This is a genomic window from Desulfogranum japonicum DSM 18378 (assembly GCF_000429945.1).
GTDB lineage: Bacteria > Desulfobacterota > Desulfobulbia > Desulfobulbales > Desulfobulbaceae > Desulfogranum > Desulfogranum japonicum.
In genome coordinates, this window is record NZ_AUCV01000013.1 from 1 (window position 1) to 115343 (window position 115343).

93 protein-coding genes and 6 tRNA genes (1 of these 99 running past the window's edge) are annotated in these 115343 nt (G+C 45.0%); 45 read left to right on the top strand and 54 right to left on the bottom strand.

What is annotated here, in order from left to right:
- Positions 1–313 (top strand): transposase (locus tag G493_RS28305; protein WP_035273946.1); only part of this gene is annotated, 313 nt, incomplete at its 5' end.
- Between the two features lie 125 nt (positions 314–438).
- On the opposite strand, the gene G493_RS0107535 is transcribed toward G493_RS28305, so the two are convergent.
- From G493_RS0107535 to tadA, 8 genes are all read right to left on the bottom strand, one after another.
- Positions 439–882 carry a GNAT family N-acetyltransferase gene (locus tag G493_RS0107535; RefSeq protein WP_028579887.1) on the bottom strand — a complete coding sequence of 148 codons (444 nt, stop codon included), beginning with the start codon at positions 880–882 and terminating at the stop codon, positions 439–441.
- A 568-nt stretch (positions 883–1450) separates the two neighbouring features.
- Positions 1451–2092: a reverse transcriptase domain-containing protein gene (locus tag G493_RS33950; protein WP_051309110.1), complete on the bottom strand. Its 642-nt coding sequence runs from the start codon at positions 2090–2092 to the stop codon at positions 1451–1453.
- Complete coding sequence (locus G493_RS33955; protein ID WP_051309111.1) at positions 2079–2318, bottom strand: reverse transcriptase domain-containing protein; 240 nt, start codon at positions 2316–2318, stop codon at positions 2079–2081. Before G493_RS33955 ends, G493_RS33950 begins: the two co-directional genes overlap by 14 nt.
- Positions 2319–2822: 504 nt before the next feature.
- The gene (locus G493_RS0107550) at positions 2823–3233 is read right to left on the bottom strand and encodes a PDZ domain-containing protein (RefSeq protein WP_028579888.1); all 411 of its coding nucleotides are present in this window, start codon (positions 3231–3233) and stop codon (positions 2823–2825) included.
- A 93-nt stretch (positions 3234–3326) separates the two neighbouring features.
- Positions 3327–3605, bottom strand: coding sequence for a hypothetical protein (locus G493_RS0107555; RefSeq protein WP_028579889.1), 279 nt, complete (start codon positions 3603–3605; stop codon positions 3327–3329).
- 508 nt (positions 3606–4113) lie between these two features.
- A complete protein-coding gene (locus G493_RS0107560) occupies positions 4114–4530 on the bottom strand; it encodes a hypothetical protein (protein ID WP_028579890.1) in 417 nt (138 codons plus the stop codon).
- Positions 4531–4839: 309 nt separating this feature from the next.
- Positions 4840–4925 (bottom strand) — tRNA-Ser (locus G493_RS0107565).
- Between the two features lie 86 nt (positions 4926–5011).
- Complete coding sequence (tadA, locus tag G493_RS0107570) at positions 5012–5482, bottom strand: tRNA adenosine(34) deaminase TadA (RefSeq protein WP_035273947.1); 471 nt, start codon at positions 5480–5482, stop codon at positions 5012–5014.
- A 146-nt stretch (positions 5483–5628) separates the two neighbouring features.
- Between tadA and G493_RS0107575 the strand changes: the two genes are divergently transcribed.
- Positions 5629–7014 (top strand): sigma-54-dependent transcriptional regulator, encoded by a 1386-nt coding sequence (locus G493_RS0107575; protein WP_028579892.1) that lies wholly within the window; start codon positions 5629–5631, stop codon positions 7012–7014.
- 223 nt (positions 7015–7237) lie between these two features.
- Here the strand turns inward: G493_RS0107575 and nikR are convergent, their stop codons facing one another.
- The 6 genes from nikR to G493_RS28315 all read right to left on the bottom strand — a co-directional run bounded on the left by nikR (position 7238) and on the right by G493_RS28315 (position 12648).
- Positions 7238–7651 (bottom strand): nickel-responsive transcriptional regulator NikR, encoded by a 414-nt coding sequence (gene nikR, locus G493_RS0107580; RefSeq protein WP_035273948.1) that lies wholly within the window; start codon positions 7649–7651, stop codon positions 7238–7240.
- A gap of 8 nt (positions 7652–7659) precedes the next feature.
- Positions 7660–9069 carry a beta-barrel assembly-enhancing protease gene (locus G493_RS0107585; protein ID WP_028579894.1) on the bottom strand — a complete coding sequence of 470 codons (1410 nt, stop codon included), beginning with the start codon at positions 9067–9069 and terminating at the stop codon, positions 7660–7662.
- A gap of 92 nt (positions 9070–9161) precedes the next feature.
- The gene (locus G493_RS0107590) at positions 9162–10037 is read right to left on the bottom strand and encodes an amino acid ABC transporter permease (RefSeq protein WP_028579895.1); all 876 of its coding nucleotides are present in this window, start codon (positions 10035–10037) and stop codon (positions 9162–9164) included.
- A 158-nt stretch (positions 10038–10195) separates the two neighbouring features.
- Positions 10196–11029 carry a transporter substrate-binding domain-containing protein gene (locus tag G493_RS0107595; protein ID WP_051309112.1) on the bottom strand — a complete coding sequence of 278 codons (834 nt, stop codon included), beginning with the start codon at positions 11027–11029 and terminating at the stop codon, positions 10196–10198.
- A 57-nt stretch (positions 11030–11086) separates the two neighbouring features.
- Positions 11087–11812 (bottom strand): amino acid ABC transporter ATP-binding protein, encoded by a 726-nt coding sequence (locus tag G493_RS0107600; protein ID WP_028579897.1) that lies wholly within the window; start codon positions 11810–11812, stop codon positions 11087–11089.
- Between the two features lie 38 nt (positions 11813–11850).
- Positions 11851–12648, bottom strand: coding sequence for an amino acid ABC transporter permease (locus G493_RS28315; protein WP_035273949.1), 798 nt, complete (start codon positions 12646–12648; stop codon positions 11851–11853).
- A 587-nt stretch (positions 12649–13235) separates the two neighbouring features.
- Between G493_RS28315 and G493_RS0107615 the strand changes: the two genes are divergently transcribed.
- The 5 genes from G493_RS0107615 to G493_RS28320 are packed head-to-tail and all read left to right on the top strand — an operon-like array spanning position 13236 to position 18459.
- Entirely contained in the window at positions 13236–14855 is a 1620-nt protein-coding gene (locus G493_RS0107615) for an ABC transporter ATP-binding protein (protein ID WP_028579899.1), read from the top strand.
- A 28-nt stretch (positions 14856–14883) separates the two neighbouring features.
- Positions 14884–15246 (top strand): DsrE family protein, encoded by a 363-nt coding sequence (locus tag G493_RS0107620; RefSeq protein ID WP_232363730.1) that lies wholly within the window; start codon positions 14884–14886, stop codon positions 15244–15246.
- Positions 15227–17080, top strand: a complete 1854-nt coding sequence (gene uvrC / locus G493_RS0107625) for an excinuclease ABC subunit UvrC (protein ID WP_084813476.1) — start codon at positions 15227–15229, stop codon at positions 17078–17080. The genes G493_RS0107620 and uvrC overlap by 20 nt, the downstream gene beginning before the upstream one ends.
- Positions 17070–17282 carry a (2Fe-2S)-binding protein gene (locus G493_RS32950; protein ID WP_051309113.1) on the top strand — a complete coding sequence of 71 codons (213 nt, stop codon included), beginning with the start codon at positions 17070–17072 and terminating at the stop codon, positions 17280–17282. Before uvrC ends, G493_RS32950 begins: the two co-directional genes overlap by 11 nt.
- Entirely contained in the window at positions 17269–18459 is a 1191-nt protein-coding gene (locus tag G493_RS28320; protein ID WP_035273950.1) for a glycosyltransferase, read from the top strand. Before G493_RS32950 ends, G493_RS28320 begins: the two co-directional genes overlap by 14 nt.
- On the opposite strand, the gene glk is transcribed toward G493_RS28320, so the two are convergent.
- The gene (gene glk, locus G493_RS0107640; protein ID WP_028579903.1) at positions 18453–19439 is read right to left on the bottom strand and encodes a glucokinase; all 987 of its coding nucleotides are present in this window, start codon (positions 19437–19439) and stop codon (positions 18453–18455) included. The two genes, G493_RS28320 and glk, sit on opposite strands and share 7 nt — an antisense overlap.
- A 566-nt stretch (positions 19440–20005) precedes the next feature.
- Between glk and G493_RS0107645 the strand changes: the two genes are divergently transcribed.
- The 8 genes from G493_RS0107645 (at position 20006) to G493_RS0107680 (ending at position 29594) form a co-directional block, all read left to right on the top strand.
- Positions 20006–21781: a Na/Pi cotransporter family protein gene (locus tag G493_RS0107645; RefSeq protein ID WP_028579904.1), complete on the top strand. Its 1776-nt coding sequence runs from the start codon at positions 20006–20008 to the stop codon at positions 21779–21781.
- A gap of 208 nt (positions 21782–21989) precedes the next feature.
- Positions 21990–22412: a DUF3302 domain-containing protein gene (locus G493_RS28325; protein WP_084813482.1), complete on the top strand. Its 423-nt coding sequence runs from the start codon at positions 21990–21992 to the stop codon at positions 22410–22412.
- Position 22413: 1 nt separating this feature from the next.
- Entirely contained in the window at positions 22414–23361 is a 948-nt protein-coding gene (locus G493_RS0107655; protein WP_028579905.1) for an HlyD family secretion protein, read from the top strand.
- 95 nt (positions 23362–23456) lie between these two features.
- Positions 23457–24821, top strand: coding sequence for a TolC family protein (locus G493_RS0107660; protein WP_028579906.1), 1365 nt, complete (start codon positions 23457–23459; stop codon positions 24819–24821).
- 116 nt (positions 24822–24937) lie between these two features.
- The gene (locus tag G493_RS0107665) at positions 24938–26248 is read left to right on the top strand and encodes a M18 family aminopeptidase (protein WP_028579907.1); all 1311 of its coding nucleotides are present in this window, start codon (positions 24938–24940) and stop codon (positions 26246–26248) included.
- A gap of 163 nt (positions 26249–26411) precedes the next feature.
- Positions 26412–28076, top strand: coding sequence for a serine hydrolase (locus G493_RS31935; RefSeq protein ID WP_051309114.1), 1665 nt, complete (start codon positions 26412–26414; stop codon positions 28074–28076).
- A 246-nt stretch (positions 28077–28322) separates the two neighbouring features.
- Positions 28323–28715 carry a cupin domain-containing protein gene (locus G493_RS0107675; protein WP_051309115.1) on the top strand — a complete coding sequence of 131 codons (393 nt, stop codon included), beginning with the start codon at positions 28323–28325 and terminating at the stop codon, positions 28713–28715.
- A 33-nt stretch (positions 28716–28748) separates the two neighbouring features.
- Positions 28749–29594: a helix-turn-helix transcriptional regulator gene (locus tag G493_RS0107680; RefSeq protein WP_028579909.1), complete on the top strand. Its 846-nt coding sequence runs from the start codon at positions 28749–28751 to the stop codon at positions 29592–29594.
- A gap of 49 nt (positions 29595–29643) precedes the next feature.
- On the opposite strand, the gene G493_RS28335 is transcribed toward G493_RS0107680, so the two are convergent.
- Positions 29644–30453, bottom strand: coding sequence for an endo alpha-1,4 polygalactosaminidase (locus tag G493_RS28335; RefSeq protein ID WP_205623652.1), 810 nt, complete (start codon positions 30451–30453; stop codon positions 29644–29646).
- 294 nt (positions 30454–30747) lie between these two features.
- Here G493_RS28335 and G493_RS0107690 point away from each other — a divergent pair, with 294 nt between their 5' ends.
- Complete coding sequence (locus tag G493_RS0107690) at positions 30748–32190, top strand: aminotransferase-like domain-containing protein (protein ID WP_205623653.1); 1443 nt, start codon at positions 30748–30750, stop codon at positions 32188–32190.
- Positions 32191–32259: 69 nt separating this feature from the next.
- On the top strand, positions 32260–33189 hold the full coding sequence (locus G493_RS28340) for a DMT family transporter (protein ID WP_035273951.1): 930 nt from the start codon (positions 32260–32262) through the stop codon (positions 33187–33189).
- A 129-nt stretch (positions 33190–33318) separates the two neighbouring features.
- Here G493_RS28340 and G493_RS0107700 read toward each other — a convergent pair whose 3' ends face one another.
- Complete coding sequence (locus G493_RS0107700) at positions 33319–34464, bottom strand: lytic murein transglycosylase (RefSeq protein ID WP_232363732.1); 1146 nt, start codon at positions 34462–34464, stop codon at positions 33319–33321.
- Positions 34465–35008: 544 nt separating this feature from the next.
- On the opposite strand from G493_RS0107700, the gene G493_RS0107705 reads away from it, so the two are divergent.
- The 4 genes from G493_RS0107705 to trhA all read left to right on the top strand — a co-directional run bounded on the left by G493_RS0107705 (position 35009) and on the right by trhA (position 38216).
- The gene (locus G493_RS0107705; RefSeq protein WP_035273952.1) at positions 35009–36202 is read left to right on the top strand and encodes a homocysteine biosynthesis protein; all 1194 of its coding nucleotides are present in this window, start codon (positions 35009–35011) and stop codon (positions 36200–36202) included.
- Positions 36199–36609, top strand: coding sequence for an NIL domain-containing protein (locus tag G493_RS0107710; RefSeq protein WP_028579913.1), 411 nt, complete (start codon positions 36199–36201; stop codon positions 36607–36609). Before G493_RS0107705 ends, G493_RS0107710 begins: the two co-directional genes overlap by 4 nt.
- 12 nt (positions 36610–36621) lie before the next feature.
- Positions 36622–37359, top strand: a complete 738-nt coding sequence (locus G493_RS0107715) for a UPF0280 family protein (protein ID WP_028579914.1) — start codon at positions 36622–36624, stop codon at positions 37357–37359.
- A gap of 194 nt (positions 37360–37553) precedes the next feature.
- Positions 37554–38216, top strand: coding sequence for a PAQR family membrane homeostasis protein TrhA (gene trhA / locus G493_RS0107720; protein WP_051309117.1), 663 nt, complete (start codon positions 37554–37556; stop codon positions 38214–38216).
- A gap of 97 nt (positions 38217–38313) precedes the next feature.
- Here the strand turns inward: trhA and G493_RS0107725 are convergent, their stop codons facing one another.
- The 4 genes from G493_RS0107725 to ilvA form a co-directional block, all read right to left on the bottom strand.
- Entirely contained in the window at positions 38314–40281 is a 1968-nt protein-coding gene (locus tag G493_RS0107725) for a PAS domain S-box protein (RefSeq protein ID WP_028579916.1), read from the bottom strand.
- On the bottom strand, positions 40278–40733 hold the full coding sequence (locus tag G493_RS0107730; protein WP_028579917.1) for a response regulator: 456 nt from the start codon (positions 40731–40733) through the stop codon (positions 40278–40280). The genes G493_RS0107725 and G493_RS0107730 overlap by 4 nt, the downstream gene beginning before the upstream one ends.
- Before the next feature lie 2 nt (positions 40734–40735).
- Entirely contained in the window at positions 40736–42280 is a 1545-nt protein-coding gene (locus G493_RS28345; protein WP_051309118.1) for a sensor histidine kinase, read from the bottom strand.
- A 138-nt stretch (positions 42281–42418) separates the two neighbouring features.
- Positions 42419–43927, bottom strand: a complete 1509-nt coding sequence (gene ilvA / locus G493_RS0107740) for a threonine ammonia-lyase, biosynthetic (RefSeq protein ID WP_028579918.1) — start codon at positions 43925–43927, stop codon at positions 42419–42421.
- A gap of 718 nt (positions 43928–44645) precedes the next feature.
- Here ilvA and G493_RS0107745 point away from each other — a divergent pair.
- Positions 44646–45476 carry an SIR2 family NAD-dependent protein deacylase gene (locus G493_RS0107745; RefSeq protein ID WP_028579919.1) on the top strand — a complete coding sequence of 277 codons (831 nt, stop codon included), beginning with the start codon at positions 44646–44648 and terminating at the stop codon, positions 45474–45476.
- 185 nt (positions 45477–45661) lie between these two features.
- On the opposite strand, the gene G493_RS28350 is transcribed toward G493_RS0107745, so the two are convergent.
- A complete protein-coding gene (locus G493_RS28350) occupies positions 45662–46849 on the bottom strand; it encodes an MFS transporter (RefSeq protein WP_051309119.1) in 1188 nt (395 codons plus the stop codon).
- Between the two features lie 446 nt (positions 46850–47295).
- Here G493_RS28350 and G493_RS0107755 point away from each other — a divergent pair, with 446 nt between their 5' ends.
- From G493_RS0107755 to G493_RS0107815, 11 genes are all read left to right on the top strand, one after another.
- The gene (locus tag G493_RS0107755; protein ID WP_028579920.1) at positions 47296–48036 is read left to right on the top strand and encodes a sulfite exporter TauE/SafE family protein; all 741 of its coding nucleotides are present in this window, start codon (positions 47296–47298) and stop codon (positions 48034–48036) included.
- Positions 48037–48197: 161 nt separating this feature from the next.
- On the top strand, positions 48198–49196 hold the full coding sequence (locus G493_RS0107760) for a YhdH/YhfP family quinone oxidoreductase (RefSeq protein WP_028579921.1): 999 nt from the start codon (positions 48198–48200) through the stop codon (positions 49194–49196).
- A 913-nt stretch (positions 49197–50109) separates the two neighbouring features.
- On the top strand, positions 50110–51645 hold the full coding sequence (locus G493_RS28355) for a glycosyltransferase (RefSeq protein WP_051309120.1): 1536 nt from the start codon (positions 50110–50112) through the stop codon (positions 51643–51645).
- Positions 51642–54641 carry a tetratricopeptide repeat protein gene (locus G493_RS0107775; protein WP_028579922.1) on the top strand — a complete coding sequence of 1000 codons (3000 nt, stop codon included), beginning with the start codon at positions 51642–51644 and terminating at the stop codon, positions 54639–54641. The genes G493_RS28355 and G493_RS0107775 overlap by 4 nt, the downstream gene beginning before the upstream one ends.
- A gap of 11 nt (positions 54642–54652) precedes the next feature.
- Positions 54653–55696, top strand: coding sequence for a DUF4434 domain-containing protein (locus G493_RS31940; protein ID WP_051309121.1), 1044 nt, complete (start codon positions 54653–54655; stop codon positions 55694–55696).
- A 153-nt stretch (positions 55697–55849) separates the two neighbouring features.
- Positions 55850–57028 carry a non-hydrolyzing UDP-N-acetylglucosamine 2-epimerase gene (gene wecB, locus G493_RS0107785; protein ID WP_051309122.1) on the top strand — a complete coding sequence of 393 codons (1179 nt, stop codon included), beginning with the start codon at positions 55850–55852 and terminating at the stop codon, positions 57026–57028.
- Positions 57029–57177: 149 nt separating this feature from the next.
- Positions 57178–58911: a DUF2334 domain-containing protein gene (locus G493_RS0107790; RefSeq protein ID WP_028579924.1), complete on the top strand. Its 1734-nt coding sequence runs from the start codon at positions 57178–57180 to the stop codon at positions 58909–58911.
- Positions 58912–59652: 741 nt separating this feature from the next.
- On the top strand, positions 59653–61023 hold the full coding sequence (ppnN, locus tag G493_RS0107800; RefSeq protein ID WP_028579926.1) for a nucleotide 5'-monophosphate nucleosidase PpnN: 1371 nt from the start codon (positions 59653–59655) through the stop codon (positions 61021–61023).
- 76 nt (positions 61024–61099) lie between these two features.
- The gene (locus G493_RS0107805; RefSeq protein ID WP_028579927.1) at positions 61100–61687 is read left to right on the top strand and encodes a DJ-1/PfpI family protein; all 588 of its coding nucleotides are present in this window, start codon (positions 61100–61102) and stop codon (positions 61685–61687) included.
- Between the two features lie 247 nt (positions 61688–61934).
- A complete protein-coding gene (locus G493_RS0107810; protein ID WP_028579928.1) occupies positions 61935–62318 on the top strand; it encodes a MotA/TolQ/ExbB proton channel family protein in 384 nt (127 codons plus the stop codon).
- 369 nt (positions 62319–62687) lie between these two features.
- Complete coding sequence (locus G493_RS0107815; protein ID WP_028579929.1) at positions 62688–62954, top strand: hypothetical protein; 267 nt, start codon at positions 62688–62690, stop codon at positions 62952–62954.
- Positions 62955–63026: 72 nt separating this feature from the next.
- Here G493_RS0107815 and G493_RS0107820 read toward each other — a convergent pair whose 3' ends face one another.
- Complete coding sequence (locus tag G493_RS0107820; RefSeq protein WP_028579930.1) at positions 63027–63515, bottom strand: hypothetical protein; 489 nt, start codon at positions 63513–63515, stop codon at positions 63027–63029.
- A 227-nt stretch (positions 63516–63742) separates the two neighbouring features.
- Entirely contained in the window at positions 63743–64060 is a 318-nt protein-coding gene (locus G493_RS0107825; protein ID WP_028579931.1) for a hypothetical protein, read from the bottom strand.
- Positions 64061–64226: 166 nt separating this feature from the next.
- Here G493_RS0107825 and G493_RS0107830 point away from each other — a divergent pair, with 166 nt between their 5' ends.
- Positions 64227–65402: an MFS transporter gene (locus G493_RS0107830; protein ID WP_035273953.1), complete on the top strand. Its 1176-nt coding sequence runs from the start codon at positions 64227–64229 to the stop codon at positions 65400–65402.
- 47 nt (positions 65403–65449) lie between these two features.
- On the opposite strand, the gene G493_RS0107835 is transcribed toward G493_RS0107830, so the two are convergent.
- The 13 genes from G493_RS0107835 to G493_RS0107900 all read right to left on the bottom strand — a co-directional run bounded on the left by G493_RS0107835 (position 65450) and on the right by G493_RS0107900 (position 79405).
- The gene (locus G493_RS0107835) at positions 65450–65848 is read right to left on the bottom strand and encodes a hypothetical protein (protein ID WP_028579933.1); all 399 of its coding nucleotides are present in this window, start codon (positions 65846–65848) and stop codon (positions 65450–65452) included.
- Positions 65849–66218: 370 nt separating this feature from the next.
- A tRNA-Asp gene (locus tag G493_RS0107840) sits at positions 66219–66295 on the bottom strand.
- A 9-nt stretch (positions 66296–66304) separates the two neighbouring features.
- Positions 66305–66380, bottom strand: a tRNA-Val gene (locus tag G493_RS0107845).
- A 775-nt stretch (positions 66381–67155) separates the two neighbouring features.
- Positions 67156–67233: transfer RNA gene (locus G493_RS0107850), tRNA-Asp, on the bottom strand.
- 8 nt (positions 67234–67241) lie between these two features.
- Positions 67242–67317, bottom strand: a tRNA-Val gene (locus tag G493_RS0107855).
- Between the two features lie 101 nt (positions 67318–67418).
- Complete coding sequence (lon, locus tag G493_RS0107860) at positions 67419–69836, bottom strand: endopeptidase La (RefSeq protein WP_028579934.1); 2418 nt, start codon at positions 69834–69836, stop codon at positions 67419–67421.
- 7 nt (positions 69837–69843) lie between these two features.
- Positions 69844–71118, bottom strand: coding sequence for an ATP-dependent Clp protease ATP-binding subunit ClpX (clpX, locus tag G493_RS0107865; protein WP_028579935.1), 1275 nt, complete (start codon positions 71116–71118; stop codon positions 69844–69846).
- Positions 71118–71723: an ATP-dependent Clp endopeptidase proteolytic subunit ClpP gene (gene clpP, locus G493_RS0107870; RefSeq protein WP_028579936.1), complete on the bottom strand. Its 606-nt coding sequence runs from the start codon at positions 71721–71723 to the stop codon at positions 71118–71120. The genes clpX and clpP overlap by 1 nt, the downstream gene beginning before the upstream one ends.
- 50 nt (positions 71724–71773) lie before the next feature.
- Positions 71774–73102 carry a trigger factor gene (gene tig, locus G493_RS0107875; protein ID WP_028579937.1) on the bottom strand — a complete coding sequence of 443 codons (1329 nt, stop codon included), beginning with the start codon at positions 73100–73102 and terminating at the stop codon, positions 71774–71776.
- Positions 73103–73332: 230 nt separating this feature from the next.
- A tRNA-Leu gene (locus G493_RS0107880) sits at positions 73333–73418 on the bottom strand.
- A gap of 242 nt (positions 73419–73660) precedes the next feature.
- Positions 73661–74842 (bottom strand): MFS transporter, encoded by a 1182-nt coding sequence (locus G493_RS0107885; protein WP_028579938.1) that lies wholly within the window; start codon positions 74840–74842, stop codon positions 73661–73663.
- A 148-nt stretch (positions 74843–74990) separates the two neighbouring features.
- Complete coding sequence (locus tag G493_RS0107895; protein WP_028579939.1) at positions 74991–78248, bottom strand: efflux RND transporter permease subunit; 3258 nt, start codon at positions 78246–78248, stop codon at positions 74991–74993.
- Positions 78245–79405 (bottom strand): efflux RND transporter periplasmic adaptor subunit, encoded by a 1161-nt coding sequence (locus tag G493_RS0107900; protein ID WP_028579940.1) that lies wholly within the window; start codon positions 79403–79405, stop codon positions 78245–78247. The genes G493_RS0107895 and G493_RS0107900 overlap by 4 nt, the downstream gene beginning before the upstream one ends.
- 379 nt (positions 79406–79784) lie before the next feature.
- On the opposite strand from G493_RS0107900, the gene pdxH reads away from it, so the two are divergent.
- The 3 genes from pdxH (at position 79785) to G493_RS0107920 (ending at position 82595) form a co-directional block, all read left to right on the top strand.
- A complete protein-coding gene (pdxH, locus tag G493_RS0107910) occupies positions 79785–80423 on the top strand; it encodes a pyridoxamine 5'-phosphate oxidase (RefSeq protein WP_028579941.1) in 639 nt (212 codons plus the stop codon).
- A gap of 14 nt (positions 80424–80437) precedes the next feature.
- Positions 80438–81184, top strand: a complete 747-nt coding sequence (locus G493_RS0107915) for an SDR family oxidoreductase (protein WP_028579942.1) — start codon at positions 80438–80440, stop codon at positions 81182–81184.
- A 967-nt stretch (positions 81185–82151) separates the two neighbouring features.
- Positions 82152–82595 (top strand): hypothetical protein, encoded by a 444-nt coding sequence (locus G493_RS0107920; protein ID WP_028579943.1) that lies wholly within the window; start codon positions 82152–82154, stop codon positions 82593–82595.
- Positions 82596–82923: 328 nt separating this feature from the next.
- Here G493_RS0107920 and G493_RS0107925 read toward each other — a convergent pair whose 3' ends face one another.
- From G493_RS0107925 to tsaA, 3 genes are read right to left on the bottom strand one after another with little or no spacing between them, the layout of a single operon-like run.
- Positions 82924–84492: a SagB/ThcOx family dehydrogenase gene (locus G493_RS0107925; protein WP_028579944.1), complete on the bottom strand. Its 1569-nt coding sequence runs from the start codon at positions 84490–84492 to the stop codon at positions 82924–82926.
- Between the two features lie 42 nt (positions 84493–84534).
- Positions 84535–85851 (bottom strand): mechanosensitive ion channel family protein, encoded by a 1317-nt coding sequence (locus G493_RS28370; protein ID WP_051309124.1) that lies wholly within the window; start codon positions 85849–85851, stop codon positions 84535–84537.
- Positions 85852–85908: 57 nt separating this feature from the next.
- Positions 85909–86304: a tRNA (N6-threonylcarbamoyladenosine(37)-N6)-methyltransferase TrmO gene (tsaA, locus tag G493_RS0107935; protein ID WP_028579945.1), complete on the bottom strand. Its 396-nt coding sequence runs from the start codon at positions 86302–86304 to the stop codon at positions 85909–85911.
- A 54-nt stretch (positions 86305–86358) separates the two neighbouring features.
- Between tsaA and G493_RS0107940 the strand changes: the two genes are divergently transcribed.
- The gene (locus G493_RS0107940) at positions 86359–86892 is read left to right on the top strand and encodes a hypothetical protein (protein WP_028579946.1); all 534 of its coding nucleotides are present in this window, start codon (positions 86359–86361) and stop codon (positions 86890–86892) included.
- A gap of 20 nt (positions 86893–86912) precedes the next feature.
- Here the strand turns inward: G493_RS0107940 and G493_RS0107945 are convergent, their stop codons facing one another.
- The 6 genes from G493_RS0107945 to trxA form a co-directional block, all read right to left on the bottom strand.
- The gene (locus tag G493_RS0107945; protein WP_028579947.1) at positions 86913–87575 is read right to left on the bottom strand and encodes an HAD family hydrolase; all 663 of its coding nucleotides are present in this window, start codon (positions 87573–87575) and stop codon (positions 86913–86915) included.
- A gap of 231 nt (positions 87576–87806) precedes the next feature.
- Positions 87807–88721 carry a nucleoside recognition protein gene (locus G493_RS0107950; protein ID WP_051309125.1) on the bottom strand — a complete coding sequence of 305 codons (915 nt, stop codon included), beginning with the start codon at positions 88719–88721 and terminating at the stop codon, positions 87807–87809.
- A 268-nt stretch (positions 88722–88989) separates the two neighbouring features.
- Complete coding sequence (locus tag G493_RS0107960; protein ID WP_028579950.1) at positions 88990–89298, bottom strand: hypothetical protein; 309 nt, start codon at positions 89296–89298, stop codon at positions 88990–88992.
- A 41-nt stretch (positions 89299–89339) separates the two neighbouring features.
- Positions 89340–89984, bottom strand: coding sequence for a FlgO family outer membrane protein (locus tag G493_RS0107965; protein WP_028579951.1), 645 nt, complete (start codon positions 89982–89984; stop codon positions 89340–89342).
- 61 nt (positions 89985–90045) lie between these two features.
- Complete coding sequence (locus tag G493_RS0107970; protein ID WP_028579952.1) at positions 90046–90723, bottom strand: hypothetical protein; 678 nt, start codon at positions 90721–90723, stop codon at positions 90046–90048.
- Positions 90724–90823: 100 nt separating this feature from the next.
- Positions 90824–91267, bottom strand: a complete 444-nt coding sequence (trxA, locus tag G493_RS0107975; protein WP_028579953.1) for a thioredoxin — start codon at positions 91265–91267, stop codon at positions 90824–90826.
- Positions 91268–91677: 410 nt separating this feature from the next.
- Between trxA and G493_RS28380 the strand changes: the two genes are divergently transcribed.
- From G493_RS28380 to G493_RS0107995, 4 genes are all read left to right on the top strand, one after another.
- The gene (locus tag G493_RS28380; RefSeq protein WP_035273988.1) at positions 91678–92142 is read left to right on the top strand and encodes a metal-dependent transcriptional regulator; all 465 of its coding nucleotides are present in this window, start codon (positions 91678–91680) and stop codon (positions 92140–92142) included.
- A 359-nt stretch (positions 92143–92501) separates the two neighbouring features.
- A complete protein-coding gene (locus G493_RS0107985; RefSeq protein ID WP_028579954.1) occupies positions 92502–93416 on the top strand; it encodes a PilZ domain-containing protein in 915 nt (304 codons plus the stop codon).
- Between the two features lie 74 nt (positions 93417–93490).
- Positions 93491–94381 carry an HAD-IIB family hydrolase gene (locus tag G493_RS0107990; RefSeq protein ID WP_051309126.1) on the top strand — a complete coding sequence of 297 codons (891 nt, stop codon included), beginning with the start codon at positions 93491–93493 and terminating at the stop codon, positions 94379–94381.
- Positions 94382–94506: 125 nt separating this feature from the next.
- Positions 94507–95166: a nitrite/sulfite reductase domain-containing protein gene (locus G493_RS0107995; protein ID WP_028579956.1), complete on the top strand. Its 660-nt coding sequence runs from the start codon at positions 94507–94509 to the stop codon at positions 95164–95166.
- Between the two features lie 178 nt (positions 95167–95344).
- Here G493_RS0107995 and G493_RS0108005 read toward each other — a convergent pair whose 3' ends face one another.
- The 4 genes from G493_RS0108005 to G493_RS0108020 all read right to left on the bottom strand — a co-directional run bounded on the left by G493_RS0108005 (position 95345) and on the right by G493_RS0108020 (position 104103).
- Positions 95345–96262 (bottom strand): GGDEF domain-containing response regulator, encoded by a 918-nt coding sequence (locus G493_RS0108005; RefSeq protein WP_028579958.1) that lies wholly within the window; start codon positions 96260–96262, stop codon positions 95345–95347.
- Positions 96259–102288 carry a PAS domain S-box protein gene (locus G493_RS31945; protein ID WP_028579959.1) on the bottom strand — a complete coding sequence of 2010 codons (6030 nt, stop codon included), beginning with the start codon at positions 102286–102288 and terminating at the stop codon, positions 96259–96261. Before G493_RS31945 ends, G493_RS0108005 begins: the two co-directional genes overlap by 4 nt.
- 225 nt (positions 102289–102513) lie before the next feature.
- A complete protein-coding gene (locus G493_RS0108015; protein ID WP_028579960.1) occupies positions 102514–103467 on the bottom strand; it encodes a phosphate/phosphite/phosphonate ABC transporter substrate-binding protein in 954 nt (317 codons plus the stop codon).
- A gap of 15 nt (positions 103468–103482) precedes the next feature.
- Entirely contained in the window at positions 103483–104103 is a 621-nt protein-coding gene (locus G493_RS0108020) for a response regulator (protein ID WP_028579961.1), read from the bottom strand.
- A 348-nt stretch (positions 104104–104451) separates the two neighbouring features.
- Between G493_RS0108020 and G493_RS0108030 the strand changes: the two genes are divergently transcribed.
- The 3 genes from G493_RS0108030 to G493_RS31950 all read left to right on the top strand — a co-directional run bounded on the left by G493_RS0108030 (position 104452) and on the right by G493_RS31950 (position 109251).
- Entirely contained in the window at positions 104452–107343 is a 2892-nt protein-coding gene (locus tag G493_RS0108030) for an AMP-binding protein (RefSeq protein WP_084813479.1), read from the top strand.
- A gap of 377 nt (positions 107344–107720) precedes the next feature.
- Positions 107721–108677 (top strand): ketopantoate reductase family protein, encoded by a 957-nt coding sequence (locus G493_RS0108035; protein WP_028579963.1) that lies wholly within the window; start codon positions 107721–107723, stop codon positions 108675–108677.
- 118 nt (positions 108678–108795) lie between these two features.
- On the top strand, positions 108796–109251 hold the full coding sequence (locus G493_RS31950; protein WP_028579964.1) for a universal stress protein: 456 nt from the start codon (positions 108796–108798) through the stop codon (positions 109249–109251).
- Positions 109252–109365: 114 nt separating this feature from the next.
- Here the strand turns inward: G493_RS31950 and G493_RS0108045 are convergent, their stop codons facing one another.
- From G493_RS0108045 to G493_RS0108060, 4 genes are all read right to left on the bottom strand, one after another.
- Positions 109366–111363, bottom strand: a complete 1998-nt coding sequence (locus G493_RS0108045; protein ID WP_028579965.1) for a methyl-accepting chemotaxis protein — start codon at positions 111361–111363, stop codon at positions 109366–109368.
- Between the two features lie 650 nt (positions 111364–112013).
- Positions 112014–113279: an inorganic phosphate transporter gene (locus G493_RS0108050; RefSeq protein WP_028579966.1), complete on the bottom strand. Its 1266-nt coding sequence runs from the start codon at positions 113277–113279 to the stop codon at positions 112014–112016.
- Positions 113280–113288: 9 nt separating this feature from the next.
- Positions 113289–113975 (bottom strand): TIGR00153 family protein, encoded by a 687-nt coding sequence (locus tag G493_RS0108055; protein ID WP_035273960.1) that lies wholly within the window; start codon positions 113973–113975, stop codon positions 113289–113291.
- A gap of 325 nt (positions 113976–114300) precedes the next feature.
- Positions 114301–115343, bottom strand: partial view of a metallophosphoesterase gene (locus G493_RS0108060; RefSeq protein ID WP_028579968.1) — the 3' portion only. 1033 nt of this gene lie beyond the right edge of the window; 1043 of the gene's 2076 nt are visible here — the last part of the coding sequence; the start codon falls outside the window, past its right edge — the gene reads right to left on this strand; the stop codon is at positions 114301–114303.

The following is a 115343-nucleotide window of genomic DNA, read 5'->3' on the forward strand; positions in this document are numbered from 1 at the left end:
TCAGATTAAACTCAATTTTCAGGAACTCTTTACTCAAAAACCGCAAGACGCAGAGCAATATTTAAAAAAATGGTACTTCTGGGCCACGCACAGTCGGCTGGAGCCTATCAAACAGGCTGCTTACACCATCAAACGCCATTGGGAAGGTGTTCTCCAATGGTTCTCTTCTTACATCTCGAACGGATTACTTGAAGGGATGAACAGTCTCATAAAAGCCGCTAAAGCAAGGGCTCGTGGATACAGGACCAAACCAAACCTTATCACTATCGCATACATTATCGGTGGGAAACTTAATTATGGCTTACCCACATGATGTAGCGAGGAGCCCTTTATTTATTATACCTAAACTATATAACTTGAGATCATTCATAATCAGAAACAGAACGTGCGGGTAACTTGGCGGGCGCGTCGTTTTGCCCGCTCAAGTTCACCCGGAGGTTATGGTTCCCATTCGTAACGCCTTCTTAGCTTTGAGCCGCTTTTATAAGAAGGATCATGCTTGGGGACCATGATTTCATTAAGAAACTTACCGTTCAGTTTTTGTATTATTTTCAATGAAGAAACATTTTCCGGATCACAGGTCAGAATAACTTTGTCATAGAAATTTCGAACAAATGGTCTGATAGCATTACATGCAAGATACGAGAAAGAATTGCCTCTAAATTCAGGTAAGATTTCATAGCCGATATGTCCAACGCATTGCCTTATATGATTTGTGTCTCCGACCTTGAAATTAATGTGACCAACTTCAGTTCCATCCTCTTTTGTGATTTTGAAATGGTAAAAAGGAACAAGTTCTCCACCTGGTTCAATATCAACTATTTTTTCAAAAATAAGTTTGATGGGGCCAGAATGCATATTTACAGGTGGTTTTACTTTCATTTTATTCAAAGACCAATCGAGGTAGAACGGCCAGTTACCCGACCGTCCCCTCGCAGATCCCTGCGTGCGGTTTTCCCGCACAGGGCTCCTCAATAGTATTCGCTTCGTACAGAAGCAGTTTAGCTTCCTTTGCTATCCCCCGCAGTGAGGTTTGCATATGTTCATCAGCCTGTCTTATCTGCATATGTTTCCTTATGCGGGCTACATACGACAGTCATTCCCTTCCCCATGTGATCGGCCCTACCGTCTCGGAGTACTATGGAATGATCTGACTCCCTTGTACGTAAAGATTTCCCTCATACGGTTCCGCGGTAACCAAAGGCTCTATGCCAATGGTTAGCCCAACAGACGACACCCCGTTGGGTGCATAACTATTGCTACCCTGCAGTACAGTTCCTTGCTAAATGTTGAGGATTATTCTGGGCTTTGGGAATGGAAAAGAGGCCCGAATTCTTTCAAACTTTTCCCATATAACACAACCCTTATGGGAACGACGACCTAACCAAAAGCGCCATGCCTTCTCGGCAGCTTCATACACCACCTCGAGAGCTTTGAAATTACCACGAACTCAATAGTACTGGTAATAGCCGTTCAGTTTCTGACAAAGAGTAACATACTGCTCTTTGAGCGGATCATGACGGTTATCACGACACCATCCCCAGATAGTTTTTATGAAACGATTTAATCGCTTACCAATCGTCTTCTTCTTAACCACCCAATATCCCTTCCTCACTTTTGACCAGTAGAAGGTAAACCCCAGAAAGTCGAATGTACCATTTCGCTTGTCCACCTTGGCACTGCTCGGTGGTTCTCCAAACGGAAGTAGTTTCATCTTGTCTGGGTGCAGACTGAGAGCAAAGCTTTTGAAACGTTCTTTCAGTAATGCCAGAACGCGCTCCGCATCGGTTTTCAGTTCACAACCGATAATAAAATCATCGGCAAACCTTATAAGGAAGGAATGACAGCCAAGTGTTGGCTGGACCTCCTTAACAAACCAGTCATCCAGTACGTGATGTAGAAATATGTTACTGAGCACAGGAGAAATAACTGCCCCTTGCGGAGTACCCTTCTCAGGGTAACTCAGCTCACCAGATTCATCGATTCCAGCGTTAAGCCATTTACCGATCAACCGGAGAAGCCCTCCATCATTGACTCGCTGCTTTAGTATTTCTATCAGCAGCTTCTTGTCAATGTTATCAAAAAAATCCACTGACGTCTGCATCAACTACAAAATTAATGTTCTGCTCACGCAGTTCATGCAATGCCATATGTTGACTGTGATCCTCACGAAATCCATGTGAAAATGTGTGAAAATCTTTGTCGTAAATAACATCAAGTATCTTGGCTACTGCTTTCTGAACTATCTTGTCTTCCAGAGCCGAGATACCAATGGGTCGCTTCTTTCCGCCTTCCTTATCTAGCCAGATACGCTTCACAGGTTGTGCATAAAGCGGGGCCTCTCAATGGATGCCTGGAGTTTAAAAGGTTTCTCCAACCTTTACGGTACAAGGACACAACTGGCTCTCCTGAGTTCCCGAGTTGCCCCTGTGAATTCATGACCTGGTCTAAGATCCCGGTGGTGTCCTAAGTACTTGCCATATCGTTCTAAGGACTGCTACCTTCCTATCGCTCCAGACCGTCGGCTTTCTCCTAAAATTTGAGTTTATCCTTCTTGACCACCACTATACATGTTTCGGGATTCAATACAGACCCTGCATCCTTGATCAACCTGGCTTCGGACTTTCCGTCACCGGATTTACTCTCAGACTTCTCTACTGCGCTGCTGGCTATGCTTTAGGCAGGCGGAACTTGAACTTTTGTGTTCTCACCCACTGGGTAACAATAACCAATTTCAGTATTTATATGCCTCCCAAGGTTTCGAATTTATCTCGGCACGAGGAGCGATGGATTATATTTTGTTCCACGTTTTTTAAGATGAATTATTGTTTCTGTTCAGGGGTATAAGTTATCTCAATTCTTGTAAGGGAAAAATTCAGAGGTGCCTTAACCTCTGCCCGTTCAATTGAAATGTCTGCTTTTGAACCTATTTTCCCTCTTAGCTTTTCCATGATCAGATATTTGAACGTCTTGCCTTTTGTAGGTTCGCCGTTGATATGCGTAATGACATCCCCTCTCTGAATACCGCTTTTTGAAGCCGGAGTCCCATCAAGTACATCAAGAACAACCAGAGAACCCATGTGGTTTCCTGTCTCCTGCTCATATATTTGCGCTACTTTCAGACCAAGACCACCGAATTTGTCTTCTGCTGCGTGTGCAACACTCAAAGCCGACCCAAACGACAGGGACAAAAAAATAACTGCGACGATAAAAATAAAAGTTCTTTTACTCATTTTTTCCCTCCTGCTTTATTGGTTAAACCGACGGATACCTTTCTATAGATTGAAATATAAACTTGAAAAAAATAATCGAGGTAGAACGGCCAGTTACCCGACCGTCCCCTCGCAGATCCCTGCGTGCGGTTTTCCCGCACAGGGCTCCTCAATAGTATTCGCTTCGTACAGAAGCAGTTTAGCTTCCTTTGCTATCCCCCGCAGTGAGGTTTGCATATGTTTATCAGCCTGTCTTATCTGCATATGTTTCCTTTGCGAGCTACATACTACCGCCATTCCCTTCCCCATGTGATCGGCCCTACCGTCTCGGAGTACTATGGAATGATCTGACTCCCTTTTACCCATCAGATGCTCTTCTTGTGGTTGATACATCTTACCTCCGTTTTGAGAGGAGATAAAAGGGCCTCCCAGGTAAGCGTAGACTCCGGGTTCCTGACACTTCTCTCATTACATGCCACGCTCTAGGACCCCGGCAGTCCCTCCAGAATCTTGCCATAACGATTCCTTTGTTCTGGCTTCCGAAACGTTAAAATCGTCGCCAAATGCATTTTACTCTGACGAGGCTGAATTGCTTAAGGGAGGTACGTCTCCCATGCGGCCTGCAATGTTCCCTGTGTACGTTTCACGACTGTTGTTCGCCAAATGGCTCCGCGAGTCGCGCAACACTCGGTACGGGCTGCTGGCTAAGCTTTGCCCGACAGGGACTTCCTGCTTTATAGCAGGTCACCCTGCAAGAAGTGCCAAGCTGCGCCTGGCGCACCAACGTTAAGTTGAGAGGCAAATACCCAAACGAAGGTAAAAAACAACCCGGGACGATTGGCGCCACTGAACTATTGAGAACGAATTCGCCCGATGGGTATTTGTCCACTCGAACGTCTGGTTAAATGTTTGCTTTTTCTTCTATTATATATTTCAAGTCAGTAAAACCTGGCAGCATATGGTCGACAATGAAGATTAATTGGTTTTCTTTGCTGAACACTTTGTAGAGTTGTATAGCTTTGTAGTTTTTCACCCTTCCTACTTGATACCAACCAAATTGTTTAATTTCTTTTCCTATTTTAGTTTGAATACCATCATCTTGTACTGATATCTCAACATTTATGAATTTTGATAGTCTAAACCCTTCAAGTGCAAAATATCCGAATATAGGAGCAATGGTAAGATAGATTGCTGAAGACAGGATATTTTCAGGCATATCGTGAAAAGCAAAGATGCATGAAAGTATTGTGAAGGCTGGGAAAAAGAGAAGTCCCAACACCAGTACACTTTTTAGCCAAATTGGATTTTTATATATCATTTAACAAGCAGTTATGAAGTTTCTCGATAACATATCAAAAACGCCTGTTATCGAGCATAGTTTACCACACTCCCATGGCAATTCTATGCTACATGGCGAGTGTTTTAACGACAGTCACGGAGAACGCTTATTGAACAGCAATAATTAATTAAGCTACAATATTCAGAATAGAATACAAGGATAGAATGCGTGAATTAAGCGATACCTGGGTATTTTTTGGCCTTTATAAACGGCCCTCAATTGGTCCCGCCAACGGCTGCAAACAAAAAAGGCTCGATATCTAGTCTGATATCGAGCCTTTTCTATATATGGCGGAGAGGGTGAGATTCGAACTCACGGTACTTTCGTACACACGCGTTCCAGGCGTGCACCTTAAGCCACTCGGTCACCTCTCCGAAGTTTACTTCCATTTAAATTCGTTGCGTTGATGCGCTTACGAGCGTTCCTTTTTAAACGGTGTTTGCCTTTTTGACAAGTAAAATTATCGCTTTTTTTTAAAAAAATCCTTTAATATCTGACTGCATTGCTCCTTTAACACCCCAGACTCCACCTTAAAAGAGTGATTTAACCTGCCATCCGAACCTATTTCATAACGCGAGTAAACGGCTCCGGTTTTAGGGTCATCAGCTCCGATCACCAATCTCGAAACACGTGCATGTACCATGGCTGCTGCACACATGGCACATGGCTCCAAAGTAATGTACATTGTTGTACCGGGAAACCTGTAATTACATAATCGTAATCCAGCCTGCCGCAAAACGTGTATTTCGGCATGACCGGTCGGGTCACAGCTACGAATACAATTATTTCCCGCACCGGCAAGGATAAGGCCTGAATGACTTACAAGAACAGCCCCCACGGGTACCTCGTCCATTTGGGCCGCATTTTCAGCATACATATATGCCAGATTCATATAATGCGTATCCGCAGGGATCATAAAACTTTCTGCCATATCAAAATATTATACCCATACAGAGAACAACCAAATAATATGCTCTCCGCCTTTACTTTACAAAGCTCAAAGTTATATAATTACCAAAAAGAGATTACAGTCACAAAATCGAAATACCAATGCGCTTCGGAATCAATCACAATTCTATGAAATCACAGAAAGTAGCTGTTCTGGCGTTTGAATCACATGATGAAAACAAGCGAAATATAACCTCCGCGCTTTCTCCTATATCCAACCTGATAACCTTTGAGAACGATGCAGGTTTATTCCAACAGGCAATAGGCAAAAATCAGTACGATGTTATCCTCATCGGGATGGATACATCCAATGGATCATCCTTCCAACTGATTGAACAGGCCCATAGTACTACGCCTTACACGCCCATTATTATCACTGGAAAAGATGACTGCACAGACGATATTGTAGCAGCGATAAAAAATGGTGCAACCAACTTCATCCCACAGCCTTTTAGTTCTCCGAGGCTACGACTGGCCGTAGAAAAAGCATTGGAAGAAAGGCGGCTGAAAAATGAAATTGCATATTTACGAGGCAAGCAGGATATCATTTATGATCTCGATGCCATTATTGCGGAATCACCCACCTTTAAAGCTGTAGTTAAAAACTTGAAAAAATTTGCTTTAACAGACTCCACTGTACTTATCACGGGAAAAACTGGTACTGGTAAGAGCTTTCTTTCCGGGTCAATTCATTATAATTCCCCACGTAAAAACAGCCCTTTTATAAAAATTAATTGCGCCAACATTCCAGGCTCCCTCCTGGAAAGTGAGCTGTTTGGGCATGAAAAAGGAGCTTTCACCGGTGCGGATAAACAACGCATAGGCCGATTTGAACAGGCTAATGGCGGCACAATATTTCTTGACGAGATCGGCGAGATCCCTTTGGAAATTCAGGCTAAACTGCTCAGGGTTATAGAAGAAAAATCATTTGAACGTGTTGGAGGTAACAAAACTATCCATGCAGATGTTCGCATTATAGCGGCCACCAACAGAGACCTGCCAATGCAAGTTGCAGAAGGGAAATTTCGAGAAGATTTGTACTATCGAATCAATGTATTACCCATCAGCCTGCCAACACTTCGAGAAAGAAGCCAATGCATTGAGCCCCTGGCAAAGCGCCTTCTTGCCAAAGCCGCTATATCCATGAAACGGACGATTCATGGTTTTTCTCCTCAAGCTATAAAAATTCTGAAGGATTACGAGTGGCCCGGAAATATCAGACAACTCGCCAACACCATTGAACGCGCAGTTATTCTTGAAGAAAGAGATCATATTCAACCTGAATCCATTCAACTGCCGGACACCATAGACAAAAATCTCTCCAAGACATTCAACAATGGCGAGTCTCTTCAGCTACAGGAAAGAGAGGCAATCCTGTATGCATTGGAAAATGCCCTCTGGGTACAGAAAAATGCTGCAAAACGGTTGGGAATAAGCCCCAGAGCATTGAATTACAAAATCAAAAAATTCGGCATTACCCATTCCAACTGGCGCAAAAACAAGAAAACAGATTAAACAGCCGTTTTTTAGCCAACGTAACTATTTAAGAACTGCGAAAAGACTACATCTGCCCTCATTATACATCATAAAACAGTTTATCTATCTAAACGTTGCAGAGCCTGTCCTGCAGTAACTGTCAGGCTGCCCATAAATGGCCTTTTTGACCAAGTTTTGCGTTATGCTCGAAATGTAATCTCGAAAGTAGGCGAAACGATACTCCGAAAAGATCATTTATGGGCTAATGCAAATGCCCGCCTGTACTTGACATGGTCAGACTGCCGTCTTTTACCCCTCTCAGTGCTATAAGGCTTTCTGCAAGCTCCTGAACACTTGAAGCTTTCCCTTTCACTATAGTTACTTCCAGGCAGTTGTGATGATCCATATGCACATGGGTTGTGGAGGTAATCTGCTGGTAATAATCATGCTGAAGCTCGGTAATACGTTCCTGTAATTGAGGTCTGTGGTGATCATATACCAGCGTGACCACCCCGACGACCTCCGCATCCTGTTCCCATTCTTCATTGACCAGCGCCTTGCGAATAAGGTCACGAACAGCTTCAGATCGATTTGAGTAACCTTTATCTTCAAGATAGGTATCGAATTTACCGAGCAAATTTTCTTCAAGGGAAATTGAAAAACGTTTTAACATGATTAGTACCTTTAACCTTTTTTCTCCAACTCTTTCAGTTTCTCCAATATCTGCTGGGCTTCATTTTTCTCATCTTCAGTCAGATCCTTATCCTTTGCAGCTCCTTCAAAATACTGTTTGGCCTCTTTTACTCTCCCTTGATAGAGGTGATACTTGGCCAGATTAAATCTACTTTGGGACGCCTTTCCCTGATCGGAGCAGATTTTTCCCAGATCATAATACATCTGAGCATATTCAGGCATTGCATAAGATATCCTCTTCAGGAGACCTGCTGCAGCATCCAGATTGCCAAGTCTATATTCTGCCTGGGAAAGTTGATACATGGCATATGTATCATTCTGGTAGGTATGCAACACCTTGCTGAGAATCTCCTCTGCCTGCTTGACCTGATTAGATGCGAGATAAATGACGGCTCGATCAATCTCGAGGATATGTTCATCGGGATAGGCTTCCTGTACAATCTGCAGATGATTGAAAGCCTGCTCATAGTTATGATCTTCGGTTTCCAGCAACGCCATTCCGAAATGAGCCATTGTCACAGCAACGGCATCCTTGCCAGAGGCAATGGTGTTGGCACAGGATATCCTCATCTTATCTCTATCTATGGCATGCAGCAACACTCTATATTTGAATCGTAAAAAAGCAAAATTATTTGTTTTTTCATAGTAATCTTCACTTTGCCTGTCATCCATTTCCAACAGTGACTGAACATACCCTATACGAGCTTCAGGGTTGGGATGGGTCAAAAGATATTGGGGCACCTTGCTTGAACTATAACGCGTTATACGGCGCATAGTCCGCAGCATCCCCTCCATGGAATTGGGATTACGGTGCATCTCCTGCATCCATTGAAAAGACAATCTATCTGCCTGTTCTTCATCCTGCCTGCTATACTGCAGCTGCGCAGTCTGCGCGGCTGCCATGGAACCCGCCAGCAGCCCCTGACTCAATGCAGGCACACCGAGTGCAAGTCCTGCCAGGCCAAGTGCAAGGGAGGCTGCTCCCACTTTGGTGCTTTTATCCACCCTGGATGCAATATGCCTGCTTACAACATGCCCGATTTCGTGCGCAAGAACACTGAGCAATTCATCCTCAGAGTGCATGGTTTCTATCAGGCCTGAGTAAAAAAAGACCAAACCTCCAGGTGCTGCAAATGCATTAAACTGATCACTAAGAACAACGAAAAAGTGATAATCAAAATATTGAGGACCAGCCGTAACAAGAACCTGCTGACCAAGATTGTTAATATACCTACTGATATCAGGGTCATCAAAAACCGTGAATTGAGCGCGAACCGAATAAAGAAGTTGCTCACCAATGGCACGTTCTTCGCCTATGGTTAACGCTTGCGACTGTACGGGGGCCCAAAAGATGGCTATTGCTGCGGCCACGCAGATTAGACGCTTTAGCGAGTTAAACATCAGGATCACCTAAACTGTTTTTCATGAGAAGTATGGCTCCATGTGCACAGGTAATACGTTATGGAAACTTGTGCAATATTTACCGTGGGGCTTCAGGATCTCGCAAACCTGGACTCGAGGTAGCTTACCATAACTGAACAGGGAAAAGTAAGCAGAAGGTACAGCAAAGCTATGGTTGTCCAGACTTCTATGGTCATGTACGTCGAAGCCATGAGCTGTGTTCCCTGATAGGTTAACTCCTGAATGGAAATCACCGAGACAATAGCTGAATCTTTAATCAAAGAAATGAGTTGACCCGACAAGGGCGGCAGTACTCTGATCAAGGCCTGGGGCAGAATAATATGACGCATTGTCTGATGATTTTTCAAACCAAGGGCATAGGCTGCTTCCCGTTGATGATTTTCAACGGATTCAATCCCGGCACGGAATATTTCAGCAACATAGGCGCTTTCAAATGCCGCGAGGGTAATCATGGCCGAAACAAAGGGGCTAAGAATTGCGGGATCCCCGAAAAGAAACTCCTCTATTCTTTGTAATGGAGGGGGTAAACGACTAACTACCTGTTCAAGATGTAATAACGGCAGGAATTGATCTGCAAGAAAAAAATAAAACAGAAAAATGATCACCACAGGAGGAAGATTTCGCATCAATTCTATATAGCAGCGTGCAAACAGACGCAAAAAGAGGCTTGAACTCAACCTCATAACAGCGAAAAAAAAGCCCAAAACCAGTGCAAGAATACCAGCCCATAAACTGAGACGGATGGTGGTTACCAGGCCGTCTATCAGGTAATTGCTCACCCATCTGCCCCGCTCCACATCATAACGGAAGAGATACTGGGGAATAACGTGCCAGTTCCAGGAGTAATCCAGATGAAAGGCTATCCGATAAAAGACATACCCTGCTGCGGCCAGCAGCAGGGATATAAGGATAAAATCCAATGGTGTGTAGAATACTCTTTTATGCACGGCCTGTGTCTATCCAGAAATGCTTGAGATCAACGGTACGGGTTCAGATATAACTTGCTGCAGGTCGAATCCATAAACCGTGTCATCTATCATGGATTGAATATAAAAAAGGCTGAAAGATTGCTTAGGGAGGACCACAATCTGCGACCTGAACCTACTTATTCGATCAGGCTTTTCCATTCTGTCGATTTAAACCAGTAATCGTACAGTTTGTCGATGGTCCCCTTTGATTTGGCAATTTCAATCCAGTTATTGAAAAAGTTCAAGGTATCCACATCACCTTTACGAATACCAAAACTGATGGGTTCCTTGAGGAGCTGATCATCAAAAGCGGCCAGAGTGGCTGGAGAATCTGCTGCCATATTGAACGGTAAGGGTTGTCCGCCGACCATTGCATGCACACGACCATTTTTAACTTCCTGAACCGCAGCCGGCTCATCATCAAACAGGCGTAATTTCGCCTTGGGAAAATTCTCTTTAGCAGCTACTGCAGCAGTGGAACCAAGACGGGCAGCAATACTGACATCCGGGGAGTTAAAATCTGTGATCGTAAACCCCTCTGTCATTTTCCTGTTCGCCAGCAAACCCTGGCTGGTGTAATAATACGGATTGGTGAAATTAATTTTGAGATTTCGTTTTGGTGTAACTGACATGCCACCTATGATGACATCAAATTTATTCGCAACCAGAGCGGGAATAATTCCTGACCATTTTGTGGGAACGAACTCGATTTCGACTCCCATATCTTTTGCCAGTTGTTTGGCAACATCTATCTCAAATCCTATAAGTTCATTGTTTTTATCTTTCATAGCATAAGGAACAAAAACGTCCATACCCACACGTATTTTTCCTCGCTTGTAGATCTGCTCAATGGTGCTCGCCGCAGAAATCTGCTGCCGGATATCTGCAGCATGCGCATGAACAGCAAAGGTACAAATAACGATCATCATGCAATTGAGAACCCAAAAAAGACGCAAACTGTTTCTCATCATAGCTCCTCCTTGAATTTTACGGATAATTGACAGCAACACTCACCAACCACGACGCCATTACAGAATTTTGCGTAGAAAGGCGCGGGTTCTCTCCTGGGCAGGTTGTTGAAAAAAGCGTTCTGTCGGTGCTTCTTCAATAACACAGCCATGCTCCATGAACAACACCCTGTCACTGACCTCACGGGCAAATCCCATTTCATGGGTTACGACCACCATGGTCATCCCATCATTGGCGAGATCACGTATTACATCAAGCACTTCTCCTATCATTTCAGGATCAAGGGCGCTGGTTGCCTCATCAAAAAGCATTATTTTGGGCATCAGGGCCAATGCCCTGGCAATGGCCACACGCTGCTGCTGGCCACCTGAGAGTTCATTGGGGTAAACGGCTGCCTTGTCATCGACACCGACCTTCTGCAATAAATCTTTTGAAAGCTGCGTGGCCTCTATTTTACTTTTTTTTCTTACAAGCTTCTGGGCAAGGTTTACATTTTCCAGCACGGTCATATGAGGAAAGAGATGAAAGGACTGGAATACCATCCCTACTTCCCTCCGGATTTTCAGGCGATTTTTTTCATGGTCGTCAAGGGGGATACCATCGATAAGGATGGTGCCCTGATCGATGTCCTCCAATCCATTGAGACATCGCAAAAACGTTGACTTGCCTGATCCCGAAGGGCCTATAATTACCAGCACATCTCCCTTTGTCACCCGGGTGGATACGTTATCCAGCACTTTAACATTATGGGTAAAGCTTTTACTGATACTGTCGACAACCACAATGGGTTGAACCTGACTCTTAAGGCCAGATGCATTCTCATTCATGCGGTTCTTTGGGGAACGTATTTTTCAAGCAAACTGGCGATTGCAGAAAGAATAAGGGTTATGAAGAGATACATTCCTGCCACAGTAAACCAGATTTCAAAGGTCAAAAAAGTTTCTGCGATAACAGTTCTCCCTTCCATGGTAAGGTCATAGACTGCAATGGTACTGACCAGTGCGGAATCCTTCACCAGGGAGACGGCCTGACTGGTCAAAGGCGGGAGGATTCTACGAATAGCCTGGGGAAGAATAACTTTACGATAGGTATCAAAGGTACTTAGTCCACTGCTGTACGCTGCTTCCCACTGGCCCCGTCCGATGGAACAGATACCTGCACGAAAAATTTCTGAAGCATATGCACCCTCAAACATACCCAAGGCCAGGACAGCAGTTGCAAAACGTCCCACGTCCAAAATCGGAGCCATGACAAAATACAGAAAAAAAATCTGCACCAAAAGGGGTGTGTTTCGAATAATCTCCAGGTATATTCTTGCAATCCATCTCCCCACCGGAGAAGTGGACATGCGCAGAAGTGCTGTCGTAAGACCCAAAATGCCAGCCAGCACAAGACTTAAACCAATAATCTGCAGCGTTACCTGCAGGCCGTTCATGAGTGGACCAGAAACATACACGCCATCGTCAACCTGAAAAAAATAACGAGGTATCTGGTTCCAGTGCCATGTATAGGCGATTTCGCGCCCTCCTCTTACGACCAGCCATCCAAACAAACAAGAAAATGCTGCAAATACAGAAATATCTCTATAAACATGGAGAACGTTCTTTTTTTTTCTGGTCATGGATATACTGTATTGGTGGTAGAGCAGCTACCATAGTGGAATCTTAGGTCAGGTTGCGCCCTGGCTGCCTTCCTGGTTGAAGCGAATACTTTTATTACAATATGATATTGCCTGTACATCAGTACTCCTTTCGCCCCAGAATTATGTCAAACTTTTTATCCACGGAATATCAAAAACATACCATCCATATTTTTCATGCAAATAGTACTTTCAAACGAAAAAAGATATTGCTGAACAGTCACATGTTCATCACTCTAACAATTTTCTGTTCATTTTCAAGCTTATGTATGATTAAGTGGCATTCTCGTACGGCACTGCAGATGGTAGAGAAAGGTATAAGGGTCACGGAAAAAATAAATTATCCAATCCTGCTTGTCTCTCAACTCGGTAACGTTGTTGCGTCAATGGCTCAATACGGCCAGTATGGAACCATTGACGCGACAACGTTACCAAACCGATATCCTACGCAATTTTGAATATGTATTATTTTCCGCGACTCTAAACAGTTGCAGAAAAAAACATTACCCAATTTTACGTAATTTTTGGATAGGCACACACACCTATCTGAGGTTTTCTTACACGATCCAATGACCAGTTTACTTGACATTGAACAGTTTTGCCTTCGCTTTGCATCTAATGATTCCCCTGTGGATGAACAATTTCAAATCACCGATGTCAATCTCACTCTGAATGAAGGGGAAACCCATGCTCTGGTGGGCGAGTCGGGTTCAGGGAAATCCATAACAGCTCTTTCTATCATGCGCCTGCTTGATGATATTACAGATGTACAAACAAGCGGCAGGATAGTTTTTTGCGGGCATGACATTACTCTGCTCTCACCAACGGAATTGCGGGCACTTCGCGGCAACGAGATCTCCATGATCTTTCAGGAACCCATGACCTCGCTCAATCCTGTTTATACTGTTGGCAACCAACTTATTGAGCCGCTTCTCCTACACCAGAAGCTGAGTAAAAAAGAGGCCTACCAGGCAGCCCTGTCCCTGCTGGAACGTACAGGTATTCATGATCCTGAATACCGCATTCATAACTATCCGTATCAGCTTTCCGGAGGTCAGAGACAACGGGTAGTGATTGCAATGGCACTTGCCTGTCGTCCCAAATTGCTGATAGCAGACGAACCGACAACCGCCCTGGATATCACTGTTCAAGAACAAATTCTAAATTTGATTCGTGATCTGCAGCAGGAACTGAATATGGCTGTTCTTTTGATTACCCACAATCTACCCATGGTCCGGAAACGCTCAGATACCATTTCAATTATGCACCAGGGTCGTATTGTCGAACAGGGAAACACGGCGGAAATTTTCAAAAAACCAAAGCAGGAATATACCAGGCATCTGCTTAATGCTGTGCCTAATGAGCAAAAAATTTCTGTGACGGGCAAAAAAAAGCTCATGGAACTTGAACGCGTAAGTTGTTCTTTTATCATGGGATATAAATGGCAAGGACTGCGACGTAAAAAAATCACCTTTAACGCTGTGGACCAGGTGAGCCTGAATATCATCCGGGGAACCACCCTGGGAGTCGTTGGAGAATCTGGCTCCGGAAAATCAACTCTAGCGCTCTGTATCCTTGGCCTGAATGGATACACTGGGGATATCCGCTACCACAGAGAACAAGGTACAGTTGATCTCAACAAACTCAGCTCCCATGCCTTTCGTCCATTACGCAAGGAGATACAAATTGTTTTTCAGGACCCGTATTCGTCCTTATCGCCCAGGATGTCCATTGAGCAAATAATTGAGGAAGGCCTGCGCGTACACAGAAAAGACCTGAACAAAAAGCAAAGAATACAACTGGTCGCAGAAGCATTACAGGAGGTGGAGCTTGACCCCGGCCTCATGTCGCGTTTCCCCCATGAATTTTCAGGGGGCCAACGCCAACGCATTGCCATTGCACGTGCACTGATCCTGAAACCATCCTTCCTGATTCTGGACGAACCTACCAGTGCTTTGGATATGACCATTCAGAAACAGATTCTCCTTCTTCTCAAAAAAATACAGAAGACTTATGGTATAACCTACATGTTTATTAGTCACGATTTGAGAACCATTCGCGCCATAGCAGATCATGTGGTTGTAATGCAAAATGGAAGGATCATCGAGTCAGGAGACGGAAGGCAGATTTTTACCAACCCTGAACAGGAGTACACCAGAAAGTTGTTTGAAGCAGCATTCCAATCATAAAAGTATTACATATAAGGGGGAAATTATTATGATGACCAGTATAATCTACAAAGCTGTATTCCACATTGATCTGGATGAAGAAAAACGTCTGGGTATTGCATTGGCAAATGTGACCAACCTGCTCAAAGCAGTCAAAGGAAAACCTTATGATCTGGTCATTTTGGTTAATGGCCCTGCTGTAACCCTGCTTGCCGAGGAAGACAGGGTATCGCATAAGGAAACCATAAAAGCTCTCCAGAAAGAATCTGTGGCTTTTAAGGTATGCAATAACGCCTTAACCAAATTCAATATTGCACCCCAGAATATTGTGGATGGGTTCGAGGTTGTACCAGCGGGCATAGTCGAACTCATCGAGTTACAACGCGAAGGATATGCCTACATCAAACCATAGAGATGCTACATCCAAAGGGGATTCTCCCCTTTCCACCGACTTTCTGAAGACCGCCAGCACCGGGCCAGGTGTTTATCAAATGCTCGGGAAACAGGAAGTACTGTATGTGGGCAAGGCACGCAATCTGCGAAAGCGCCTTGCCCAGTATGCACATTACGCGGGGCCCGAGTATTCCAAGACGGCAGTTATGTTGCGCCATGTTCGGCGAGTGGAGACGATTCTCACTTCAACGGAAAAAGAGGCGCTCATACTTGAATCATCATTAATAAAAAAACACCGTCCAAAGTATAATGTCATTCTTCGTGATGATAAAAATTATCCCCTTATCATGGTCACCATGTCCGAAGAATGGCCAAGAATCAGAGTTACCAGGCGTCGTCTGAAAGACGGGAATAAATATTACGGCCCTTATGCTTCCTCCACTTCCATGCGAGCCACACTGAAACTCCTTTATTCACTCTTTCCGTTGCGTCGCTGCCGTACAGTACGTGAAAGGCCGCGGCCCTGTCTTAATTACCAGATGGGCAGATGCCTTGCTCCCTGTGCGGGTAAGGTGAACCATAATGACTATATGGTAAATGTACATGACGTGTTGCGTATTCTCGAGGGGAATTCCAGCCAGGTGATGGAGACCCTGCAACAGAAAATGCAACAGGCTTCACAGGAGCTTCAGTTTGAAAAAGCAGCACTGTATAGAGACCAGATACAGGCACTGGAAAAAACCTTGGAACACCAGTCTGTAGTTGCTAGCCACCACATTGACCAGGATGTTTTCGGCCTGCATCGAAAAGATGCGGCTGTTGGGGTGGCCATCCTTTTTATCAGGGGTGGTATCATTACAGGCGCTCAAAGCTTTTTTCTCCCTGACCCCATTGGTGATGATGCAGCCCTTCTTGCAGAGACGATTCTCCAATACTATTCACCCCAGCGAATTCCTCCAAAAGAGATGCTACTGCCAACCCATATTGAAGATCAGGAACTGGTTCAGGAACATTTGACTGAATTACGGGGAAGCGCGGTTTCCATGCATGTTCCGCAAAAGGGTAAACGTATACGCCTGATGAAAATGGCCCTGCGCAATGCCAGACAACTCTTCTCTGATAAAGAAAAGAAGGCAAAGAGCTGGCAAACCCTTGCAACAGAACTCAGAAAGAAACTCCAGCTCATGAATATTCCGAACACCATTGAATGTCTTGACATATCAAATCTGCTCGGAAAACAGGCTGTTGGGTCACTTGTTCGATACGTGGAAGGTGAAAAAATGCCTCGGGAGTATCGTCACTATCGCATCAAGAGACAAGACACACCAGATGACTACGCCATGATGCAGGAAGTTCTGGAACGCCGATTTGATCCGAGCAAAAAACAGCAGAGTTATCCTGACATGCTGCTCATTGATGGAGGTAAAGGCCAACTCGGTGTAGCCCGTGCTGTGTTGGATCACTATGATCTCATCCATCGCGTTGATCTTGTCTCCATAGCCAAGGAAAAGCAGGATGAAGGGGAAAAACTGTTTAAACCTGCACGCAAAAACCCTATTCTTCTGCCTGCCAATTCCCCTGTTCTCCTTTATCTGATGCGAATACGAGATGAATCCCATCGTTTCGGTATAACCTTTCACCGTAAACTGCGTAACGCCAACACACTCCACTCGCAAATGGACAATCTGGTCGGCATTGGAGAGAAAAGAAAAAAACTTCTTCTAAAAACTTTTGGCAGTTATAAACGTCTGAAAGAGGCAACCATTGAAGACCTGCAAGCGGTTTCAGGTATAGGTCCTCAACTGGCCAAAACTCTATTCGAGCAATTGCAGGAGGTTTCGAGTGGAAAATGAGACAACTGTCCTGGCAAGAGTGAAGCCTGGGTGCATATGCAAAGGAATAAAGCTTTTTGCTCTTATGCAAGCCATTGAAAATGGTGCCCGCTCTTTTGAAGAGGTGGCGGAAAAAACAGGCATTGGCGACGGTTCATGCAAAGGAAAACGCTGTCGTCAGAAAGTTGAAGAGATATTGGGAAGCAGAGATGAAGTTGAGTAATCGGCTCGACATCCTCCTTTACTGTCATGACGGACGAGGAATAGGGCATGCGGGGCGATCCGTAGCCATTGGCATGGCTGTACGCCGCCTTTTTCCTGCATGCAAGGTGCTACTGGTGACCGGATCACCATATATTGAAAGCCTCAGGGCTGGTAGTGAACTGGATTGGCTGAAACTGCCAGGATACGAAACCACGGTACAAAATGGTATATCAAAGGGTGTTGATGGCAAATCTAATTTCCCAGATAAAGAACTGGGCACAATACGGGCTCAACAGTTACAAGACATAATCAACCTCTATCGCCCCAAGCTTGTCCTGGCTGATCATTCACCTACAGGCAAACATAAGGAATTGCTACCGGCACTCCAGGCATCACAACAATATTCAACATCATGGTTCCTTGGAGTCCGGGGCATTGTCGGTAAAGTCCGTCAGGTACACTCTACCCTTTCCAGAAAAACTTTTGCACAGTACTACCGCGGCCTGCTGTGGTATGGAGACAGCACGATTTTAGGCTCTTCTCATATCCACGAAGTGGCACATACATTCAACACAAAAGTGGAAACAGCAGGATATGTATCCAGAATGCGGGAAATCATGGCCCTTGAAGGAGGGGAGGATCATAGAAAAAAAATCTACGCTGGCACCATTGCCCTGCCCTGGTTTGATGAGCATGGATTCACCCTGATCAGGAGTCTGTACCAGGCTCTCTCACAACTCGGCAGCCAGTACGGTAAATGGGTGGTATTTCACCCTCCGGTGCATAGCCACCATCCGTTTAAACGCAACCTGCAGCAACTGGCCGAATTAAATAACACAACTACTCGTCATTTCGGTGCAGAATACCTGCCGACCCTTGCACAGTCACGAATGGCTATCATCCATGGCGGCTATAACTCTCTTACAGATGTCTTGTATTGCCAGGTACCTGCACTGGTTTTGCTGCGTGAAATGCAGGACAACGAACAACAGAACCACCTGGAACTCCTCACCTGCAATGGGCAAGAGCTTCTCACGCCAGTACATACCAGTGCTTTTTCAGGCCCCTTTTTCGCTGAAAAAATCCATGAAATGCTTACCTCTCCGTACAGACCTCCTGTAATACCAGTTGATCTTGCAGGCGCAGAGCATGCCGCCCGTTATCTTGTCGATACTATATCTAAAAATCTTCAGTAAAGTCCTCTTCCGTAGCACGCTGCCCCAAACAGAGCAATATCTGAACGAGTGATCAGGTGTATCGGGATATCACGAAGCGCAGCAGAGAGACGCCCCTTATCAGTAAAGATACGGACAAAAGTTTTCTGGTGCATATATTGTAGAATCCTTGGCGGGATGCCGCCTCCAATATAGAGCCCTCCTGAACAGGCAACAGTCAGAGCCAGGTTGCCTGCCTGGGCTGCCAGTATGGAAACAAATAACTCCACCACCGCAACGCAGATGGGATATTTATCCGGCTCGCAAACAGCGGCATGTACAATCACCGGGGTAATATCAGAAATTCTTTCAAACTGTTCTCTCAATTCCCTCGGTTCTTCATACTTACCGGTATCACGTAAAAAGGCATACAGATTGGGAATACCCATTCCAGAACAGACCCGCTCATAGGACACATGCTCAAACCGCTGGCGCAGATAGTTCAGCAACTCAATTTCCAGTTCGGTTCGAGGGCCAAACTCTGTATGCCCCCCTTCGGAACCATGGGCACGATATTTTTTGCCGTCCCAGGTTAGAAACCCCATACCTAGCCCGGTTCCCGGTGCAATGAGTGCCTTGACCCCTTTTTTTTCTTCTATTCCATGACAGATGCAAACACTGTCATCTCCATTTAAGAAAGGAAGAGCATAGGCCATTGCCTGGATATCATTGAGCAGTACAGCTTGTGTAAGGCAGGTGGCAGATTGCAACTCTTCTCCATCTATTATCCAAGGAAGATTGGTGATACGTGCCCTGTTGCGCTTCACCGGTCCGGCAACACCAAATACGCCTTTATCAGGAAACAAACCATGCTCTTTCATAAAGCTTGTTACAATGTCTTCCAAACAACAATATTCCTGACTAGGATATTTTTTTTTCACAAGCGGCGTTGAGTCACCCTGCTCTCTTGCAAAAACTGCAAGACGGGTGTTAGTTCCGCCAATATCTCCCACTAATAACATTGGTGCCTTCCCTGTCCATTTTGTTCAGGTAATAAAAACTCCAGGACATTTTCCTACAGAGGATCATGAAAACAAACAAGATGAAAAGATGTGTTTTTTCAGCAATCCTGAGCTTTTATTCTTTAGAAAAGCCTGAAACAGGTTATACAATACCTAAGGGTCACGGAAAAAATAAATTATCCAATCTTGCTTGTCTCTCAACTCGGTACCGTCGTCGCGTCAGCGGCTCAATTCGCCCAGCATGGAACCATTGACACGACGACGGTCACCAAACCGATATCCTACGCATTTTTTAGACATTTATTATTTTCCGTGACCCTAAAAATCAGAGATTCTTATTTCCCCAAATAAAAGAGCTTATCTCATGATATACACGATGTCAGGTAATTCCCAGTACTTTCACCTTCTCGAACATACTCCTCTTTCGTTGCTCTACATCCAATACTTATGCAAAAAACAGAAATGTTTTTACAACGGGTGCCAGTAAGATTCTGTTCCTGGTGCTATGACAGATTCATGTGAAGAAAAGATCTCCATACGCTGGTAACATCAAGGAGCATAAAGGGATGAAACCTCTTAGCCAATACTATCTCCGTTACACCTGTGTATTTTTTCTCGTTATTCTTTGCTGCGGTCTCTGCACAGATACTGTTTACGGAGCAAATAGCGAAGTAGCCGAAATCGAGTGGTTCACCCTTTTCATGGGCCTTTTTGGCGGACTGGCTCTGTTTCTCGCAGGCCTTGATATGCTTTCTGAAGGGTTGAAAAAAGCAGCTGGAGAAACCCTGAAGACACTCCTTTCCAAAATGACAACCAACCGCTTGTTTGGAGCGGCCACCGGCGCTTTTGTTACTGCTGTTTTAAACTCTTCTTCTGTAACGACGGTTCTTGTGGTCAGTTTTATCACTGCTGGCGTTATGACTCTGGCCCAGTCAGTTGGAGTTATCATGGGAGCCAACATTGGCTCCACCATGACTGCCCAACTCCTTGCTTTTAATCTCTCTTCATACTCTCTCCTGCCTATTTCCATTGGTTTCTTTATGACGTTTATTGCCAAACGTGATCCCATGAAATATGCAGGCATGATGCTCATGGGACTTGGGCTGGTCTTTTTTGGAATGGGCATCATGAGTGAAGCCATGACACCACTGAGGACCTATGGGCCGTTTATGGAGTTTCTCGAGAGAATGGAACGTCCATTTCTAGGGATTCTCGCCGGAGCAATTTTTACCGGCCTGGTCCAATCTTCGGCAGCAACGGTCGGAATTGCCATTGCAATGGCCACTGAAGGTTTATTAAGCCTGCCGGCCGGCATTGCCCTCGCTCTAGGGGCTAATATAGGAACGTGTGTAACAGCACTGCTCGCAGCTCTGGGTAAACCGGTTGAGGCGGTACGTGCTGCTATTGTTCATATCCTGTTTAACGTTATAGGTGTCTTGATCTGGTTACCTTTTATTGATGTCCTGGCAGATATTACCATTGCAATCTCACCGGTTGCCGACAACCTTGAGGAAACAGTCAAAGCGGCTATTGAAGTACCAAGGCAGATTGCCAATGCCAATACCATCTTTAATGTCATAAACACGACTCTGTTCATAGGATTCTCGTCCTGGTTTGCCTTGTTAGCTGAACGCCTCTACCCCAAGCGCAAGGAAAAAACAGGTATTATCATTTCTCCAAAGTTTTTAGATGAAAATGCCCTTGAAGTCCCCAGCGTCGCCTTTGAACAGGTGCGGCAGGAATTTGGCCGAATGGGAGAGATTGCGGCTTCAATGCTGAAAGAACTGCCCAAAGCCGTTATTGCCAAAGATAGAAAACATATCGAGAACATCGTAAAACTGGACGATAAAGTCGACATTCTTGAAGCTGCAATTTTCACATTTCTCAGTAAAATTCGTCAGCAGTCACTTACCGAAGAAGAAAGTGTGCTACACCAGAAACTCATGTCGGCAACAGTTAATTTGGAAACACTGGCTGATATCATTGAAACAGAAATGGCAGAGCTTACCAAAGCATTTATACATAAGGAGCGAAAAGTAAGTGAAAAAACACTTTCCATATTCGATGAATTGTATAATGAGGTACAACACGCTGTCATTCTGGCCGTGCATGCAATCAGAGATAACGACCAACAGGCAGCCTTACAGGTCATTGTAAAAAAAGATCAGATAAGTAAACTTTCAGAATCACTATTGGCTCGAAAATCTGCACATCTGGGTCAACAAGATGCAGTCTTGCTTGAGACAGCGCGAATTGAAATTTCCATGGTGGATAAGCTACGTCGAGCGTATACGCTGGCTAAACGAATCGCAAAGATTGTCCTGCCTCCGGAAATCAGTTAGCCAGCACCGCAAATGTAAGGATTTTGAAAATTGTCCCGGTTATTCGTATCGCAATAACAGAAATACGCAAGCGGCTCCCTTTACAGGCGAAGTACGACTAAAAGGATAAAACGTCAAACCTGATTTTTCTTATGAAATATGTGGACTACCCTCTGGGTATATTCCCGATTTCCACACCATCTTGCAGGAGATAAATATGGAAGGACGAATGTTGGATTTTATTGCGCTGGCCGTATTGTGTTTTGTTGTACTCACCATCATTTATGGGATTATATTTATCCACGACATCCCCTACAATATCGCTAAAAAAAGGCAACATCCGCACCAGGATGCAATCCATACCGCCGGCTGGGTAAGCCTTTTTCTCATGCATGCTATCTGGCCGCTTCTCTGGATATGGGCAACCCTGTACAAACCTGGATATGGATGGGGTTTGCATTCGGGCAAAGAAACCGAAACAGAACAACCATCAGAACATTCCACAATTATGCTCGTTGAACTCACCGAGCGAATTGCCCGCCTGGAAGAAGAAAAGAAGCACATGCAATCACATTACAACCGTCTCATAAAACAACTCCATGGTCGGATAACCAAACTTGAATCTGGTCAGACAGCAGAGGAGGAACTCTGATATGGAAACCTTGCTCATTCTCACCTATGCCTCTGTTTGCTGGCTCATCTTCAAACTGTTCAAGATTCCGGTTAATAAATGGTCATTAACCACAGTGGTGCTCGGAGGAGTTATTATGATGGGGACTATACTTGCAGGTATGGCCTACTATCATCCTGCTTCTGTTACTGCGCGCTCCTACTATATGACCACGCCGATTGTCCCCAATGTTCGCGGCACAATTCTTGATGTAAAAGTCAAGATGAATACCCCTTTAAAAAAAGGAGATGTTCTCTGTACAATCGATCCTGTCCCTTACCAGGCCGAAGTTGACCGAATTACATCACAATTGCATCTTGCTGAAAAACGTCTTCAGCAATCACTGGAACTCAAAGAAGCTGGCGCAGGAAACACCTTTGATGTCGAACAATATCAAACCGACGTAGCTGACTTCAAGGCACAGCTGGATAATGCACAATTCAATCTTGAAAGCACGGTTATAAAGGCACCAACAGATGGTTTTGTTATCCATATGAGACTGAGACCCGGTATGATGGCTGTTCCTGTACCTTTAGCTCCGCTCATGACCTTTGTCCATAGTGATGAAACCTATTTTATAGCCGGCTTCAGCCAGCAGCCCATGCAGAATATAAAAGCAGACAACCATGCAGAAGTTATTTTTCCAGGAATCCCCGGTAGAATATTCCAGGCAAAGGTGGTGCGCATTCTTGATGCACTTGCTGAGGGCCAACTCCAACCCTCGGGAACAATGATGAGTATTAATCCAAATCTTCCCCAGGGTCTTATTCCGATAGTAATAAAAATCGAAGATGACATGTCAAATTTCTTCGTTCCCATGGGCGCATCATGCACAGTGGCAGTGTATAGTGAAAAATGGCACCATGTGACTATCATCCGTAAAATGCTCATGCGAATGAAGAGTTGGCAGAACTTTGCCCATTTTCATTGAAAGCAGGAGGTAATGGTATCATTACCTGCACCATTGAATACATAACGAGAACATTGTGTTGTTTTGATAGTACAATTTCAACATACGGTGGGAATATGACAAAAACACTGCGGCCCATTTGCCTTCTCATCTGCCTGAGTGCACTCTGTGCTGGTTGTGCGGGTCAAATAGCCACCCATGAAGAGGCTGTAGAGAGTGTACGTGCAGGTGAAATGCGCGAGCGTCTTGAAGGTAACCAATGGTCAGCGAAGAGCAACCAGGGGGAGGTCGATGATGGCTGGTTAAAAAGCTTCAACGACCCCACTCTGCTCAGTCTTGTTCAGGAAGCAGAGCAAAATAATTTTGAATTACAGATTGCTGCTGCAAAAATAGATCAAGCCATGGCATTGACGAATAAAGCTGGTGCCTCACTCAAGCCCTCTGTTGATCTTGCAGGCGGTTATGCTGACAGAAACTTTGACGATTTTGGCGAGGTTTTTGGAGGCGGTTTGACCATTTCATGGGAAGCCGACGTATGGGGAAGAATTCGTTCAGGTGTTGCTGGTGCAGAAGAAACAGCTGCGGCAACGGTATCTGACTATGCGTACGCCCGTCAATCCCTGGCTGCTGCTACGGCAAACAGTTGGTTTCTAGCCAACAGTAGCAAACTGCTTTTTGACTATGCTAACGAAATTGACGCATTATTCAGCGAATCTCTCCGGATCGTGACAATTAAAGAGCGCATTGGTCAGGTGGATCAACAAGATATTCACCTCGCAAAAGCCAACCTTGCCAAGGCCAAAGAAGCGGCACGACAGGCAGAAGCTTCCCTGGAAGATTCCAAGCGTAGCCTGGAAATTCTCCTGGGACGATATCCTGGAGCAGAGATACAGGCCAACGGGAAACTTCCCGCTGTTCCTCCACCCATCAGTGCAGGTATTCCCTCTGAACTTCTTGAACGTCGGCCGGATCTCATTGCTGCAGAACAACGGGTTGCAGCTGCATTCTATAAACAAAAAGAAGCTGAACTGGTCAAGCTACCCAGATTTTCTTTTTCTCTAACCCTTGGCCTGACTAATTTACGAGACGCTATCAGCAGTCTGGCCGCTGGTATATTCGCACCACTCTACAAGGGCGGCGCAATCGAAGCGGATATAGCCGCAGCCACAGCAGTACAGAAACAGGCAATCGCAGCATATGGACACGCCGCATTACAAGCGTTTAAAGAGGTTGAGTCAGCCCTTTCCCAGGAAGAACACCTGGGTCAACGGGAAAAATATTTACAAATTACTGTTGATGAAAATTTTAAAGCCTATCAACTGGTGCAAAAGCAATATGAAATTGGTAAAATTGATTTTCTTGATGTGCTCAATGTGCAAAACAAATGGGTTCAAGCCAAAATTGCCTTGATAAACATTTCCACTCTGCGTCTACTGAACAGAGTTCAATTGCACCTGGCTCTTGGTGGAAGTTTTGAATAATTTACATAACCGGTACTCACAGATGCCACCCTTGGGTGTATTGCAGAGCGTAGACAGTGTTTTTCACTGGCAAAACTGCGAGCACCCTCTTTTCTCCCTGATCAGGAAGCTAATTTATGTCGTATCAACAATATAATGAAAGACTTTGCGATTATATATCTCGATCCACCACGCCCTACCATGCAATCAAAAACAGCATGGGCATCCTGGATGCAGCAGGTTATGTGCGTCTCTATGAATCCGATCCCTGGCAGCACCTTTCTCCTGGAAGATATTATGTAACCAGAAACAGTTCCAGTTTAATAGGGTTTCAGATTACTCCAACTGCAAACACATTGCGCATGGCAGGCTCGCACACAGACAGCCCGAGCCTTCGGGTCAAACCCAATCCTCTTCACACAAAAAGCGGATACCTGCAACTGGGAGTGGAAGTGTATGGAGGAGCCCTGCTCAATCCTTGGTTTGACAGAGACCTCAGCATGGCAGGCAGAGTCATCTGGCATACTGAGGATGATATAATGCAATCCAGTTTGATTGATTTCCGGAGACCGGTTGCGGTTATCCCAAGTCTGGCAATACATTTTGACAGAGAAGCCAATACCGGCAAGGAGATCAACAAGCAGACAGACATGGTTCCTCTTCTGATGTTGGATTCCGGTACAAAGCCAATGCATTTCAATGAGCTTCTAAAAAAACAATTTCTGCTTGAACATCCAGGAAATGATCACGCTGAAATCATTGACTATGATCTTTTCCTGTATGACAGCCAGCCGCCAGCCCTTGTGGGGCTTGAGCAGGAGTTTATTACCTCTGCCAGGCTGGATAACCTGCTTTCCTGCTATTGCATCATCCAGGCCGCTGCCTCTTGTTCACAGGCACATAATCTGCTTTTTGTTCTCAATGACCATGAAGAAGTCGGCTCTGTTTCGACCAGCGGTGCACAGGGCCCCTTTTTGCAATCCATTCTCTCCAGACTCTACCCGGAAAGACCGGTACGTGAAAGCATGCTCGCCAAGTCGCTGCTCATTTCCGTGGATAATGCCCATGCTGTGCATCCCAATTTTGCAAGCAAACATGAACCCCAACACCTGCCCGTACTTAATGGGGGACCGGTCATTAAAACCAATGCCAACCAGCGCTATGCCAGCAATGCCTGCACCAGCAGTATTTTTAAGCTTCTGTGCAAACGCAATGAAATCCCTGTGCAGAATTTTGTTATGCGCAACGACATGGCCTGTGGATCAACCATAGGTCCCCTGACTTCCGCTGCCATCGGCATCCCAACCATTGACATCGGTGTACCTCAATTGGCCATGCACTCAATTCGTGAGACCATTGGCAATCGGGATGGATATTACCTGGGCAAAGCTCTTTCTGCATTTTTTGAAGAGCATGATGAAAAACTGCAGTGTGCTGAAGCCGCATAACATCACATTGTCAACGACCTATGCACCTACTTTTTTTTACGAAAAAGTATTACAGATGTTTGTTGGTAGCAATTGTTTTACTTCACAGCCTGATCTGCTATACTTGTGATGACGTAACCAACTGATAACATCGCCTATTCAACACCAGCTTGATTTCATTCTTATGTCTGCTTTTTTTCGCATCTCCCTTCTGTGTACCGTCTTGCTTGCCAGTTTACACGTGGCCTTACCTTTACCGGCAGAAGCGGAAGCTCAACAGTATGACCTGGTCTACACCTGGGACACTGACCTGGACAGCGTTCTTGATTATAAAGAGCAATTGGAAGAACTGCTTTCTCCTGAAATCCGTAAACGACTGAAGATCGTTAAAAAGAAAAACGAATACGGCGTTATTTACGATTGCAACACCTCGGTTACTGATATCGTCAAAGTTATAGTCAAACAGGGAGAGATACTCAAAGAAGCCGGCTTTGACCAAGCCTATGCCATCCAGGATAAAGGCTATCATGAACTGTTCAACGTCAGTTATGGATACGGCCCTAATCTGGATGCGCTGATCAAAAATTATGCACAGATATACAACTATCTCGGTAAATCTGTGGGAAAAGACCTGTATATAGAGCAAGATGATAAAGGGAATTATATGCTGGTCTATCGCAGACATGGCGACCGCTCATCCACTTTAACCGTGGCCAAGCGTCATGGTCGACTGTTGCGAAAAAAAGGTATACACACCAGTATCACAGAGGAACTCAACAACGCTGTAGTTTTCGGGGAGTCAACCTTTCTCCATGGAGAAGAAGAGACCGCCACTGTACTCACTGCAACTGCCAGTCAGCAGAAAGATGCTGATTTACCCGAAGTTACCCCGCCGGAAACGATTAGCCCTGCTGTCCCTAAACAACCCGTTGAATCAAACCCCGTGGTGTTACATCCTGGTGATATCAAGGTTGCAGTCTCCCAGGGAAAATCTTCGCAAGGTTCACGCGTAGCTCAGATCCCTGCTCCCAAGCTTACAGAGAGCCGAGCCGGCATCACTCGATCATCAAACGCTGCCATTGAAATGAAAATTGAGAGCTACATTAAAAACTTGCGTCAGAAAGGCCAACTCCGGGGAGATGAAAAAACAGGCTGGATGGTCTATGATCTTAACCGAAATGTCAGCCTTGTGGATATTAACGCCGATCAGTCCTTCCAGGCAGCAAGTATGATCAAACCCTTTGTCGCTCTGGCTTTCTTTCATAAAGTAAAAAACGGCTCCCTTCAATACGGACCAAAAAGCAGAAGACAAATGGAAGCTATGATTCAGCGCAGCAGCAATTCTGCCACCAACTGGATTATGCGCCAGGTGGGCGGGCCTGCGACCTGTCAAAGTTTACTCACCCAAAACTACGGGCACCTGTTTAAAAAGCTACACATTGTTGAATATATTCCTGCAGGTGGACGTACTTACCGTAACAAGGCGTTACCGTCTGATTATGTTCGTTTTTTGCGTGCACTGTGGAACAAGGAACTACCCTATGGTGAAGAAATCCGTCGATTAATGTCTCTGCCTGGCCGCGACCGCCTTTACTACGGAACTCCCATTCCTCAAGGTACATTGGTATATAATAAAACCGGTACAACAGCGCACCTGTGTGGTGACATGGGTATACTTGCCCCGAAAACCAAAAACGGCCACAGGTATCCCTATGCAATTGTCGGGATTATTGAACGTAGTTCAAGACCATCCAACTACAAGCAATGGATGCGATCCAGAGGAGGAGTCATCCGAGAGGTTTCCACCTTGGTGTACAAGGATCTTAAAAGCCAACATTTGCTGAAATAGTTACACACAAACTACTTACCGGGGGGTACCTCTTGACGCTATTGCTCTCTGAGCAGCAACGTTGCATGTATATCTTGCAATATCCCCTGTAACGTATCATGGGATCTGTATCTTCCTGGTTTCACTCACCTCCAAACTGTAACTGGTAAAAAGAGCAAGATCATACAATATTTTCATATCGATTTGGGCTACTCTCCCTGGCATAAACCAAATGCAATGTGCAAACCACAATGAGGAGAATAGACAATGACATCAGCAATCCCAGCAAGAGATTTTATAGATGGAATAATTCATTATTCTGATCGCAGTGACCGAATGGCTGATATAAAGTGGATGGAACACCCTACCTTTAAAGGTGTACACCTGAAACATATTATCAAAGGTTGTGATAGTGGTGGCCTTTTCAGCTCACACCTTGTCAAAATTGATCCAGACTGCTGCCTGGAAAGCCATATTCATGCAGACCAATTCGAACTGCATGAAGTTCTTGCAGGTAAAGGCACGTGTAAGTTGCTGGAAAAAACATTCCCATACGCGACAGGCAAGATGACTGTAATTCCCAAAGGACAGCATCATGGAGTCCATGCCGGTCCCGAAGGGCTCACGCTGTTGGCTAAATTTTTTCCTGCCCTGCTTTAATCATTTTTCGCAACCCCAAGGAATCATAGCCAAATGAAAAGGGTTAGCTCCACACTGAAATCCATAACAATTCCTTCGCTTCCTGGGGTTGAAGTGATAGCGGGAAGGCACATTACCACGCCTTTCCGCCGTCATATCCACGGGACGTATATCATAGGCAAGGTTGAAGAAGGGCAACGTACGCTTTTTTTTACCGAGACGACTCTTCAGATAGCTACAGGAGGCATGTTTCTCATCCAGCCAGGACAGGTTCATGCCTGCAAAAGCGCACTTCACCAGGGACACTCTTACCAGATTTTGAGTATTGCTCCACAACTGATGCAACATATAGCATCCCATGCCGCAGACAAACCAGTTAGCCCACCCGTATTTACACAAAATCAGGTATGGCACGAGGAGGAGAAACTCCAGTTCTCTTTATTTTTACAGAAAATCTATTCACCAGCGAGCGAAAAACAGATCTCACGGGCTCTAGCAGATTTTCTTACCCTATTGCTACAGCACCATGCTCTATGCCCTTCCTCCCAGAATCGGGAAAAGAGAATAAAAGAGGCTGTTGCAAGAGCACAGGACCACATACATGGACACTACAACAGACGCCTCACGTTGGAAGAGCTTTCCAAATCAGCATGCCTCAGTCAATTTCACCTGCAGAGAGAGTTCAAAAAAGACCTGGGCATTACGCCCCATGAATATCTGACTGATCTCAGAATGTGCAAAGCAAAACAAATGATTTTAGAGGCACAAGATTTAGCTGAAGTCGCCATTGAACTAGGATTTCATGATCAAAGTCACTTTGCAAAGACATTTAAAAAAACAGTAGGCGTGTCACCTAAAAAATTCTTCAATTCCAACACCTGCAATCATCCCCTCCCCTAAGAAGATACATATACATAGCTCCCAAAAAACTCGTAAAAAATATATGCACTTATCGACAAGAAACTCGCCAACTGTCCAACGACAGATTTTTCTTCAGCCAATCAAAATTCATACTGTTAGCCTGTGAACAAAACGTTGTGGTTGAAAGTGAATATTCAACCCCGAATACAGCTTTGCCTGCTTGCACAAAGGGCAGCAACAAATCACATTCATCATATTGAAAACACTGTTCGTTAAGAGCCCAGTCAAAGTAACTGACAAGATCCTGAACCTGATCCAGGTCATTTTTCAATCCAATGGACAAGTTACGTGCATGGGCAGCCTCTGCCAACCAGCGGTTGTAGGTCAACTGCTCCTCTGAAGTAAGCGCAAAACCGCTATCGTTGCTGTATCCATCAATATTATCCGGTTCAATGCCATCACAACCCTTTTCCACAGCCAAATCCATACGTCTCAACATGATAGGTCCAAGAATGTCAATTCGACTGATATCAAGCCACCTTTCATCGGGCCAACCATCCAAATATTTGCCCAACACCTCTTCAGGAAATACATTGGCATCGTCCCGGTAGTTTTCCCACGATCCCGCACTCATATAACATATGACTTTTTTCCCCTGACTTTTTAACAGGGAAATCATACTCGCCGACGTATCAAAAAGATCGACATCGTACATGTCAACGTCCAAATCGGTATCAAGTGTACCGGATAACTGCCACTGCCAACTCACGCCAGGTTTGGGCTGCCACCAGGACGAACCATGAATATAGGCAGGAAGATAAGGAACCAGTACATCCGCCATGGACACCGTACACAACATGCAAAACAACCCCATATATACTGCACTCATTTTCTTCATTCTCATCACCAAATATCTCCTAAAAAATACCTGAGCACAAGGGAGGTATTCCCTATTCCTCAATGCCTGTGAGCAATTAGCAAAAAAACACAATAATGCGAAAGTGTGCATCAATCTGGTGATCTCAGTTTTTCATACCCCAGTAAAGAGGTACACATCACCACGGGTATCCTCTAAAAACTGTACCCGTTTTTTCATGCAACAATTAATACTGTACCCCTTGCCTAAATACGGTACTGTATCTCGTCAAAGTCGCGTTGTGGCTGTACAGTAACACTTACCATGAATACAGAAATGAGAATCAAAACAGATACATTATATCGTGAAGTGGCGGACAAGGTTGCCGGACTCATTGCTCAAGGCACATTTCGAGCAGGAGACAAAGTGCCTTCTATTCGTCAAATGAGCAGGCAGATGAAGGTGAGTATCAACACCATCAAAGTTGCATACGGACTGTTGGAAGATGCCTGCATAATAGAGGCCAAACCGCAGTCAGGTTACTATGTCAGACCAAAGCTCCCTGCAATTCCCGAGGAACCTGATCTTAATCCTCCCAAACCTGTTTCACTGCAACTGACGTCCACAGAACTGGTTATTCGCTTAATGCAGGATATCCTTGATCCGGAAAAAGTGCAATTTGGAGCTGCGATTCCAGCACCTGATCTGATTCCTGAACAAAAGCTGAGTCGGATACTTTCATCCGTCAACCGCAGGCATGGTAAAGAAAGTGTGGCATACGCTATTCCGCCAGGAAACAAAAAATTACGCGTACAGATAGCCCGTCGAATGCTGCGGGCAGGTTGTTCAATTAACCCTGGTGAGATCATCATAACCAACGGTGCCGCTGAAGCAGTTTTTCTGGCCTTGCGGACAATATGTCGACCAGGGGATACGGTAGCGGTTGGCAGCCCGATCTATTTTAACTTTATTCAAATGCTTAAAGAATTGGGACTCAATATCGTTGAAATCGCCTCATCACCCAGTACCGGGCTCCATTTGAAAAGCCTTAAACTTGCCCTGCAACAAACAGACATCCAAGCATGCCTGGTTATTTCCAATTTCAATAATCCCTTTGGCATTAGCATTTCAGATGACAAAAAAGAACAGTTGGTGAAATTGCTGGCACGTTACAGGGTTCCTCTCATAGAAGACGACATAAACGGTAATCTGAGCTTTGGTGATGATAGGCCAACCGTAGCCCGATCATGGGATAAATACGGGGATGTACTGCTGTGTTCATCCTTTTCCAAGACTATTGCTCCTGGCTATCGGGTAGGCTGGATTGCTCCGGGAAGACATTACGAAGGAGTGCTCCATCAAAAACTGATTACCAATATTGCTTCCGCGAGCCCCACCCAACTGGCTGTCGCAGACTTTCTGGAATCAGGCGGCTATGATCACCATCTTCGACACATACGACGGGAATATGCTGCCAAAATAGGCAGTATGTCAGAGGCGATTGGACACTATTTTCCCAAAGGAACCCGGGTCACGAGACCCCAGGGAGGATTTGCCCTCTGGGTTGAAATGCCGAGAGCTGTTGATGGTATGCAGCTTTACAAAGAGGCTTGGAAAAACGGTATTACCATAGCTCCCGGAACTGTTTTTTCCACAACAGATGATTTCAGAAACTGTCTGCGTCTCAACGGTGCATTCTGGAGCGAGAAAAACAAATGGGCTATTGAAGCACTTGGACAAAAAGCAACAGAGCTTGCCACGAAATCGCAGCACCTATAATTTTTTCTGTAATATATCAACTCACAAGATGAAATTACTTATTCCATCATTACACGAATAGGACGCACAATGAAAAATGTGTTTTTTTACCTTGCAACCGTTCTTATCTGGGGCTCTACCTGGATAGGTATAAAAATGCAATTGGGATCTGTTGCCCCTCTCACATCCGTCATTTATCGTTTTGGTCTGGCCTCTTTTCTCCTTTTTCTCTGGTGTAGTATTGCTCGGTTAAATCTTCGATTCAGCATAAGGCAACACCTGTTCATGGCAACACAGGGGGTACTGTTGTTTGGTGTTAATTATCTTCTCTTCTACCTGGCGGAACTGCATATTGCCAGTGGTCTGGCAGCGGTGATTTTTTCTACCATTCTGCTCATGAATGTCTTCAATGGGGCAATTTTTCTTTCCAAACAAGTGGACAGCAGAATGATTATGGCCGGTACCCTGGGATTACTTGGAATCGCCCTGGTGTTTCGGCCTGAAATAACCCATTTCTCACTGGAAAACCATGGACTGCTAGGGGTCGTCCTTTGCCTTTCAGCCACCATGCTGGCTTCACTGGGAAATATCACGTCGGCATACAATCAGAAAGCTCTGGAGTTACCGATTGTACAAACCAATGCCTATGGAATGGCATACGGCACCGCAGTCCTGTTTTGTGTTGCACTGGTAACTGGTACCCCGTTTCAATTTCAATGGACAGTAAACTATGTTGGCAGTCTGCTTTACCTGGCGGTGTTTGGATCCATCATAGCCTTTGGCTGTTACCTTGCTCTGCTCGGTAGAATTGGCGCAGATCGTGCTGCCTATGCAACACTGCTCTTTCCACTGGTAGCGCTGGTTATTTCTACGTTCTGGGAAGGATATCAGTGGACGCTATCAGCTGGTTTCGGTGTATTCCTCATTCTTCTGGGCAACAGCTTGATGATCTATAAACCAAGGGGGAGAATAGCAATACAAACCGCCCCGATAACCACAGGCGTTGTGGAGAAGGTTTAAAGGGTATAATCTGATATGAAATACGCCTTGCTCCATAAAAAAACGCACTGTTTTCATGGAGCAAGGACACCATTTAGCAAAAAGAGAGGTCAGATCTCCGCCAAATGAACTCTCCATCTGGAAGCTGAGTCATTTACATATATATCGGTAAAATTCCCGATCCGGTTCTCCTGTCTGGGGCATGCCGTTCAGCCGTTGGACCAGACGAATGGCGTTTCGAGTCCCTTTACCTACGTAACCGTCAATTTCACCATTATAATACCCCTTCTCTTTAAGGCATTTCTGTAAGGCAAATTTTTCATCGATGTTCAGGGCGCCCGCTGGTCGCGGCCAGGCTTGTGCCATTCTGCCCCCTCCGCCGATCCGGTCAGCCAGAAGGCCAACTGCCAGGGCATAAAAATCTGAGTTATTGTAGCGTTTGATAACAAAAAAATTACGCAGCATGAGAAATGCCGGCCCTTCAACCCCTGCAGGAAATTTGAGCTCAGCTTTGTCTGCAGGGCGCGGAAAAGCTCTCTTTCTTGTGCGAATAAAGCCCAAATCGGTCCACTGCCGCAGGGTTTTGGTCTGTCCCTCAAACTGGATGCCGTTATCAGGCGCTATTATTTCATATCCCCAGGTCTTACCGGTTTGCCAGCCATTGTCTTCCAGCAGATTGGCAGACGTTGCCAGGGCATCGGGAATAGTATTCCAGATATCTCGCCGCCCATCACCGTCCATATCAACACCATACGCCAAATAGCTTGTTGGAATAAATTGGGTATGCCCCATTGCTCCCGCCCATGAACCTTTAAGCCCAGAAGGTTCAACGTCGCCTGACTGTAAGATCTGCAAGGCGGCGATAAGTTGTTTACGGGCAAAATTGGAGCGCTTTTTATCTGCATAGGCAAGGGTTGCCAGTGCCTGTGGAACATAATGCAACCTGGATTCTTTTTCCAATATTCGCCCATAACTGGTTTCCATGGACCAGATAGCTAAAAGTATTTCCTGTCGTACCCCAAATTGTTGTTCTATTCGCGTTAATGTGGTGGAGTGGAGCTGTCTCATTTTTATCCCCATATCCACAGATCTTGGATTTACACGGGCATCAAGATAATCCCAAAGGGTTGATTTGAATTCCGGTTGAAAATTTGCTTTGGCAATCACCTTGGGATCTGGAAACTGAACCTGGGCAAAGGCTTGAGCATAGGTCTCGCGTGTAATACCCTGTGCTGCCGCAACAGGATAAAAATCCTCAAGCCATTGCTGAAAACTGGTTTCTTCTGTCCATGCCATGCCTCCAGTGCACAAGAGGTACATTATACCTGCACACAGAAAACATAGAATATTTCGTGTCATTTTTATGGAACGTATTGGAAGCATTGAATATTTACATTATTGTTTCACTGGAGTTCATCAGCCATCAACCACACCTGGTGCAACCTACCGCATTCTAAAAAAATTGCAAAGTTCTTTGCCATTCAAGCCTTGACTAATCCTGATGTAACCCCAGGGAATATCATATCATTTCTCTACACCTCACTAATAACAAGCCTTGTTGCCAGACTCGAAATGATGTGACCACTCTTCTGCAGAGCATATACCACGTCTTCGTTATTGCCTTCTTTTTCTCCAGCCAGTATGCTGCCCCTTGCTGTTTTTTCAGAGACAGCCTATAGTGCAGGGTCAACGGAGAGAGTTGCTTAATCTAGTGTCACATCAATGATGAAATCTTGATACGATTCATACATCACATCTGATAACCATGATCAGGATTCATCTGTCTTCCGATCAAAATTCATGATAAACAAACTGACACTAACCCAGTGGAGTATTGTGTATGTCAAAAACCTATGCTGAAATAAATGAAAAAATTGCTTCAGGAAAAGCGGTGGTTCTTACTGCCGAAGAAGTTATAGATTATGTTGATAAAAAAGGCGTTGAACAAGCCGCAGCAGAAATCGACGTGGTTACAACAGCAACCTTTGGCCCCATGTGTTCTTCAGGGTGTTTTCTTAACTTCGGCCACAGCACACCCAAAATGCGTATTTCCGAGGCCTGGATCGAAGATGTACGAGCCTACTGTGGTATTGCAGCCGTCGACGTATACCTGGGAGCCACAGAACTCCGCCACAACGACCCTGCCAACATGTATTACCCTGGTGAGTTCAGGTATGGTGGCGGCCATGTAATAGAAGACCTTGTTGCAGGAAAAAAACTGCAACTGTTCGGGCTTTCTTATGGTACCGATGATTATCCTCGACGTGAAATCAGGACCATGTTCGATATTAATGACCTGAACCAGGCCATTATGAGTAATCCCCGCAACTGCTATCAAAATTATAATGTTGCCACCAATACCTCAGACAAAACCATCTATACCTATTTGGGTATTCTTAAGCCACGTATACGTAATCTGACCTATAGCTCCGCCGGTCAGTTATCCCCGTTGCTGAATGATCCGCTTTACCAGACCATAGGTATAGGGACGTCCATATGGCTGGCTGGCGCACGGGGTATCGTTTATGCAGAAGGCACGCAACATTGCTCCAAGGTCGAACGTGGCGACAATGACGTTCCAGTAGAAGGAGCCGGCACCCTTGCACTCAGTGGTGATATGAAAAAAATGCAGTCCGAATTTGTACGAGGGGTCAGCCTGAAAGGATATGGAGTCTCTCTGGCACTTGGAGTAGGCATTCCCATCCCCATCCTGAATGAAGAAATACTCATGCGAACCACGGTTCGGGACAGGGATATTTCCGCCTGCATTATCGACTACGCCCACGATTACCCTCAGAAGACCGGTAAAGTTCTGCAAAAATGTACCTATGAGCAGCTACGCTCAGGAACCATTGAAATACAGGGAAAAGAAGTCAAGGTGTCCTCCATGTCTTCCTATAATAAGGCCCTGAAAATTTGTGAATTGCTCAAGGCAGAAATACAGGACGGAAAATTTTTACTTTCCGAAGCGAGCCAGCGCTTACCTCTTAACCAGAGTATGCAGGCGCTCAACATACAGGGGCCGACAAAATGAAAACCCAGAAAATTTATCTCTATTTCCCCAAAAGCGAGACCGATAAACCTATTATCTGCCACCTGATACGCAATTATGATCTGACCATAAATATTTTTCGGGCAAAGGTGACACCTGAGGAAGAAGGCCACCTTTCACTGGAGGTCACAGGGACGGAAGAAAACATTGCAAAAGCCTTTCAATACCTGGAAGGGTTTGACGTCATCATCCATACCGGTGCAAAGGCAGTGCACTGGGAAGGGCAACGCTGTACACACTGCGGAAATTGCCTGTCCCATTGCCCCACAGCTGCACTCCATTTTGCAGATCCAAACACCCGGGAAGTACAGTTTGATGAGGAAAAGTGTATTGAATGTCTCTCCTGTATCACCAATTGTCCCTTCGGTGTCTGTTCATCTGCTTTCTAATATTGCACTCATATGCGAACATTTCGCTCATTCAGCTGGAAAGATACCAACCTTCGCATTGCCGGTGATCAGTTCGACTGTATTACCCAGGCCATATTAAAGGAGCGTAGGGCTCTGGAGGCATACATTCGCAGACATCCGGAATTTCAACACTCTCTTGTTCCAATATCTTTGCTTGATATGCCTCCGGTCAGTGCGCAGCGTATGGCTGATGCTGCGCAGTTGACAGGGCTTGGCCCCATGGCGTCTGTGGCTGGAACTCTCGCCCAGATAGGAGTAGAAGCGGCCATGGAATCTGGAGCAACTGAGGCCATTGTTGAAAATGGCGGAGATATGTTCCTGTATAGCCAGCAACCCGTTACCATAGGTTTATATGCAGGCAACAATGCCATCGGCGATAAACTTGCATTCAAATTATCCCCCACAGATCTGCCTTTAGCTCTATGCAGTTCATCAAGTATTATGGGGCATTCTCAGTCCTTTGGAAAATGCGATCTGGCAACAGTCGTAGCTAAAAATGCAGCCCTGGCTGATTCCGTAGCTACCCTGGTATGTAATTCCATACAGACAATTCATGACTTGGAGCAGGTGCTCAACCAAGCTGGCAACATCCAGGGAGTTCACGGGATACTTGCAGTAAAAGACGATAAAATAAGCATATATGGGAACTTACCAGAACTTGCTCGAAATCAGGATGTTTCTCTGAGAAACAAAATCACAAAAGACATACACTCAAATTTTTCTCTCTGAGATCAGAGCTTGGGACTGCCGAAAAATTTCAGCATCCCCAAGCTACCTATAGTTGGTCAGAAACGGTGTGTCAGCTCTGCCGAACGTATTGATATCTACACAAGTGACGGTGACAAGTTAAGAAAAGCTGATTATAGCTATTGGTAACCTTTTCTTTTCAATACGAAAGATACACACTTCAGTGTTAAAACATCATGAAATCTCAAGCTTCTGCACTTCCACGCTACAGTCTGTATGAAGAAATTGCCAACAGTATAACCCATGGTATCGGCATTATCTTTTCCATAGCCGGATTAGGCGTACTTACCTCTTTTGCGAGTACTTTTGGTTCTGTATGGCATATTGTTTCATGCAGTATATACAGTGGCACAATGATTCTGCTCTATTCAATTTCAACGCTGTACCATTCCATACCGGGAGAGAAAACAAAAGCAGTCTTCAGGGTACTTGACCACTCCTCAATATTTCTCTTGATAGCAGGGACCTACACGCCAATTACCCTGGTATGCCTGAGAGGTCCATTGGGATGGACGATCTTTGGGTCTATTTGGGGACTTGCAGTCCTGGGGATATTGCTTGAAATTTTTCTCCCTAAAAAACTAAGGTATATAACCATCGGACTTTACGTCATTATGGGGTGGACTATCATACTAGCTGTCAAGCCCATGCTCTCCTCTGTCCCTCCTGGAGGACTCTGGTTATTATTGATTGGAGGACTTTGGTATACGTTCGGTATCCCTTTCTACATCTGGAGGTCACTCCCATTTAATCATGCAATCTGGCATCTCTTTGTTCTCGGAGGAACAATTTTCCAGTTTTTTGCCATTCTCCTTTATGTAGTACCGGTTTACACATAAGCTACCCATAGGTGATATGCCACTCAGACTTAACGTCAATATGAAAAACCTGAGAGATTTGCTTTGTGCCAGGAGGAGAAACGCTGAAAGCGTTCTCTCAGGCCTTTACCTTAGGCAATGTGGTGGCAATGGATATAAAAAATATGCTTCCTCCATCGGGCACCGGTTTTGCCCAGACAGTGCCTCCGTGTTGCTCGGCAATTTCTCTTACGATCGCCAATCCCAGGCCCGCCCCTTCAATATTTCTTGTTTCCTCCTTGCGTTGAAACAGGTCAAAGATCTTTTCGCTGTCTTCGACACCAATGCCTACACCGTCATCTCGAACAGAAAGAATATGGTGCGAACCAGAATTCTCATACCCGATGGAAATTTCACTTAAATTCTCACCACCGTACTTCAACGCGTTATCAACTAGATTTCTCAACACTCGCAACAAAGCAAGTCTATCAGCATAGATCTCCGGTAAAGAGTCGGGGACAAGCCAGCGAATGGAACGGATACTGAATCGTATTGCAAATTCATCTCTAATAATCTGGAGAATCCTGTTCAGACTAATACGCTCTACTAAAAGCGAAACTTCCTTTGTGGATATATACAGATTAATTGTTTCAACCAGGGACACAATCTGTTCAGATGATTTCAAAATCTGTTCAAGATAGTTTACTCCACGCTCATCCAAAGCCCCGTTGTATTGTTTGTGAAGAAGTCTGGTGAGGCCGTGTACACTGATTGCAGGACTTTTCAGGTCGTGGGAAACGGAATAAGCAAAAAATTTAATTTGTTCAGAACTTTTCTGCAATGCCTCTTCCATTTGCTTTTGCTCTGTCACATCACGTCCCACTGATTGCACTTCTTTTGGACACCTATTATTGTCAACAATGAGGCGATTGGTCCATTGTTGCCACCGGATGGTACCATCTGGTTTCACGACTCTGAGCTCAATGGTTCCCACTGGAGTGTCAGCATCCAAAAAAGCAACATGCTCTCTGACCTTATCCCGATCCTCTTCAAACAGGACAGGATACACTGTGTTGCCGAGCATCTCCGATTCCTTCCTGCCAAAATATCGGCAAAATGCCTGGTTAACAAAAGTAATCGTCTGGTCAGGCAAGGTGCGAAAAATGAGCTCAGTCTGGTCTTCCACAATAGCTCGGTAACGGGCTTCACTCTCTTTTAAACCCTGTACTGCCATTTTATAGTCTGTAATATCTCTGAATATACCCTGATAACCTAAAACTGAACCATCAGGGGAATACTTAAGAGCCGAGGTCAGTACGCAATCTATTTGCTTGCCATCCTTTCTGACAAACCTGACAGGGTAGTCACGCAAAAAACCATGCCGCTCTATGAATTCCCTATATCTTTTCCGATCATCTTTATTGACATAAAGCTGGACAATATTTTTTGCCATGAGTTCAGAGCGTGAATAACCAAACAGATCCAGCCCTGCCTGATTAATATCAAGAAACTCCCCGTCTCGGGTAACAATGGCAATGGCATCTCTGGAATCTTCAAAGAGACGTCGATATTTTTCTTCACTGACAAGAATAGCTTTTTCCGCTCTGTGGCGTTCAAGCACTTCACGACGTAACTCTTCATTGGCTTTTTCCAATTCTGCAGTACGTTCCTGAACCCGGAGTTCCAACTTATCGCCAACTCTTCGCAGGGCTTCTTCTGTTCGTTTACGCTCTATGGCATATCGCGTGGATCTTGCCAGGAGATGACTGCTTACATGCCCTTTTGAAAGGTAGTCTTGGGCCCCCTCTTTCACCGCTTTAATGGCAAGAGCCTCGTCATCAAACCCAGTTAAAATAATAATTGGAATTTCCGGATACCTGTTCTGAACGTTTAAAAACGTCTCAAACCCCTGGCTATCAGGAAGAGAAAGATCCAGGAGGATAACATCAACCTCTTCCTTTCCCAGAATTTCAAGACCGGCTCTGAGAGATTCGACAATGTTCAACGTAAAAGTGCCGGGAGTGCATTCTGAAAAATGTTCCCTGATCAATCGAATGTCAGCAGGATTATCCTCAATCAGAAGTACAACTACACGCTGCGAATTCATTGACTGGCATCTCTGGGCAACTTCACAATTGTAAACCAAAAGTCTTCAATGGATTCAACAACGGCAATAAATTGATCAAGATCTACAGGCTTTGTAATATAACAGTTTGCGTGCAGGCTGTACGCCTTGAGAATATCCTGTTCAGCCTTGGACGTTGTCAGCACAACTACAGGTATACGACATAAGTCGTTGTCGGATTTGATCTCTGAAAGAACTTCTCTCCCGTCTTTTTTGGGAAGGTTCAAATCAAGCAGGATTAAATCCGGGCGTACGGCATCGCTATACTTGCCCTCCTTGCGTAGAAAAGCCAACGCTTCAACGCCGTCTTCCACTACGGAAAGATTGTTCCTGACCTTACCTTCTTTCAACCCTTCAATGGTCAAACGCACATCTCCAGGATTATCCTCTACCAGGAGGATTTCCACTGGTAACCCTTGGTTTCTAAAAGTCATTATTAATTTCCTTGGCTGGCTGGAATGGTGAAATAGAACGTAGTACCTTGGCCTGGGGTTGATTGAACCCAGATTTTGCCACCGTGATATTCGACAATCTTTTTACAAATAGCTAAGCCTATTCCGGTTCCGGGATAGGCACCTACGCCATGAAGGCGTTGAAATATAACAAAAATACGATCAGCATATTGCGACTCAAAACCGACGCCATTATCTTGTACGGTAAAGAGCCATTCTTCATCGACCAATGCGGCGGATATATGAATCTCCGGTGGAGCTTGCCCGTGAAATTTGATAGCATTGCCAATCAGATTTTGGAAAAGAAGCCCAAGCAGACTTGCACTGACGACCAGGGTGGGCAGAGAGTCATGGGTAATTACTGCCTGATTTTCTTCTATGACAGTTCCCAGATTTTCTTTAGCCCATTCGAAAATTTCTTCACAATTGGCAGACTGTGTCTCACCATTGACCCTGCCAACACGCGAATAAGCAAGCAGATCGTTGATCATGGTCTGCATGCGTTTTGAACCTTCCACCGCAAAATTTATGAATTCATCCGCATCTTCATCGAGCTTGCCCTTATAGCGTCGAGCAAGAAGTTGCACATAGCTGGCGATCATGCGAAGGGGTTCCTGCATGTCGTGAGAAGCAACGTAGGCAAACTGTTCCAGCTCCAAATTTGATCGTTCCAATTCCCGGGCTTGTTTTGCCAGTGCGTCTTCAGCTTTTTTACGGCTTGTTATATCTGTTATTATGACAAAACTACCCCTGAACATGCCTTCCTCGTCATAGATTGGCCTTGGAGACATAATTGTTATAATCTTCTGCCCATCACTCGCTGTCCAGGTAAGTTCGTAAGGTTCATGTACACCTTGAAGTCTCTTCTGCCTTTCCCCCCATAGCACGGTCTGGTTTTCCTCATCCAGAAATTCAATGGATGAATGATCCAATATATCATTTCTGGAAAGATTCAACATTCGGCAGAGTCTCTCGTTCACGTAGGTTATACGTTCATGTTCATTTCGAATCATAACGCCTTCGTTCATGGTCTCTACCAAGGTGCGATAACGTTGTTCGCTTTCCTTGAGTGCCTGCTCGGCACGTCTGGTTTCAGAGATATCTTCAAACAGGCCCACTGCCCCGAGAAACTTCCCTTCCTCGGTTGTGAGACAGTTATAGATGGCTCGGAGCTGGGTACGTTTTTCCCCGGTAACGGAACAATACTCGCCGTCATACACTCCCAACTCACCATCAAGCGCTTTCTGGACAGCATGCCGCATTTCCTTATTCGCGCCTGAGGTCACCATATTGAACCCAATGACCTTATCCTTTGGTGCACCCATGACTTCTAAAAAGTGTTCATTACAATCAAGAATAATGCCTTGTTGGTCAAAATGAACAATTCCCAAAGGTGAATGATTGAAAATCATACGATAGCGTTCTTCGCTGCGAAGCATGGCTTCTTCGGCACCAAGCCATGCCAGCCGTTCCTTCTCCAGCTCCCTGACTCTTTGTTCAAGTGCCTCGTATGTTGGTTTATGAGACATAAATCCCCCCTTCCAGGCCCCATTTACAGACCTTATCTGAAAGACAGCCCCCGCTATCTGTCAAAGCTGTACGCTACTGTTTGCACAGGTATAGAAAAAATGAGATGTCGGCTGTCAGTTTGGCACGTTTATCCAGGATTACAAAAAAAGCTTATACGCTAGATTATGTGTTTCTTCCAGATATCTATACCCCAATCGATCCAAACGTTGCTCCAACTCGCCGGCTGCATCTTGACCGCATTCAAAGCCTATAAGAACACGACCAAAATCTCCACCCTGCATACGATAGTGGAACAACGATATATTACGCTGACCTTTTGTAGTATCTAAAAATCGAACTAACGCTCCAGGTGTTTCCGGGAACCAGAAACGAAAAATGCGCTCCCCCTTTAGCTCACTTGATCCCCCCCCGACAATATAGCGAATATGCGTTTTTGCAAGATCGTTTTCAGTCAGATCGATATTGTGATAGCCTGCTTCGATCAATCTCTCGCTGAAAACTTTCCGTTCACTGGTTTCCCGAATGGAAATTCCCACAAATATATGGGCCTCCTTTCTGGAAGAAAAACGATAGTTGAACTCTGTTATATTACGATCACCAACCATATCATGACAAAACCGTTTCAGACTGCCCGGTTTCTCAGGAATGGTTACCGCAAACAAGGCTTCCTGCTGTTCGCCGACCAAGGTGCGCTCTGCGACATAACGCAGACGTTCAAAGTTCATATTCGCACCAGAATTAACAGCAACAAGAGTTTTTCCGGAACAGCCTGTAGAACGGATATACTTAAGTAAACCTGCCATGCCGAGCCCACCTGCAGGTTCAACAATGGATCGAGTGCTCTGATATACGGCCTTGATACCGCTGCAGAGTTCATCTGTGCTGACTCGAATTATCTCATCTACGTACTGCCGGCACATATCAAAGGTAAGCTTCCCCACCTTTTTCACAGCAACACCGTCAGCAAAAACTCCTACCCAGTCAAGATTGATTCGTTTTCCCTCTTTCAGAGACCTATCCATGGCGTCACTGTCAAAAGGCTCAACTCCAATCACCTGAATCTCAGGTCTTAGCGATTTTATATAAGCTGCCATACCAGCAATGAGACCACCTCCACCTATTGGTACAAAAACCGCATCCAACTGGCCGGGATTCTGGCGCAGAATTTCATCTGCCACAGTTCCTTGTCCTGCAATGACAAGTTCATCGTCAAAGGGGTGAATAAACACCATACCAGTTTTCTCTACCAGCTCAACAGCCCGTTCAGCGGCTTCAGAATAATTGTCACCATGTAAAACGACCTCGCCACCGTATCGTTTAACAGCATCAATCTTTATCTGTGGGGTGGTAACCGGCATAACTATAATTGCTCTCAGCCCAAGCTTTCTGGCAGCAAAAACTACGCCTTGAGCATGATTACCTGCTGAAGCCGCAATAACCCCTCTCTCTCGCTCCGACGGATCAAGGTGTGCTATTTTGTTGTACGCACCTCGTATTTTAAAAGAAAAAACAGGCTGTTGATCTTCACGCTTCAACAAAATTCTATTTCCTGTCTGCAGGGACAGAGCCACAGCTTCATCAAGCGATGTTTCCACTGCCGCCTCATAAACACGGGAAGTTAAAATCTGTTTTATTATTTTCTTCACAGCCTGTATTGCTCCCTATTTCCGTTATTTTAAGGGTCGCGAAAAATAATAAACCGAGTTGAGAGACAAGCAAGATTGGATAATTTCTATTTTCCGTGGCCCTAAGCATCACCTGGTAATCGATCCGCACAGAGTGTTAAAAGTTACATTATACGCAGAACGAAATGATGGAACAAGTTAACAGGATACCTGATTCAGGGCTGCGGAAAAAACACATTATCCAATCTTGTTGGTGTTTCACCGTCATGAGAATGAGTTCATATCCTATTCATTTTTTGGAGAGTTACAATTTTTCGCCCCCTTAAAAAAAAGCATTTTTTTCCCCGGCAAACATTGTCACATTGCGCCTAGGATATATCTCATAATATTTGGTCAAACACCAGATATAATTACAGAAAAAGTATATTGACGCGTAAAAACCTTCACAGGACACTAAGTGAGCGACCTCAACCCAGATGCAAAAGGCTACAGTCCGCTTGAAAATTGGTCTTTCTGAGGTCAGCCTGGCTCAGATATAACCTATACGGTGCGCTACTCTGTTTGCGAAAAGCCCAATGTCCTGTGAGCTGATACATCACAGATAAAGCAACGCTCAGCTACATTTTCCCTCAGAGAAGCACAGAACTTGTATTACTGAAAGAACGTGGTATAACTTCATTACATTCCATAAAAACAGCTTGTCCTGTGTATCTCCATTATTACAGAGAGGAACTGCGCTATGAACCAGCAACTCACCCATATTTTAAGGGAATACGGACAAAATTCTGAAAAAAAAGTCACGGTCATGACTGGTGCAGGTATATCTGCAGAAAGTGGCATTCCTACTTTCAGGGGACCGGAAGGGTATTGGACTTTTGGTTCCAAAGAGTATCATCCCCAGGAGATGGCTACATTCAACATGTTCTCCAGGTATCCCGAAGAGGTCTGGCGATGGTACCTGTACAGACTGGGGGTATGTTCCACTGCAGAACCCAACGCTGGACATTACGCTCTGGTTGACCTGGAAGAATTGCTGCAAAATCGCTTTACTCTGATAACTCAAAACATTGACGGACTTCACCTGCGAGCAGGGAGTTCACCTACAAAAACCATGCAGATCCACGGCAATGTTGCGTTCATGCGCTGCGCCCTGGATTGTACGCCTGATGTATATCCCATTCCGGAAGAAGTTCCGGGCAAAAACAAGGATACCCCGTTTACCGAAACTGATCGGCAGTTCCTTAAATGCCCTAAATGCGGCGCTCGTAGTCGTCCGCACATTCTCCTTTTTGATGAAAGCTACAACGAGCACCACTATCATTTTTACAGCGCAATTCAAGCAGCCCAAGACACAGACCTGCTTATTATCGTCGGCACCTCAGGGGCAACCAACCTACCCAACCAGGTGGCTGCTCAAGTTTTCAGCAAAGGCGGCATAATTATTGACATAAACATCGAAGAAAATACATTTTCCGATATGGCGTTACGCAGTGGTAGAGGCTTTTTTCTGCAACAGCCCAGTAGCGAAGCTTTACAGGAGATATACAGTGTTATGTCAGGGATGGAGTAATGCATGTTGCCTGTCTTGCTGTGTTCCACATACCCCTTTTGGGAAAGCTTCTCCGGCACCAAAGATGTGACGGAATAGACCAAGGGTCGCGGGAAATACTAACTTTCCCCAAATGAAGCAGTATAGCAGCAAGATTGGATACTTTATTTTTCCGTGGCCCGGAACTTACAGTGATAGAGGATCGGTCAGCGGCTGGAATTACTCTGTTTTTTATAGAGGCGCTGTACTACAAATATACCCGTGAGCATAAGACAGACAGCGGCAAAACAATAAAGATTATATCCACCGCCTACTATAAGCCAGGTACCTATATACGGGCCTATAAAGCTGGAAAAATGCATTGCCAACATCATCATATTGGCATTGTACCCCCTGAGTTCAGGGACCGAATGTTGATACATCAGCGCGTTCAAAGGCGGCACGCATAACCCCATACCAATACCGAAAAGTATGGCAAGCATAAAAAAATACAAGGAACTGGTTGCCCAAGGCAACATACCAAATCCTGCAGCCATACAAAAAAGTGCTATTTGAACAAGGCAAGCCTTATTTACGGTGTCAAACAGTCCACTGCCAGTAAGACGCAACGCAATCATAACCCCCATCTGAATGGTGAAAAAGTATCCTGGGTGATGAATGCCATAGTGGGTGGCAAATCCCTTGAGCAGGTAAAACTGAGAAGAAAATACTGTAAAATAACTACCGTTGAGCCATAGCAGTCCACGAATGGTTGGCCTGCGAATATTCTTTTCACGAAGCTTTTTAAGGTGAGTTGTTTCTGTACTGCTTTTTTTCTGGCCATCTGCTGCCCTCTGCTGCCGGCTACGAAACAGCGCAAATCCAGCTGCGGGAAGCAACAACAGAGCTGTGAGGGAGTACAATTGAGGTGGTTGTTCAATACAAGGAGAAGCGAGTTCTGTCACTGCAGGCATTATGGAGTACGGCAAAAGCATTGCTACAGAAAATACACTGAATCCAATGCCTGTCATGTGTGGCGGTATCAACTGCACCAATACAACCATGGTCGATGCCATGGCTAAAAATAAGCCAAAACCGCTTCCCATACGAATCAACCCGATGAGCCAGCTTTCCCTGACCAGCATATACGAGTTACCGCACACGCAAAGTATAAGTAATCCCAGGCACATGCACCCATAACTGTTTGAGGATGTAATCCATTTACTTCCAAAAGCATAAAAAAACATGGACGCCAATGAATAGAGACCTATCAAAAAGCCTGCATGGCGAGCAGTGATACCTAACTCCATCAGATATGGATGCAGGTTGAAATAAACGGCAGTGTTACATAAAGCCAGAAAAGTAATGCAACATAAAAGCATAAACTGTTTATTGTACAATGTTTTTTCGTCCATTCCTTATTTCTTACTGCCTCGATGACTACATGAAAAATGCCAGCGGCCACACATATCACAATACAAAAATTATATAACAACATTGCCCTCAATAACAGGAAACAAATATAACACGCCACAGGGCGGCTTCTTCTATTGAAAAAGCGCAATGAAGAACATCAATGGCCACATACTTGAAGTCTGTCGGAGAATTGCTATTTTTTCTCAGGTTAAGGCATTTTCAGAAAATCAAGCACGGCCATATGATTGATATTGCGAGCATTTGTTTTCTGAAAATAACACAAATATGGGGAAAAAAGAGCTTTCTCCGACAGACTCCTAGCCGACATGTATATTGCCTGCATACAGCTACCATATTTAACAGCCAACCAGTGTTCCAATTGCAAAGAGAAACATTGGTGACTCATGAGCAGATCATTAAGAAAGACACACAAAAAAGGGCTAACATGGATTGGATTTTTCTGATTATTGCCGCATTTCTGGCAGGAGCACTGAATGCAGTTGCTGGCGGCGGTACATTTCTGACCCTTCCTGCACTGATCTACGCAGGCATTCCGCCTGTGTCTGCCAATGCCACCAGCACATTGGCTGTCTTTCCCGGCTACCTCGGAGCTGCCATAGGATATCGGCATCATCTGGGAGAAATGGATAGAAAGGATCTTTATCTCTACGTTACAATAGCTGCTACAGGCGGCCTCATCGGCTCACTTCTTTTGCTTATATCCTCCAATACGTTTTTTTCATTCCTCATTCCCTGGCTGCTTCTTTTTGCAACACTCATTTTTGCTTTTGGGCAGTCTGTAGCGACCTGGCTGCAAGATCAATCGAAAGATACAGGACGATTTCAACACGTTTTTCTTTTCTTGATCTGTATTTACGGAGGATACTTTAATGGTGGACTTGGCATTATTCTTCTGGCAGCTTTTCTTACCTTCGGCTTAACCTCCATGGGCCTGATGAACGGATTAAAAAACGGGTTATCCCTGATTCTTTCCATAGTTTCAGTGCTAACATTTATCTGGGCTGGGCTTATCGTCTGGCCCCAGGCACTGAGCATGATGGCAGCATCCACTATTGGCGGGTATTTTGGTGCACGATGGGCCATGCGTCTTCCTGATAGGATCCTGAGAGGATTCATCATCATCATAGGAACCAGCATGACATTCATATTTTTCACAAGACAATAACAACCATAAATCAACAAAATACAACAAACAGTTCAACTCATTTATACACTCCGCCCAGTGTATTCAACAGAAAACCCTTGCAAATTAAGACGACTGGTCACACCAGTTACACAGGTAACGTTTACAGCTGCACAAATATTTCACAAACATGAGGGGGAACAATGAGCACATCGTTCAAGGCCATGCTGGTCACAGAAGAGGCTGACAAAACATTCACGCGTACCATAACCCAAAGAGATATCGACGAGTTGCCAGCCGGGGATGTCCTGATTAAAGTTTCGTATTCTTCACTCAACTATAAAGACGCCCTTTCTGCCACCGGGAATAAAGGAGTTACTCGACAATACCCTCACACTCCGGGTATTGATGCCGCAGGCGTGGTAGAACAAAGTGAGACTGACGCGTTTGCCCCTGGAGACGCAGTACTTGTTACCGGCTATGATCTTGGAATGAATACGTCCGGTGGATTTGCAGAATATATTCGCGTTCCGTCCCATTGGGTAGTCAAACTCCCAGAGAAACTGAGCCTGCGTGAAAGTATGATCTACGGTACTGCAGGTTTTACAGCTGCATTGAGTTGCTACAAATTAATACAAAACGGTGTTCAGCCTGAAAACGGGCCAGTTTTAGTCACAGGTGCAACAGGTGGAGTGGGGAGCGTAGCAGTAGGCATTCTGGCGCGTGCAGGTTACCAGGTAACAGCTGCCACGACTAAACCTGATGAAGCACAATATCTCAAACAGTTGGGTGCCACAGATATTATCCCGGTAAGTGAAGTAGACGACACGAGCGGTCGACCAATGCTAAAGCCTCGATGGGCAGGTGTAATTGATACAGTTTCCGGCAATGTACTCACCACTGCCATTAAAGCAACGAAGTATGGAGGCACAGTTACCTGTTGCGGCAACATTATTTCCGGTGAATTCAGCTCCTCCATTTATCCCTTTATTCTCAATGGGATAAGCCTCATTGGAGTTGATTCCGTAAATTGCCCCAGCGAGGAACGGCTACTTGTCTGGCAAAAGCTGGCAACCTCCTGGAAACTCGATACCCTGGAAGCTATGACCACAGAACTTCCAAACCTTGAGTCATTGGATGAACGTATTAACATGATATTGAAAGGCAAGAACAAAGGAAGGGTTATCGTGAAAATCCAGTAACATTATTCAATCTGATTACAGGAAAAGAGTTCCTGCTTGCTCTTCTTGCTGTGATGTATAAAGCCTCTATGAGCCACTGAATACTCTTGCTGTGAGCTTCAGTTCATCATAGAGGCTTTTTTATCCTATCCACCTGTTTATACATTTTTAACTCTTTCCAATACCATTTTTTAATTTGTACTTCAGCATCCCTTCTTCCTGACCTCAGCAGGTTTCCTGCAACCCTTTGGAACATCTCCGTAACTCATCACCAACTCCACTGAGTCTCCCGATGGTCGCTTACCTCTTTGCACGATCGAGTTTTCCCGCATAAATAGCCTGCCGAAGTCTTCGCTTGCACAAATCTGAAGCACCAGTGACCAGGTACGACACCCCACATAAAAACAGATTGAAACCTGGGACCACTGCAATGCATGTATCCTGAATTGGGGCTTGTCTGTCAGTCGATACAAAACAGCTACATTAACCTTTCCGGCACAATTGTCATTCCAAAGCCACCACGTCCGGCTCAAGTCCAAAAAATGAGTTACATTATTGTATTTAGATAAAAAAAATGCACACCTCTTTTTTGGAAATAATCATTGCGAGAGAACGACTTTTCCTAGACCAAACCTTAAAGCGCCACCGTTAATACACTGTTTTTATTGTATTAATTTACACATAATGCTACTTAAGAGACACAGTAAATAAGATGTTTTCATTTTTCCAGAAAAACTCCCTGAGATCTATTCTTAACAGTCACTCCTTCCTGGAAAAAGAACTCTAAAAGCACACTGTTTTTTGCAGAACCCATCAGACATCATTAAGCCATTAAACTCAAATGGAGTGTTTGTATGTTATCCGGCTGCCTTTTGCCAATACGCGGTACCCGTCACTTTACCTATACGCGTCCCTCCCACAATGGTCTGTAAGCATGAACACATCATTTTTCACTAATCTGACGGCATCATTCCTGCCAACTGACATCTTCATTATTCTTTTTTTAACAGCGCAAATTCTGTTTATCCTGGCTGTAACCACCTTTACCCTCTCAGCTGTGGACGACCTGCTTCTTGATCTATACTATTGTATAACATGCGCATATCGACGTATCAGAGGACAAACCAGAGATGACGCCCTTTCGGAAAACCTTCTGCTCAAAGAAGAAGAACAGTATCTGGCCATTATGCTGCCAGCATGGCAGGAGGCCGGCATTCTTCTTCCCTCAGTGAGCAAAATTGTTCAAACCATTCAGTATAGCCATGTCCACATTTTTATTGGAACCTACCCAAATGACCTAGATACCCAACGGGAAGCAGAACAGCTGTCATGCCGCTATGAGAATGTACATAAAGTCGTAACTCCTCTTCCCGGCCCTACCTGTAAAGCAGATTGTTTAAATGCAGTAATACAGGCCATCAAAGAATTCGGTCATGAAAATTCAATAGATTTCAAAGGATTCATCCTCCATGATGCAGAAGATGTGGTTCATCCCCTCAGCCTGAAATTATACAATCATTATCTTGCAGAATACGATCTTATTCAAATTCCTGTGCTTTCATTGCCTCGTGAGTGGAAAGACCTCACAGGCGGACATTACATGGATGAGTTTGCAGAAGTACACAGCAAAGAAGTCAAGGCACGGCAGTATCTTGCTCATGTTGTTCCAGGTGCGGGAGTGGGCACGGCCTACTCAAAAAGAGTCCTCGAATACGCACAGGAACATGGCGAAATATTTAATACATCTTCTCTTACAGAGGATTATGAATTCAGTTTTCGTTTGAGCAGTGCGGGATTCAAACAGATTTTTGCTCACACCAAGTTGCCGAACCGGCAGAACCATGGCCGTACAGAAATTCTTGCCACAAGAGAGCTTTTCCCCAATACATTCTGGGCAGCTGTTCGCCAAAAAACCAGATGGATTATAGGCATATCGCTTCAAGGGTGGGCATCATTAGGCTGGAAAGGCCCATTACTGGTGAAGTTTCTCTATTGGCGCGACCGTAAGACTCTCTTTTTTAGCCACGCTGTGGTTGCTGGTTTTCTTGCTACGCTGATTTTTTCATCTTGTACCTGTTACGAAAATCTATTTCCAGAAGCATACCGAATGCCCCCTCTCCTCCCTGAGGACAGTTATTTCTGGACGCTGGTGCACGTCAATATTGCCATTCTCGTATACAGGCTTGTTCAACGCTCCTTCTGGACCTGGAAATGTTACGGATGGCTCCAGGTACCACTGGTAGCGCCCAGGTATGTCTGGGGAGCGCTTATCAATTATCTGGCTACAGTACGCGCCATCAAAATATATCTTACCCATTGCATCACAGGAAAAACCATCGGCTGGGACAAGACAACGCACGATTTCCCAGATGAAGAGGTTCACCAACCATTCAGCGAAAGCAAAAATTCACCGCTCCCTGGATATACTCGAAACATTCATGGAGTCCATACTTCTCCATATTCATCATGACCGGCACCTTAATCTCCCAATTACACTGGAAAAAAATACTCATTGCTGTGAGTTGTTGCTGTTGCTTCAGTATATCGGGTCTTGCCCAGGCTCCATTAACCGTTGACCAGCGCCTTGAACAGCTGCAGAAACAATCTGGCATTGCTCATTTTTGGCAGGATAAAAGGTCCTACCCTTATCTGGACAAAGCACACCGCTTACTCGAAAGGGGAAAAAAAGAACAAGCCCTTGCACTTTACGAGACATATTTACAAGCAGATAGCACCAACCTGAAAGTATTATGGTATCGGCTCCAACTTCTGACAGAGTTGAGGGAAGCGGAAGTTATCGTTAAAGAGGCAACTGCATTTCTTGAACGGGCAGCAGAGTTTGGCCCGGCCCTTACAATTCGTGGCTTTGCATATCTGCAGCAAAAAAATTTGCCAGCTGCCGCACAGGATCTGGAACAGGCTCTTCATGATGCCCTCCTCGGTAGGGAAGAGAAAGAAAATATTCATACGGCGTTAGCCTATCTTTATCTGGAAAGTGGAAATTTTGATAAGGCATCGGCACTTTTTGGAGACCTGGTTGAGCTCCACCCAGACAATATGCAATACAGACTGAATTACGCCGAGTTACTTTTTAGACTTAAACAATTTGATCAAGCAGAAATTCAATGGGAAACAGCACAATCATTGATTACTGATCCAACAGTATTTCGCACCATAACCCTGCAGAGAGCTGAAAACCATATTAACCGAAACAATATTGAAAAAAGCCATAGCATACTCAGCGAAACGCGAAATCAAGAAGCATTTGAGAAAGCACAACCACCTGATCAGCTCCGCTATATACAGTTACTCCTTAGAACAGTTCCCGAGAAAGATACTGTAAATCTTGGAAACTACCTGGATAAATATTGTTTAATCCTGGATAAACTCACCCATTCCAAAACCAGTCAACAGATAGCTGACTTGTTTCGGTTTGGAGCAGATCTGGCATTTAATCGCGGGATGTATAAATATTCACTCAATCTCTACGAACGTGCTCTTGCCAGCCAGGTCTCTGCACATTGTGCAATATTCGCGGCCAAATCGGCATGGAATCTTAAGGATTACGATAAAGCCGAGTGTCTCCTGCAACAGGTACCAAAGGTTGGCCTTGACCAGCAACAACACCTTGAGATGTCTCTTTTGCACTGCTCGCTGCTGGAAAACAAAGGAGAGCTCAATTTATCACTACAATGCCTGGAAGATCTCTTTCTGGGTACTGATTCCTCTCAAGCAATTCTTCTCAAAGCAGCACAGCTTGCTCACAGTGCACAATTATTTCACCGGGAATTGGATTACCTGACACTACAATACCTGGAAAAACCCGACCCGATTTTGGCTCGCAACATCGGTTATCTTTGCCAGGATTTAGATAAGACACATCAAGCCACCCTTTGGTTCAACACAGCATATAAACAGGCCAAATCATACAATGCAGGGCTTGCTTTGGTACACAGCTTACTTCAAGAACAGCAAAGCACTGTATCTGTGGAAATTATACATGAATTACTGGAGCATTACGGAAGCCAGCCAAAAAAGGCTGCTACTCTCTATTATCTGCTGGGCAAGGCCTTAGTTCATCAAAAACAATATGCCACGGCAACAAAAGCCTGGCAAAAAGCCGTCAAACTTGAGCCGAGCACAACGAACCAGCTCGGCCTGTTGGAAGCACTCCGAAAACAAGGTGAAACCCAACAGGCAGCCCTGCTGTCCCAACACATTTCTCCAGATAATGAACATGACCAGCTGCTCTTGCTGGATGAACAGGCTGCTCTCTATCAAGAGATGGGTAAGGAAAGCGAGGCATTGAAAACTCTCTACACGGCTTTGTCTCTGACGCCCTCGCAACAACGATACCGAAACGTGAGCATGCTCAGCTATAAATTAGGCATGTATCAGGAATCCCTCTGGGCAGCACAAAAAGTTTTAGAGCAGGAACCAGAGGATAAAATTGCTTTGCTCCAGTCTATTTATTGTTATCAGGCGCTACAACAATATCCAGAAGCTCTGCAAACAGCTCAGCATGCCCAAAGACACTACCCACACAATATTCCCATTGCCGCCTCACTGGCCCGCGCACAAAAAGAGGTCGGCAATACAACAGAGGCTCTCAGCCATTACCGTGCTACTCTGGACATGGTTTACAAGCAATCAGCGATGGAAAGTGAACAAGCTGAGACCAACCTCCTTGTCAGATCCTTGCAGGCAGACATTGCTGAACTTTCTAAAGTATGGGGATATTCACTCAGTATTGGGGTAAACCTACACGATACTGATCAATATCAACCCAATTGGGATATAGGAGAAGTTTCAGCGTCACGCGCCTATGGTGTTGCAGAAATGTGGTACCGCCCATTTACCTGGTCAACCAGAGAAACGTATGGTGAACTCTACTCAAGGGTCATGTGGATCGATAACGGTTCCATTCGTCACAATGATGACTCACCGTATCAGAGCGTTCTCGGAATACGTATAAAGCCATGGGGCGAAATCAATCTAATTTTGGCTGCAGAATCCCTTTTTTCACTGCAAGAACCTTCTCAAAACGACCTGCTGCTTCGCGCTTCCCACTCATATAGTCAAGCCATCTGGAATCAGCCACAATCAACAGATTATCTTCACAACTATATACATACCTATCTGGAAGCAAGCTCCAGCCTAACAGGGACTTACGACTATGCTGCCTCAGGCAGAATACGTTACGGTCGAAATTTTCCCGTTTCATCTGCCACCTATCTCACTCCCTTTCTCTATGGTTCAGCAAGTATATACACCGAAGACAACGACACTGAAACTGATGGTGAGGCAGGAGTTGGCCTGGCGCTGACACTCTTCACCCAACAGGACCGATATACAGGCACTCGCCAGGACAGCGAGCTTGTCATTCGATTGGGAACCGAAGTGTTGGACGGCAATATTGGCGAAGAATTTCGAAGTTTTATTGGTTTGCGCATCAGCGGTTTTTAGGAGAAAAGCATATGCGACAAGTATACAATATTATTCTCATAATCTGTTTGAACCTGCTGTTTTTTTCGCTCATACAACCTGTGTATGCCCATGAGTGTCAGCCCCGGGCTGCAGAGAGAACCTTTTTTCAACCCTGGGAAAAATATAACAGCTACACTCCCGAAGATTGGCATCTCTTTTGGGATCAGCTCGACCAACTGGGCTTTTCACAGATTATTGTTCAATGGACAAGCTGGGATGACGTAAGCTTTTATCAGGACACGAGAGTATCCCAACAACACCGCCCTTACCTGCGCGCCCTTTTACAATCAGCAAAATCTGCCGGTTTTTCGGTCTGGCTGGGTTTGCACTATGATCCAGATTTCTGGAAACAGTTGCCTCCCCACGCCGATGAACAACTCGACAATTACCTCAATAGACGTATTGCCTTTTTTAACCAGGGCATGGAAGCACTTCTTGATGTTATTCGCGAGATAGACCCAAGCGGTGAGACCGTCAAAGGCTGGTATATCAGTGACGAAATAGATGATCTCAACTGGCAATCCGCTGCAAAACAGGAAAAGCTATTCCACTATCTTCAAAGCATATCCTCCACATTATTTACACTGACTCCAGATAAGGAAATTCTAATTTCTGGCTTTGTAAGTGGTGCCATGTCTCCGGAAAAATGGGCCGCATTTATCAATCAACTTCTTCTTCAGACTCACATTACTACCTTTCTTCTCCAGGATGGAATCGGGGCGGAAAAAATGACGGTAGCTGCCCTGATCCCTTACCTCAAAGAACTCTCAAAAGTTCCTGTTCCAGCCGGTAAACAGCTTGCAATGATAGTGGAACTGTTTGATATAGCACATGAACAGGAACATTTTACGACCATAAGTGCAAATTTTATCAGGGTCAATAAACAGCTTCAACTCGCACGCCGGTATTTTGACTCCACGTTGACCGTTTTTTCCGCACCAGATCATCTCTTTCCAGGAAAATCTTCACACGACCTCTCTTCAAGATGGATGAATCGTTACCAGCAATGCATTCATACAAAACCTTTTCTGTAGCCAGCATTTTCGATGGCCTGTTGAAATAACAGCCAACACACTGAAACAATAATTTGTTTCAGCGATAATTCACTACTGGACCGAAATTCGTTCAAAGGCATACACCCACTACGCATTCCCCAAACTTTTTCAAATACATTTTAAGGAGTTGTCATGGCCCCAAATACCGCCCCTTACGCCAATTCAGAGGTATGGAAAAAAACGCATGTATCTGTCCTTATCGGGACTCGTCCTGAAGCAATAAAATTGGCTCCGGTCATTCAAGCATTACAAAAAGATGACCGGTGTACTCCAAAGGTTTTTCTATCAGGCCAGCATACACATATGTGCACCAATGCCCTGAAAAGCTTTGATATAACAGATGCTACACCTATAACGGATGAGGTACCTGCAGACTATTCTCTTTCAGGGCAGGCCTCTCATTATCTCAACCATCTCGGTCGGGTGCTAGCCGGGCAGAAAACAGACATTCTCCTTGTCCATGGTGATACAACAACAGGTTTTATAGGTGCCTTGGCAGCCTACTACAACCAGATTCCCATTGGTCACGTGGAGGCCGGATTGCGGAGTCATGATCTCTTCAATCCCTACCCTGAAGAGGCAAACAGAAGACTCATAGCCCCCCTGGCAAGCTTACTGTTTGCTCCAACCCCTTTGTCTCAAAAGAACCTGCTTCAGGAAAACATAGCTGCTGAAAAAATATTTGTAACAGGTAATACGGTGGTTGATGCCGTCCAGCAACTTGCCCTTAAGGCACCAGCTATCGATACAATACCCAATTACGCCAAGATTGCAGGGAAATATAAACGGTTAATCCTGGTAACCTGCCACCGGAGAGAAAACTGGGGCTTTCCCATGTATGATATCTGCAAAGCAGTTCTCCAGATAATCGATCAATATCAAGATGTTGCTGTTGTGCTTCCTGTTCATCCGAATCCCAAGGTAAAAGAAGTTGTTGAAAGTGTACTGATCAACCACCCCCGCGTCTTACTCACTCCACCACTTAGCTATGGACAACTTATACGTGTCCTTGAAAAAGCACACCTGACCTTAACCGACTCCGGGGGTATTCAGGAGGAAGCACCATCTCTTGAAACCCCTGTTCTCATTCTTCGCTCAGTAACGGAGCGACCGGAAGCGGTGGAGTCCGGAGTGGCCAAGCTCGTGGGCACGGATAGACAAACCATTTTCTCAGCAACACAGGCGTTACTTTCGGATTCTGCCCTCTATAGCCAGATGGCCTCATGTGAAAATCCATTTGGTGACGGCCAGGCCTCAAAAAGAATTACAGATATCATTGTCTCCTGGTCACAAAAACGCAAAGACCAATAACCAGACAATTGTGCAGGTATCCCGGATATCTCTCGACTTACCCAAGCAAACGCTTACCCCCAAATGGTAACAGAGTGTTTTTAAGAAATATCGTAAAAAGCAACCCCAGGCGTCTTGCCTGATGTCATTGACTGAAAAAGGAGGAAGAAATGAATGCATTACACAAAAAAAAGCGAGCCGGCATATGGCCATACCTTGCCGCTCTGCTAGTGTTACTCACCGTATTTTGCCAGGAAAATCATGCGCATTGCCATTACCCGCAGGACAGGGTTCTGATTCTTTATGATAGCGCGGGAGAATATGCAGATACGGGGTTATCAAACGCCATACTACTCAGAAATCTTCTTGGCCATTTTGATGTTGAGATTACTTCAAAGCCGGTAACTGAATATCGTGAAGGAGAAATGGATAACAAGCTGGCTACATTTTATGTAGGAACGACGTTTAACGAACCGTCATACTATGACCTGACGTCAACAGAGTACAGCAGATATCAAACCTTTTTAGAAGATGCAGCCACCACAGATGCCACCGTTGTTTGGATGAATTATAATTTGTGGCTTCTTGACGAGACCCTGGCAACTCTGGGTTCAAGTCTCAACGAACAATATGGATTTTCGTATTTTGCCGCTGAAAACAGTGGCTACAATCGAGTTAACTATAAAAACACAGTCCTTAATAAAGGCGTGGTTACCTTTGCCAATGTAGGATCCAGCCTGGATGGGTGCACCTCAGAAGGAGGCAATACCTATGCTTGTGCAACTGAACTGAACAAAATTATTATAAATGATTCATCTATGGTAAATACCCATGCAACCACTTTTTCGACAATAAATGAAGAGGCTGGTGAAGAACCGTACATGATCCAATCTGATAACTTATGGTTTATCGGCGATGTACCATTCATGTATTTTTCAGAAGAAGACCGATACCTTGCTTTTTCTGACCTGCTTCATGAAATATTGGAGACCGATGCCAGTGAAAAACATTACGCACTCCTGCGCCTGGAAGATGTAGGGCCAGGCACTGACCTGGAGGCACTCAAAGAAATAACCGACTATCTGGAGACTGTTAACATTCCTTATTCCGTTGCCACCATCTCGTACAATTACGATGGTGAGACATGGTCTCGTCTCAGTTCTTCAGATATTGGTAGTCATTTACGCAGGCTATCGTACAACAAATACTATCGATCCAAACCAAATGTTACATTTGTTGCTCATGGCAAGACACACCAGAGTCGATTTGCAGCAAACCCGTATGACGCAATAAGTGGAAATGATTTTGAATTTTATCGAGTCACCATGAATTCGGACAATTCACTCAATTTCGTCTCACCACTTCCCGAAGACTCAAGGAGTTGGGCATACAAGAAAATGCTTGGAGCCTATTACGAACTCTCACGCACTGGCTGCAAGGCCTTTGCATGGGAAGCCCCCCATTACACAGCCAGCAGTAACTCTTATTATGGTATTAAAAATCTCTATTCAATCCATTATGGACGGATGACCTACTTTGTCGACAGTCAAGATTCCATCCAGCCGACCTTTTTACGTTGTTTCTGGAAACATCGGCATGAACCATGGTACGTGACATCCCTTGATATGCTGGGACAATTCTTTCCTTATCCCATTTATAACGACAGGTATGGCTACAAGATTGTTCCTGAAAACATAGGCTATTACGAACCTGAACCTTTTGATGGCTACAGACCATTATATCCTGAAGATCTTATCCGCCATGCGGAAAAAGCTCTGGTTGTTCGCGATGGTTATGCCAGTTTCTTCTACCATCCTGATCTTGGTGTTGAGGGGCTTCAGCAAATCATCGAAGGTATCCAGAATCTTGGTTACGAATTTATCGCTGCGGATACCATTTTCTAAGCAGCGTTATCGAGAACAAGATAAAAACAAATCAAAAGTTTCTCGTTACCGCTGGGCGAAGGGCGACGAGACAAGGCAAGTGTCGAGTCAGTATCAATATTCATAACCACGAAGAGCGCAAGAAGTGCATTGTATAACCCGTACAAACTGAATCACAGTGTATTTTTTCTGTTCTGAGTTTGTGCAGGTTATGCTTCAATGTATTGGCCGTATATGAACTTTAATTGGTATCGGCTCATATTTGCAGACATGGCCACTTACTGAATCAAGAAAACGGTGAGATTGTGAAAGCCCAGCGAGCCCCAATCTCACCATATTTATGGGCCTGTTTTCATCCCACTCCGTTCGCAGGCTCTACACTATTGTGACTTCGTCTTTTCCTCTCAAAATGCAAGCAATACGCCTTTCTTATCTCCATCAGGAAGCGCAGGCGCCAGGTACGAACTCTTCAACCGCCGGGCGGGAGGCTTCAAGCTGTACGCCCTTGCGACAATCTTATCGCCAATGACATTGACTGTACACCGGATTTTAACGTGAAGTAATTGCTCTTTTATTATTTCCTTAAAAAATATCGCGTAATTTCCAAATATATGTTTGGCCAGCAAAAAAATCAGTCCATACAGCGATTCTCCCCTGTCCCTACCTCGCATTTGTGCTACATTAATTACTCTTTCATGCACAACTTATTGTGTTTAATTTTTTTTTCAGAATCACTCTTCCCTACGGTTAAGTATTAATCTCATGCAATACCCTGTCATAACATCTCAAATTTCGCCCAATGGCGACCTTGATATTCTTTCCCGACTGGAAATCGAAAAACTTCTCAATACAAGTAAAGGCCCCCTTTATCCTTTGTTTCGAAGTTGTTCACTTGCAGTTCTAAACTATGGAGATTACCTGGATAATGGAAAAGAACTCCTTGAAAGATACACGGAGTTTTCTATTGAAATCATCCGGGAAGAACGTGGCATAAAACTGGATCTCTTCAATGCTCCGGCAGAAGCTTTTGTTGACGGCATAATGATCAAAGGGATCAGAGAACATCTCTTTGCTGTTCTCAGAGATATCATCTACGTAGACGATGCCATTAACAACAATCCTAAATTTGACCTGACCTCCTCCACAGGTATTACCAATGCGGTTTTCCATATCCTGCGCAATGCTCGAGTTCTGAAGCCAAATAGAGACCCAAATATGGTGGTCTGCTGGGGGGGACATTCAATTTCTCAAGAAGAATATGACTACACAAAAGAAGTCGGCTATCAATTAGGTTTACGTGGGATGGATATCTGCACAGGGTGCGGGCCGGGAGCAATGAAAGGGCCAATGAAAGGAGCAGCTATTGGTCATGCCAAGCAGCGTAACTATCAGGGCCATTATTTAGGCATTACTGAACCTGGCATCATTGCTGCCGAATCTCCTAATCCCATTGTCAATGATCTTGTAATTATGCCTGATATTGAAAAACGCCTGGAAGCCTTTGTGCGTACAGGACACTCTTTTATCATATTTCCCGGAGGAGTGGGCACAACTGAAGAGTTACTCTATCTGCTGGGCATACTTCTGGCACCTCAAAACCGACACATTCCTTTTCCTCTCACCTTGACAGGACCAGCGGCATCTGCTGAATATTTCAGGCAAATTGATGCTTTTATTCAGGCCACTCTGGGTTCTGAAGCGCAGGAGTTGTACAGTATTATCATTGACGATCCCATTGAAGTTGCACTGCGGGCTAAAAAAAGTATCGAGCAGGTCCGCCAGTTTCGCAAACTCTATGATGATGCATATTACTATAACTGGCTTTTGCATGTGGATTACGATTTTCAGCAACCATTTATTCCTACCCACGAGAATATGAGTGCATTAAACTTGCATCTGAATCAAGAAAAACATCAATTGGCTTCAGATATGAGAAGGGCTTTTTCAGGCATAGTCTCAGGCAATGTGAAAGAAGCTGGAATTCGAGCCATTGAAGAAAACGGCCTTTTTGAACTGCATGGGGACAAAGAAGTTATGGACCCTATGGACAAACTGCTTACTTCGTTTATCAAAGACAACAGGATGAAACTTCCTACCACCAAATATACCCCTTGTTATCAACTGATTTCCTGATCATAGTATAACCACCTAAATATATAAGGTATGATTCCATTTCCATTTTGATCCATATGCAAAAGGAGAAAACCCCATGGCTGTAAAAAATATTCTTATGCTTGTTGGTGATTTTGTAGAAGATTATGAAGTTATGGTCCCTTTTCAGATGCTGCTGATGGTGGGACACAATGTCCACGCTGTATGCCCTGACAAAAAGGCTGGTGAAACCATACGAACCGCTATTCATGATTTCGAGGGTGACCAGACGTATACAGAAAAACCTGGTCACAATTTCCTTCTCAATGCCACATTTGCAGAAGTACAAGTCGAGGATTACGACGCACTTGTGATCCCCGGTGGTCGTGCACCTGAATATATCAGACTCAACGAACGGGTTCTGGATATTGTGCGGCATTTTGCCGAACACGACAAACCAATTGCCTCTGTCTGTCATGGGCAGCAGGTTCTCGTTACAGCAGGCGTCGTAGAGGGGAAAACATGTACAGCTTATCCAGCTGTTCGGCCAGATCTGGAACGTGCAGGTGCTACCTGGTGCGATGTTAACGACACGTTTACCAATGCCCATGTCGATGGAAAATTGGTCACGGCCCCGGCATGGCCAGCCCATCCCGAATGGATGAAAAAATTTCTCCAGGTCCTGGGAAGCACCATAGAGCCATAATCCATCACTTGTATGGCCGAATCATACCTCGATGCTCCCGGTTATAACGGGTGTATCGAGGTAGTAATTTCCGTTTTCTTCCTTCTGAAGGGTAGTCTTAAAAAAAACAGCCTGCTATAATACTGTAATCCGTATCGCTTATGAGCATTTCCCAAGCGAGTTACTCCCTGTCCATCATGTATAATTGGCCAGAAACTTTCCTCATTAATCAAACTTTTTATTATCCAGCTTCGGTGTGGCAAACAATATGATCAGAGACTTAACCCTAGCATCCAAAGCATCCTGCAACAAGGAAGAACAGGAAACCCTCGTTCCAATAGTGAAGCAACTCACAGAATTAGGCAATATTGCATTTAAACGCGGCCTTCTCGCCCTGGAAGGCGAACTGATGAAAATACAGGATCCTTTCCTGGCACTGGGAATAGCTTTACTGATTGATGGTTTGGATCAAGACAGTTTAAAAAACATCCTCGATTCAGATATTTACTATAACGAATCCACCGGTGTTGAGCTCATGAAAAAACTTATCATTCGTGAAGGGGTATTGCGTATCCAGGCGGGTGACACTTCCAGAACTATTCTCATAGCAACCAAAATATTTCTGGGAAAATTAGACAATTCGTACTGGTAGGAACGTTGGGGGACAGCTACTCCCCGTACACGTGTATTCGTTATGACTGCTTATGTGGGGACAACGTTTCTATATCCTCTTAGGGTCACGGTAAAAAATAAATTATCCAATCTTGCTTGTCTTTCAGCTCGGTATCGTCGTCGCGTCAATGGCTCAATACGGCCAGTATGGAACCATTGGCGCGACGCGCGTTACCAAAGACCGATATCCTACGCAATGTATTGATATGTATTATTTTCCGCGACCCTTATCTTTAAGCAGTTTCAATAGTGTTTATCTTCAACAATATGCAATCATACCTGTCCTGCGCAAAACCTACTTGCGCATGTTAACGTTGATGCTATTGGGGTATCAGTCCAAAGGATAGGCATGATTGCATGCATGGTGACAATTATGCTCGATGGCAAATTTATTTCCCTTTCACGTGAAGCTCAGGAGAAACATGTTCAAGAGCATTTCAAATATAAAGAAAGCTCTGGCTGGTATACAGCGGATAATGAATTCGCAGGCAGCACTATTGGAGATGTTATTGCAGCTCTCATCGATCTTGAAGATGCTGAAATCAATTCCATTGGCGATTGCATGAGTGGATTTTGCGTTACTCCGCCTAAACTTCGCGATTTTGTCAGAAAGTAAAGAGGCCGATCCGTTTGCAACCATTCGCCAAGTGACAAAATTCGTGGGAGCCCCCCCTATAATGATCACACACTATTTTCTCCGGTGGTATGCAGCAGCATCCTTGATCAGGCCCACCACTTTTGAGTCAGGTGCGTAGGCGGTTTTTGCCAACTCACCCTGACAGGAAGGTAGCGTCTCCATGAGAAGAGTGTAAAAACCTTTTTCATCGTCAAGCTGCACACCTTCATCTTTGAGGCGAGCAACGGTCAGAGGACGAACCATGACAGTACCATCCAATAAGCGAAGAGCTGTAACATATACGCATGCACTGTGCTTCTTGCCACCTTCAAATGCTTTTGTATAAGGCTCCCAGCGACGAACCAACTCATGGAGCACAGAGGTCACAACTTCTTGTGGCCCTGGAAAAAATTCCCCTTTCCCAAAAACATTGCCGAGCACCAGGCGCAGTTCTTCGGTGTCGATCTGCGCCATATTTTCCTGTGTAAACTGCATGACCTGGTCACTCAGTTCAAAAAAAGCAGACTGATGTTCCCCAAACACGTAAATAAACTGCCCCATACTTCCCCCTTTGCTTTTCACGCTATCAACGCCGCTTCAGTTCAGAAATTCCCTCTTAGAGCAGACACCGCCTGCAGTTTTTTCGGGCAAACTCCAGGCGGTTTGCATAAGCCCCGCAATAACCATCCGTGAGAATCTGGAAGTAACGCAAGACGAACCTGTTTCTTGTGGCAAATGTTTAAGACGAATAGATGCCAGCTTCAACAGGTACAGTATCTGTGTACAGATTAACAACCTTCCAAAGCTGCCTTCCCCTTAGTCTCAACCTTTTCACGGACCGCATTTGCCTGTTCGATAGGCTGTTTAATACTCTCAGCAGCCTCATGTCCCAATTGCTCTTGTTGTTCTGTAATGCTTTTTTCTTGCTTTTCCTGGGAATTATCTGAACATGATTGAGTACCTGCACAAATAAGAATAGCGGTTGCGACAATCAAAAAATACCGACAATATACGTTCATAATGTTTCCTTGTTCTAAAATAAATGTTAAGCCTACCAGCTCTTTGAGCAGGGAGAAAGAAAATCCATCGTTGTTTTCAACAGACAAACCCTGTAAATAGAGATTTGCAACTCAGCAAAATTTTCGAGTTTTTTCAGAGTAAACGGCATCAGTATCTCCGAAAAATCTTATTCAGGTCAACTGTTTTGTTTGATTGAAAAAACATTCTAACCGTCTCTAACACTACACCGTTTTCCCCATAAAAGCACGGCCTGTGACACATCCTAATATTACCAGACTTTATATCTTTTCAGCGCTGAAAATGACGCTGTTCCCCATGGCCATCATTACGCTGTTCTGGAAGGATCAAATAGGGCTCACCCTCAGTGAAATTCTTTTATTACAGGCATTATTTTCAATTACCTGTGTAGTCTTAGAATATCCTTCCGGCTACCTAAGCGACAGGCTTGGGTATCGTACAGCCCTTATATTGGCATCTGCCCTCGCAATACTGGGATGGAGTCTCTATACTCTTGCAGATTCTTTTTGCGGGGTACTGTTTGCAGAAGCTATTCTTGGAGCCTCCTGGGCCTTCATAAGCGGCTCAGACAACGCCTTGCTCTTTGAAACGCTTCGTTATGAAGGCTGTGAAGAACGATATGCCACCTATGACGGCAGAATGGCCTCCTGTGCCCAGACAGGTGAAGCAATGGGTGCGCTTATTGCCGGCGTTATGTATGCGGCATGGCCATTATTTCCCTTTTTGGCACAAATAATCGTCTGGATTGCCTGTCTCTTCATTTGTCTCAGCTTTTTTGAACCACCTGGAGAAACCGGCATTGTCAGCCATTCCCATCTACGGGAGGCCTTGGATACCTGTCATTTGGCTTTCAAGCAGAACAAAGTCATCCGCTCAACAATATTACTGGGTACAGTATTAGGCTTGGCTTCCTTCTATACGGTCTGGCTTATTCAACCATATATGCAGACCAATGAAGTGCCTGTGGAATGGTTCGGCCCGGTATGGGCCGGGGCTAACCTCACAGTGGCGCTGGGATCTATGCTCAGTCAACGTCTCACTGTTTCTTTCGGCACAGCGGGAAGTTGCATGCTCTTTATTCTTATGGTCGTGGTGGGGTATTTGGGGCTGGCACTCATCGACGGTTCCTGGTGTTTCCTGTGGTATTACGTGCTTACCCTTATGCGGGGAATTCAAGGCCCCTATATGAGAAACAGGCTGCAAAACGCAGGAAAACGATCCAATCGAGCCAGTTTATTATCGTTACACAGTTTATGTTTCCGCCTGTGTTTTGTTCTCACCGGGCCATTGGTCGGTATAGGGGCTGATCGTATAGGTTTGGCGAACATATTTTTGCTGCTTGCCTTATTATTTGCACTTACCCTTATCCCACTTGCGGTGGCGTTTGTGCGAACTCCTGCCAAATATTGACATCTGTTTCGAAAACACAAAGCCGGAGATCAAACAATATAAAATCCTCAATCCTCCATCACTGCTTCCCGAATCTGCATAATGTCAGTCTGGGGAACTTCATGCATTTGATTATCTTTATCGACGAAAAACAGTGAGCTGCCTTTTTCTTCATAATGGGCGGCGACAAATGCATCACCATTACGTAAAATAATGACATAAGCTTTCTTTGTATGCAGTGTCTTATGGAGTACGCTCTGTACTTGCTCTTTCCCCTTGGTGGAATTGAAATAAAAATATATACCGAATGCCACCAAGCAACACAGCACCAGCAGAATAGCAACCTTCACTTTGTTTCTGGTTAGTAGCTTTCCGGTTTCTTTATTGTAAAGTTTGCCATTTTCCCTGACCTCAAGCAGCTCATACTCTCTATTGTCAATGGGCAGCCTTTTGGTATCTACACCCATAGCCTGTCCACAGTGCTCACATTGGTCATGATTCTCCTCAATAAACCTACCGCAGCTTTTACAGAGCACCGTTGAGTTCTTTGACGAGGATTTGAACTTATCCTGAGTAAAGGTGAAGGTATTACCGCAGTTGGAGCATCGAAAGGTGAGTGCCTTGTTTTGAAAATGTGTGTTCAGGACAGCGTATAGTTTTCCACATGTACCACATGTCAGTCGCAATGTAAGGCTCCTTCATTTTGTAAGCGATCGAGAAAATATATCTTGTAGACAGGTTATGAATGGCCAAGGCCTGATGAACTATACAACTTGTACAGAATGAAGCAAAAAAAAAACGGGTAGTTGGATTTAACCAACTACCCGTGAACGTTACTGGCGGGGCCGACGAGACTCGAACTCGCGACCTCCGGCGTGACAGGCCGGCATTCTAACCAACTGAACTACGACCCCAGTAAGACTTGGTGGGCGAAACAGGGCTCGAACCTGTGACCCTCGGCTTGTAAGGCCGATGCTCTCCCAGCTGAGCTATTCGCCCGTCCGAAGTGTGGCGGTGTATTTATCAGACTCTTAGCTATCCGTCAAGCAATAAAAAGCATTTATATTCATAAAAAAGAGGCAGGTTTCTCATATATTCTCATAAAGAACATATTTCAGCATAGTTAGTGTTTATCCATAAAAGAAGATTTTTGGTAACTCCTCATAAAGGATACGGATAAACTTGAAACGCCCCTGTATGTGTAACGGGTTACAGGGTACATGAGATTTCAGCAATCAGGCTGATTAAGGAAAAATCATGTGCACTGTGAGCAGTTACCATTTTTGCTCAAGTTTAGGTAAGCGCAGACTAAGCTAATTCACTACGGTTGCATATCTGGAGCCTCGCATCTACTATGAAATATACTTGTGAGAAATCCAGGTTGGCATAACTTGATCAGACAAGAGAACACCCCCAAGGGTCTTCGCTCTGATATCGCAGGCATAGAACCGTTAGCCAAGGCCTGTTTTGCCTCACAGGATCAATGTTGAAGCTTACAGGGTATTCGGATAAGGATTGCTGGAACGGACGTCTGAGAGCGCCACCAATGAACAGCCTGAAAAGAGCTATCTATACCTTGCCTCTTTAGCAAAATACATACTGGCTGTAGCTATACAGCAAATGACAGGCAGCAGTGACCTATACCACTTGCTTTCAAAGCAAGCAAAAAAACGGAGAAGAGAAGAAAGGTTATGGCATTGTAAAGTTAGGGGAAAATGCTCACCTTAAAAAAGAAAACGGGTAGTTGGAATAACCAACTACCCGTGAACATTACTGGCGGGGCCGACGAGACTCGAACTCGCGACCTCCGGCGTGACAGGCCGGCGTTCTAACCAAACTGAACTACGACCCCAGTAAACTTGGTGGGCGAAACAGGGCTCGAACCTGTGACCCTCGGCTTGTAAGGCCGATGCTCTCCCAGCTGAGCTATTCGCCCGTCCAAAGTGTGACGGACTATTTATCAGGATCCGTCGAGTACGTCAAGCAAAATAAATCTTACCTAACAAAAAAATATCCGCGCACGTCTCCCGTGATTATCTACTGGGCAGGAGTATTGTGCGCTGATAACGTAAAATCGCTGAATATTGAATCAACGGGTACATCTTTAAACAGATCTTCCCCTTGTTTGCGAATAAGCGCCTCCTCCAGGACCTGATCAACATCATCTACCAATTGTACATCCAGGCTGGACAGAATAGGTTCTGGAACATCTTTGAGATTACGTTCATTTTCTTTTGGTATTAAAACACGGGTAATTTTACCGCGTTTTGCAGCCAACAATTTTTCAGTTAATCCACCTATTGGGAGAACCCTACCCCGCAGGGTTATTTCTCCTGTCATGGCGAGATTTCTGTCCACAGGTAGCTTTAATATGGCTGAAACAATAGATGTTGCAATGGTAATTCCGGCCGAAGGTCCATCTTTTGGAATCGCACCTTCGGGTACATGGACATGTACATCTATCTTCTGGTAAAAATCAGCCTCCAGGCCAAGTCTCATGGCTCTTGACCTCACATACGTCAAAGCTGCCTGGGCTGATTCCTGCATGACATCCCCAAGTTTACCGGTGATGGTTAATTTACCTGCACCGGGCATAATAGTCGATTCTATCTGGAGCAGTTCTCCACCAACCTCTGTCCAGGCCATACCGGTTGCAAGGCCGATTTCATTGTTTTTTTCAGCAAGGCCATAGCGGTACTTGGCTACCCCAAGATAAGTGGAGACATCTTCACTCTTCAGTGAATAACGCTTGTCGGGGGTTTTGTTTTTTTGCCTTTCACGGGCTATTTTACGACAAATAGCAGCCATGGTCCGTTCAAGATTCCTTACACCGGCCTCGCGGGTGTACAGACGAATGACTTCCAGAAAAGCTTCATCATCAAGTTGAATCTCATCTTCCTTAAACCCGTTTGCCTCGAGTTGTTTGGGAAGAAGGAAATCCTTGGCTATATGAAGTTTCTCTTCCTCTGTATAGCCATTGAGCTGGATGATCTCCATCCTGTCCTGCAATGGCAAAGGAATACCGTGTAAGTTGTTGGCTGTGGTTATGAAGAATACACCCGAAAGATCATAATCAAGATCAAGGTAATGATCATTGAAAGCGTAGTTCTGTTCTGGATCAAGAACCTCAAGCAAAGCCGCAGAAGGATCCCCCCTGAAATCAACACTCATTTTGTCCACTTCATCCAAGCAAAACACCGGATTAACAACGCCTGCCTTCTGCATGGAGAGAATAATCTTCCCAGGCATGGCACCAATATATGTTCTTCTGTGTCCGCGGATTTCTGCTTCATCCCGTACCCCGCCAAGGGACAGCCGAATAAATTTTCTGCTCATTGCACGCGCAATGGATTTGCAGACAGATGTTTTACCCACGCCTGGAGGACCGACAAGGCAGAGAATAGGCCCCCGCAATTTTTTCACCTGAGCCTGGACGGCTAAATACTCGAGTATACGTTCTTTGGGTTTCTCTAGGCCGTAATGATCTTCATCCAACACGACTTCCGCCCGCTCAATATCAATCTTAGAGCGAGACTTCTTTTTCCACGGCAGATCAAGGATGGTATCAATGTAATTGCGGACAACAGTAGTCTCCGCAGACATAGGTGGCATCTGCCGCAATTTTTTAAATTCTTTGGTAACCTTTTCCAGTGCGTATTTGGGCAGGCTCTTTTTATTAATAGCCTGCTCAATTTCGGAAAGATCATCTCCCCCTTCACCCTGCCCCATCTCATCTTGAATCACTCGAACTTTTTCAGAGAGATAGTAATTACGTTGTGTAGAACTCATCTTCTTTTTAACTTTGGCATGGATATCTTTTTCCATGGCAGAGAGTTCCATTTCACGATACAGGATCTCAAGCACAAGACTGATTCGCTCAAGAACGGAAACTTTTTCCAGAATTTGCTGTTTTTCTTCTGTTTTCAGGTAAACATGGGAAGAGATGAGGTCAACCAACCGAGAAGGATCATCTATGGACGTTACGGAATTAAGAACTTCCCTGGGAAGTTTCTTATTCCCCTGGGCGTAAGTGTCAAAAGCCTTTTTGAGTTCTCGAATATACGCCTGAACTTCGTTTGTATCGGCAGGTTCTTCCTCTATTACAGTGAGGTCAGCAGTAAAATATAGATCTTCACCTTCTCCCTGCAATTGCATCTGATGCATTCTGGCTCGACTTTTGCCTTCTACCAGAGCTTTTATTGTCCCATCAGGTAATCGTAACAGCTGCATCACAGAAGCCAAGGTGCCTACTGTATACAAATGCTCTTGGGAAGGGTCGTCAACTTTTGCATCTTTCTGGGTTACCAGAAAAATAAGACTCCTGTTTTCCATGGTGTCTTCCAACGCCATGATAGACTTTTTTCTTCCCACCACAAGCGGAGCCACCATGCCGGGAAAAAGTACGATATCACGCAGAGGCATCAGTGGGTATTGTTCAACGATAGTATGATCCATATACTTCTCAGGCACTCTTCTTGTTTTCAGTGTTATCGTAAAGGATAACGGGATATTCCCCAGATGTTATAACCTGTTCATTGATAACACATTCTGAAGCGTTTTCATCGGAAGGCAGTTCATACATAACTTCCAGCATAGCTTCTTCCATGACGGACCGCAGGCCACGTGCTCCTGATTTCCGTTCAAGGGCTTTCTTGGCAATAGCATTCAATGCCCCTTCCGTGAATCTGAGAGTGATCCCTTCATACTCAAAAAGCTTTTGATACTGCTTTGTTAGAGCATTTTTCGGTTCTTTGAGGATTCTGATAAGATCCTCCTCCATCAATTCTTCCATGGTGGCTATGACAGGTAAACGCCCAACCAACTCGGGTATAAGACCAAATTTCAACAAATCTTCAGGCTGTATACTTGCCAGTGTTTCACCAATGGATTTATTGCTGTCACTTATCACTTTGGCCCCAAAGCCTATAGCCTTCGTGCCAGTACGACGTTTAATGACAGATTCAAGGCCAACAAATGCTCCGCCAACAATAAAAAGAATATTAGTGGTATCAATACGCACCAACTCCTGCTGAGGATGTTTTCGTCCACCTTTTGGGGGTACAGAGGCAACTGTTCCTTCAATAATCTTTAACAACGCCTGCTGAACACCTTCGCCCGACACATCCCTGGTCAAAGAAGCAGAATCAGACTTACGGGCAATTTTATCAATTTCATCGATATAAATGATACCCCGTTCAGCCTGTTCGATGTCATAATCTGCAGCCTGCAGGAGACTGACCAGAATATTTTCGACATCATCACCAACATACCCAGCCTCTGTCAATGTGGTGGCATCGGCAATGGTAAACGGCACTTTAAGAATCCTTGCCAAGGTCTGAGCTACCAGCGTTTTCCCGCTGCCAGTGGGGCCGATAAGAATGATGTTGGACTTTTGCAACTCCACATCATCCTCAGGTCCGTTTGGCTTGCCGTTTATTCGCTTGTAATGATTATGTACAGCTACCGATAAAACCCTTTTTGCAAGACTCTGACCGATAACATAGTCATCCAGGTGTTGCTTAATCTCTTTTGGTTTGAGTAGTACCTCCTCTTCCCCGCCAATGGTATTTTCCGAATTATTTGCTGAATCCAGAATTATCTCATTGCAAAGATCAATACATTCATCGCAGATATATACATTGGGTCCGGCAATCAGTTTTCCGACCTCTTCCTGGGATTTTCCACAGAAGGAACAGGTACAGGAAACGCCATGATCATCATGGAACTCATCACTCACTATTCTTTCTCCCCGTCGAGGTCTTCCCGACTGGTCAATACCTTATCAATCAAGCCATACTTCTGAGCTTCTTCAGCACTCATGAAGTTATCACGCTCTGTATCAGTCTCAATTTTCTTTAGGCTTTTTCCTGTGTGTTGCGAAAGAATCGTATTGAGATCTTTGCGCATCCGCAGGATCTCTTTTGCATGGATTTCGATATCAGTTGCCTGCCCCTGAAATCCACCCATGGGCTGGTGGATCATGATACGGGAATTGGGCAGAGCAAACCGTTTTCCTTTGGCACCGGCTGCCAAAAGAAAAGCTCCCATGGATGCTGCCTGCCCCATACAGAGGGTAGCAACATCACTACGGATATACTGCATGGTATCATAAATGGCCATACCTGCAGTCACTGAACCACCAGGAGAATTGATATAAAAGGTGATATCCTTATCAGGATCATCTGCCTCAAGAAAAAGGAGCTGGGCTATCACCAGACTGGCGATATCATCATTGACCTGGGTCCCCAGGAAAATGATACGCTCCTTCAAGAGGCGGGAATAAATATCAAAAGCCCTTTCTCCGCGAGGACTCTGTTCAACAACCATTGGAACCAGGTTCATATGGTTCTCTCCATCATGCTCTGATAAACTGGTTTAACCCTTCCAGGTATTTACTTTTCTACAGTTTCTTCAGACTGCTCTTCCTTGACCTCTTCAACTTCGATCATATTGGCAGCATCACGGAGAAACTGGAGAATTTTTTCATTCAACAATTCGTTCATAAAAGGAAGGATCTCTTCTCTGCGCTTAAAGTACCCTTTAACCTGATCAACGGTCATCCGGTATTCGTCGGCAATTCGCTTATATCCACGGTCGATATCTTCATCGGCGAGTTTGATTTCTTCCACTTCCGCTATCTTTTTCAGCAGAAAATCGCCTTTAACCCGTTTTTCGGCAACGTCACGATTACTCATTGCCAGTTCTTCAAGATTTATACCTGCAGACTCAAATGTCAATCCACTACGCTTCAAATTTTCTTCGGCCTGCTTGAGCATTTCCTGAATTTCATACTTCACGAGACGCTCTGGCACCTCAAAATCATTGAGTTCAATGAGCTTCAGCATGATCCGGTCATCCAGATCCCCCTGCAGGGTGGCTTCTTTCTCCTGCTGGATTTTAGAGCGGATATCGTTTTTCAAATCCTCCAGGGTTGCAAATTTTTCATCCACATCCTTGGCAAATTCATCATCCAGTTCAGGTTTCAGTCGGACTTTGACATCCTTGACATCAACCTTGAATTCAATTTTTTTACCTCTAATCAAAGGGTTAGGATAATCAGCAGGGAAATCAACCTCATAAAGAGTCTTATCGTCTTTTTTCAGACCAAGCAGTTTTTTCTCAAAATCTTCGCCAAGCTTATTAGATCCCACATCTACAGAATAATTTTCGTTCTGCACCTGGGGCATAGCCTCGCCTTCGTGAAATCCCTGAAAATCGACCACGGCGATATCATCCAGAGCGATTTCGTGCCCTTCTTCAGCTGTCTGAATAGGAGCCTGGGCTTTCTGCAACTGAAACAATTCCCGCTCAACCTCTACATCAGAAACGGAGGTTACCGGTTTTTCAATCTCGAGTCCCTTGTACTCTTTCAAATTAATTTCAGGGCGAATATCGACCATGGCAACATAAGAGAAAGCACCTTCAGCAGAAAAATTATGCTCTACTATTTCAGGATGCACAACGGGTTCAATACCTTCCTTCTCAATGGCATCAAAATAGCTTTCCTGAACGAGTTTTTCGCCTACTTCAGCCTGAACCTGATCTTTATAATTTTTTTCAAGTACGGTTTTAGGCACCTTTCCTCGACGAAACCCTTTGATTTTTACGTCTTTGTTCAGCTTATTATACGCTTTATCAAGTTTTTTCTGAACAGTTTCCTGAGGCAGGGTAATAGTAATTTTTCTTGTCAGATCACTGACGTTTTCAACTACGATATCCATTGACTGAAGTTCCTTTGTGATCCTGGAGATACGAATAGGTCAGGGTTGTTGGTTAGAGCGCTTGAATACTATTTTGGCCGGATTTCCCGGTCGCTGCTTTTCAGTACGCGTGACAAAGACAGCCTCGAGAGGGATATGTTCCGTCTGCTGAATGGTGTCAGAAAAAAAAGGTGTCTTGAAAACCTTTTCCCGCCCTTTGCCTGCTGCATACGATAAGCGGATACATTTCCTGGTGCGAAAGGGGGGAGTCGAACCCCCACAAGCAAAGCTCGCTAGATCCTAAGTCTAGTGCGTCTACCAGTTCCGCCACTTTCGCAACTTTATAACAAATACTTTGAAATCTCGGCAAGTTACCTTGCCATGATTACACCTACAACTACACTATTGACATCTTTTGCTCTATATTCGAACTCAATTCCCTGCCTCGGTATACAATGGACAGAGATAATTTCGCGCTATAGAGAATCAATGTCAGGCCAGACACTATATAATAACTCATATGCTGATGTCAATCGCTATCAACAAGACTCGCAAAAACAACTGCTACTGCGAGCAGAATTACCTCCCTTCCGATGCCTGAGAAGTTTCACCTTTTACGATATAATAGATTCCTAGCCAAGTCATCGACATCACACCGGTTGCAATGGCATAGAAAGACCACTGCATACCGACTGCATCGGAGGTAATACCGGCAATCATTGCGCCTGTAAAAACGCCTGCGCTCATGGCGAGATTAAACACACCCATCATTGTTCCGTGACCATAATGTTTGCGTCCCTCTTCGGTGGCGTAGGCTCCAAGGACCGGCCAGATAATTGCTTCCCCGCATCCCAATAACATATACAAGGCAAACATATGGCTCAGTTGTGTGCCATGGGGAATACAAACCAGCAACAATGCCATGGACAAGCTACCGATGAAAAGAAGTATGGTCTTGTTGTACCGGTCTGTCAACTTACCAAACGGAATCTGCAGGACAGCGTTGACTAGTGTCCGGCAAGCAATAACCAACCCAACATGCAAACCTGTTGACGTCTCCCACCGCGACATGAGTATGGGAAGAAACGCCATGGTTGGAACCATCATTGTCATTGTAGCATACCTGGCAAGAAGAATTCCACGGGTCCTTTTACGAGTTAACATGGCACCTATATTCTCGAAAATTCCGGGCCGCTGCACCTTATCTGTCGGCACATTTGCAGGCATGTACCACAACACCAGCAAAAATGCGCAAAAACTCAGCGATGCCATACTGTAAAAAACAGAAGTATATCCCCAGGTATCAAAAAATACTCCCCCCAGTATAGGCCCGCACCCAATACCGCAAAAGATAGAGATATTCAGGTAACTCATGTAGCGCCCTTCATGGCCGGTCGGAGCAAGATAACTCATGTACGCCATTCCAATGGGAACAATCATTGCCGAGCCGACTCCATGCAGCAACCTGATGACAACCAGAGAACTCACATCAGGAGCCAAAGGTATGAGCAAGCCAACAATTGCATAGATTATCAGACCGGCAATAAGGAATTCTTTCCGCCCGTGCCTGTCAGAAAGAGCTCCAACCAAGGGCTGCAGTAAACCTCTACTCACCGAAAATGCTGCTACAATCAGACCAAGCCCGAAACCGCTGGCTCCAAGTTGTGTGGCAAATAGCGGCAACACAGGGATAACTATGCCCACTCCAAGTAAAGCAATAAATACCGCAAACAGGACGGTAACAAAAATTTTCCTGTGCATTACACCTCCAGCCAGAGGCCCAAAAGAGCTAAGCGGCTTCTGCTTCTGCCTCCCTTCACATCCCCACAGAAAGAGGATACTTTTTTCACAGCACGTATCTGCAACAAGATAGCAACTTGAGTGAAGTAACTGTTTTGGCAGTCACCTTTCATTCAAGTTTCCTCTGTCTGAATTGCACAAACCATTCAATGCAGTGTTTTTGCATATAGTAAAGGGTAGGAACGACTATCAGGGTAAGAAAAGTAGCCACAATCAAACCGAAGATGACAACTACAGCCATGGAGCGCCACCACTGACTTGATTCACTCACCCAGGAAACAGCCATCTCATGGAAGTCAAATGATATACCTGTAACCATGGGAATCAATCCAAGGATCGTTGTTATTGCGGTCAGAATAACTGGACGCAAGCGTGTCGCCCCAGCAGCTATAACAGCCTCGCGAAGTTCATATCCCCTCTCAAGCAGTTTATTTGTATAATCAATGAGAACTATGGCATTATTAACTACTACGCCAGCCAGCGATATGACGCCGACCCCTGTCATGATAATTCCAAAAGGCTGCCTGAAGAGCATGAGTCCGAGAAAAGCTCCACCCAGCGACAGGATGACAGAACTCATAATGATAAATGGCTGGCCCACGGAATTAAACATGGCAACCAGGATAAGGAAAATCAATAACAGGGCAATGATAAAAGCCTTGGAAAGAAACGCTTCCGACTCCTGTTGGAACTCAAATTCTCCTGTAAATTTGATACTATATCCTGAAGGCAAGGTAAAGGTATTCAAAAATTCCTCAGCTTTCTCCCTTGCTACAGGACCGGTTATCTGCGTTTCATCCACATTTGCCTTTACTGTAACGACCCGCTCGTTGTTGATGCGGGTAATATCACCGATGGAACCTGTGAAACTGAAAGTCGCTAATGTTGAGAGCGGGACAAGTTTACCGGATGGTGTAGGAATGATCATTTCCTTCAAGACATCAACAACCTTTCTATCCCATTCACCAAGCTGAACAGTAATATCGTAATCATCGCTGCCTTCTCTGTATGAAGACACATCCAGGCCGTTATATGCGGTTTTCAGGGCAAAACCGATATCATCAGTGGTTAAACCAAACAAAGCAGCCTTTTGGCGATCAACCACCATTTTCACCGAAGGAATTCCTTCGCTGAAATCGTCACGAATGTCTTTGACATGGGGCATATCGGCAAGGACATTTTTAACTTTTTTGGCAAGAGCTCCAAGCACCTGAAAATTATCACCTGCAATTTCGATGTTAATGGGAGCACCGGTGGGCGGACCTTCTTCTTCCATGGCAATGGTAATTTTAGCTCCCGGAATGCCCGCGACTCGTTCACGAATATCGTCCAGGGTTTCAAGAGAGGAGCGCTTACGATCTTTCAGGTCCAGAAATCGAATACCAATATGATTTGGTAGATTAGAGTCAAAAGCAGAGCCAGGCCCGGCGGACACAACTCCTTTCATGTAGATGTTTTTTATATTTTCCAGATCACTGGGACTGACATAGGTATTACCTGATGCATCGGTGAATTCCTTTGAGGACATTGCCTGCAGATATTCCGCCTCAGTAAATTCATGAAAAATATTGCCACCATACCCAGCTCCGGCAATGGCCATTTCCGTGCGCATGAGCACCCGGTCGATATATTCCAGATCGGCACCTTCCGGCATCTCCACATTTACATACATCCCTTTAGGATCAATTTCAGGGAAAAACTCAACAGGCTTTTCCAAACCGATGACAAGCAACCACCCCTGAATCATTACTACAAGAATTGTGCACGATATCAATATGACGGCTATTGGACTTGACAGCGCTGCTCCAAGTTGCTGAGCATAAAACCTGTACAATGGATGCTCTAGGGAGACAGGTTCTTCAAAGTTGTCTCCTTTTGTCTTTACAGGAACCACGCCCTTCACTTTGATAAAAAGTGAAGCCAGGGCCGGATTAATAACCAGAGCTACAAAAAGACTGGATGACAGGGTAACGATGAGGGTTAGAGGCAAATAACTCATAAACTCCCCCATAATTCCAGGCCAGAAGAGCATTGGTGAAAATGCTGCCAGAGTTGTCAATGTACTGCCGATAACAGGATACGCCACCTCTGAAGTGGCCTTCATAGCTGCTTCTACCCTCGTAGCACCCTGCTCCATAAAACGATAAATATTTTCGATAATAACAATGGCATTATCTACCAACATCCCCAAGGCAAGGGTCAGGCTGAACAGTACCACCATGTTCAGCGTTACTCCCATTACATAGAGAACAATAAAGGACAGGAGCATAGAAAAGGGGATGGCTGCGCTGACGAGCAGGGCATTCCGCATACCCATGGCAAAGAAAATAACCACCACTACCAACACCAGGCCGGAAAGAATATTGTTTTCCAGGTCTGCGACCATCAAATCGATATCCTTGGCCTTATCCATCACTTTGGTTACGGCTGTTCCCAAAGGCCAGGTCTGCTGCCGTTTGGCGATGATCTCGTCAACGGCATCACTGATAGCTATAATATTTTCCCCTGACCGCTTTTTAACAGCTATGTTTACAGAACTCCGCCCATCGAGCCTGGCACGGCTGTCTTCCTCCTTGAAGCTGTCCACCACTTGAGCCACATCTTTGAGGTACACAGGATGTCCATCGTGGGTGCCGACCACCAGCCAGTATATTTCTTCAGGGGTCTTAAATTCTCCAGGTACCCGTAGGAGAAAGCGTCCGGACCCCAGACGGAGAGCTCCGCCGGAGGTATTCTGATTTTCCTTTTGAACGACCTGTTGGAGAGTGCCGAAACTCAACCCGTAATAGCCCAGCTTTTCAGGAAACACCTCCACTCGGATCTCTCTCTCTAGGCCTCCGGTGACGTCAACCTCCAGTACTCCTGGTATTCCTTCAATGTCATCTTCCAAGTCGTCGGCAATTTTTTTCAAACATGGCAATCCGCAGGTGCCGGTGATAGAAAAAACTACAATGGGCATTTCTGAAAAGTTGACTTCAAAAACAGATGGATCCTCATCCAGGTCGGTGGGGAGGTCCCCCATGGCCTCATCCACCTTATCCTTGACATCCTGAAGCGCTTTGTCGATATCTGTTCCTGTGACAAACTCTACGTTGATGTTGGAACTGCCTTCAGTACTTAATGATTTTATTGTTTTTACACCATCCAGACCTTTGAGCTTTTTTTCAATCTCAATGGTCACAGAGGTTTCAATGTCTGTTGAAGAAACGCCTCGATAACTGGTGGAAATAAACACATTGGGTATGGTTATATCCGGGTCAGACTCTCTTGGCAGAACCGAATAGCAATATGTACCAAAAACCACAATCAACATGGCCAGGACAAGTACGGTTATACTTTTAGTGACAGCTGTATCTGAAACAATCATAATACGCCCTGGCTAGGATCTGTGACAGTCTTGACGACATGTATCTTCTGGCCATCCTCGACATCTCTCTGCCCCTCAATGACCACCTTTTCTCCGGCCTCCAGTCCGGAGACGATCTGAACCTGCCACTTATCAATGACTCCGACTTCAACATGACGCCGGTGTACCATTCCATCCTTTTCCACATAAACAAACTGATCTTCTCCACGGGTTACTATGGAGTACAGAGGCACCATAATGGCATCTTCTATATGACGCTTGACGACATGTGCACGAATAAACATGCCAGGTAAAATCTGGTTGTCAGAATTTGCAATCTGTAATTCCAGCCTATAAAGCAAGGCATTGCTTTCCGGTGCGGTGGAAAGAAAATGCGTTTTACCTTGAATTTGCCTTGATTGCAGGGCATCGATAGTCAAATTGACACTCTCCACACGACGCACGGCATCCACATCAGATTCGGGAATACCGACAACAGCCTTAACCCTGTCGATATCCAGAATCTGGCCGACGGGATCTCCCACACTGAGATAAACACCTATTTTGACATCAAGTCGATTAACAAATCCACCAATGGGGGCTGTTATCTCTGTACGGGAAAGCTGCAATTTAGCTCGAGCCAGCTCTGCCTTTGCTGTCAACAGATTGGTTTCTGCAGTTTCAAGATTAGCCGGCGATATCACCTTTTTTTTGATCATGGCCTGACTTCGCTCATACTCTGACAGTGCAAGCCTGTATGCGGCATCCGCCGCATCTCTCGCAATGCGGTAATCGTCGGCTTCTATCCTGGCCAATGGTTGCCCGGCCAGGACTTTATCCCCTTCCTGCACTAAAACCTCGGTGACAGCACCACTGATTTTGGCAAGCAGGTTCAATGAAGTCCATGCTTCAACGGTTCCCGGTAAATTGATTTTGTCATCTATCGATTCAGGATGCAGTTCCAGCAATATGGCATTGACCAATTGTTTCTGTTCCACATGTTCAGCCTTTTTTGCTGCAACAAGTTTTTCACTCTTATTCTTGATCGCCATACTAAACACAACAGCCAGAAGGATAAGCACAATGGACGTAATATATAACAGATGCAAACGCAAAATTTGCCTCTCTCCTGATTTCACCATCGTGTTTTCTTTTCCTGAAGGGCCTTCTCGTTTCATTTTATATCTCCGGGCAAAGCTCTCTATTGGCCTGATAATTCAGGTGTACGGAACTGCCTATTATTTTGAGGAGTGAAAAAACATTGGATAGCAACGCAAACGATCCCAGGTTCTGTCCCCAGGCGCATATATGTAAAAACATGCACACTGCAGTACGACGAGTGTCGCTGCCACCCCTGTATTCACATCTGCTCTTTAGTACAGCCTATTGAAAGTGCAACTGAAAAAATCAAAAATTTCAGTTTGTCATACACCAGGCCTGATTTTTTATAGTTGGGATTTATGTTCATTGACCGGACGTCCCTTGTGATATAACTAATACAGAAGAGGCAACATGACTTAACGGGCAAACAGCCGTATACACATCATAACAATTACTATGGACATCCACTCGTTTCGAAAAGACTACAAGAGTCCGATTTTAAGGAAGGAATTCCTTGACCCAGACCCCATCAAACAATTTGAGTCCTGGTTTATGGAAGCCTGTGAAGCAAATATTCGAGAACCAAATGCCATGAGCCTGGCCACAGTATCACCAGAGGGGAAGCCAAGCATCCGGACAGTACTGCTGAAAATATTTGATCACCGGGGCTTTGTATTTTTCACAAATTACAACAGCAGAAAAGCAAGACATATCAGCCACAATGCTCAGGTCAGCCTCCTGTTCCCCTGGATACCACTGGAACGACAGGTTGCAATAACGGGAACTGCCGCCAGAATATCCACTGTTGAATCAGCACGTTACTTTGCCACAAGACCACGGGAAAGTCAATTGGGAGCATGGATTTCCAACCAGAGTGCCCCCCTCTCATCCCGTGATATCCTCATGCTGCAGCTTGAAAAGGCCAAGCAACGGTTCCAGAAAGGCGAAATACCTTTACCGGATTTCTGGGGAGGATACAGGGTTGAGCCTGAAACAATTGAATTCTGGCAGGGACGGACAAGCCGCCTGCATGACCGTTTTTTATATTCAAAAACAGATAAAAACTCGTGGTCAATAACCAGACTCATGCCTTAGAAGGAGCAAACGAGATGACACTTGAATTACTCGGTAAAACTGCACTTGTTACTGGAAGTTCCAGGGGGATAGGCAGACAAATTGCCTTCAAACTTGCCGATTTGGGAGCAAATCTCTCAATCAACTACAAAAACGACAAGACATCAGCCGAACGGGTATGTGAGCACATAAGGAGCATTGGCAGAGAAGCCATTGCCCTGCAGGCGGACGTGAGCAAACCTGAACAGATACGAGAACTTTTTGCACAGACAATGGCACATTATGGTGCAATTGATATTCTTGTCAATAATGCAGGACTACTCATCACCAAACCCATTGCCCAGGTCACAGAGGATGAGTTCAATACCCTGTTCAGCCATAATGTGACAAGCGTATTTTTTGCCTGTCAGCAAGCTGCCCACAAATTGGCCGATAATGGAAGAATTATCAACATTTCTACTACAGTGACCAAAATCATGATGCCTGGCTATGGACTCTATGCAGCCACAAAAGGTGCAGTTGACCAAATCACCCGTGTATTATCAAAAGAGTTGGGCGCAAGAGGTATAACGGTTAATTCCGTATCGCCAGGACCAACTGATACAGAACTATTCCGCGATGGGAAGACAAGCGAACAGATCGCAGCCATGGCCGCCATGTCAGCATGCAACCGGATCGGAACGCCGGAAGATATTGCCGATGCTGTTGCACTGCTGGTTAGAGAGGATGCCCGCTGGATTACAGGGCAGAATATTTATGTAAACGGTGGGCTTGCCGGATAGCCGCGTCCCCCTTCTTCCCTGATCCGGAATCCGGACGATAGCTTCTCCGAAGATCATGGGGATACCCTTACGGGCCGCATTATCAAAATAATTGAATAATTATACCTCTTTCATTTTTTATATTACTGTAGCCCATCACCTCTTCCTAAAGTTATCTTTTTGTAATTATTGTATAAAAGAGAAGCATTCTCTCTTGCCAAATCACCTCTGAACGTCAAATCACTTTCTCACAGCCTTTCATCATTCCAGATAACCAACTCATTTTACGAGATATTTTTCTGGACCACACAGATCAAACCGCATTCTCAAACACAGCAGCATGTTACCCATCTACAGCGGATAGAATTCACATTGCCGCCCCCTAACTGACTGAAACCACGCCCTCAGTGGTATTTTTTTTAAGCCTATTATAGGTTTGCCTTTTTCATCAAAAAGTTTTATATGTTTTATCAAATGACATGAATTTGAATGATGTAAAACAGAATTCGTACTTGGCATGCATACATATACGCAACAATCAAACAGAAACGGGAACACGGGCGCCTTGGAATTTTCAAATAAAACCAGATAATTGGCTTACAACTAACCCTGTGGAAGTTATTTGCAATCGCGAGATTTACCACCATACGCAAATATCCGATTTCTCTCCGGTGAGTCAGAATCCGTTTGGGGATATCACACAACAGTGGTGCCACATATACGTAGCAGGAATCCATATACACACTGGAGATTGTAAACATTGATTATTAATCCAATGGGAAATGCCTATAACCACCTGGGAATAGGTTTAACGTATTAAATACTACAAAAGTAGTATCTGGATATAAATAGCCTATTGCATATCAATAAAGAATATTTTTTTACAGTATTCGAGTAAGAATTTTTTACCTGTTACCAAATAACACTGTAAATTATTTTTACCGATATACTAATGAAGTGATACAAATAAAAATTAGAGGGCAACACAATGAGCGTACTCTCCTTACAGGACAAACTTTTTGAATGCGACCGAGAAAAAGTGCACCATGAATTGGTTCACTATTTTGTCAAACTTGATGAACAACAAAAACTCTGGTATTTTATCCATGCAATACGAGTACACTCCAATGGCAGATACTTTTCAATTAACCAGGCAGAGCAGCTCATAGGAAAAATTGCCGACCACTGCGACATCAAAAAAATTGATATCCAGATGGCAAAACTGTACGACCCCTTTGCACGGGTTTCGTATAAATGGCAGCAAAAAGTCGTTCCCATTCAGAGAAACGCTGTTTCAGGGGATCTTTTTGAAGAGCAAATGTCCATGCTCTATCACCTCATCCAAAAAAAGACGCTGGAATATCGCCCCGGTCTTGAACTTGTGCTGATCTTGCTAGAACGATATCCCTCTGCCATACGGACACTTGCATAGAGTGATTCATAGATTCTTTTGTGTTCACCATGTCTTGCATAAGCAAAAAGGAGTGTTTATCGGTGTTGCTGACAGTATAGACATAACGAATACCATGAGAATATACACTCCATGACAGGGACAAAAGGGACTGCGAAACCCTTTTTTCCCTGGAAAGCATGTAATAAGTTTTAAGCCTATTGTTTGCCGCACGGAAAAAAGAAGCAAGAGAATCTGCAGACTTGCAGTAAATGCGTAGAAATACTCCCTTCATTCAGAATGCGAGAGGTTTTGAAAGACAGATCTTTACAATTTCGGCATCATGAACAATCGATAAACCTTGTTTGTTTTATCCAGAGCGCACATGAAAATATGGTGCGCGCGAGCTAAGCCTTTTATCCTCAACAGGGTTACCAACCGTAAAATGATACACCGACTGATAAGCATCTGAATCAATACCTAAAAAATCATGTACCGGATCATCAAAAAAGCAACCTATCCCCGTCCCTCGCATACCATTAAGCTCGGCATGAAGATATAATACCTGGCCTATACACCCGGCTTCCCAATATAATTCTCTGTATCTTCCGACATCGATTTCCAGTTCTTTTCTAAATCTGGCAAGCATGGATACGGCGAAGACCCCATTTCCGCAAATGTCCTGCCCGCAGGCAAATGTCGCTGCCGCAGAGCGTGCATCGCCTACTGTCAAGAGGTAAAAAGATATCTCTGGAAATATGGGCTGCCAGAGAAAATCCTGATGCATTTGCTGTTTAAGCTCGGCTAGATGCTCCCTGTTTCTTATCTGGATATAGATACCAGGTTGCAGCCCCTGAACGTTATGTATAAAAAGAACCGGATGAACACGACTCGCGCCCAAAGCAATATCAAAAGGTGCACAATTCTCCCTTGGAAGAAGTACATCCAGCATATTAAACAACTGCTTCTTTTCAAGTTGACTTCCCTGCCTGTCCATATCAACAGCAGAGCGTCTCCTGCGTATTACTGCTGCACCAGTATCCTGATATCGTTGTTCCCTCAGTGCATCAGTCTCCCATACAGGTTGCGTAAGTATGCCACTGCGACTGGTTGCCCTGGCAACATCATACATTCGTTTCCAATGTTGATGATCTGAAGAAAGTTGATTCGGAATACCTGTGAATTTCTGCTGTTGAACCCCGGCAACTACTTGCTGAACATCATGGGGAGCTAATTGATCGTTCCCTACCCAGAGCATAACATCAGGATATTCACGTTCACCCTCGTGCCATTGAGTCTGAGTAAAACCAAGAATATCAGACAAAACATCATCGCCAACAGTACAGACCTGAGCCTGCCATCCCATGAGGTTAGCAGCAAAACGGATGGCAGCCATGGCATGACCAACGTCAAGTTGACAATATCGAAAAGCTCGCATTCCATATTTCCAGCTTTCTCGCCAGAAAATAGAGGTCAAGGCAATATATAGGCCTTCACTCAATTCTACCGAGGAAAACGCACATCGCTGCTCCAGACAATGGGTAAAAGGAGCATAATGATACACGCCAGCGGTCAAACCTTTATAATTACCATTAATCAGGTACACTTCTGTTGGGTGTAGATTTCCACTGGATGGATTCATTCTCAGAGCCCAGCGAGACCCAGGCACCTCTTTCCAGACAGACAACCCCATGGATAGTTCCAACAAGGCAGCAATGGTTTGCACAGATACATCGTGAAATGGGACTTCACCAGTGAATAATTCCTCGGCCGCTGCCTCCGGATCCGCTCGAAGAAAGGGAAGTTGAATACGGGGTGCCCCTTGAAACGATCGGAAAGGATCAGGCTGGGTCTCCCAGTCGAGAAAATCAGGTGAAGGGGCAAACTGCTGGTATGCATGCTTTGATTCCTGATGATATGCCCATGGATCTCCTGTCATATCCTTCCCTCCTCTCCTCTTCTGCAAATTCACCCTTAATTTCTAATTGCCTTGACAAGATACAGGTTCGTCCGACAGACTCTTAGCCCCCCTGGTTACCATCTGTTGAATATCAGCACCGGAAGGATACTGAAAAACACGTAACCCGAATTCAGGAAGAGCGGCCAGAAGATGATCAAAAATGTCTGCTTGAATTTCTTCATACCTGGCCCAGGCCGTATCTGCTGAAAAGACATAAATTTGTAGGGGCAACCCTTTTTCAGTAGGCTGGAGTTGGCGAACCAGGAAGGTCATTTTATGGTTCAATTGGGTATTTGCCTTCAAATATGCAGCAACATAGGCTCTGAAAACACCAACATTGGTCTGACGCCTGAAATTCAGGAGAATCTTGGGATCCACCTGCGACTGCGTGTTATATTCTGTTATCTGCAGCTCCTTATCCTCAATATAGCTGCTGATCAAACGATACTGCCTGAACTGCTGTAACATTTCTGCATCGCAAAACCGGATGGAGGCAATATCGATCAACAGGGACCGTTTAATTCTGCGACCACCGGATTCAGACATACCTCGCCAATTCTTGAAGGATGAAGAGATTAACGCATAGGTGGGAATGGTTGTAATGGTCTTATCCCAATTCTGTACCCGTATACAGTTAATCGAAATACTGATTACATCCCCATCAGCCCCATACTGTGGCATTTCTATCCAGTCTCCTATGCGGACCATATCAGAGGTTGTCAACTGAACAGAAGCCACAAACCCCAAAATAGAATCCTTAAAAACAAGCATGGTAATGGCAGTTAACCCACCAAGGATTGAGATAACACCCCATGGGGACTTACCTGTAAAAATGGAAACCAGAAAAATCCCCCCAAGCACGAAGGTGATAATTTTGCAGGCGTCAGTATATCCTCGCAGGCTACTGCCTTTTTGCTTGCTGAGAATTCGATGAATATCTGTTATCGAGGAAAACAATGCTGTCAGGCTGAGCATGCCAACTATTACAAAACCAGCCATGACAAAACGTTTACTCAGGATATACACCGATGATCCATGATCAAAAAACGAATCAAGAGCCAGGGATATGATGGCGACCGGTACAAACCAGCTTACCTTGGTCAACAACCTGTTGCTCGCCAGAGGGTCATCCCAGTGATACTGGTTGTTTTGGATCCATCTGGTAACAAAATGCAGCAAAGTCTGACGAACCAGGATAGTCACAAACAGAGCAAGCAACACCACACCAGCCAAAAAGATACTGGCTGCAGCAAGTTCTGTGTGTTGGACGTTCAATTTTAAAAAAGTTAGTTTCTCTGCCAACCAACCAATGGATATTACTTCATCTATACCAGTCATGGGGTACAATCACCTGTTCTAACAAACCGCCTTGATACAAACACATACCTTTGCACATCAATCAATTTTCTTTTTTATATCTACAACGGGTGTACCGTTGAGTACATCAAAACCCTTTACATGGAGTATGTTTCCTTCCACCCGCAGGACCTGGAACTCTGAAATGGCTATGGGGTTGGGTCGCGCCGGACTCCTTGTGGCAAACACACCATGTAATCCCCTGCTGCGGTCACCTCTTGGGTAAACCTTACGGACAGAACGGTCTGCCTTATGCAGCCAGGACAAAACAACTATGGTTTGTCCAGCCTGTATCCCATCCATAGCATCCAGGTATTTGGGGTCAATTTCTATGGTACCTGTATATTCAGAACAGTCAAAATTTTTAGGGGCCTGTTCCCGGGTATGAATTTCATTATGAACATAGCCTATACATTCCAATTGTGGTATTTGCATGATACCTCACATATATTGTCAAAAATTTAACAGATAGAGAACCTTGCCGAGTTTATGAAGAAACCTCATTATATATTAATATATCTCAGCATATTATTTGCTTTTCTCCCAGGTTGCGGACAGGAGCAGGAACCTCTTGATGCAGGTCCCTACACCTTCAAAAATTCCAGACTCACAGTGGTATTACCTGCCAACTGGTTCCTGGCAAAACTTCCTGGGAGCAACATTCCCTGCGTTCACACAACAATGGATTATGGAATAATTCCCAACCTTCGCCTGGAGAATGTTGTCAAACAGGACCGCCTGGTAACATTATTGGCCAATGTAAAAAATAGCATGCAGCAACGATACCCTGCGTACATAGTATCTTCTGAAATTGAAGAACTGGAGGGCTCAGATGGTAAACTGTACAAAGTGAGGGGCAGACGCATTAACGGTGAAAAAATTCCTGTTGTACATTTTCACTATTTCCTGATTTTCGCTGACGTGACATACCTTGTCACAGCCACCTGCGCAGAACCGGTCTCAAACCAATACGAATCCGTCTTTGACAATATAGTTGTGCAGGCAAGGCAAGCAAGCAGGTAATATTGAGCCCAGGCTTAAAATCACACCAGGTTCATCAACACATCAGCCAATTCTTCGGTGTTATCAACGATTGTATAAGCACCCCTAAAATCATACCCGGCTGTTACCCGGCCCCGTAAAATGATACAGCGAATACCTGCAGCTTTCGCCGCCTGCAACCCCCGAGGGGAGTCTTCAACCACTACGCAATTCGTTGCCCGTTTACCGAGTTTATTCAACCCCAGTATATATGGTTCAGGAGACGGTTTGCTCTGAGCATAGTCTCCATTAGCCAAAACAAAATCAAAATATTGGCGCATATTCAACCGCTGGTGTATTGCCTCAAAATGTTCTTTGTACGAACTGGTTACAACGCCCATCGGCACTTTACCATGCAGTGTTTGCAACAGGTTTTCGACCCCATACAGAGCCAATTGCTGCGCCTGCTCTATCTTTTCACTGTACAATGCATTACGTTGCGCCCGTAACTCTGAAATTTGTTCCTCATCAATACCGATATCAGATAGCAGATGCCAGGCGCCCACATTGCGCTTCAAATACCATTCGAAATAATCTTCTTCTGAAAGTTCAAGGGAATAACGTAGAAGCAACTCTTTATTGGCCAGATAAAACAGATATTCCGTCTCCACCAATACGCCATCGTTGTCCCAGAGAATTCCCTGTAACTTGTCATTTCTATTCATACCACATCACTTGTATACATCCAGTAACGAATCCAGAAGAACGTCTTTTCAACAAAAATCGCAATTCCCTCATAGGAGAAACAGATAAACCTGAAACTCCCTTGTCTTTGTAACTGGGTACAGGATGCCTGAAGTTTTGGCAAGCAGACCGACGCAACGAAGAAGGTAATACGTAAACCAAGTTGATCGTGGAAAAATCAGGTATACCGTTAACAGTTACCAAAAATCATATTATTCCATACGCACAATCTGATCCAGAAGGGAAAAGCGAGAAACAATATTGAGCAGCAGGTAGCTGAGGACAATTGCAGTCAAGAGTCGCAAACTGACGATAACCCAAAGATTTGCCCCGAATATTACAAACAACAGGACATCTTCAATTACAGAATGACAGACCATGAGAAAAGTGCTGATATAAAAAACATCCTGTTTACTCAGATTTCCCCTGTGGGCCTCGCGGATTAGAAGCGATGCACCATAGGTTATGCCCAACAACTGACCAATGATAATGGAAAAAGAGGTGTTCACTTTTTCAATATGCCTCTGTATCAGCGGGGTAGCCTTGAGCAGATCCACGCAAATGATAATACTGCTCACCATGCATACAATCTTAATCGCCAGGTAACAGGAGTGCAGAAAGGAATGTATAAGCAGGTTCCCAAAGGATTGTACCTGCGGACTTTGGGAGATAACAGTATCTGTAACCTCAGGAAAAAAGAAATCAGGGAGAAAAGGAAGAGGAAGCACAGCAATAAACGCAGCTGAGAGTCGTAACACCACCGAATATCTATACGAGACTCCAAGTTTTTTTATAATGGCACTTTCTACAACGAGCGCGTGGCACACACCGAGAAAAATAGCTAAAGTCGTCCATTGATATGCAGACAGCCCAAGGGGAGCAGCAAAAGCAATGCCAGCATATACATTCAGTAAGATACCTCCGGCCAGGGAAATGGACGCCTCAGGTGGTAAATGCAACAGTTTGGTAACAGGGGCGAAAAGAAAACTGACATGCTTGAGAAGATCAAAATAGAGCAACACGTCAGCAATGATATATAGAGGAACCACAAACTTGAGAATAATAACAGCCGTGGACAAAGAAGAGCGCAGACTCTCCTTCAGGAGAGTGACAAGAGAGTGAAACATGGGTGTATATCTAAGGGCTTTTTTACTTTGCAGTTCTCTTTGAGCCCCTGTATGTAAAAGCCTTTGCAATCATTTTATAAAAACTGCCTTTATCAATACCAATGGCTTTGCCACATTGGCAGTAAATTTTATTACTCTGTTGATAGCAGGAAAAGCCCTTGGTAATACGAGCCTTATGACAGCGCAATACCTCACCAGGCCCTATTTTATCGTATTGCCAAAGCTTCTTCTTACAGGCCGCACATCGCAGCGTTAACATGATCGCGGGTCAAATTTTCTGATGGGTTCGTTCCAACTCAACAGGATCATAACATTTATACAGTCGCACTTTACGACTGCGGGGAAATTCACGTTTGATCATTTCCTTTAACAACCTTGGCAAGGTGTCTCTGTTAGATACCACGTCCTGTTGCAGATAACCATCTTCTTTGAGTAAAAATGTCGATGAATCTTTTACAAGAAGAGCTATGGTCCTGTTTCGCTTATAGGACAGAAGTTCAATCCCACCGGGCGGGTCTATGGACGGAAGCATCTGCATAATCTGCTTATGCAGGGTCGCGATGTTAATCAGGGCCATGGGGCTGCCAGAGATCTTCTCTGGATACTTGCGAAGTATTCTCAATAAAAAATTCTATCAATAAAGGATTCCCTGGGAGGAGTAATCCCGTCTTCTATCTTTTCTTCCTCAAACTGATACCCAAGCATACGTAACGTATTATCGTCAAGATAGAGTTTATCTTCATACGCAGCACGGATAGTTCGATCATTGGGATCAACAAGACGGACGGAAAGATACAGCACTCGATTAGTCAACGTATAGGTTGCGAGAACCAAAGCCTGAGCTTTCTGTTTTTGCGCTAGTTTTTCCAACTCTCTGGTCAGCATAAACTCACCCTGTTGATCCAGGATGACCAATTCACCACGCAATTTCAATTCTTTGGCAGTATACGTCCTTGTTACAAACCCTGCTATTATACTGTTTTGCAGGCTGCGTCCAAAATCCGTGGCCTGCTTGAGAGTCTTTTCATCAACAGGCGTGGTTACAAGAACTGGCTGTTCATGCTCACGGGGAAATAATGGCGGTAAACATTGTGCAATAAGCTTTCGGGCAATGGTATCGCCTAAAGCCACCAGATTGACATGCCCGCCAAGCACGGGTTCCAGTCTCGTACCATTTAATCTGCTGCACCCGGAGATACAGGCAAAAAAGATTACCAGAAGAACCGGTACAAAGCATGTGGGAAAAAAGGTGACCTTGCGCATGTCATCTCAATGGTAGCTGCTCAGAGGTAAAAAAGAGAGAGTTACCTCTGTTGCAAGTAACTCAGTGTTTGCTTATCAGATTAATTTCTTTGGCTGAAGTTCCTCGTTGATAATGCCAGAAATCTTTATCATTTATATAATAAATATCCGAGCGGTGCATTATATATTCATTATCATCCTGAATCGAGGTAGTGATAATGACCTCGTAGTGACCATTGATGGTTGAGGTTGCCCGTGCCGCATCCACAGCACCGGCGGTAAGCACGGCAATAATATCATCAGGAGCATGTCGAAATACCACGATTCCTGCGGTAAGAGCAGTGAGAACACCTGGTTGGGGCCATTGATATCTGGCCGAAGCATGATACAGCACCTGAACTTTATACTCCACTAACAGTGTATTTTCTTCAAGTGCAGCCCGGGTTGGCACACCACTTTGGACAAGATGAGAAACCAGCAGATCATTAAACCCTTCATCAAAAGCAAAGGTCCCACCCCCACTGCAGGCATCAGGCAGGCCGCAGGTGTGCTTCACATAGACCGGATCAAGCAAATATCCGCGTTCAATCAGATCGTTGTTAATCTGATGTGCCACATCACCAGCCAAAACGCTCCAATGGTGGGCAGCCTGCATCTTTGCCTGGCTGGTATAAGGGTAGCCGGTTGATTGGGGAATACGTACACATCCTGTCAACGATGACAAAACGAAAAAAATAAAAAGAAAAATTAGCCAGCGCATTGCGCCTCCGACATGGAATGGGTTGAATGTACTCATTATTCTTGTCGGAAGCATTATCCCAAAAATATAGCTCTATTTTCCCCTTTATTCTAAAAATGAATTACAACAGTCCATTGAGTTTACTTTCAATTTCTGCTTGCGGAACGGCTCCAACCACCTGGTCCCGAACTTCTCCCCCTTTAAAGAAAAGCAACGTGGGAACCCCTCGGATCTGGAATCTGGACGCAGTCATCTGGCTCACAGAAGTATCCAGTTTAGCTATGACAATTTTTCCTGCGTATTTCCCGGCAATATTTTCAATAACCGGTGCAATCATTTTACAGGGACCACAGGTCGGTGAGAAAAAATCTACCAGCACAGGAAGATTTGATTCCATGACAACAGCTTGAAAATTTTGATCATTAATATGCCGAACAACTCCTGTCAATGCTGCAGATTGAAGTGACGCCCTGCATTTCCCACATTTTGCCTCTGTATATTCTTTTCCGGCAGGAATCCTGTTTTTTGCACCACAATTGGCACATACGGCAAGAGCTTCAGGCATGTTGCCCTCCTTGTGTACTGATTTTATCCATAAACATACGAACGAACATTGTCTTTCAGTAAAAAATTACAATAAGAAACGGCTTGCATAGAGGCAACCCCACTACTGCAAAATAACCAGGCAAGGCAGGAGATGTATCACTTTTTTCGTAATACTGAAACCAAAACAATGTAACTCTATGTTGCACATAAATGTTTGTCTTTACATATTTTTTTTATCCAGCAAGCATGTAATTCAAGGTGACGGTGATCTTAGCAGGACAGGACTGAACACACAGATGTTCGGATATATAATCCACAAAAATATACCTGAAGCCATGCTGACAAAAAAGTTGACTTTAATTGGATATCACGTATTTTTTACATATACCTTTCCTCAATTATTAATGATATCTTATTATTAGAATGCATATGAATAAACTGACAGCGAGCCAGGAAGATTACCTCGAAGCCATTTACCAGATATCAGAAGAAAAAATGGCTTCCCGCGCCAAGGATATTGCTCAACGTCTTCAGGTCAGGGCCTCTTCAGTCACGTCTGCCTTGCGAACTCTAGGTTCCATGGGGCTGATTAATTATGCTCCCTATGACCTGATAACGTTAACAGAAGAAGGTAAGACCGTTGCCCGGGAAATTGTACGCCGCCATGAAGCCCTGGAACGCTTCCTCACCAATGTACTTGGGATTGCTCCTAAGGAAGCCAGTGAAGCAGCCTGCCGTATGGAACACTCTGTTCCTAAAAACATTGTTAATCGATTAGTCGAGTATTCAGAATATGTAGAGCATTGCCCCAAAGGAGGTGTTACCTGGGATTCAGGATTTGGCTACTACTGCAAAGGTGGTTGTAATGAATCAAGCTGCCAAAGGAAAAAATAGTTTCTTCCGCCTATTACGAAAGACAGCTCAATCTGGCCCCTCATATGACGACGACAGTGTCTTGTGAATGCATTTTGGTCTTCTCTCAATATTTGCAACTCATTACATTACAGCGGCTGTATCTACCTGATTTCACTCACCTCCAAACTGTAACTTACTCAAAGTGTACCAGATCTTTCCGCAAACAGCCTGGCTTACATATGGCCAATAGGCTACGCCAACATATGTATTTCTTTCCTCAAACTCTTTTACAAAAGAATCTTTATCAATCCTTTACCTCGAAACACAGCAATCTTCTGTTATACTTTTTGTATTAAGCTATAATACAAATAGACGCAGCAACAGAAGGGTTAGGTGCAATGAAAGACTTTATTTTAGACAAATTGCATACCTTTTTCCCGTCAATGGCTATTTCAACGGGAGAGGATATGGTTGAAAAGGGGGTGGAAGATGGTAGCCACTTCACGTTACTGACCGATACGAAACGCATCCTTTCCTATGTCCACACTCTCTACCTGGAAGAACGTCTCATTGAAGTGCAAATTGACAGCACCACCAGGCTCTTTTTTGCCACGCTTTGGGATTACCCTCCAACCGTACCCGGCAAAACAGGAGAAGAAGAATCCCCCATTATCCCGCCGGACTATGAAAGTGGAGCGTATCTAACCGAAATGCAGTACCTCGCTCTGTCTCCGCTGGACCCTGTCATCGGTAACATAAGAATTCGTTCGTCTGCTCAACTACTGCTGCGATTCTATACTGGAACTACAGCAGTGGAACTGGGCACTACTTTTATCAAGGCTGACTCGTACCTGGATACACAGTTGCTGATACTGAAGTTTCCGGAAATAGGACGAATAATCCCCAATAACCGTCCTTTTCGTGCAAAGATCCCTTCTCACATCCATATGGATGTGATTATAAACGCTCCAGATAACGGCATACATGGTATAGCCTGCAGAATGATAGATATCAGCACCATGGGCATGCTGATCGAACACGATGGGCTCGATGAAAACATCCAGGAGGGAGATAAAGCATCAATCCTCATTCATACCGATAACATGGAAGAAATACGCGTCACTTGCACCATACGCCATTTTGCGCGTATTCGTACCAAATCGGGATACAGTAATGTGTGTGGCATGCAATTTGACCTTGAAAGCAGAGCTCTGGCCAGTCAGATCGAAATCTTATTTTCCAGAATTCAGAGAGCCTTCCTGCGCTCCCTGTCGTCTAAGACTGCAGGAAACAATATTCCACTCATGTTATAATAGCCATCGGTATACTTGGGAAGAGGTTACGTCTGCCCGTTCACCTGTTTAAAACCTGTCACACAATTTTTTAGATGAGCAAAACAATACCATCGGGAATTTTTATCACTGATCTGGACGGTACGCTATTAACCGACACAAAAACCATCCGTCATCAGGAATTTGCAAATCTTTACAGACTTCAACGGAAAAATATATGTATAGCACTGGCAACCGGCCGTTCCTGGTATTCTTTGCAGCGATTGCTTGCCACTGACAAGCGCCTTCAGGAAAATTTCAGACAAACAATTGATTATGTCATTTTCTCAACAGGTGCAGGAATCATAGATTTTGCCACCGGGGAAATATTGATATCCCACGCCCTTTCCAGTGACGAGACGTTGGCAATTTCACAACACCTCGAACATCTTCAGGTGGATTATATGGTACATGCACCAATCCCCCACACTCATCAAATGTACTATCGGGCACGCAAAGGGGGTGGAGCTGATTTTCGTCGAAGAATCAAGATGTATAATGATTTTGCCGTACAGCTGCCTGCGCTTACCAGGGAAATATGCCGTGACCTTGGAGGGGCGACCCAATTACTTTGTATTGCTGATAAAAATCGAGGTCCTCAGCTTGCAAGAGACCTTATGGAAAAACTACATCAATTCAGCGTCATCAAAGCTACTTCGCCGTTAGATCATGAGTCCATATGGATTGAAATTTTTCATAAAAAAAGCTCAAAATCTGCAGCAGTTCAATGGTTGGCAGAGAAATTGGGAGTTGCACAGGAATGTGTGTGCGGTGTTGGCAATGATTACAATGATGAAGATTTGCTTCAATGGACAGGCTCTGGATATATTGTCACCAACGGCCCTGATATATTGAAAACCATGTACACCGTGGTTGCCTCCAATAATGATGGCGGAGTATCTGAAGCAGCTGAATTATGGATGCGAAAAATGCACTTTTCCTTTTAGGGTTGAAAAAATGCTGATTTCCGTCTAATTCCCAAGAACTACATTGTCGTATGAACAGTCACACTGAAAAATATTCCATCCCCACTTACATTGCATTGTAACACACTATTAAAGGAGCAAAAAACATGTCTCAAGCAGATGGCCCCAAAGGCGCTATTCTCCAGCGCGACAAAAAAACCTATGCCATTGTACCTCGTATTCCAGCCGGCGTTATCAAAAGGGAAGATCTCAAGGCAATTTCAGATGTTGTTGATAAATATGACATCCCAATTGTAAAAATCACCTCCGGCCATCGCCTCGCCCTTGTTGGCATGACAGAAGAACAGATTCTACCCATCTATGAAGATTTGGGAATGGATGAAGGCAAAGCCGTTGAACTTTGCCTCCATTATGTACAGGCATGTCCTGGAACCGATGTATGTAAATTTGGTGTTCAGAATTCTCTCGGCTTTGGAATTGAGATTGAAGGAATATTTACCGGGATTGAGCTGCCTGCCAAATTCAAGGTAGGGGTTTCCGGCTGCCCTTTTCTGTGCGCAGAAAGTCTGGTTCGCGATCTTGGCCTTATCGGCAAAAAAAAGGGCTGGACCCTGGTATTTGGAGGAAACTCAGGGCGCCAGGTGCGCAAGGCAGATATACTGGCAGAAGATCTCAACGAGGAAGAAACCATTGCACTTGCCAGAAAATGTATTGAATACTACGCAGCCAATGCCAAGAAAAAAGAACGAACAGGAGCCTTTGTGGAACGCATCGGCATTGATGAATTGAAAAAAGCCGTCCTCTAATCAGGATGTTTTACGAGCATATTTTGCAGGCAATGCGAGGCATAGGACATGCAGCAGCAGTGAGTGGCTGCAGCTGTCCGGCAATAAAGCAGACACTGTAAAATCTGTTTGCCCCGAAGGGGGATTTTTTTCTGGCAGGGACCAGTTCCCTGCCAGTTTTTACCCTTCTTCAGGTTGTTCAAATCTCTATGGTATTTTTCCCCCTGGATTTTGCGAGATACAGGGCTTTATCCGCCCTATCCACAATCGTATGACTATCTTCTTCTCCCTGTGGGCAGGCTGATGCAACACCTACACTAACGGTAACCCTGTTGCCCACAGAAGACGCAGCATGTTCAATAGCCAACATATGCAATCTGTGCTGGATCTGTTCCGCTACATAGAGGCCTCCGGCATCGTCAGTGTCAGGAAGAATACAGGCCAGCTCTTCACCTCCGTAGCGGGCATAAAAATCACCGGCGCGCGTCAGAGTTTCAGGAAAAATGGCCACAAGCCTCTTCAGACAGTCATCACCGGCCAAATGTCCATAATGGTCGTTATACTTTTTAAAATCGTCAATATCGATCATGAGTAAAGTTACGGGTGCATGCAACCTTCTGGCTCTTTTCCATTCCTTGTCCAGGGTTTCATCAAAGGCCCGCCGATTAGGTATACCTGTAAGGCCATCAGTCAATGAAAGGCGCGCCAGGGTATCTTTCTGTTGTTTTAATTCAATATGATTTTTCACCCGCAGCCGAACAATGCCAGCATTGAATGGCTTGGTTATATAATCCACTGCACCCAGCTCCAATCCCCTGGTTTCATTTTCAACTTCATCCATGGTTGAAATAAAGATAACGGGAATATCCTGGGAGAGCGAGTTGGCTTTTATCTGTCGGCACACCTCATAGCCATCCATCCCCGGCATCATGACATCCAGGAGAATAAGGTCTGGCAAATCGCTGTTGCTCAAAAGCTCAAGAGCAGACATGCCATCTCTTGCCACCCGCAGTTCATATTCTTCACCAAGGGTTTGAACAAGAACATGAATATTGGTAGGACTGTCATCTACAATCAGAATTTCACCTTTACGAGGGCCAGGGGGTGTTTTGCTCATATATGCGCTGCAGGTTGAAGTTTCTGTTTAATGGTGGCTATGGTCTCAACTGCTTCAGGATATTCAAATCCATCAATCTGCCGTTGTAATCGTTTCACCAGTACATCTATTTTTCTTCCTGACAACATGGCGCGTACTTCTTGCAAAAGCGTCTCAGGAACGATGCGCTGCTGTTGAAGAATAGTACGAAGATCGGCTAATCGCTGTTGTACCTCTTCCACATTATGTTTTTGTTCTCCGATTCCATTCTGCGCTTCGTGCATATTCTCATCGAGTCGCTCAAGGCAAGCCATGGTTTCATCATATACTTTTTCAAATTGTTTCCAGCCTGTGCTGGAGTCCGATTTCAAATTCTGCTCAAACTCAGCGGCGGAATTATGCAAGGAAATGGCGCCTATATTACCAGCTGCACCTTTAATTGTATGAATATGTTTGGCTGCCTGCCTATATTGTGATTGCTCTATATTATCGTGGATGACTGGTTTTATTTGCCTGAATTCAGATGTAAAAACATGCAGGGCTTTGCGAAGGGCTGTCCAGCTGCCGCCCATACGTTGTACAGCGCTTTGCAAATCAAATCCAGGTAATTCGAATGGTGAACCTGTCCCGTAATCGGGTTGCAGAGACACAACATCATTCTCCACATGTTGGCCGCCTGAAGGAGTGATCCATTTTGTCAGGGTTGTGATGAGCGCTTCAGGATCAATGGGCTTTGCAATATGATCGTTCATACCTGCCGCCAAACAGGCCTCCTTATCCTGAATCAAAGCCGCAGCAGTCATTGCAATAACAGGCAGGTTCTGCTGGTGCTTGAGTGCACGGATATGTCTGGTAGTTTCATATCCATCCATTACGGGCATCTGCAGATCCAAAAGAATAGCGTCATAGTTTTCAGCATCTATGCATTCCAATGCTTCCTGCCCATTGTCGGCCGTGGTAACATGAAGCCCCAGACTCTGCAGCAACTCGCCGGCGACCTGCTGATTAACCTTGTTATCTTCCACCAGCAATACCCGAGCACCGGCAAACATATAGCTGCGACCTGGATCTTTGGTGGTGCTTTCCTGAGAGAGTCCCCTCACGGTACAACTGTTTCGTTGCTGCAAATCAATTATTACATCAAATAGCTGTGATGATGTGTGGGGCTTATCAATCAGCACATCAGCATGAACACCTTCCTGCATGGACCTGGCCAACTCCCTTCCCATACTGTTAACAGGCACAATTGCCGGGAGATATCCAATCCCTGCCTGCTCGTAGGCATTCCGGGCAAGACGAACGATTTCAAATCCATTCATGCCTTGAAAATTCCAGTCAACAATGAGCAACTCATATGGGTGCTGTTCCAGGATGGCCTTATCAATCTCAGCCTGACATTCTGCTGCCGAGACGGCTTCGGTAACTTCAAAATCCCAGGAATCCAATATCTGCCTGAGCACTTGCCGGGATGAATCCTGGGAATCAACAAGCAGAATTCGCATCCCTCGTAACCTGGCGGGATCCCTGTAAAAAGGTATATCGTGTCTAGCTCTCAAAGGAACTGAAAAATGGAATGTACTTCCCTTTCCCCCCTCGCTTTGAATACCGATTTGCCCACCCATTAATTCAACTATTTTCTTGCTGATGGATAAACCAAGGCCTGTACCACCAAATTGGCGGGTGGTTGAACCGTCAGCTTGCTGGAAAGCCTGAAAAAGCTTTTCCTGATTTTCTGATGAAATACCAATCCCTGTATCCTGCACGGAAAACTTCAGCCAGATTTCATCACCTGAACTGGCAACCCGGGCAATGGCAACCCGTATTTCCCCGTGTGTTGTAAATTTTATGGCATTCCCCACCAAATTGCTCAGTACCTGCAGTAACCGCAACTGATCTCCTTCCAGGTACTGAGGGACATCCGATGCAACATCAAACAGAAAAACAAGTCCTTTTTCCTCTGCTAATATAGAAAACAAATCACTTATACTTTTCAATAGGTCATCTATGTAAAAAGCATCCGGCTCAAGGTGCAGATAACCAGCTTCTATTTTTGAATAATCAAGAATATCGTTGAGAACATGGAGCAGGGCCTTTGAAGACGAATCAATCTTTGCTATGTAATCCTGCTGTTTTGGAGAAAGTTCAGTATTCTGCATCAGATGTGTCAAGCCGATTACCCCGTTCAAGGGAGTACGTATTTCATGGCTCATATTTGCCAAAAATTCGCTTTTGTGACGGCTGGCAGCCTCGGCTTCTTCTTTGGCACGAATGAGTTGGTGCTGGGCTTCCTTATACTGAGTGATATCTGCAATGGAAATAACAACCTGATTTTCGTCCCCTGCCGAACTGGAGAAAAGACGGACATTCAGTTGCCCCCAAAATTCAGTACCATCTGTACGTAAATACAGCCGTTCCAAATCCACAGTTACCAGTTCGAGATTACATATGGCAAACAGTGTCTGGTTACTGGCATGCCTCTGGGATGGATGAACCAGTATTGGGTAATCCAGGCCGATCATGGAGTCGAGAGGCCGGGCAAACATTTCAGCTGCCCGTTTGTTTGCAAGGGTTATAACACTCTGACGGTTGACGAGCAGGATGGCAACACTGGCTGTGTCCAAAACATGCTGCAACAGTGCTCCGTGCCTTGCACTTTTTCTGTTTGCCTCCTCCAGGGCATTCTGTGCCAGTCTTCGATCTGTAACATCATGTATGATGGAAAAAAGTTTAACAGCTCCCTTCACAGATATGGGGGTGACATAGACCTCCACATCCCGAATTTCTCCTGAAGCCAGCTTGTGTTTAAAAAGAAAATAGTTGGTCTGTTCAGCCTTGGCCCGTTCCCTTTCTTTATCCACCAGCTCCTTGGGTAATATGTTGATATCATTAATCGACAAACCAGTGAGAATATCTTCAGGGTACTGGTAGAAATTAATGGCGGCCTGGTTTGCGGCAAGGATAGCGCCTGTATCGGGATCAATCAGCAACATCACGGAATGATTACGTTCAAAAAGTTGCCGGAATTGAGATTCACTTTCTGCAAGTTTTTGTTCATTTATCCTCGCTGTTGTCACATCCCTGCTTGTTCCGACTACACGAATCAAGCGCCCGTGCTCATCATATTCTGGATATACCGCAGTCTTAATATATCGGATCTGCTTATCTGGTAAAACGATCCTGAAAACAAAATCTTTAGACTCTTTTGAATGAAACTGCTCAACAAGCTGTTGCTCTGCCATTGCAGTATCTTCAGGATGAATTCTCTCAAGCCAGAATTCATAGGAAAGGATCTTCTGGCGCTCCTTTTCTGGAACTCTGTATAAATCAAACATACGTTCGTCCCATACCAAAGTATTCCGGGTAACATCCCAGACCCATATACCCATGGCAGCTGCCCGGGTAGCCATTTCCAATCTGTCCAGGGTGGAACGTAACTGTAAGGCAATTTCTTTTTGATCTGTTATATCTCTCCAGGCAACCAAAAGCACCCGTTCACCCTCCATGACAATGGGTGCTATGGAAACATCTGCCCAAAATATCTCGCCATTAAAACGTTTATGCATCCATTCGTATCTGTTGGTTCCCGCTTCCATGGCCTGTGCCATCTTTTCACTGGCAGCATTGGCAGAAGGGGAATCGTTTGCCTGATACTTCGGACAAAATCTGTTCGGCGATTCTCCTATTATCTGATTTCTGTCTCCCCTGAGTATCGTTTCAGCTGCTCTGTTGCAGTCAACAATAATCCTGTCATGCAACTCTACTATCAGCATCGCATCCGGAGAGTGCATAAACAAAGTATGAAAACGTTCCTCACTTTCTTTGAGTCGGGTTATATCGCGTACGATTTTTGAAGCGCCAATGATATCGCCATCGGTATCATAGAGAGGAGAGATAGTCAGAGAAACAGTGACTGTTTTCCCATCTTTACGCACACGTTGTGCCTGATAATGGGTCAGGGACTGCCCTTCTGCAATCAAAGCAAGAATACGCAATTCTTCAGCCAGATCGGCATCGGGCAATAGAATGGCAACACTCTCCCCCATGGCCTCGTCTTCCGTGTAGCCGAAGAGTACTTCTGCACCTTTGTTCCAGCTGGTTATGATGCCTTCAAGAGATTCGCTAAAAATTGCATCATCAGAAGACTCGACAATGGTAGCCAACTGTTGCAGACGTGTTTCAGCAGATTTTCGTTCGGAAATATCGCGAGCCGAAGCATAGAGATATTTTTTGCCCTCCAGTTCTATGCTTTTGGCATTAATTTCCACGTCAATAAGAATGCCATCTTTTCGCCGGTATCTGGTTTCAAAAGCCTCGGCTTCATCATGAAAACGATTCATCCACACACGTAATTCATCGGATGGAATGACTGCCTCCCAATCAAGAACGCTCAGCCCATGCAATTCGTCTGGAGCATAACCCAGCATACGTGCAAATGAATGGCTGAATTGAACGACCTTTCCAGACTCATCAAGCACATGAATGCCATCGGTGGCTGTATCAAGCAGTGTCTGCAAACGGGTAGAAATATTTTTTATCTGAGTAACGTCGAAGAAGGTAACCAGATACAGCGTTTCGTCGGGAGAATCCAGCCTGGTCCGGTTCATCTGAACGACCCGCAACGATCCGTCTTTACAGTATATTTGTCTTTCCAGCACAGTACTTTTGTTATTCTGGCCATGTTCCGGTTGGGTAAAAGATTCACTTGTGACTTTTTCACGGTAGACAGGGTCAGGAAATGCCTTCTCCATCCACGCCGTCATGGTGGGAATTTCATCAGCTGTATACCCAAACATCTGTATGAAAGCAGGATTCAGATAGTCCACCTGTTCCTGTAAGTTATACAGTAAGATCGGAATTGGAGAGGCATCAATCAGGGCCCTCATCCGCTGTTCGCTGTGGCTCAATGCCAACATGTTTTTTTTCAGTTCAGTGATATCCTGGACAGTGCCTATAGCCAATAAAGGCGCTCCCTGGGCATCAAATTCTATTTCTGCACGTGCATGCACCCACTTTACCTGGCCATTGACAATAATCCGGTGCTCCAGGTCATAAGGAGAACCTGCCAGGGCTTCAAACCATGATGTTTTCACCTGCTGCAAATCGTCAGGATGAGTGCAGGAAAAAACCAGATCCAGAGAGGGGGAAACATCTTTGGCCAGTCCAAAAATAGCGTGTATTTCTTTTGACCAGGTGCTGACGTTGTCAACTAAATCCAATGCCCAGCTTCCGATCTTGGCTACATGCTGTGCAGTCTCCAATTCTTTTTCCCTCTGTTCCACAAGGGTGAGACTTTCCTCCAGCATTTTTGTACGACTATCCACCTCATTTTCCAGGCTGGCATTCATCTTTCTCAACTCCAGCTCTCTTTCAGCCAGGGCATCAAGCATGGCATTGAATTCCCTGGCCAGGCCTGTTACCTCATCATTGCCAGAAACATTGATCCGTGTTTCAGGATCCTCATTCTTTACCTGATCAATGGTTTTCTGAATCGCATACAATCGTTTTGTCAGGTTTCCTGCAATTAGCCAGGCAATAAGAATACCGCTTATAATGGCCACCAGCGTGTACAGGATGCCTTCATGCACAATACGTTGTATTTCTTGCATGCTGCGTTGCCTGCCAATTCCCACACGCGCCCAGCCAACCTGGGAATTGTTCAACATAACAGGCAGAGTCACGTCAACCAGACTACTGCTCATGTGAACAGGATCAGCTTCTGGAGTAACTGGCATATTAAGAACCTTAAGCCCTATCTTACTGCTATCGGTGTGCGCCAGAATCTTACCAGACAAATCAGTCAACATGGCAAAGTCAAGATCAGGATAATGCTCCTGTATGGTCACTATTTCCTGTAATCCCGAATAATCTTTGGCTGCCAGCCATCCTGCAGAAGAGGTGACAAGGGTATGGGCAAGAGATATGGTGTGTTCGGCCTGGTGCTCATAAAACATACGTTTCTGTCGCCAGGTGAGATCCAGAATAAATAACGACATCAACATGGCGTGAATCAGTGCAACCCCAAAAATAAGTTTATTACGAAAGCTCATGACATTATCTTTTAACCATTACGGTTGGACCAAATTGCCAGGCCACAATAACTATGTAAACGAAAGGAATTACACCAACAGCATCATCATCATTGTGTAAAGGGCACCTGAAAAGGAAAGCTGTCTTCGATATATATGGTTTGTACATTTTACTAAAGCTGTAAGACGCAGGTGTGCATTTGCAGCGATTTCATGTAAGGTTGGTGGAAAACAACTATCAAATGCTTATCTGACACTATCGAGCGCTCCATACTCTTTCTCCCGTATCCCTCTGACGTTTTGTTCAAATTCCTCCATAAACCTTCTGATCACGTCATAATGAGAATTATCAGCTCGATGGAATTTTGCTGTTTCCATGGTGGATAGGATATACCTGCCCGAAGAGGTTTCATGTAACAGATAAAGTGCCTTCTGCAGGCGGTGCTTCAGCTCAGGAGCAATATCCTTCCTGGCCATCACCGAATTATTCAACAGTGATTCAGTCTGCCACTGAACCTGCAAATACCTGGCTTTCTCAGGATGTTTTTTCTGAAAAAGTCTCCAGGGAGACGGCCAGGTTGCTCCGGCAGCACTTTCACCAAGAAAAACATGCATAATAGACGATTCCTGTGAGCCTACATACGTGTTGTGTATGTCTTGATGAATATCAATGCCATGCTGATACAGAAAATATTGCGGCATCACACAGCCGGCAAGAGCTGTGGGTGCAGGGTAGCTGACAGTTTTCCCTTTCAAATCGGTAACATGCTTGAGGCCGCTGTCCTTACGGGTGATAAAAATACCTCTAAAATCCTCGGGATTGCCTGCCATGGCTATAACGTCATAACCCGCTTCCATTGCCTCAAGGGTCTGCCAGGGGTTGGGAAGTAAAAATTCAATTTTTGCCTGACGAATTTTTTTTTCAAATGCGGCATAATCGCGGGAAGCTTCCAGAGTGAAACTGGCGTCGGGAACCGTGTTGTTCAAATAATCCATCAAAGGCTGGTAAACCTGCGACAGTTTGACCGGATTATACAATGGATGAACAGCGAAACGGTACGATGGAGATTGCGATGCAGCAGCTGGTTCCGGACCTTCTGAAGAATACCTGGGACCGACTGATTCTTCAGGTTGCTTGCAGCCCGCATAAAATATGACCGATATAACGAGTACCCCTGCCAGAAGAAGAGACCGCGGCATTACTCCTCCCTACGGTTATTTTTTTCTTTTTTTCAGTTCCGGGTAGAGTTTGTCTGCACATTGCGGGCAGAGCGTATGGGTAAAACGCGCCTCAGAGTGCCGGCTGATATACGCTTCCAGATTATTCCAATAGCCCTGGTCATCACGAATCTGTTTACAGTGTGAACAAATGGGGAGAAATCCCTGCAGCACCTTAATCTCTCGCAGTGCTTTTTCGAGTTGCTTCTTCTGGCGGACAAGCTCATCCTGCTGTCGCTTCAACTGCAGGAGATTACGCACACGTGCCTGGACAATCACCAGATCAAAAGGTTTGCTTATATAGTCGAGAGCTCCGAGGGATAGCCCATATTCCTCGTCTTCTGTGGAATTTTTAGCAGTTATGAAAATAATCGGAATATCGTTAGTATAAGGCGAAGACTTGAGTCTTCTGGTTACCTCATACCCGTCCATTTCAGGCATCATAACATCAAGCAGGATCATATCAGGCTTTACCTGTTCATGGACAAATTGCAAGGCGGAAGAGCCATTACTTGCAATACGAATATCGTAGTGGGTCCCCAATGCTTCACTCAGTACATGCAGATTGGAAGGACTGTCATCAACTAAAAGTAATAATGGCTTCTTACTGTCGTCCATAAAGAGGAAAGAACTTTGTCATCCCTTGATTGCAGGGCCGCGAAAAAAAAATCAACCTGGGTCTTTGATCTACTGATAATTGTAAGGAAAAAGGCAACAAAATGTCAAAGTCTATAATGAATCACAGAGATAACCTGCTCACAAACCAAGAGCAATCGCGCACATTCTTTTTCCTGGTGTGTTTTCAGTAGATATGAGAAACTAAAAGAAAAAACAGGCTGTTTTTCCGTAGGAAAGCTCCTTCTCAAGCGTACCATCTCTGCTGCCGGCCTGCTCGGGATTTCCTGTTGCATTCTCGACCTTGCAGTGTCGTTTCAACCCCAATTAGAGAGGCGAAGGACAACAGCAATGCATACACCCTCTTCCGAAAGTTCTACCATTCAAGCATCCGGATGTCCTTTATCTGATACATGTAAACCGAATTGCGGCTCCAGCCTCAGTAACGAAGATATCTGCGAGGTCGCTTCCAAACTGGCCATGGAACTGGATCCGGCAGCCAGGGAACGTCAGTTTACCTTGGATAGTTCCCTTGAGCGCGACCTGGGCTTTGACAGCCTGACAAAAGTTGAATTCCTCACACGTCTCGAAAAAATATCAGGGATAGCCCTCGGAGAACAAACGCTTGGCAGCGCCGAGACCTTGCGGGATATTGCAAGGGCAATAACCCAACATGTTCCCAGCCAGGAGCAAAACAATCTGGACCAGCAACAAATCCATACATCTCCCAGACAGACTGGAATTGCCCACTCAGCTCGAACCCTGGTGGAACTGCTGAACCTGCAGGCAGATGCACTACCGGAACAGGTGCATCTCATCTATTACCTACAAAAAGACTCTCCCGTTACACTCAGCTACGGAGAACTCAGAAAACAGGCTCGTACCATAGCTCAGGGGCTACAGGATCATGAGGTGCAGCCAGGTGCCCGCGTCGCCCTGATGCTCCCAACGGGACTGGATTATTTTTTCTGCTTTTTCGGTATCCTCATGGCAGGTGCAGTTCCTGTGCCTTTATATCCACCTGCACGCCCTTCTCAAATTGAAGATCACCTGCGCAGGCATAACCACATTTTAAACAACTGCCAGGCTGAACTGTTGATTACCTTTGCAGACGTCATTCCCCTGGCTCGATTTCTCAAGGCCCAGGTATCATCACTTCGGGAAATCTTGACAGCTGCTCAGTTACAATCTGCAGAATCTTCCTCACCTACATCCCTTCCGCACATCCAGCCTGAGCACACCGCTTTTCTCCAATATACCTCGGGCAGTACGGGGATACCCAAAGGGGTTATCCTTACCCATTCCAACCTGCTGACCAACATCCGGACAATGGGCCGTGTCATCCAGGCAGGTCCCCACGACGTCTTTGTCAGCTGGTTGCCCTTGTATCACGACATGGGCCTGATAGGAGCATGGTTAGGCAGTTTGTACCACGGCTGTGAACTGGTGATCATGTCGCCCTTATCCTTCCTTGCCCATCCTGAACGCTGGCTGTGGGCTATACACCATCATAAAGGGACTCTCTCTGCCTCACCAAATTTTGGTTACGAATTCTGCCTGAACAAAATCGATGATCAGCGCCTAGAAGGGCTGGACCTCAGTTCATGGAGGATGGCATTTAACGGAGCAGAGCCGGTCAGTCCGCAAACAATCCGACGATTTGGCAAACGTTTCAGTAAATATGGATTTAAATCCACGGCCATGTCACCGGTGTATGGCCTTGCTGAATCGAGTGTCGGTCTTGCTTTTCCGCCTCCGGATCGCGGCCCATTATTTGACACCGTTCAACGGCACGCTTTCTTACAGCGGGGAAAAGCACTGCCCGCACCACCAGAGGAAAACAAACCACTGGTATTTGTTTCCAGCGGACGTGTATTGCCTGGCCATCAGTTGCGCATTGTTGATGCCAATGACCATGAGCTTCCAGACCGACGAATCGGCCATCTACAGTTTACCGGCCCTTCTGCCACCAGTGGATATTACCGCAATCCTGATAAAACCAAAGAACTTTTCCATGGAACCTGGCTGGATTCAGGAGATCTCGCCTATATGGCAGATCAGGAACTCTATCTGACCAGCCGGGTTAAGGATATCATAATCCGTGCTGGGCGTAACATTTCTCCCTATGAGCTTGAAGAGGCTATTGGTGCTATTAAAGGTATTCGGAAGGGATGTGTGGCGGTTTTTGGTGTTATTCATCAAGCCACAGCGACGGAACGACTCATTGTACTTGCAGAGAGTCGTGAAAAGGATCCGGTGGCGCTGAAAACACTTAGGCAAAAAATAATACATCGTAGTGTGGATATTTTAGGCATGCCCCCTGATGAAGTTATCCTGGCCCGGCCCGGATCAGTATTGAAAACATCAAGTGGTAAAATTCGTCGAACTGCCAGCAAAGAGCTTTATGAAAAAGGACAAATAGGCCGTCCACCGCGGGCACTCTGGATGCAACTGATGAGCATGACGCTGCGTAGTATTCTTCAGCAAGGCAAACAGGCTTTGCGGCTAATGGCGACTTCCCTGTATGCCGCATATTGCTGGCTACTCTTTGGAGTACTCTCGCTCATGGCTGCATGTCTGGTGTTTATTCTGCCCGGTAAAAAATTCTGCTGGTACATAGCACGTATGACGTCGCGCTTACTCGCCAGACTCACAGGGACAACCATCAGCGTAAAAGGTAGAGAGCATATCAACCTTCAAAAACCCAGAATCCTGGTAGTCAATCACCAGAGTTATCTTGACAGCCTAATCCTCATGGCAGTTCTCCCAGGCCACTTCAGCTATGTAGCCAAAGCGGAATTAGCTAAAAATACTTTGCTTCGATTTTTCCTACGTCGGCTCAATGTCATTTTTGTTGAACGTTTTGAAAGCATGAAAGCCCTTGCTGATGCTAAACGAATTAATGAACACGCTGCCAGGGGAAACACGATATGTATTTTCGCAGAAGGCACATGCAAACGCATGCCAGGCCTTCTGCCATTTCATATGGGAGCATTTTTGATTGCAGCAGAAAATACAATGGAAGTGCTCCCCCTGACCCTTCGCGGAACAAGATCCAAACTGCGTTGCGGCTCCTGGTTTCCAAGAGCAGGAAATGTGCATCTCCATATCGGAGCCCCTCTTTCTCCGAAAGGAAAAGACTGGCAAGCGGCGTTAGATTTACGTAACCGGACCAGGGCATATATCCTGCATCACTGTGGTGAGCAAGACATGGATCAACAACCCCTTGAGGTCGAACCATGAACAATTCCCTCAAGACAAATCCTATGACGTTGATCCAGGGGCAACGGTTGGAAGCATCACATGGTACTCTACATCAGAGACACCCCTCAGAGTTAGGCAGATATATCACACGACTGTGGGTGATAACAATTCGCATTGAAATATCAGGAGCGAGGAAAGCAAGAGCTATCCAAAAATTGCGCAGGATTATGCGTTGAAAGGTCAACGGGATGAGATAATGTATTTTTCCGTTCCCCTTACCCCAATATTTTACCCTATCTTGATCTACTCAAGCCACAAAGATAATTTGCTCCAAGGGCATTGTTTGGCTACCATACATAGTGTGGTCTTCTTTCTGGCAACTATCGTTAACAAAAACCGTTTCACAGGAAAATGATATGCATATAGTGATAGTCGGCGGTGGAGCCATTGGCAGGTTTTTTGGGGCCTATTTCTGCAAAGGAGGCAATCAAGTAACCTTAATTGATACCAATTCAGAAGTTGTAGATGAACTGAATAAAAACGGAATCGGCCTGGTCAGATACATCGGTGGGCCACAGGATACTGAGGAGCACTTTTCTGTCTGTGCAGATACTGATGGTAAAAAAATCCAGCAATGTGACCTGATTCTGCTTACAGTGAAATCATTTGCAACCAGATCGGCTGCTGAAAATGTCGCACATCTGGTACGACCGGAAAGTCCCATTATTTTCATGCAAACCGGACTGGGAAACCAGGCTATTTTACGAGAGATGTTTCCAGCGCAAGCCATCCTTGCAGGTTTGACATTCGTTTCAGCAACAGGCCTTGGAAATGCAAAAATACGACAGGGGCGTAGTGGAACGACCTATCTTGGTGAACTCGGTGCAGTCGGAGAACTCGCAGGCCAAGTGACTCCCAGGCTGGAAAAAATCTGCAAGGTATTCACCGAGAGCGGGATCGAAGCCCGATGTTCAGGCCGGATAATCGGCAGATTATGGGGTAAGGTCATCACCTATGCGGCGCTGAACAGTCTCACTTCCATCTTGCGTGTTCCCAATGGAAAACTCCTGGAAGACACAGAATCTCTACAGCTTGCAAGGGAACTGATTGCCGAGGGAGAGGCTGTGGCCCAGGCCCGGGGGGTGGAACCGTTTGTAGATGACCTGTTCGAACAATTTCAACAAATATGCAAAGAAAGTTCAAACAATCTCTCCTCCATGTTACAGGATATCATCAACAATAAAAAAACTGAAATTGATGCGCAAAGTGGGACACTGGTAAAGTACGCTGAAAAATTTGGGATGCAGGCACCGAGGCATGCAATGATGACTTCAATCCTGCATCTCCTTGAAAAATGGTCTGTAGAACCGTAATGATGAGTTAGTACCTTCCGGGGAAATACAGAAAAGACAACTCAACATCAATGCTCTCTGAACAACATTGCAAATGGCACTCGTTGCCTTATAAAATTTGGTGACTGGAGGTAATGAGATGGATGATTGTCGTAAGATACTCATAGCGGTGAATGATTCTGATGACGCTCTCCGCGCAGTAAAATATGTTGGCAATTTCATGAAGAATATCAATTCATCAGGATACCACCTCATCCATGTTTTTCCTGATCCCCCTCCCGATTATTACAGTCAGGGCGGGACGTTGGATGCGTATAAGGCAATCATGGAAAACCAGGGTGAGGCTGCGCTGGATCTGGCAATAAAAACCCTGCGTAAATACCATGTACCAATGGATAAAATCACAAGCGATATCCAATTGGCAGATGGCAGAACCATTAGCGATGCCATCCTCGAGGCCCGAGAAAAATGCGGTTGTGGCACTCTGGTAATCGGTAAACGGGGCATCAGCAAGAACGAAGAGTTTCTATTCGGCTCTATCTCCAATACACTTTCCCGAAAGAGCCGCGGTTTTACGACCTGGGTTGTGGGGTAGCCGGTGCCCCTTAGCCCCCCCTGCAATATCACACAGATTACATTGCACATTATGGCAAAGGACAAGGAAAAAGGGATCCTCCCTGTCCTTTATTTTACGCGTTTACCGCTATCTTTATATTTTAAAGCTACCCACAATAATTTTCAATTTCTCCGCCAATTGCTGCAGATCAGACGCGCTTGCGCTCACCTGCTGACTGCTTGTTGAAATTTCCGATGAAGCAGAATTAACCGAGGCAATATCCTGGCTGATGGTTACTGCCACAATGGAACTTTGACTCACATTTTCGTTTACTTCCGTCATGCCATGAGATGCCTGGGCAATGTTGTCTGCAATCTCCTGGGTTGCAGCGCTTTGTTCACCTACGGCGGTGGAGATTATTGCTACGATTTCATTGATTTTATTAATTACTTCTGAAATCTGATCAATTTCGTCAACAGTGGTCGTGGTGGTGCTTTGCATATCTCCAATTTGCTGTTTAATGTCCTGTGTGGCGGCAGCTGTCTGTCTGGCCAGTTCCTTGATTTCATTGGCAACCACAGCAAAACCTTTACCAGCTTCACCGGCACGGGCCGCCTCAATGGTGGCATTGAGAGCCAGCAAGTTTGTCTGGTCTGATATTTCGGTTATAGTTTCAGTGACTTTGCCGATAGCCTGAGCAGCTTTACCCAGTTCAGCCATTTTGGCTGACGTAGATGCAGCCTGTTCCACGGCAGCAAGAGAAATGGAATGTGCCTGGTTTGCATTGTTAGCTATTTCACCAATGGTTGCTGTCATTTCTTCCGCTGCGCTGGCAACCATGGATGTGTTCGTGGTCGACTGTTCCATGGCGGCTGCCACATTATTCAAGTTTGTTGTCATTTCTTCAGTTGCGGCTGCCACATTGTCTGCTCGCTGGGAGGTATCTGAAGAATTGTCCGACATACTCCTTGCAATCGATGATAGTTCACCCGAAGACCTGTCTATTGAATGTGTATTTTCTGCAATATTTCCGATAATACCCTGTAATTTATCAATAAATATATTAAACCATTTTGCCAGCTCACCAATCTCATCCTTCGCGGATACATTTAACCGCATTGTGAGGTCACCTTCTCCATGGGCAATGTCTTGTAACCCTGCCACAGCGCTATTCAAAGGAACGGTGATACTGCGGCTGAACCATAGTACGCCACCACACACAACTACCATAGCAATACAGGTAACGAGCAAAATGGAATTACGGATTGAATGTGACGCAGCCAGGAACTCGTCAGCATCCTGAGTAATGGCAATACTCCAGCCTTTCATGGGAACAGGGGCAATACCCGCTATTTTAGCTTTGCCATTAAAAAAATAGTCCAAAGCCCCTCTTTCGCCCGCCAACATACTTTTGGTGATCTCTTCCATACCTTCCAATGTTTGGAGATCAAGGTGCATTTCATACTTTTTCACAGGATGAGCGATTATAATACCATTGCTATCGCACATATACGCATAGCCGCTTTTCCCCATCTTAACCGATGAAACATGGCTTGTGAGTGGCGAAGCTTTCAGCGATAGTCCGAAAATTCCAAGGAATTGATTGGTATAGGAAAACACTGGTGCACATACCACATAAATAACATCACCTGTCACCTTAGAGACTACAACATCTCCAGCAACGGGTTTCCCAGTACTTTTAGCCTGTTGAAAATATGGCATATCAGCTAGATTGACGCCTTTGTATTCCTTGCCACTGGAAAGTTCCCCAGTATACATATGCCCCTTATCATCAGTAATAAAAATACCAAGATAACTGTCATCCAGTTGTGCAAATTTATCTTTCATCTGCTGACGCAGATTACGAATATCTTCCTGCGCATTCTCTATTCCCTCTGTTTTAACCCGCTCGCCAATGTGTCGTATGTTGGTATCTACGGCATGGGCTGCAGCAATCTTCAACTGCTCATTCAGAGTAGACTCAATGAGATCTGCCAGTTTTTCTGCCTGAGAGGCAGCACTTGTGCGTGCAGTCTCAGATAACGCTGATGAAGATTTTGTAACAGCCAGCAAGCCAACGATAAGCAAAGGTACTGCCACAGCAATACATCCACCGACAATAAGTCTAAAACCAATAGACCTGAAATTCATCACTCCCCCCCTCAACATCTTGTTTTTTATCCCCAAAAAAAGCAGAGACCTGAAGAATAAACCTCCTCAGATATCTGCCTGCTTCACCACATATTGTATATAAAACCCTGTTGAAATTGAGGCATTGCCTGCCATCAATCTAACAAATTCAAACTGAGATTATGGAACGCTCATTGTCTGAAGACAAGATACCTTGTCCGTCGTTGTAAAAACAACTGTATCAGGCTTTTTCAGTGGCCGAACATGGACGTCTGAACCAACTTGCAACGTTGGAAACATTGCGATAGTTGGAGAAAATAATCTATTGCAGCCTTTTACATGCACAGGCAAAGAGTAGCCTGTTCCAGATGCCTAGATTCAAAACAGCAATAAACATATTTTCAGATCAGAATTCCCCCCTATACATGGATACGTCAGAAGAAAGTTAAATGTCAAGGTAATATCAAAAAAAAACAGATAAAAAGGGCAGTTAGATAGTACCTATCCAGAAATGACAGTTTATCCGCTTTCCCTATGAATGGTTACTTATGAACAAGCACTGGATAGTTTCATTGCAGAGATATGCAACGGTATCAACGTGTTGGGAGGAAAAAAAAGCCGCCATGCGCAGAAAGGCAAGGCGGCTTTCATATTATATTGCGGACAAGGATTTATCCGAAAATACCTTTCAGAGTAAAGAAAAACACCATCGCCATGAGAGCACCAGCAGGAAGGGTTACAAGCCATGAGATAATAATATTTAAAACCACCCTCAAATCCAACGCCCCCACCCCGCGGGCAAGACCTACTCCTAACACTGAACCAACCAGAATATGCGTTGTGGAGACAGGTAAACCGGTACGTGAAGCCAGGACAACGGTTATTGCGGCTGCAAGTTCGGCACAGAATCCGCGAGAGGGTGTCAATTCTGTAATTTTTTTCCCCACAGTGAGCATTACCCTATATCCCAGAGTGAGTAGCCCAAGAACAATACCACCACCGCCAAGGAGCAGTATCCATAGGGGCAGTTCGGATTTCTGCATCACCTCACCACCGGAACTGATAATACTTACTACTGCTGCCAGTGGACCAATACCATTAGCCACATCATTGGACCCATGGGCAAAGGCCATGGAACAGGCTGTGAACAGCATCATAGGGGTAAACACTTTCTCCACAGCCGCAAAATGAAAGTCACGGCTACGTCGCATATCCTCTCTGATATTACGAATAAAAAACCATCCTATAATCGCAGTAAGCAAACCAATAAGGATTGCAACAAGAAAACTCTGCCCGCTTGAGAGGTTTATGTTTAAATGTTTAAGCCCTTTAAACAAGGTGACCAGAGAAATGATGAATCCCACCAGAAAAATATACATTGGAGCGTATCTTTTTGCATTACGCAGGGGATGTTCAGTATCAAAAATAAGTTTTCTGGTTGATAGTACCAAAAGATAGGCAATTGTGCCGCCCAATGCTGGAGAAAGGACCCAGCTTGCCACCACGGAACCGACCTTTCCCCAATGAACAGCTTCAGGCCCTATACCGACCATGGCAAAGCCGATAAGCGCTCCAACTATGGAATGGGTGGTGGAAACGGGCCAACCCTTTGCTGAGGCGATCAACAGCCAGAAAGCCGCAGCAAGAAGTGCTGCCAGCATACCATATACCAGTATTTCAGGATTTCCAATGATACTGCTGGGATCAATAATGCCTTTACGGATGGTTTTGGTAACATGTCCTCCGGCAATAACAGCTCCAAGAAATTCAAAAATAATGGCAATACAAATTGCCTGCTTGATGGTTACAGCACCAGCTCCCACTGAGGTTCCCATGGCGTTGGCCAGGTCATTGGCTCCAATCCCCCAGGTCATAAACAGTCCGAACACCACTGCCATAACGACCATTATGGTTCCGTAGGCTGCAATTATTTCCATATATTCCTCTTATTTTGACAGAAACAGCAACAGCCGATCTGCTATATTCTCTGACTGATCAGACAGGTCACCGATCAATTCAATAATTTTATACCAGTACATGGCAGAAATAGGGTCCAGATCTCCCTCTCCTTCAAACAATGCGCGGCGTGTTTTATGGAGCACATGATCAATGTTATGCTCGCTCCGTCTCACACCGGCAATCATCCCATTGACCTTTTCCATCTCCCGTCCACCGAAACCGACCTCCAGGAGTTCATCCAGTTCCTCTATGATTTCCAAAGCCGCGGAGCAGGTCTCCATGGTGCCTTCGAGTAATTCATCGAGAAAAGGTTTAATGACATCGGGTACCACCATATCACGAAAGCTCAGGATCTGGGCAATGGTTTCCGCAGTGTCAGCCAGCCTGTCCTGGTCGTTCATAAGTTCCAGAAGATCTCGCCTGGCCACCGGCATCAGCAAAGAGTTGGGCATATTCAAGCGAAACGTATACTTGATCGTATCCGCGTCGCTCTCAAGGCTTTGAATCTGGTCGGCCAGCACCTTTATCTGTGCATTCTCCTGCCGATACAGGGCGTCAAAAAGAGTGGGAACCACACATATGCAGGAAAATACCACTCGCATATGTTCCTGCAGAGGTTTAAAAGGCGAACGTCGGAAGAGTCCAGAAAGGGGATTAGTAGATCGTATGGGCATATTCCTCGATCTCCTTGGTAGATTTTTTCTGGTAAAAAAAGAAATTACAGTCAGTTATTTACGTATCAGTTTTCAGGCCATACCGCTTTGTCCGCGCCTGTACAAAAACACAAATTCATTGTCTCAGTCGACAGTTCTCCTGCACAAAAAAATCTTGTGTATTACAAACAACACTCGCCCTGAACCTAAATCTAGCTTCAGATGGCATGTGTTAAGAATCTGTTAATGTACTCGGCAGGCGATACCGATTCCACAAGAATTGTCAATTTTTTTTTCAGTTTGGAAAACTCTTCACACGGAAAAACCAGGTAAAAAAATCATCAAATTACAGGTCATTAAGCAGTTTTACCAGAGGTTCTGCTGGATAACTCAAAGGAATAAAGTTTCCCCTGATATACTGCAGAATTGTCGGTCCATCCTGGTGAGCGCTATAGATAATGTGGTGTTTTTTTATAGCATCCACATTTTTCCATACACTGCTAAAGGGATCCATTGGCGTATGCCCGACGATAAAAGGGACTCCCTTTGCCAGGCCCAGGCTTTTTCGAAATGTATTGATGTCCTTTTTTCTGTATCCACCGGGGTAATTGGGACGCTGCAACCTGTTACGGGTTATCTCGCGAATGAGAGCCGGATTATCGCTGATATTGACAAGCTCTTCATAGCTGACCCTGGAAAGGGGTGGTGCTGCATGGCAGGCAAAGAAAAGTTTTGAGGAAACAATATACGGGAGCTTCTCAAAAAACAGATCCATGGCATCCACATACTTCCGGCCCCGGAGTTCAAAAAGTTCATTTTTTAAAAGCACCCCTTGGGAAATGCCGTTTTTACTGATATCTTCAGAAAAAGAATCGTGGTTTCCGGCAATGTAATAAAAGCTCTCAGGAAATTGCAGCTTGAGTGTGCAAAGCAAGTCGATCATGAGAATGGAGCTGTCCATATCCTCCATCTCGCCGGCAATCTCAGAATGAAGCGCGTCTCCTAAAACCACCATGGTTACAGCCTTGTTCTCCAGGTGCCGCAGCAAACAATTTTCACTGAGGATTTTAAGCAGGTTATCCACCTGGCCATGCAGGTCTCCTACAATCACCGGGATGGTGTCATCATTCAACAGAATCACTCCTCCACCTGAGCCTGATCGGTCACTTTCCCTGGCTGGATCATGACTGATGCAGTCGATGGCCTTCTCGAGAAGCTGCAAAGCCTCTTCTCTGGGTTTCTGCTGAATCTGTCCTCCAAAAATCTGCTTGATGCGGTGAAAGGCATTTTCCCTCTCCAACTTCACCCTGCCTCTGTAATCCATATCGTCAAAACGTACCAGCTGAACAGGCCGGTCCATATTCAAGGGCGTAAAGGTCAGGTCACCAC

Coding starts and splice junctions, on each gene's coding strand:
- G493_RS0107730 (WP_028579917.1), bottom strand. CDS start 40,733: ATGACTTTTAGAAACCAAGGGTTACCAGTGGAAATCCTCCTGGTAGAG.
- G493_RS0107900 (WP_028579940.1), bottom strand. CDS start 79,405: ATGAAACGAGAAGGCCCTTCAGGAAAAGAAAACACGATGGTGAAATCA.
- G493_RS31935 (WP_051309114.1), top strand. CDS start 26,412: ATGTCTGCTTTTTTTCGCATCTCCCTTCTGTGTACCGTCTTGCTTGCC.
- G493_RS0107960 (WP_028579950.1), bottom strand. CDS start 89,298: ATGGCCCTGATTAACATCGCGACCCTGCATAAGCAGATTATGCAGATG.
- G493_RS0108020 (WP_028579961.1), bottom strand. CDS start 104,103: ATGGACGACAGTAAGAAGCCATTATTACTTTTAGTTGATGACAGTCCT.
- lon (WP_028579934.1), bottom strand. CDS start 69,836: ATGGATCATACTATCGTTGAACAATACCCACTGATGCCTCTGCGTGAT.
- G493_RS0107775 (WP_028579922.1), top strand. CDS start 51,642: ATGACCGGCACCTTAATCTCCCAATTACACTGGAAAAAAATACTCATT.
- trxA (WP_028579953.1), bottom strand. CDS start 91,267: ATGCCTGAAGCTCTTGCCGTATGTGCCAATTGTGGTGCAAAAAACAGG.
- G493_RS0107555 (WP_028579889.1), bottom strand. CDS start 3,605: ATGTATCAACCACAAGAAGAGCATCTGATGGGTAAAAGGGAGTCAGAT.
- G493_RS0107595 (WP_051309112.1), bottom strand. CDS start 11,029: ATGATGAGAAACAGTTTGCGTCTTTTTTGGGTTCTCAATTGCATGATG.
- G493_RS0107985 (WP_028579954.1), top strand. CDS start 92,502: ATGAAAGACTTTATTTTAGACAAATTGCATACCTTTTTCCCGTCAATG.
- trhA (WP_051309117.1), top strand. CDS start 37,554: ATGAAATCTCAAGCTTCTGCACTTCCACGCTACAGTCTGTATGAAGAA.
- G493_RS28325 (WP_084813482.1), top strand. CDS start 21,990: ATGTTGGATTTTATTGCGCTGGCCGTATTGTGTTTTGTTGTACTCACC.
- G493_RS0107820 (WP_028579930.1), bottom strand. CDS start 63,515: ATGGGGCAGTTTATTTACGTGTTTGGGGAACATCAGTCTGCTTTTTTT.
- G493_RS0107760 (WP_028579921.1), top strand. CDS start 48,198: ATGAGCACATCGTTCAAGGCCATGCTGGTCACAGAAGAGGCTGACAAA.
- wecB (WP_051309122.1), top strand. CDS start 55,850: ATGGCCCCAAATACCGCCCCTTACGCCAATTCAGAGGTATGGAAAAAA.
- G493_RS0107815 (WP_028579929.1), top strand. CDS start 62,688: ATGATTGCATGCATGGTGACAATTATGCTCGATGGCAAATTTATTTCC.
- G493_RS0107970 (WP_028579952.1), bottom strand. CDS start 90,723: ATGCGCTGGCTAATTTTTCTTTTTATTTTTTTCGTTTTGTCATCGTTG.
- G493_RS0108015 (WP_028579960.1), bottom strand. CDS start 103,467: ATGCCGCGGTCTCTTCTTCTGGCAGGGGTACTCGTTATATCGGTCATA.
- G493_RS0107745 (WP_028579919.1), top strand. CDS start 44,646: ATGAACCAGCAACTCACCCATATTTTAAGGGAATACGGACAAAATTCT.
- G493_RS0107950 (WP_051309125.1), bottom strand. CDS start 88,721: ATGTTTCACTCTCTTGTCACTCTCCTGAAGGAGAGTCTGCGCTCTTCT.
- G493_RS28315 (WP_035273949.1), bottom strand. CDS start 12,648: ATGACCAGAAAAAAAAAGAACGTTCTCCATGTTTATAGAGATATTTCT.
- G493_RS0107560 (WP_028579890.1), bottom strand. CDS start 4,530: ATGATATATAAAAATCCAATTTGGCTAAAAAGTGTACTGGTGTTGGGA.
- G493_RS0108055 (WP_035273960.1), bottom strand. CDS start 113,975: ATGCCCATACGATCTACTAATCCCCTTTCTGGACTCTTCCGACGTTCG.
- G493_RS0107895 (WP_028579939.1), bottom strand. CDS start 78,248: ATGATTGTTTCAGATACAGCTGTCACTAAAAGTATAACCGTACTTGTC.
- G493_RS28380 (WP_035273988.1), top strand. CDS start 91,678: ATGAATAAACTGACAGCGAGCCAGGAAGATTACCTCGAAGCCATTTAC.
- G493_RS0107790 (WP_028579924.1), top strand. CDS start 57,178: ATGAATGCATTACACAAAAAAAAGCGAGCCGGCATATGGCCATACCTT.
- G493_RS0107680 (WP_028579909.1), top strand. CDS start 28,749: ATGAAAAGGGTTAGCTCCACACTGAAATCCATAACAATTCCTTCGCTT.
- G493_RS28320 (WP_035273950.1), top strand. CDS start 17,269: ATGAAGTTGAGTAATCGGCTCGACATCCTCCTTTACTGTCATGACGGA.
- G493_RS0107715 (WP_028579914.1), top strand. CDS start 36,622: ATGCGAACATTTCGCTCATTCAGCTGGAAAGATACCAACCTTCGCATT.
- G493_RS0107920 (WP_028579943.1), top strand. CDS start 82,152: ATGAGCGTACTCTCCTTACAGGACAAACTTTTTGAATGCGACCGAGAA.
- G493_RS0107725 (WP_028579916.1), bottom strand. CDS start 40,281: ATGAATTCGCAGCGTGTAGTTGTACTTCTGATTGAGGATAATCCTGCT.
- G493_RS0107655 (WP_028579905.1), top strand. CDS start 22,414: ATGGAAACCTTGCTCATTCTCACCTATGCCTCTGTTTGCTGGCTCATC.
- G493_RS0107995 (WP_028579956.1), top strand. CDS start 94,507: ATGTCTCAAGCAGATGGCCCCAAAGGCGCTATTCTCCAGCGCGACAAA.
- G493_RS0107965 (WP_028579951.1), bottom strand. CDS start 89,984: ATGCGCAAGGTCACCTTTTTTCCCACATGCTTTGTACCGGTTCTTCTG.
- G493_RS0107990 (WP_051309126.1), top strand. CDS start 93,491: ATGAGCAAAACAATACCATCGGGAATTTTTATCACTGATCTGGACGGT.
- G493_RS0108035 (WP_028579963.1), top strand. CDS start 107,721: ATGCATATAGTGATAGTCGGCGGTGGAGCCATTGGCAGGTTTTTTGGG.
- G493_RS0107945 (WP_028579947.1), bottom strand. CDS start 87,575: ATGAATAGAAATGACAAGTTACAGGGAATTCTCTGGGACAACGATGGC.
- G493_RS0107615 (WP_028579899.1), top strand. CDS start 13,236: ATGACCAGTTTACTTGACATTGAACAGTTTTGCCTTCGCTTTGCATCT.
- G493_RS0107665 (WP_028579907.1), top strand. CDS start 24,938: ATGTCGTATCAACAATATAATGAAAGACTTTGCGATTATATATCTCGA.
- G493_RS0107915 (WP_028579942.1), top strand. CDS start 80,438: ATGACACTTGAATTACTCGGTAAAACTGCACTTGTTACTGGAAGTTCC.
- ppnN (WP_028579926.1), top strand. CDS start 59,653: ATGCAATACCCTGTCATAACATCTCAAATTTCGCCCAATGGCGACCTT.
- G493_RS31945 (WP_028579959.1), bottom strand. CDS start 102,288: ATGAGCTTTCGTAATAAACTTATTTTTGGGGTTGCACTGATTCACGCC.
- G493_RS28350 (WP_051309119.1), bottom strand. CDS start 46,849: ATGGACGAAAAAACATTGTACAATAAACAGTTTATGCTTTTATGTTGC.
- G493_RS0107550 (WP_028579888.1), bottom strand. CDS start 3,233: ATGAGTAAAAGAACTTTTATTTTTATCGTCGCAGTTATTTTTTTGTCC.
- G493_RS0107675 (WP_051309115.1), top strand. CDS start 28,323: ATGACATCAGCAATCCCAGCAAGAGATTTTATAGATGGAATAATTCAT.
- G493_RS0107700 (WP_232363732.1), bottom strand. CDS start 34,464: ATGGCATGGACAGAAGAAACCAGTTTTCAGCAATGGCTTGAGGATTTT.
- G493_RS0107585 (WP_028579894.1), bottom strand. CDS start 9,069: ATGTTTAACTCGCTAAAGCGTCTAATCTGCGTGGCCGCAGCAATAGCC.
- G493_RS31950 (WP_028579964.1), top strand. CDS start 108,796: ATGGATGATTGTCGTAAGATACTCATAGCGGTGAATGATTCTGATGAC.
- G493_RS0107710 (WP_028579913.1), top strand. CDS start 36,199: ATGAAAACCCAGAAAATTTATCTCTATTTCCCCAAAAGCGAGACCGAT.
- G493_RS0108045 (WP_028579965.1), bottom strand. CDS start 111,363: ATGAATTTCAGGTCTATTGGTTTTAGACTTATTGTCGGTGGATGTATT.
- G493_RS0107645 (WP_028579904.1), top strand. CDS start 20,006: ATGAAACCTCTTAGCCAATACTATCTCCGTTACACCTGTGTATTTTTT.
- pdxH (WP_028579941.1), top strand. CDS start 79,785: ATGGACATCCACTCGTTTCGAAAAGACTACAAGAGTCCGATTTTAAGG.
- G493_RS28355 (WP_051309120.1), top strand. CDS start 50,110: ATGAACACATCATTTTTCACTAATCTGACGGCATCATTCCTGCCAACT.
- G493_RS28345 (WP_051309118.1), bottom strand. CDS start 42,280: ATGTCTCATAAACCAACATACGAGGCACTTGAACAAAGAGTCAGGGAG.
- G493_RS0107940 (WP_028579946.1), top strand. CDS start 86,359: ATGAAGAAACCTCATTATATATTAATATATCTCAGCATATTATTTGCT.
- G493_RS0107575 (WP_028579892.1), top strand. CDS start 5,629: ATGAAATCACAGAAAGTAGCTGTTCTGGCGTTTGAATCACATGATGAA.
- tig (WP_028579937.1), bottom strand. CDS start 73,102: ATGGATATCGTAGTTGAAAACGTCAGTGATCTGACAAGAAAAATTACT.
- G493_RS0107835 (WP_028579933.1), bottom strand. CDS start 65,848: ATGGGTGTAGATACCAAAAGGCTGCCCATTGACAATAGAGAGTATGAG.
- G493_RS28370 (WP_051309124.1), bottom strand. CDS start 85,851: ATGACTGGTATAGATGAAGTAATATCCATTGGTTGGTTGGCAGAGAAA.
- glk (WP_028579903.1), bottom strand. CDS start 19,439: ATGTTATTAGTGGGAGATATTGGCGGAACTAACACCCGTCTTGCAGTT.
- G493_RS0107805 (WP_028579927.1), top strand. CDS start 61,100: ATGGCTGTAAAAAATATTCTTATGCTTGTTGGTGATTTTGTAGAAGAT.
- G493_RS0107705 (WP_035273952.1), top strand. CDS start 35,009: ATGTCAAAAACCTATGCTGAAATAAATGAAAAAATTGCTTCAGGAAAA.
- G493_RS0107755 (WP_028579920.1), top strand. CDS start 47,296: ATGGATTGGATTTTTCTGATTATTGCCGCATTTCTGGCAGGAGCACTG.
- uvrC (WP_084813476.1), top strand. CDS start 15,227: ATGCCTACATCAAACCATAGAGATGCTACATCCAAAGGGGATTCTCCC.
- G493_RS0107925 (WP_028579944.1), bottom strand. CDS start 84,492: ATGACAGGAGATCCATGGGCATATCATCAGGAATCAAAGCATGCATAC.
- G493_RS0108030 (WP_084813479.1), top strand. CDS start 104,452: ATGCATACACCCTCTTCCGAAAGTTCTACCATTCAAGCATCCGGATGT.
- clpP (WP_028579936.1), bottom strand. CDS start 71,723: ATGAACCTGGTTCCAATGGTTGTTGAACAGAGTCCTCGCGGAGAAAGG.
- G493_RS0107810 (WP_028579928.1), top strand. CDS start 61,935: ATGATCAGAGACTTAACCCTAGCATCCAAAGCATCCTGCAACAAGGAA.
- G493_RS0107660 (WP_028579906.1), top strand. CDS start 23,457: ATGACAAAAACACTGCGGCCCATTTGCCTTCTCATCTGCCTGAGTGCA.
- G493_RS28340 (WP_035273951.1), top strand. CDS start 32,260: ATGAAAAATGTGTTTTTTTACCTTGCAACCGTTCTTATCTGGGGCTCT.
- G493_RS0107885 (WP_028579938.1), bottom strand. CDS start 74,842: ATGCACAGGAAAATTTTTGTTACCGTCCTGTTTGCGGTATTTATTGCT.
- G493_RS0107535 (WP_028579887.1), bottom strand. CDS start 882: ATGAAAGTAAAACCACCTGTAAATATGCATTCTGGCCCCATCAAACTT.
- G493_RS28335 (WP_205623652.1), bottom strand. CDS start 30,453: ATGAAGAAAATGAGTGCAGTATATATGGGGTTGTTTTGCATGTTGTGT.
- tsaA (WP_028579945.1), bottom strand. CDS start 86,304: ATGCAAATACCACAATTGGAATGTATAGGCTATGTTCATAATGAAATT.
- G493_RS0108005 (WP_028579958.1), bottom strand. CDS start 96,262: ATGAGCAAAACACCCCCTGGCCCTCGTAAAGGTGAAATTCTGATTGTA.
- G493_RS0107620 (WP_232363730.1), top strand. CDS start 14,884: ATGATGACCAGTATAATCTACAAAGCTGTATTCCACATTGATCTGGAT.
- tadA (WP_035273947.1), bottom strand. CDS start 5,482: ATGGCAGAAAGTTTTATGATCCCTGCGGATACGCATTATATGAATCTG.
- G493_RS31940 (WP_051309121.1), top strand. CDS start 54,653: ATGCGACAAGTATACAATATTATTCTCATAATCTGTTTGAACCTGCTG.
- G493_RS0107690 (WP_205623653.1), top strand. CDS start 30,748: ATGAGAATCAAAACAGATACATTATATCGTGAAGTGGCGGACAAGGTT.
- G493_RS0108050 (WP_028579966.1), bottom strand. CDS start 113,279: ATGGAAATAATTGCAGCCTACGGAACCATAATGGTCGTTATGGCAGTG.